Here is a 97334-nt window from a genome sequence, read left to right on the forward strand (position 1 = left end):
GTGAGCAGTCTGACGAGGGCCGGGCAGATTCCGAACTCGGTATCCAGAGAGTACTCAACAATCGTCATGGCGCCGATTGCGACCACGATCGACGCGCAGACCGTGGCGGTGAGCGACGTGAACCGTGACGGTCGTGGGAGCACGTGCACGCCAAGTGCAATGCTCGCAACAATGAATCCCAGCGCCGTGATGGGCTTCATGGGTGTCGCGTTGGGGATGACCGCTTTCAGCCACGGGAGACCGAGAGCCCAGCCAGCTATGACGGAGACGCTGATACACGCCGCGAGAATCGCCGCGACACCCGCCCATTTGCGTCTGCGGCCGCCATTCACCGCCGACTCAGCCTCGGCCCCCATATGTGTCCAATCTCTTGCCCGCCAGATTCGGAGAATCTCCTCGAGACCGCCAGGTCGGTCAGGGCTATTCTCGGTTGGGTTTCGGATATCGGTATCCCCCATTGGTGGTTATCCACGTTCTGCCATCTTGAAACACACGGGTCATGTCCTGGAGTCTCTGCAGATCGCCCTCCTGGTGGCGCACGGAATGTCGCAAACCGCTCCAACTCGAAACACAGCCGAAACATTCGACGCCTAGTCTTGTGAGCGAAGGGTTGTCACCCAAACGTTCATTCAGACACGCAGACAGTAATCGCGTCCGGATCGAGGAGGCAATACAGATGGCACCTACGTTCGACAAGGACTTCGTGCTGAAGTCAGTGGAGGAGCGGGACATCAAGTTCATCCGCTTCTGGTTCACCGACGTCCTCGGCGTGCTGAAGTCGTTCGCCGTGACCGACTCGGAGCTCGAGGGAGCTTTCGAGGAAGGCATGGGCTTCGACGGCTCGTCGATCGACGGCTTCACCCGCATCCAGGAGTCCGACATGGTTGCGTATCCGGATGCCAGCACGTTCCAGGTCATCCCGTGGCGTCCCGAGAAGCAGGGAGTTGCACGCCTCTTCGCTGACATCACCACGCCCAACGGTGAGCCGTTCGACGGTGACCCCCGGTATGCGCTGAAGCGCGTTCTGGCCAAGGCCGCCGACATGGGCTACACGATGTACGTCGGTCCCGAACTCGAGTTCTTCTACTTCGCCGATGACAAGGGCACCGAGACCCTCGACAATGGCGGCTATTTCGACCTGACTCCGCTCGACATCGCGAGTGACCTGCGTCGCGAGACCGTGCTCACGCTTGAGAAGATGGGCATCCCGGTCGAGTACTCGCATCACGAGGTCGCACCGTCGCAGCACGAGATAGACCTGCGCTACCAAGACGCGCTCACGATGGCGGATGCGGTCATGACGTATCGTCTCGTCGTGAAGGAGATCGCGTACGCCAACGGCGTCTATGCGACCTTCATGCCCAAGCCGATCGCAGGCATGAATGGCTCCGGCATGCACACGCATCAGTCGCTGTTCACCAAGGACGGGAACGCTTTCTACGACGCCAGCAAGCCGGGTCACCTGAGCGACATATGCCGTCACTACATCGCCGGCCTGCTCAAGTACGCCCCCGAGTTCTGCGCGGTCACAAACCCGCTCGTGAACTCCTACAAGCGTCTTGTTCCGGGCTACGAGGCTCCGACGTACGTGTCGTGGGCGCAGGCGAACCGTTCCGCGATGGTTCGGGTGCCACTCTACAAGCCCGGCAAGGAGGCCGCGACCCGCATCGAACTCCGCTCGCCGGACCCCTCGTGCAACCCGTATACGGCCTTTGCCGTCATGCTGGGCGCCGGTCTGAAGGGTATCGAGGAGAAGCTGGAACTCATGCCCGAGGCGACCAACGATATCTTCGAGATGTCAGCGCACGAGCTCGAGGAAGCAGGCATCAAGACGCTGCCGAAGAACCTCGGAGAGGCGATCGAGCTTTTCGAAGGCTCCGAGACCATGAAGGAGATCCTCGGCGAGCATATCCATACGTTCTATGCCCAGAACAAGAAGGCCGAGTGGGCGGACTACATCAAGAACGTCTCGCAGTGGGAACTCGACAGGTATCTGAGCACCATCTAGCTCGCTTGGGGTTCGACTAGACAGACGGCAACGACGCCGGACGGGAAACCGTCCGGCGCTTGCGCTTTCAGGCAGCCAAGGAGCGCTATCATCATGCACATGAAGCAAGTGCTCATAGCATCCGACGATGTCCACACACGCGCCTGGTTCGCGAGCGCGATCGACGGACTCGATGTTGCGGTGGTCGAGTCTCCGCTCGCCGAGGTTGCGGCGCTTCTGGACGCCCGCGAAATCGATGCCGCAGTGATCGACGGCTCCAGGGACCCCCAACCGCTTGTGCAGATCGTAGAGCGGGCCATGACGTCGGGCGCTAGCACTCGCCTGCTGGTTGCGATCGAATCCGAGGCTCTGTCCGCCTTGCGACTTCCGTCGCATGTGGCTACCGACTTCATCGTGCGTGGTGCCTCGTCAGAGGAGCTTGCTGCGCGCATGAGAGGCCTGCTCTGGCCGGGTGAGGAGGCCGTCGCTCAGGAACTCGTGCGGGTCGACCGGCTGACCCTGAACCTCGCCACCTACCAGGCGTACTTCGACGGCGAGCCGATCGACTTCGCGTACCTCGAGTACGCGCTCTTCGCGTTCCTCGTGACCCACCCGAATCGCGCATATAGCCGCGAGGTGTTACTTCGCCGCGTGTGGGACTCGGACTACTACGGAGGCTCACGAACGGTCGACGTGCATGTCCGCCGAATCCGCTCAAAGATCGGCCCCGAACTCAGCAAGCGTCTTGAGACGGTGCGCAACGTCGGCTACCTCTGGAACAGCTAGCCCAAGACCCTGCCCACAAATCGGTAGCTTGCGCCGCGCTCGCGCGTGCATTCGCCGTCGATGCCTGCCTCGGCCATGAAGGCGCACATGCCCTCGGGAGTGAAGAACGCCCCCGGCTCGCCGAGGAGCTTCTCGACGGCGACGATGATCCGCATGACCAGCCCGGACGGGTCGAGTTCGAGCACGACGACCCCACCGCCCGGGCGCACCACGCGCGAGAACTCCCGGGCAGCACCCTCCTGGTCGTGGAAGTGGTGGAAGGCGTCCGAGACGATGACTGCGTCGGCGAAGGCGTCATCGAGCGGCATGTCCTCGGCAGATCCGAGCACGGCGTGGACGAGCGGCTCGGTCGGCACGTAGCGGATCATCTCAGGCGTGGGGTCGAGCACGATGACCTCGGCATCGAGCGTGTGCGAGAGCTTGGCGGCGAGCGCGCCGGTGCCGCCGCCGATGTCGATCAGCCGTCCACCGCGTGGGACGAAGGGACGGAGCCACTCGGCGATGGTGTCGACGTCATCGGGCGACCACCGGTCGGCCAGCCGGTTGAAGGCCGGCGCCGCCCAGTTGAAGAAGCCCATCGGTGTCACTCCGCTCGGGTACAATCGTGAGGCCGTCGGAAGGCGGCCTTTCCGAGAGTATTCCGAAGGGGCGCGCATGAGTAAACGCACGGTTGCCGTGCTGGACGGCAACAGCCTGTTGCACCGCGCCTTCCACGCGCTCCCACCTACGATGACAGCGCCCGATGGCCGTCCCACGAACGCGGCGTTCGGGTTCGTGTCCATGCTCGTGAAGCTTGTTGGGGATATGGCGCCGGATGGCGTCATCGTGGCGTGGGACAAGGGGCGACCGGCGTTTCGAAGCGACGTTCTCGCGCAGTACAAAGCGCATCGTCCACCGACCGCTCCCGAGCTGCGCGACCAGTTTCCCATGGCAAAGGCGTTGATGGACGCTCTGGCCGTCACGCAGCTCGAGCTCGAGGGGTGGGAGGCCGACGACCTGCTCGGTACCATCGCGCGGCTCGCGACTGAGGCAGGCATCGGCGTGCTTCTTGTGACCGGCGACCGCGACGCACTGCAGCTCGTGGACGACAACGTCACGGTCGTGTCAACCCAGCGCGGCGTGTCCGACATCAAGCTCTACGACGCCGATGCTGTCTTCGAGCGGTTCGGCGTGCGGCCCGACCAGATCGTCGACTACCTGGGCCTCAAAGGAGACACCTCTGACAACATCCCGGGTGTGGCAGGAGTGGGCGAGAAGACCGCTGCGAAGCTACTCGCGGAGTGGGGTTCGCTCGACGCGGTGCTCGAGAATGCCGCCAGCATCAAGGGCAAGCTCGGTGAGAACCTCCGCGAACACGCCGAGGACGCGCGCGTCAGCCGCACCGTGGCGACGATTCGCCGCGACGTGCCGGTCGACATCGATCTGGACGACGTGGTGTGGGGCGGCTTCGACCCGGCTGAGGTCGCGGCCGCGTTCGGGGTGCTGCGTTTCACGACGCTTCTCGACCGCGTACTGGCGACGGTGAGCGTGGCATCCGGCGGGGACTCGCGGGTCTCCGCGCCGCCGGTCGCTTCCGGGCAGTCAGCGGAGTGGACGACGATCGATGGCGCTGCCGCGGTGGGCGCGCTGGCTGACTGGACGCGAACGGATGAGTGGATAGGCGTGGCGCTCGACGACGGGACAGGAGAGTCGCTCTTCGCGACGAGGCGCGACCTCGCGGTGGCGCGCGGCGACCGGGTTGCGCTCGTAGAGGGCGACCGCTCACAGGATGCGTGGGCACGCGTGCTCGCCGCCCCCAAGGTGGCCGCAGGCGACGTGAAGGCGCTGCTACATGAGCTGTGTCCGCCGGTGGGCGATGCGCGTTGCGACATGTCCTTCGACGCTGCCGACCCGGCTCGGTTGCTGGATTGCGGCATCGCAGCGTACCTGCTGGAGTCGAACCGTTCCTCCTACGGAATCGCGGCGCTTGCCGCCGACTATCTGGACGAACCGCTCCCGGCTGCGACCGACGAGCGCCCGGCGGTCGCCCTGGATGCCCGCGCCGCCGAGCAGCTCGCGCCGGTTCTCCTTGGCAGGCTCGAAGAGGACGGCTCGCTGGAGTGCTTTCGCGACATCGAGATGCCGCTCGTGCCCGTACTCGCGCGGATGGAGCGCGTGGGCGTCGGGCTCGACACGAGCGTGCTGGCCGAGCTCGCCAAGGAGACAGCGGGACGCATCACCGCGCTGGTGACCGAGGTCCACGAGCTGGCGGACGCCGACTTCAACATTGACTCGCCCAAGCAGCTCGCCGAGGTGCTGTTCGACAAGCTCGGTCTGCCGTCGGGCAAGCGCACCAAAACCGGCTTCTCGACCGACGCCTCCGTTCTCACGACGCTTGCGGCCGATTTCCCGATCGCCGGCAAGATAGTCGAGTACCGGGAGCTCGCCAAACTCAAGTCCACCTACATCGACGCGCTGCCCACTCTGATTGCCGAGGACGGGCGGCTGCACACGACGTTCAATCAGACGGTCGCGGCCACAGGTCGGCTGTCTTCGAGCAACCCGAACCTGCAGAACATCCCGGTGCGCACCGAGTTCGGGCGCCGCATCCGTGCGGCGTTCGTGCCCGCCCGCGCGGGCGACCTCATAGTGGGTGCCGACTACTCGCAGATCGAGCTTCGCATCCTCGCGCACCTGTCGGGGGACGCGGGGTTGATCGAGGCGTTCACGAGCGGAGCGGACTTTCACGCCGCCACGGCAGCGCGCGTCTTCGGCGTGCCGGTCGATGAGGTCCCGACTGGGCTGCGTGCGCGGGCCAAGGCGGTCAATTTCGGCATCGTGTACGGCCAAAGCGCACACGGGCTGGCCGGCTCGCTCAAGATCGGCCGCGCAGAGGCGCAAACCATGATCGACCGGTACTACGCTGCCTACCCCGGTGTGCGGGAGTTCTTGGATCGCACTGTTGCCGAGGCGCATCGCGACGGGTACGCCATCACGATGTTCGGGCGCAAGCGGCGCATCCCAGAACTCAAGAGCGGCAACTACAACCTGCGCTCGTTCGGCGAGCGCACTGCGATGAACCATCCGATGCAGGGGACTGCCGCCGACATCATGAAGCTTGCGATGATCGAGGTCGACCGTCGGCTTCGCGAGGAGGCGCTCGAATCGCGTATGGTGCTTCAAGTCCACGATGAGCTCGTGTTCGAAGCCCCGCCTGGCGAGCTCAAGGGGTTGTCGGAACTGGCTCGCGAGGCGATGAGCGGGGTCGTCGAGCTCGCGGTGCCCCTTGAGGTGAGTGTCTCGAGCGGTTCCAACTGGGCGATGGCGAAGTAGCAGCGCGGACGATGGGCGGGAGACGCGTGCCGGGAGGGAAGCGCAAGCACCAAGCGACAGACACCAGTGTGAGACAGCCCTCAGCGAGGGATTCGAGAACGCCGGGCATGCGACTTCTGCGGGCAGGCGTGCTGGGTGGCGCATTCGTGACCCCCGCGACCTTCCTTCTTCTGGGGGGCAACGCATTCGGCCCCCCCAAGGCGGCCGTCTTCGCATGGAGCTGCGCGATCGTCGCGCTGGCGTTCCTTCTGGACGGGGAACTTCGCGGGGACATCTGGACGATCGTGCGCTCCTCGTCGCTATCGTGGGCGATCGCCGCGTTCGTGGCCATCGCGGTCTTCTCGACGGCTTCCTCTGGCCGTGCTCTTGCCGCGACCACCGGCGGCTATCCCGACTACCGGGGGCTGCTCCTCATCCTCGGCTGTACTGTTCTAGGCGCAGGAGCCGCCGTCTTGCGGCGACGAGGTGATGTCGCGTGGCTTTGGAGGACGACGTCGCTGCTCGTAGCATGGGTCGTGGTGGTCGCGGTCGGTGAGAGGTTGGGTCTTCCACCTGCGAGTCTCAAGCTTCCCGGGGCGATTCGCACGATATCGACCGTGGGCAACGCGTCGAACCTGGGTGTTCTGCTCGCGACAATGATCCCGCTTGCGGTTGGCTCGGCGCTTGGGGAGCGTGCAAAGGTGTGGCGCGCTCTGGCCTTCTGCGCGTGGGCGGGTGGGTTGGTCGCACTCGTGTGGACGCAGTCGCGTGGCGCGTGGGCGGGCGCACTTGTGGCTGTCGTGGTCGGCGTCGGGCTAGTTCTGCCTGGCCTGCGGTCGAGGGAACGCTCCTTGGCGGGCGTGGTCCGCAAGCAGTGGATGTTGCTGGCCGCGACGGGTGTGGTCGCGCTGGCAGTAGCGGCCGCGGCGACTCCGGGTGTCATTGCTCGCGTTGGATCGTCGTTTGACGCGAGCTCGTCGACTGCTGTCTGGCGGCTGTCGACGTGGCGTTCGGCCGTGCGCATGACGGCGGACCGCCCGGTGCTTGGGTTCGGGCCCGATTCGTTCCGCCTTGCGTATCCGGCGTACAAAGAACCTGGTCAGGACGATGGGCGGCTCGGCTACGTGCCGACTGAGTCGGCTCACAACCTGATGCTCGATACCTCAGTCTCATACGGAGTGACCGGGTTTCTCGCGATGATTGCGGCTATCGGCGTCGCTTCGGTGGTGCTGGTGAGGTGCTCTTTGCGGTCGCCGAGTGCCGGGTCGCTCCCTGCCGAGGAGGTCGCGCAGGTTGCATCGGCGCTCGCCGGAGGTTTCGTAGCGCTCCAGTTCCACTATGCGACTCTGGATACGGCCCCGCTGTTCGCGGTTCTCCTCGGATTGGCTGTTGCTTCGCAGGCGGGAGGCGGGACTGCGGCGGCGCGGGCTCCGATTCGCGCGTTGGCGGTTGCCTCGCTCGCGCTAGCTCTGCTGTTTGCAGCGAGCGGCTCCGCAGTGGTCGCGGTGGTTGCGGCGGACTCCAGCGCCGGTCGCGCGAGGGCATTGGTCGCGGCGGAGGCTCCCTGGAGCGAAATACGCAAGGCCACCGAGTTCGCCCAACGGGTCGCTCCCTGGGAGAGCGCATTCTTCCGGGCTGAGGGCAGAGCTGCCGGTACTTTGGTGAGCAAAGGCCGGGTCCCGGAGGCAGCCGACGACGGTATGATCGCGTACGACGCAGCTCTCGAACTCGTGCCGGACAACCCGGTCCTCATGACCGAAAGGGCTCGCCTCATGCTGGCCGTGGCGATCGAAAGGCACGACGCGACTCTCGCAGCCGAGGCGGGCGAGCAGTTTGCACGCGCGGCGGAAATCGACCCCAACAGCGGCATCCCTTTGGCTGGAGTTGGACGTGCAGCCCTGGTGCGACGCGACTTTGGAGAGGCGCGCACCACGCTCGAGCACGCCGTGGAACTGTCGCCCCTGTATGCGCCGGCTTGGGCTGACCTCGGCCGGACGTACCGCGAGACGGGCCTGCTGTCCCAGGCCGAGGAAGCCGAGGGACAGGCCGCTCGCCTGAAGGCCTCGAGCGCTCTGGACTGAGCGAGATCACGCCTGCCCCGAAGATGCCGGGCCTTCTTGCTGGATTTGCTGGCATCCGGCATTGCACCAGCAACGCGTATCACGCAGAATCGCTGGTGAGCGCATTCGTCGACGCAGATGGTTGGCCGGGGCTGTTTGGGGCGTCCTGAAGGCACATCCACCGATGTATTCGTTCACGCTCCTGTAGGGGTATCCGTCCGCTATGGCGGACGCAAGCGGTCGCTTCACGGCGGCCAGAGAGGTGGGGATCCATGCCGACAACCTTGCGACTCAAGTCCACCGGGATGTGGATCGCGGTACTCGCGATTCTAATGTGCATTCCACTCGTGTGTCCTTCACAGGCCGCGGCGGTCGTGGGGGCTGCCGGGACGGTGAGGAATGCCGATACCTCCGCCGTGATCGCCGGCATGGAGGTCGGGCTCTACTACATCGACGCCTCCAATCACTACGAGGAGTGGGACTACACGACCACGAACGCGAGTGGCTACTACTCGTTCTCATCTCTTGAGAGCGGCAAGAAGTACGCGGTCTTCGTGAACGAGTGGGGATACGATGAATACGAGTCTGCGCCGTTCACATACTCGGGGACGCTCGTCACGCACAACTTCTCGCTCACGCCTTGGGAGGAGTCGATCTCAGGCAGCGTGACCGACGATGACACAAGCGCCCCCATAGAAGGCGCCGACCTGTTGTTGTACTTCGACAACGGTGTGGACTTCGAGGAATGGGACTGGGCGGACAGTGACGCCGCAGGCCACTACTCCTTCTATGAACTCGACGCGGGAGACTACTACGTTGAGGCATCGGCATGGGGCTACTGGGGTGCCGACTCACCGGTTCTGGCGTACAACGGAATCGACAAGATAGATCGGGACTTTTCGCTCGTCCCCCTCGACCCGTTGACAGCCGACAGCTATGAGGTCGACAACACGCCAGCGATGGCGAAGACGATTACCCTCGGTGCCAGGCCGCAGAGCCATTCCCTCTTCCCTGCGGGCGATGTCGACTACATGAAGATCGACGTCACTGAGGGCACCGCGTACACCTTCGAGGTCGGGGATTCCGACACCGGTTGGTGGTGGCCATGGAGCCTCGGCGTCAAGCTCTACGGCTCTGACGGCACCACTCTGATCAAGGAGCTCGGCACCTACAGTGTCTGGAAGGCTCCTGCTGACGGCACCGTCTACATCAAGGTCTTCACGTGGGAATCCGGAGACGTCGGCGCCTACACCATGCAGGTGTACGAGGCACAGTATTCCGGCGGAGGCATCATCACGGAGGCGGGAGTCGGCGATCCGGTCGAGGGTGCGACGGTCATCCTCGAGGAATACGACGCCGGCGATGACGAGTGGTGGGGCGTCGAGGCGGTGTCGACGTATGCCGACGGCACGTTCGAGTTCTACAACAGAGATGCCGTCGAAGGCTCGGGCTACCAGATCTACGTCGAGAAGCGCGGATGGATTCCAGCCACATCGAGTCCCTTCCCCTACAACGGCGTCGAGCCGTTCTACGAGGACCTCGAGATCACCAAGGACACTCCGTCCGCGAAGGGCGTCGTCAAGAACGCGACTACGGGCCTTCCTCTCGCCGGTGTCCAGATGACCCTTTACGAATACGACGACGAATACGAGGACTACTGGGGCATCGACTCGGTCAAGACCGACGCGGCGGGTTTCTATGACTTCTACCAGCTGGAACCCAGCACGAAGTACAAGATAGCCGCGAGCGCCAAGGGCTACATCGCGCAGGCTTACGGGTTCACGTATGCGGGCACGCCGATCACGAAGAACTTCTCCCTCTCGCGGCTGATCGCAGCCCGACTTTCCTCGGCCACCCGCTACTCCACCGCGGTCAAGATCGCCCGCGAAGGCTTCGATCCGATGGGCGACGGTTCGTGGTCGGGCATCAGTGACATCGTAATCGCATCCGGCGAGAATCGTGCGGCGGCCGACCCCTTGGCCGCCTCGGGTCTGTGTTGGGCCTACGACGCGCCTCTCTTCCTCGTCCAGGGCGGCTACATCCCGGACGAGGTCTGGGAAGCCATCGACGAGATCGTTGCCATGAACGACGGCTATCCGGTGACCGTGCACCTCGTCGGTGGTCCGGCGTCCGTGCCGAACTCCGTATTCGCCGAGCTCCTCGATTGGATGGGACCCGGTTCACTCGTCAAGCATCGTTTGGCCACCAAGGGAGACCGGTACGATCTCGCCGCGGCCATCGCGGTGGAGATGCGTGCTGTGGCTGGTGGGGAAGTCCCGGATGCCGTGCTGGTGGCAAATGGAGGGAATCCGGACAAGTTCTTCGATGCGCTCGCGCTTTCCCCGATTGCGTCGGGCAACGGGTATCCGATTCTGCTCGTGAAGTACGACAGCATTCCAAGCGCCACCCAGAACGTGATCAACGCGTTCAAGCCCGGGAAGATCATCGTGGGCGGCGGGGCCAAGACGGTGAACGAGACCGTGCGGAAGAAGCTCGGCGCCGAGCGCTGGAGCGGGGCGTCCCGCTACTCGACGGCGATCACCATTGCCGACAAGGCCATCGCGAAGGGTTGGTTGAGCGACGAGACAGTCGGTATCGCCGCAATGCTACCCGATGCCCTGACCGGCGGCAGCATGGTCGGTCGCGAGAGCGGTGTGCTCCTGCTCACAAGGGGCGACGCGCTCACCATAGAGACCGGAGCCTGGCTCACCAGGCACAAAGCCAACATCAAGACCTCATATGTCTTTGGCGGGCCGAAGAGCATTAGTGAGGCGGTGCGCAAGGCGATTGCCGCCAAATTGAAGTAACCCACGCGTTCTCCAGCTGGTTGAAACAAGCGGGGCTCCGGGCATCTGTCCGGAGCCCCTCCATATCGGGAATCAACAGAGACACACGGACTGTCACGTCCTGACAGAAGGGTAGCTATGGATTCGAACCAGCCGGTCGTACTCTGCGTCGACGACGACCCAAGCGTACTCGACCTCATCGAGGTGACGCTGAAGGCCGAGCAGTACCGCATAGTGCGTGCAGAGAACGGTCACGATGCGTTACGCGTCGTCGCCTCCGCCAAACCCGATCTGGTGCTCGTGGACTACCTGATGCCGGGAATGACGGGCGTCGAGCTATGTGCCCGCCTCCAGGAGGATCCGAGCATCGACCACATCCCGGTCATCTTCCTCACATCCGTTTCTGACGAGCACGAGCGGGCACGGGCCTTCGGGGTGGGCGCGGTGGACTACTTGCTCAAGCCGGTGGACAGGCAGAAACTCAAGGACACCGTGGCGTCTCACCTGAACACAGCACGGACGTTCGAGTCGGTATGCGGCAGCCGGGCCGAACCGTGGAGTGAGCGCATCCAGCCAGGAACGTTCGGCGAATTCAAGCAGTTCCTCGCGGAACGAATCGGGCTGGGTCCGGAGTCCTCGGCCACCTTGGGCGCGATGAATCCTGCGAACATGCAGGCTGTCGTCCAGCGACTCGGTGTGCAGCCGGCGGCTCTTGCCGAGGCGATCAGCGCTTTCCTCGAGATGGGACTCGTCACACAGGTCGTTTCGCGGGAAGTCCGCCTCGGCGTTCTTCCAACGCCGTTCAGCAAGTCGAACCTGGTTGTCCCCATTCGCAACCACCTGGTCGGCAACGCCTATGTGCTGAGCAACCCCTTCGACTGGAACCTGCTCGAAGCGCTCGACAGGGCGGAGTCCTCTTCGGACTATCGTCTCCTGATCGCCGAACCCGACGTGATCCTGTCGGTGTTCGAGGCGGCCTTCGAGAATGCCCGTCGTCGCATCGAGATCAACCCGCGCGAGCATGGGAGTGCGGTACTCGACGGTGTTGCGGCAGAGCGCAAGCCGGTCACTTTCGTTGCCGATGAGATTCTCGCGCAAGCCGTCCGGCTGCGGGCCGAGGACGTGATCGTCGAGCCCGGCGAGCCACGGACGGAGATTCGGATGAGGATCGACGGGGGGAGCAAGCCGCTGGTCAGCGTGTCGGCGGAGCGTGGGGCGATGATCGTGTCGCGTCTGAAGGCACTTGGTGGCATGGACATAAGCGAGAAGCGCAGGCCTCAGCACGGGGCGCTCGAGGTGGCGTACGGCGACGATGAATACGATCTGGCGTTGACCACCGGCCCCGCAACTGCTGGGGAGAGCCTGTCGGCTCGTCTGATCCCCGTGGGCAGACCGCCGAAGACGCTCGTGGAGCTTGGTATGACCGGTGAGCAGGCGGACACAGTCATGCGAAACCTCGCGCGTCCCCGTGGACTCGTACTCCTTGCCGGTCCCGGCGGTTCGGGCAAGACGACCACAGCGCACGCGGCGCTATCGGCTGTTGCTGGCCCGTCGAGATCTCTCATGACGATCGAGGACCCGATCGAATACCGCATAGCATTCGCGAACCAGCAGCAGATCGACGAACGCTCGGGGATAACATACGACGCCCTTATGGCCTCGGCGAATCGGCGAAACCCGGACCACCTGTTCGTAGGAGAGATAAGGGATTCCGGTATTGCCCGCCTGGTGACCGGCTACGCACGCACGCGACGCCTCGTCGTGAGCACCATGAGCGGCTCAGACTCCGTCGCGGCGCTGGCACGCCTCGAGGAAATGGGCATCAGCCGTGCCGAGATCGTAGAGGGCACGGTCTGCGTAGTCGCACAGCGGCTGCTCCGCCGTGTATGCCCCGCATGTCGGCGCATCGAGCCTCCGACCGAGCAGGAGCGAGCGCATCTCGCGGAGTTCGTGGACGACGTCCCGGGGTCCGTCGCTCATCCTGTCGGTTGCCCGGAGTGCGGGATGTCGGGATACCGAGGCCGTGTGGGCGTGTTCGAGATCCTGCCGATGACGGATGCGATCGCGGGGATGCTCAGGACCGACGCTCCTATCAGCGATGTCGGGGCGGTGATTCGTCAGCGCAGCGGGTGTTCGCTGTGTGAGTCGGCCGTTGAGAAGGTGCGCGAGTATATGCTGGCCCCCGTCGACGTCTACGAGCAGATACTGTCGGAAGCGGGCGATTCGGCGAGGCGCGTGGAGGTTGCCGGCAAAGCCCCAGGTGAGGCCGAGGCGCCTGAGTCAGCCACGCTACTCGTGGTGGACGATTCGGATGACACGCGCGACTTGATCGCGGCGACGCTCAGCCGGGAGGGGTATGAGGTCGTTGTGGCGCGCAACGGAGTGGAAGCACTGCACGTCCTCGGCGCCCGGCACTTCGATCTTGTGTTGTCCGACCTGAACATGCCCCTGATGGGCGGGTTCGACTTGTTCGAGCGCTATAGCCGAGGAGAGTCGGTGCCTGCGGCGGTTCTGTATTCGGCGAGCACGAAGGACTCGGACGAGGTGCGGAGTCTGGAGATGGGAGCAATCGACTACGTGCGTTTGCCGGCGAGTCCCGCGGTCGTGCGGCTACGGGTACGTCGTGCACTGGGAATCGTCCGTTTGCGCCTGCGTGGAGTTCCGGAAGGCACGTAGTCCGTTCTGGTCTTCCTGCATGTCGCACTGTATACTGTCACCTCGGCTCGCCCTGCCGCTTCTGGCTGCGGCGTGCCAACAGTAATGTAGGCCCCGACAACATGTATTGGCAGCTCTGTAGGCGACGACGCGGACCTGTTGGCGACGATTCTGACCTGTAGGCGACGAGTACATGGGTAGGGGTCCCGAGTTCGAAAGGGGCCAACCCGAATGAGTGACGAGTACGAGAACGGCTCGGTTGTAGAGAAGACCGAGTATACCGATGAGGAAATGCATGCTCTCATCGACGGCACGATGACCGACTTCGACGAAGGCGACTTGGTCAGCGGCACGATCGTGAAGGTCGAGCGCGACGAGGTACTTCTCGATATCGGATACAAGTCCGAAGGCGTCATCCCCGCCCGAGAGCTCTCCATCCGCAAGGACGCCAACCCCGGTGACATCGTTTCCGTTGGCGACGCGGTCGAGGCACTTGTTCTCCAGAAGGAGGACAAGGACGGTCGGCTGATCCTCTCAAAGAAGCGTGCGGAGTACGAGCGTGCCTGGACCACCATCGAAGAGAAGTTCAACGTCGACGAGAACGTGTCCGGCGAGGTGATCGAGGTCGTCAAGGGCGGACTCATCCTCGACATCGGCCTGCGCGGCTTCCTGCCCGCATCGCTTGTCGACCTTCGCAGAGTCAAGGATCTCGCTTCGTTCCTCGGCGATACGCTCGAGGCGCGTGTCATAGAAATGGACCGCAATCGCAACAACGTAGTGCTCTCCCGCCGCGTGGTGCTGGAAGAGGGTCGCAAGGAAGAGCGCGCCGCTATCCTGGGCAAGCTGGCCAAGGGCCAGATTCTCCCTGGTGCTGTCTCCAGCATCGTGGACTTCGGTGCATTCGTGGACCTCGGCGGCATCGACGGACTCGTGCACATCTCCGAGCTGTCATGGAGCCACGTCAATCACCCGTCCGAGGTCGTCAAGGTCGGCGACGAGGTCAACGTCCAGGTTCTCGAAGTGGACATGGACCGCGAGCGCATCTCGCTCGGACTCAAGCAGACCACCGAGGACCCGTGGAAGCAGCTCGTCAAGAAGTTCCCCGTCGGGTCGATCATCGAGGGAACCGTTACGAAGCTCGTGCCGTTCGGGGCGTTCGTGGAACTCGGCGATGGCGTTGAGGGTCTCGTGCACATCTCCGAGATGGCGCGCGGCCACGTCGAGACTCCTGAGCAGGTCACCGCGGTCGGCCAGAACGTTCACATCAAAGTTATGGACGTCGATCTCGACCGCCGCCGCATCTCGCTTTCGATGCGCGCCGCCGGTGAGGCGCTCGGTACCGTGATCGAGATGCCCGCTCGCGAGGACGCCGAAGAAGGCGCCGAGGAGGCCGTGGCCGAGGTTGAGGCCACCGAGGCTGTCGAAGGTGCTGAAGAGGCCGTTGAGGTCGAAGCTGCAGAAGTCGCCGAAGCTGAAGAGGCCGTTGAGGTCGAAGCTGAAGAAGTCGCCGAAGCTGAAGAGGCCGTTGAGGTCGAAGCTGAAGAAGTCGCCGAAGCTGCAGAAGTCGCCGAAGCTGAAGCAGTCGCCGAAGCTGAAGAGGCCGTTGAGGTCGAAGCTGAAGAAGTCGTCGAGGAGCCCGAGGTCGCGGAAGAAGCCGCCGAGGAAGCCGCCGAAGAAGTCGTCGAAGCCGAAGAGCCCGAGGTCGCCGAAGAGCCTGAAGACAAAGAGTAGCTCCGGGTCGTTTCGCGACCGGATGAGTTCGATTCGGGGCCGGGTGGCGCGTAGCGCGACTCGGCCCCTTTGTTCGAGTGGGGGGTTCGTATGTACATCGTCGCACTGACGGGCGGGATAGGGGCGGGGAAGACCGTCGCAGCGGACCTCTTCCGTGAGCGCGGAGCTGTGGTGCTTGACCTTGATGACGTGGCGCGCCGCCTTCTGTCTCCAGGCAACGATGTGTACAGCGAAGTCGTTGCCGCATTTGGCGAGGATCTCGTGGACGAGTCCGGCGAGTTCGACCGACCCGCTCTGGCCTCGCGCGCGTTTTCGTGCCACTCCAACGCAACGCTCCTCAACGCCATCGTCCACCCCGCGATTGCGCGGGATGTGCTCCCGGGTCTCACGGAGATGGGGTTGCTCCAGAACCCTCCTGCGATCGTCGTGCTGGTGGTGCCGATGCTTGTCGAGGCTCCAGTCTTCGGCGAGATCGCAGACGTCATCCTCGCGGTTACCGCAGACGAGGAGGAGCGCATCGCACGCGCCGCCCGGAGGGGAATGGATGAGGCCGACGTCCGCCGACGCGTGGAGTGTCAGGCCACAGATGCGCAGCGGCGCGCTATCGCGGACCACGTCATCGATAACAACGGCACGATTGACGAGTTCCTCCACTCCCTGGGTGAGTTCTGGGACGGGGTGGTGTTGCGTGCGCCGTAGCAGCGTCCTTGCGCCGTACCGATTGGTGATCGGCGGAGTGGTCCTGCTGCTTGCAGCCCTGACGTTCCTGTTCCTTCGTGGGCCAGGCTTCTTCCAGCGCTACTACTACCCGCTCGAGCATGCTGAGGCGATCGAGCGTTCTGCCATTCGGCACAAGGTCAGCCCGTACCTGATTGCTGCCATCATCGACTCAGAGTCCGGCTGGGATGTTTCGACGCGTTCGAGCGCTGGCGCCGTCGGCCTCATGCAGGTCATGCCTTCGACTGCCGAGGAGTTGCGCGCCAAGGAGGCAGTCGCCCCCGGACTGGCTGCAGGCGACTTGTCAGACCCGGATGTCAATATTGAACACGGTACTGCCTATTTTCGCTATCTGGTTGAGCGGTATCACGAAGTGGAGATAGCGCTCGCGGCCTACAACGCCGGGATTGCGAACGTGGATTCGTGGGTAGAGGGCGGGCAAGACATCAGAGACGAGATCGAGTTTCCGGAGACGAGGCACTTTGTTCTGCGGGTATCGCGAGCCAGGGACGTCTACGAGAGGCTATACCCGGGGTCTTTCCCGGAATGGAGGACAGGGACCGACGATGAGTGAGCGCGCAATGCATGTGGTGTCGCCGTTCGAGCCAGCCGGCGACCAGCCCCGGGCGATAGACGAGCTTGCCGAGGGCGTTGAGAGCGGGCTGCGCCACCAGACGCTGCTCGGTGTGACCGGTTCGGGCAAGACATTCACGATGGCGAAGCTCGTGGAACGCGTCCAGAAGCCGACTCTCGTGATGGCTCCGAACAAGACGCTTGCAGCGCAACTGGCCGCGGAGCTGCGCGAGACGCTCCCTGACAATGCGGTGGTGTACTTCGTCTCCTACTACGACTACTACCAGCCCGAAGCGTACATGGCGACCACCGACACGTTCATCGAGAAGGATGCCACAATCAATGCCGAGGTCGAGAAGCTGCGCCATGCTGCTACGGCGGCCTTGCTCTCCCGGCGTGATGTTGTCGTGGTCGCGAGCGTGTCATGCATATACGGTATCGGCTCGCCCGAAGACTACGCTGGCATGGCGGCCTTCCTGGCGGTCACAAAGGAGTACGACCGCGACCAACTTATCCGCGACCTCATCGACATTCAGTACGACCGTAACGACTTCGATCTCACGCGGGGGACCTTCCGTGTTCGTGGCGACGTCGTCGATGTCTTTCCGCCATACGCCGACAATCCGGTGCGTGTGGGCTTCTTCGGCGACGAGATTGAGTCAATTGCAGAGGTCGACGGTCTCACCGGGGAGGTTCGGACCGAGTTCGACGCACTTCCAATATGGCCGGCCACACACTACGTGACGGCTCCGGACAAGCTGCAGGCAGCGGTGCAGACCATCCGAGCAGAGCTGGAGGAGCGGCTCGGCGAGTTCAAGGCGGAGGGCAAGCTTCTCGAGGCTCAGCGCCTTGAGATGCGCGTGAGCTACGACCTCGAGATGCTCGAGAACATCGGCTTCTGCAGCGGCATCGAGAACTATTCGCGGCACCTGGACGGACGGGAATCGGGGGAACCACCGAACACACTCATCGACTACTTCCCCGAGGACTTTCTGTGCATAATCGATGAGTCCCACGTGACCGTGCCTCAGATCGGCGGGATGTACGAGGGGGACAGGTCTCGCAAACTCACGCTCGTCGAGCATGGTTTTCGGCTACCTAGCGCTTTGGACAATCGTCCTTTGCGGTTCGATGAGTTCGACCAGCGTATCCGGCAGTTCATCTACGTCTCAGCGACTCCGGGCAATTACGAGGCCCGGGTTTCCGAGCGCGTGGTCGAGCAGATAATCCGGCCGACCGGTCTCATCGACCCGGAGGTAGTTGTGCGTCCCGTTAAGGGGCAGATCGACGATCTCATCGGCGAGGTGAAGCAGCGTGTCGAGCGCGACGAGCGTGTGCTCGTGACCACGCTGACCAAGCGCATGGCCGAGGATCTCACCGAGTACCTCTTCGAGAACGGAGTCAGAGCGCGCTACCTTCACGCCGACATCGGCACGATGGAGCGCATCGAGATCCTGCGGGATCTGCGGCTTGGGGAGTTCGACTGTCTCGTTGGAATCAACCTGTTGCGTGAAGGGCTCGACCTGCCCGAAGTCTCGCTGGTTGCCATTCTGGACGCGGACAAGGAGGGCTTCCTGCGCAACGCGCGCTCACTCATCCAGACTATCGGGCGGGCAGCGCGCAATGTCTCAGGCCAGGTCATCATGTACGCGGACAACGTGACCGACTCCATGCGCACAGCAATCGAAGAGACGGATCGCCGGCGCACGATCCAGACCGCCCACAATGTCGAACACGGTATAGAACCGCAGACCATCCGCAAGGCGATCAGCGACATCGTCCAGTATGTTCGAGAAGGTGCCACGAATCTCACCACCGCAGCGGAGACTGCCAAGGAACTTGCGGCCCTCCCGCGCGACGAGGTGCTACGTCTGGTGGCCACGCTCGAAGAGGATATGGTCACCGCTTCCGAGGCGCTCGACTTCGAATCGGCGGCCAGACTTCGCGATCAGGTGGTCAAGCTCAAGACCGAGATCGAGAGTTCGAGTGCCGACCAGGTGCTCGACCGCCTGAAACAGGGTGCACGCCGCGGCTCGGAGTATGGCCGCCGCAAGCGTCGCAAGTAGACTCCGTGTACCGCCGCGTAATGCTGTCCGGCTAGGGACTCGCCAACTCGAGAATGTCGGTGTACGTCTGGGCGGAGACGCTGGCCGTCCCGCCGGTGACGATGACATCCAGCCGCTGGTCGGCGTAGGCGCTCAGGTGGTTGCCCACGGCCGCCGGAACGCCTGTCGGGCGCACGAGCACGGTTGCCGCTCGCAGTCTGGCTCCGAGGACGGACGCTGCCAGCGCATCCGGGTAGTCACGTCCCGTTGCGACGACGACCCGCCGGGGCCACAACCCTTGAGTGATGCCGTACTGCGCGACTGCAGCGGACACTTCATAGCGGTCGAGCCCGTCGATGCGTTCGGTGGCGCCCACCTTGGCTGCAACTGCCGGCTTCATGCTCGTCGTACCGCCAAGGACGATGACGCTTCCCGCGCCTACTTCGGCCAACGAGCTTGCAGTTGCTGCGGGAACGACATCATGGTAGGTCAGCAGAATGGGCGCGCCTTGCCAGGCAGCGAGGGGGCCAACCGAGAGAGCGTCGGCAAACGCGTAGCCATTCGCCACATAGACGGTCTCAGGTGGGCCCGCCTCGGCGCGCAGGCGGGACGCCACTTTGCGTGCCGTCTCGAAGCGATCTTCGCCGGAGATGCGCTCGATGCTCTTGATGCCGGCTCTGCCGAGGGCGGTCTCGACATCCTTGCTGACGCTGGCCTTGCCGCCAACGATGACGGCCTTGGTGGCCTTGAGATTGCCCTTAATGGTGGTTCGCGTTGCGGTTGGCAATTCCGAGAGCTTCGTGAGCAGGATGGGAGCGCCGAGTGCTTTCGCGAGGGGCGCGGCAACAAGGGCATCTGCGGCTTTCTCGCCCGATGCGATCACCACGGTCGAGCACCCTTGAGGAAACCCGTACTTCGCGATCTCCGCCGCAGTGCCGTACCGGTCTTCGGCGGCCAGTCTCCGTCCCCGGAGCGTGAAGTCGTTGCCGAGCGGTCCTGAGTCCCCCCAGAGGAACATGCCGAGCGCTTCGATAGAAGGCTCGTTGTTCCATTCGGTGAAGAGTATCTGGTCGTCTTCCTGACCGTCCGTGACCAGGTGAATCTCGTGATAGAGGAGACCGTCGAGGCCGGGATCGATGATGCCCTCATTGGTCCAGCTGGCTCCGTTGTCCGCCGAGACGTACTTGGTGATCCTTCCACCGCAGTCTTCGTAGGTCCGGTCTCCGCCGCCCGTGCCGTCGGTCCCACCGAGTTCGAAGTACGCGGTGAGCGTCCCGTCGGGTTCTAGGCGCCACGCGCCGCAGTCGAAGAAGTGGTCAGTCGTGCAGATGTCGGTGATCGTCCACCCGGAGCCGTTCCAGCGGGCGAACCGCCATCGGTACGACGACGGACCTGAGCCTCTACCCTGAAGCCACATCACACAGGGCACACTGGTCCCGTCTTCGCCGGCCAGCGAGAAGTTGGTGTAGTCGAGGGGATCTTTCATGATCACGCACGAGGTCGCCTCGGCTGACGTCATCGGGATCGGCAGCGCATCGCCTGCAGCGTTGCGCCAGACCTCGTTCGAATCACGTTTCATGTAGTAGACGTTGTGCCGTCCCCAGGTTCCTGCGTAGTACTCGTACCAGTTCACGTTCATCCACGCGACGTGGATCGTGTTGTCCGGTCCCTCGCGGAAGGCCGGGTACTCGCCGATAGGGTAGTCGCCGTGGAATATGTCGCTCTCTTTGGTCCAGCCCGTTGTCGTGGCGGTCTGGGACCGTACGATCCACGCGGCCGGGCTCTTCCTCCGATAGAACAGCGTGCCCGTTCCCTCCTCGGTGCGCACGAGCTGCGGATATGTGGTGGTGCTGCCGAGAGTCTCGCCGGCCCCCCACTTGTCGATGCGCAGGGGGTACTTCGAGATCGACTGCAGCAGCGGCTGGTGATGTGGGCCGAAGAAGACGTGGATGTACCCGCCTCGATCGACGAATATCGCCGGCGCGCCGTGGGAGTCTTGGGTGTTCGGGTTGTCGCCGACACGGTATGGGCCGGACCAATTCCCCGAGACGTGGTCGTAGGAGGACACGTATGGATCGAGTCCGATGCCCTGGTATGCCACGTAGGTCACGTCCCCAACGCGCACGGCCTGCGGCTGGTTCACGATCATGCCCATGACCGCGTTCTTTGGCGCGTCCTTCACGAAGAAGTCCTGGTGTACGGCAGTTGCGGAGGCGACGAGCGAGCCGGCGAGCAAACACGTCCCCAAGCACAGTGCCAGTACCCGACCCGATGTCCTGCGTGCCTGTGCTGCGAGTGACCATCTCACGGTATCGGCTGCTCCTCTATTCGAACCACGTTCCCGGACAGTATTCCGAGCCAGTATGCGTGTGTGTCGGAAGCCGCCGTGCCAACCCATTCGGAGACGGCGATAGTGCCCGGCGGGTCTCCTCGGTCCATTACCAAGGCGTTTGGATCGACCAGATAGCGGACTGACTCCTTCACGTCGTTATACACCACATTAGCTGACGGGTCGTTTGGCGCGGGCGGCGCGTTCTCGTCAATCGGATACATCTCGATCGGGTCAATCACGATCTCAACTCGTGCGCCGCTCACTATCACATCGGTGACGAGTGCCAGGATCGTCGTTTCCGGTACCGGTGTTCTGCCAGGGGAGTCCCCCGGTGACGTCGGAGCGGCTGGCTCGCCGTCCCGGTGGGCTGTCTTGTCCTGGGGCATGTCGCTCTCAGCCGAGGTGCTCCCGACATCGGTAGCCGTCGACTCTGCGGGGTTGGCAGCGCGCGAGGTCTCGCTTCGGCTCCGGTTGGCCAGCAGGGCGATGCCGAGGACGGCAACCAGTGCGAGGGCGAGCAAGGCAAACACGAACTTGCGTGCGCTGGATTCCACGAAACCTCCTTGGCAAGTGTCCTCGGCGAGGATTCTACACGCTCGGAGTGCAACAGCGGGGTCGGGGCAGTCCCGACCTTCAACTGTGCGGAAGCGAGCCGAGTGCGGACTACGCTGGCTCTACGACGCGGACGATGCCCGCGTCCCCGTCGACTTCGACGATGTCACCGGTCCGGATGAAGTGTGTCGCAGGACCGACGTTGACGACGGTGGGGATGCCGTATTCGCGGGCGATGATCGACCCGTGTGAGAGGAGCCCGCCCATGTCCACCACGATTCCGGCGGCAGTCAGGAACAACGGCGCCCAGCCCGGGTCGGCGTACGGGGCGACCAAGATCTCGCCGGGCAAGACGCGCTGGTCATCGGCTGCGTCCCGGATGACGCGCGCGGGTCCGCGAGCCGTGCCGCGTGCGACGCCCAGACCCGTGAACTCGCCGTCGCTGTCTACACGCAACAGGTCCTTCTCGCCCGCGTCCCATTCGCCGATGACGACGGGGGGCGGCGTGACCGACCGGTTGCGCGCGTCCTCGGCCCTGCGCCGTGCAATGATCGGTCGCGCGTCGATCTCGCCAGTGCGCACCTGCTCGACCTCGTCCCATCGCAGGAACCAGATGTCGTCGGCGCGTCCGACAACACCTCGTTCGGCCAGTCGCGCTCCGAGGGCGAGCAGCGTGATGCGAATCGCGTAGATGTATCGAACGCCCTCGCTCTTGACGTTCTCACGCGTTGCCGCGCCTTCCCGTGCCGACTTCGTGAGTCGGGCGAACGCCGCGCGTTTCATCGGATTGCGGATGCGCCGGGCGCAAGAGCTCTCGAGCGCCCGAGCCTCCTCGGCACGATGCTGCTGGTCGCGGCGCGGGTCGAGCATCTGCATGTCTTCCAGGTAGCCGAGGACAGTGGTCAAGACGTAGTCGGGGCGGTCACGCCAACGAGGGTTTGCGAACTCGAACTCGCCGCGGGAATGGTGACCATGCCGGTTCATGAACTCGTCCCACATGCCAAGGAAGATGGTTGCTGACTCCGAACCCTTGGTGCCCGAAGCCTCGAGCATCTCCCGTGCCGCACTCCAGGACTCCGCGTCCGCAAGGATGTCCTCGACCGTCGGGTGCACGCGGGAATAGGCGCCGAGGTCCCACATCGATCGTCCCGCCTCCGCAGAGGCAAGGCCGCCTTGGCCAGCCAGCAATCCGTTCGCTGTCGAACCCGTCGTGTCGTCAAGCCACCGCCTGCACGCGGAGGACAGGCTCGAGAACTGGACCATCGCCATGCCTGCGAATCCGAGCATACCGGAAATCGTCTCCAGGCCGCCGACGAGTCCGTCCGCGAGAGCGGTCGCGTTCGCCTCATCGATTCCGGACGAGACCTCGTCAATCGCCTTGTGGGCCGTCTGCCTCAGCCGGACTGTGAAGCGACGGGCCCTGCGGGGTCTGAACCGCCATGCCCACAGCATCAGGCGCGGCACGCCAACCACAAGACGCCATCTTGAGGTCAGAACCTCGTCCGTGTTCCCGGACAGGGCGTCAGGTGGCAGCTCTATGTAGGACTGCATTCCGCCGAGGAGTCTCTCGGCATCCATCGTCGACGCAAACGGGAGCGCCCGGAAGCTGCGGCTGATGAGCGATAGGTTGAAGTAGGCTCTCCCGGCGACGAGCCCGATGACTCGTCGTGCGTCGATTCGCACCCCGAGGTCTCCAAAGAGCCCGTCGAACAGCTCCTGTACGAATCGGTAGATCACCGACCACGTCATCGGCGTAATCACGTCCGGCAAGATCTCACCGGTGTTGAGGTTGGACCACACAGTCCTGCTGGCGCTATCGTCCCCCGGGGAAGCTTCAGTGGAGGAAACGTCGATCGTCGTGATCGGTCTGGCCTGGAGTACCCACAGCTGTCCGGTCTCGTACGCCCACTCGACATCAGCCGACGTGCCGATGACCTTCTCGGCGCGAAGTGACATCCGCGCCACGGCTAGGGCCGTGGCGTCGTGGATGGCGGGTCGTTCGGCACGTGAGGAGGTCACGAAGTGCTCCCGGGAGCGTTCATCCTCTGTGACTGCGACCTCGATGTCCTTTCGTGTCACCGAGCGGTCTAGGAGCTCGAGGTCCGGAAGGGAGAAGATGTGGCGGTCTGGTGTCACTTTGCCCGAGACGACACCCTCCCCGAGACCGACGCAGGATTCGACGATCACGCGTCGCGCGCCGCTGACCGGATCGGCGGTGAAAGCGACTCCGGCAGCTTCGGCCGGAACAAGCCGCTGCACTATGACGGCCATCGCGGCGTTCTCGTGCGCGATGCCTGCACGCACGCGGTACTGGAAGGCAGATATGGACCACAGGGACGCCCAGCAGTGTTTCACGCGCTCCAATGTCTCATTCGTGGAGGTTGCGAAGTACGTTCCGTGCTGTCCGGCGAAGGAGTGCGACGCGAGGTCCTCGGCGAGTGAAGATGAGCGTACGGCGACCGGGAGCTTTCGCATCGCGGCATGCAACTCGGATATGTCGGTGGCGAGGGCGGCATCGAGGGGTTCGGCGATGATGGCCCGTCGCACCTCGGCAAGCACGCTGTCAACCGCAGGTGCGGCCAGCATTCCCGTGCGAGAGGAGCCGAGCTCGCGAAGACGTGACTCGATGAAGGTGAGAAGCCCGGAACCGCGCACGTGAGTGAGGTAGACCGAGGCGGGGACGACGAATCCCTCGGGTACGGGCAGTCCCGACGAGGCAAGCCGGGCCAGCATGGCGGCCTTGGGCCCCATCTCTTCGGGCACGTACGCGGTTAGTGGAAGCAACATGCGGCCTCCATGGTTATTTCGGGGCTCCTGAGGTATTGGTGCCCGTTTCTTGGTATCGGCATGCCGGGCGTGTCGCCTGACATGCCGAAGGTGTATAGTCATCATATGAGCGAACGTGCATATGATGCGGACTCCACGGGCGACCTTTGCGAAGCGGTCGTGTCTGACGAGGCGGCGGTCTCTGCGGCGCGCAAGCACGTCCCCGGAGACGAGAGGGTTGCAGCCACCGCAGCGATGTTCGCAGCGCTGGCCGATCCCACCCGCCTGCGCATCCTGCTTGCGCTCGGATGCTGCGAGCTGTGCGTGTGCGATCTCACCGCGTTGACCGGCATATCCCAGTCGGGCGTGAGTCACCAGCTCAGGTTCCTTCGCGATCTTCGGCTCGTGGCGTTTCGTCGGGACGGGAAGCGGGCCCTCTACCGCCTGACCGACGACCATGTCGCCACTTTGCTTGCGCAGGGTGTTGCCCACGCCGAGGAGCGGGAGACGGAGGGTCCGCGGTGAGACGTGACGCGGGCACGACCTCGTCCGGGATGGACACGCGCGAGATACCCGTGCTGATCCCGTCGCCCGAGCACTGCAGCGCCTGTACGCTCAAGCTCGAGGAGGCCGTCGGAGCGCTGTCTGGCGTGGGTTCGGTTCAGATAGACTCCGCCGCCTCCGTGCTCAAGGTGACCATCGACACGTCGCAGCTCTCCTTGGCGGACCTGGTGTCGGAGGTGGAACGGCTCGGACACGAGGTGGCGAACGCGGTGGGACACGTCGCCTACCGCATCACCGGTCTCGATTGCCCCGACTGCGCCCGCACGGTGGATGTGTCCGTCGACCACCTGGACGGCGTCCTGTCGGCCTCCTTGAACTTCGCCAGCGGCACGCTTCTAGTGGAGTACGACCCGTCGGTGGATCCACGGCCTGACATCGTCGCACTCGTGCGGCGCATGGACTACGGCATCGAGTCGCTCGGGGACGCCGCGGGGCGGCCGGTGGCGGAATTCCGACTCGGCGGGTTGGATTGCCCGGACTGCGCGACCAAACTGCGCGACCGCATCGGCGGCGTGTCCGGTGTGAGCGAGGCCTCGCTGGACTTTGCGACGGCGCGGCTGCGCGTCGGCTACGACCCCGCCGTCACTTCTCCGGAAGCCCTTGTCCGAGCCATTTCCGGTGCGGGCTACGCGGTTGAGCTCGTCAGGGGCGCTGACACCGGGGCGGCTCGCGGGCCAACGTGGTGGGAGATTCGCCGAGGAGATGTTGCAGCGACCGCAAGTGGCGTGCTCATCGCCATCGGGTGGCTTCTGGGCCGGATGGGCGACCCCTGGCAGATGGCGTCGGTGGTTGCCTTCGCGCTTGCGATCGCGTCCGGAGGGGCGCTCGTCTTCCGCCGAGCGCTCATGTCGCTGGCGGCCCGTTCGCTCGACATGAGCGTGCTCATGAGCGTGGCTGTCATCGGTGCTGCGGCGCTGGGAGATTGGCTCGAGGGAGCCACGGTTGTGTTCCTGTTCGCGGTGGGAGGTCTGCTTGAGTCCCGGTCCCTCGGGCGGACTCGCAGATCCATCCGCGATCTGATGGACCTATCCCCGGAGACGGCACGTGTCGTGCGTGACGGTCTCGAGTTTGAGCTCTCACCGTCGGAAGTCGTCCCCGGGGACCGTGTGCGGGTACGCCCGGGCGAGCGGATTCCTCTCGACGGGACGGTCGTCGAGGGGTCGTCGGCGGTGGATGAATCACCCATCACGGGTGAGTCGGTGCCGGTTGTGAAGAGCACGGGGACCCCGGTGTGCGCGGGCACCCTGAACACGATGGGGCTGCTCGAGGTCGAGGTGACCGCGCGAGCTGGCGAGTCGACGCTTTCCCGCATCATCTACCTCGTGGAGGACGCACAGGCGCGCCAGGCCCCCTTCCAGCGACTCGTCGACCGCTTCACGCGCTACTACACCCCCGCGGTCGTAGGGTTCGCCGCGGCGATCGCGGTACTGCCGCCTGTCCTTGGCGGACTGCTTGGCCAATCGTGGGGCTCGCCCCAGGAATGGATCTACCGCGCACTCGTGCTCCTCGTGGTCGGATGTCCGTGTGCGCTTGTCATTTCGACTCCGGTGGCCGTGGTCAGCGCGATCACCCGCGCCACGCGAGATGGCGTGCTCGTCAAGGGCGGCGCATTCCTGGAAATGGCGCCTCGCATCGCCGCTGTGGCGTTCGACAAGACCGGGACGATTACCGAAGGCCGCCCGGATGTGGTCGAAGTAGTGCCCGTCGCAGATCTCGACGAGAGCGGCGTACTTGGCCTGGCCGCACGGCTTGAGGCACACTCCACCCACCCCTTGTCTGCGGCGGTGCTGCGCGCGGCAGGCCCGGTTGTTTCCGAGATACCCGACGACCTGCGAGAGATTCCCGGTCGCGGCTTGCTCGGTCGCATCGCCGGGCAGGTCTACGGTGTTGGAAGCTCTCTCCTCGCCGAGGAGTACGGCTTCATGACACCCGCGGTCGCGGTGGCGGTCGAGCGGCTCGAGAAGGCAGGGTCTACGGCGCTGATCGTGGGGCTTGCGGGCGAGAATCCCGCTCCGATCGGAGTCATCGGTGTGGCCGATCGCGTCCGCCCCGGTGCGGCAGCAGCCGTGGACCGGTTGAAGGCGCTTGGCGTGCGCCACCTTGTGATGCTGACGGGGGACAACGAACGGACTGCCGAAGCGGTGGCGGCGAGTGTCGGACTGAGTGAGTACCGTGCGCGCTTGCTGCCTCAGGACAAGATTCGGGTCATCGAGGAGCTGCGCGAGCGCTACGGACCGGTCGCGATGATTGGGGACGGCATCAACGACGCGCCTGCGCTCGCGCGGGCCGACATCGGGATCGCGATGGGCGCGGCCGGCAGCGACACGGCGCTCGAGACAGCCGATGTCGCGCTCATGTCAGACGATCTCGGGGCGGTGCCGTCATTCCTTGGCCTGGGAAGGCGCACGGTTGCGAACATACGGCAGAACGTCTGGGTTTCCGTAGGCGTGAAGGCGATAGTGCTGGTGGCGGCGGTTGCGGGCTATGCGCCGCTGTGGCTTGCGGTCTTCGCCGACACCGGAGTCGCATTGCTCGTCATCCTCAACGGGCTCAGGCTGCTACGTGCGGGCCGATTCGCTTGAAAGCTCGTCCGCTGAGTGCCAGCGCTGCGGCGGCAAGGGCCATGAGAGCCGAACTGACCCAGAACGGCGCGGTGTGCGATACCGTATCCCAAAGCAGTCCCGCGACACTGCTCGCCGGCAGCGCGGCGAGCCCCAGTGCGAAAGTGTAGCTCCCGATTGCTGTGGCGCAGGTCTCGGGGGGAACGAGATCGACCACGAAGGCCCGCGCCATACCCTCGGTCATGGCGTACGGCACGCCGTACAGCGCGAAGAGCACCCACGGCGCCCATGCCGAGGACATCGCAGCGAACCCGGCATAGACGACCGCGTACAGGGCGAAACCGCCGACGAGCACCGGTCGCCTGCCGATGCGGTCGGAGATGGTGCCGATGTGCATTGCCAGCGATGCACCGACAACGTTGAAGGTGAAGTACGAGAGCGGGATCAGTGCCGGTGCGAGCCCGAGATCCTGGGCGCGCAACACGAGCATGGCATCGGAGGAGTTGCCCAGGGCGAATACCGCTGAGATGGTGGTGAAGACTCCGAAGGGCAGCCCCAGATTGCGGAATCGGAGCCGGGGCCGCCCTCGCGTCTCGGGAGACGCTGGTCGGTCGCGAACAGCGAGTAGTAGGACGACGATGGCGAGAGAACCAGGGATGGCCGAAAGCCAGAAGATCGTCCGGTAGCCATCGGGGACGAAGGTGAGCACTGCCCACGCGATGATCGGGCCGATCGCTGCGCCGACGGTGTCCAGCGCCCGGTGCATACCGAACGCGCGACCTCTCAGTTCAGGGGGCGCTGAGTCGGCGATGAGCGCGTCGCGGGGAGCGGTGCGAATACCCTTGCCCAACCGGTCGGCGAAACGCAGCAGCAGAACCGCCGGCCACGAACCCGTGATCGCGAGCAAGGGCTTCATCACGTTGCTCAGGCTGTAGCCAAGGAGAATGAGGGGGCGACGGCGCTGGGTGCGGTCGGAGAACCAGCCGGAGGCGACCTTGGTGAGCGACGCCGTGGCCTCGGCGATCGACTCGATGATGCCTATAGCGGTGACCGGAGCACCCAAGACGTTGACCAGGAAGAGCGGGAGCACAGGGTACACGAGTTCCGAGGACGCGTCGGTGAGCAGGCTCACGATTCCAAGAGCGCGGACATTGCGCAGCTTGTGCGGCGTCCCGTCAACACTGTCGGTGGTGTCGTTCGGCGCGCCCATTGCCCCCTCCTTGGCGCTCTTCGATAGAATGCTACATGATAGCGTTCGGGTCGGGGTGAGGACGTTGCCGACCGGCTGAGCGCATTCCGGAGTGACGGGAGGGCCAACCTGCCCATCTGAGCATTCTTGGAATGCGCGGTAGGGAGTCGGGCTGCGGTGTCGAACACTATGAATGCCGGGTATGTCGTGCGCCGGCGACTCAAGGGCAAGTGGCGGGCGCTATTGACGGAAACGCCTGCAAGCAGGCCAAATGAGAATACGAAGCGGAGTCACGGCCTCGGGGAGCATTGGGGGATTCTATGAATCTGGTCCAGTTCAACATCTGGCTCGATACGGTTTTCACTATCATCTATGTGTGTGTGTGGCTGTTCCTCGCGTGGCACTTCTCGATGTCGATCATCAAAGGACGCTTCCGCAAGAGCTTCATCGAGGGACACTGGCCCGAGCACGACAGCCGTCCTCCGGGGCTACCCAAGTTCATCCACGCTCAGCACATGTTCATGATGATCTTGCTCGGCATCTCCGGCATGTACATCCGCTTCCCATACTTCAGCGGTGGCCGCATCGCGATGCGCTACATCCACTACTTCGCGATGATCGTCGTGACGATCAACCTCGTGTGGCGTGTCTGGTACGCGTTCTACTCCAAGGCCCGCGACTACAAGGAGTTCGCGATCGGCAAGAAGGACGTCGCGAGTCTTGGCGGGATTCTCAAGTACTATGGCTACCTCAGCAATGAGAAGCCGCACGTGGCGAAGTACAACGTTGCGCAAAAGGCGGTCTACGACATATTCCTCCTCATGATGGTGCTGATGGCGTTCACGGGATTCGCGCTCGTCACGAAGCAGTTCATCTTCGGCTACAGCCCGCGCGACCTCCTTGTCGGCTGGTGGCTCGGTGCGCTTGTAGGTAGCACGGACCTGGCCGGTTGGTATGCGCGCATGCTCCACTACGTTCTCAACTGGGTCTTCATTATCATGACTACGATGCATGTCTACCTGTCTGCGACCATCGACATCCCGTGCACGCTCGACTTCTTCGGGCTCAAGGAGCTGCCGGTGAATCCGGACGCGTATGGGCACGGCCCCGGCCACGACGATCACGGGGACTCCGATCACAACACGCCACCGACCTTCCCCGCGCCGGTGCAGCACTACTAGCTCGCGTTCGTCGAGAACGGTTCCGGCCCGCATCGGCATCCGCCGGTAGCGGGCCGGACCTTTGAGCGTGGGGGTTGCTATGGTGAACGACGACTTCATGCGGTCTATGGGCGAGACGAATGCGGACACACAGGCATTCGTCGATGGACTTGCGAGCAGGATCGCCAAGGAGAAGGAGCGCCTGGAGGCATCTCTCGCTTCGGGAGAGGTAGAGCCGGTCGGAGGTCGAGCCGACCTCGGTGCGAAACTCGATGACCTGCAGTTCGAGGTCTCGGAACTGCGGGGTATGCTCGAGTCCATGCGCGCGTCGCTTGACTCCCTGACGGACAGCGACCACGAGTAGCGCGAACACGCGGGGTCAGGTCGCCAGGGACTCCGCAGCGAGTTCGGCAGGGGACAAGACCGCATTCAGGCTTCCGGTGCGGTAGCCCTCGAGGTCTTGCGCCACAAATGAGAAGCCAGCCGCCTTTATCGCCGCCGTGACGCTGTCGCGGTTCTCCCACGCCGACTGCATCTCATCGGGCTCCACTTCGAGCCGTGCGACCTCACCGTGCGCGCGCACCCGGAACTGGCGCAGTCCGAGATCGCGGAGCGCGGATTCAGCCGCGGCAACCATGTGCAGCCGTTCCTCGGTGATCTCCTCACCGTAGGGGAAGCGGGACGCCAGGCACGCCATCGAAGGCTTGTCCCAGTTGGGCAGGCCAAGGAGCTGCGCAACCTCGCGTATCTCCTGCTTGGTGAACCCGACCTCACGCAGGGGGCTCACGATTCCGTACTCGCGAGCCGCACGGTTACCCGGCCGGTGGTCCGCCAGATCGTCGACATTCGAGCCGTCGGCCACGATTCCGAGCCCGAGGTGGTCGGCGAGTGTTCTTAGAAGGCCGAAGAGCTCGGACTTGCAGTGGTAGCAGCGGTCCGGCGAGTTGGCGCGAAACGCTGGGTCAACGAGCTCGTAGGTCTCCACCTCGTGCAATCGAAGCCCTAGGTCACGGGCCACGCGCCGCGCGCACTCGACTTCGCTGTCGGGGTACGTGTCTGAGATCGCAAGGACTGCGAGGCAGTTGCGGCCAAGTGCTACGTGGGCGCTGAATGCTAGAAGCGTCGAATCGACTCCGCCGCTGTACGCCACCATGACGCTGTCCATCTCCGCGAGAAGTTGCAGCAAAGCGTCGTACTTGGCGATCGGACTCACGAGTGTGGAGCCTCTCCCAGTTCCGGCAGATGGGGGGTTCAGTATAGTCCCTTCGGTTGCTGCCGTGACCTGACCGCGTGGGTCTTTCCGAACAGCGGCGGCATTTCCCCGAAGAGCGGGAGAGTTGCTGCCAAGCGCGAAGCAGGGCACGATAGACGGGAAGGTGAAGTAGTCCAGATATGCGACTGGCAACGCTTTGGGAGGCGGCATGACGGACAACGGTTTGGACAAGGGATTCGAGCACCTGGCTTCCGAGGAGAGCGTCTTCGCACCACGCGAAGACATTGCGCGCGATGCGATCGTCGGGAGCATGGAACGCTACCAGGAGCTCTACCAGCGCTCTCTCGATGATCCGGACGGTTTCTGGGGGGACATGGCGAGAGAGCATCTCACCTGGATCGAGCCGTTCAAGACCGTAGGGAGCGGCGACTTCGAGAAGCTGGACTACACGTGGTTCGACGGTGGGAAGCTGAACGTCTCGGCCAACTGCCTTGATCGGCATCTCGGGACATGGCGTCGCAACAAGGCGGCTCTCATCTGGGAAGGTGACGACGGGAGTACGCGGACGTTCACCTATCAGCACCTGCACCATGAGGTCTGCAAGTTCGCGAACGTTCTACGCAAGAAGGGTGTCGAGAAGGGCGATCGTGTGGCCATCTACCTCCCGATGGTCCCCGAGCTTCCGATCGCTATGCTGGCGTGCACGCGGATCGGCGCCATCCACTCGGTGATCTTCGGCGGGTTCAGTTCCTCGGCGCTCAAAGGGCGCATCCAGGACTGCGGCGCCAGATTGCTCATCACGGCAGACGAAGGCATTCGCGGCGGCCGCAAGGTGCCGCTCAAGGTCGCCGCCGACGAGGCGCTGTTCGAGTGCCCGAGCGTGGAGGCCTGCATCGTCGTCAAGCGCGGCGCCGGCGACGTGGACATGGAGCCCGGGCGCGACACCTGGTGGCACCAGGAGATCACCGCACCCGAGGTGCGCAAGCGCAACGAGCCCGAGCCGATGGACTCAGAAGACCCGCTGTTCATCCTGTACACGTCGGGTTCCACCGGCAAGCCCAAGGGCGTTCTGCACACGACCGCAGGCTACCTGCTCTACACGACGCTATCGTTCAAGACGGTCTTCGACTACAAGGACGAGGACGTGTTCTGGTGCACCGCCGACATCGGCTGGGTCACCGGGCACAGTTACATCGTCTACGGACCGCTTGCTGCAGGAGCAACGACGATCATGTTCGAGGGCATCCCGACCTATCCCGACCCGGGGCGCTTCTGGTACGTCATCGAGAAGTTCCAGGTCAACACGTTCTACACCGCGCCGACGGCCATTCGGGCGCTCATGCGCTACGGCGACGGGTGGCCGGAGCGCTACGACCTGTCGAGTCTGCGCGTCCTCGGCACTGTGGGCGAGCCGATAAACCCGGAAGTGTGGTCGTGGTATCACCGCGTCATCGGCAAGAGCGCGGTGCCGATCGTCGACACCTACTGGCAGACCGAGACCGGCGGGTTCCTGATCACGCCGTTCCCGGGAGCCACGCCGCTGAAGCCGGGCAGTGCGACCGTGCCGTTCTTCGGCGTGGAGCCGAAGGTGATTCGCGAGGACGGCAGCGAGGCCGACACCAACGAGGGAGGCTACCTCGTGGTCGATCGTCCTTGGCCAGGCATGATGCGCGGAACGTGGGGCGATCCGGACCACAAGCGAATGCGCGAGGTCTACTTCGAGCGTTTTCCCGGGCGCTACTTCACCGGCGACGGAGCGCGACAGGACGCCGACGGGTACTTCTGGCTCCTTGGCCGTGTCGACGACGTCATCAACGTGAGCGGCCACAGGCTCGGTACGGCGGAGGTCGAGAGCGCGCTCGTTTCGCACGAAGCCGTGAGCGAGGCCGCTGTGGTCGGATTCCCGCACCCGGTCAAAGGCGAGGGCATCCACGCGTTCGTCATCCTGCGCGAGGGCCAGCTGCCATCGGAGGACCTGGCGAGCATGCTGAAGGGTCACGTGCGCAAGGTCATCGGTCCCATTGCCAAGCCGGACCGGATCCAGTTCGCACGCGATGTGCCAAAGACGCGTTCGGGCAAGATCATGCGGAGGATCCTGCGCAAGATGGCTGCGGGCGAGACGGACATGGAGGCGTTCGGCGACATCTCGACGCTTGCCGACCCGAAGGTCGTGAAGGAGCTACTGATGGGAGCGGACTCCTACTGACTCTGCGGTCCCGGGCCTCGCTCGGGATCCCAATAGATGTTGCCGCAGCCGCCGCGCTCGTTCGCGAAGATCGCGGCCGCGAACAGGAGGTCGCTCAGACGGTTGACGAATGCCAGCACATCGCTGTCGACAGCGTCTTCCTCGGCCAGGTCGAGCAGCGAGCGCTCCGCCCGGCGCACGACTGTGCGGGCGACGTGCAGCCGCGCCGCCGACTCGCAGCCGAAGGGGAGAACGAAGCCCTCGACGCTGGTCGCGGACATGAAGCGATCGATGGCGGCTTCGAGGACCGTGACGTCGTCGGGCGTGACGACGGGTGTCGCGTCACCGACGGCCTGCGTCGGGGTCGCGGTGTTGCTCGAGCAGTTGAAGAGGCGGTGCTGGGCGAAGTCCAGGATCGCATCGAGTTCGCGGTCGTCCTCGGCGAGCATCTCGAGGCAGGCCCGTGCTAGACCGACTGCGGAGTTCGCCTCGTCGAGCGTGCCATACGCGGCGACTCGCGCGGAGTTCTTGGTGACGCGCGATCCGTCTGCAAGTGACGTCTCGCCCTCGTCGCCTCGGCGCGTATAGATCGGTCCGCTCATGAGGTTCTCCCGTCTCCCATATGCTCTTGCACCACTCTAGCGGAAGCATTCCCCTCACAGCGTCCGGTCACGCGCTGGTACACTTGGCACGTACAGCTGCCAAGGAGGCGCAATGTTCGGTATCGGCCCGATGGAACTCCTCATCCTCGTCACCATCATCGCACTCGTGTTCGGCCCGGGTGCCGTCGTGCTGTGGATCCTCACGCGTGCGAAAGACGCTGCCGCGCCGCCCGCGCCGCCTATGCACGACAACGCGCTCGACATCGCGCGCGAGCGGTACGCGCGAGGCGAGATCGATGCTGAGCAGCTCGCGGAGATCACGCGGACGCTGGGCTACGATGACGATGCCGAATCGCCGGACGAGGGTCCGGTCTCCAGCAGCTGAGCCGTCGGTCTCCCTAGCGCAGCTTCCGGAGCCGCATCGCAAGCTGGCCAAGGAGACCCGCTTCGCGCGGCACTTCGCCGGCGGCATCGGTGAGGCGGAAGACGTCGTGTGCCGTGCCTCCGCGAGTCGTCGCAGTGACCGACTGGATGTCGAGTCCGGACTCGGCGATGGCCCGGGCGATGTCGTAGAGCAGCCCGACCCGGTCGGCGGCGTGTACGACAAGCACTGCGGCGAACGGGTCGTCGGTGTCGATTGTGACCTTCGGCCGCGCCTGCGATGACGGGCGATAGTGCCGCTGCCGTTCCGCAAGCCTCACTCCAATGGCGAGTCGCCCGCGCAGAGCTGCGCTCAGGTTGCGCTCCAGGCGTGTCCAGCTCTGCGGGTCGACAGCGGCCAGCGTTGCGGAACGCACCGTGAAGGTGTCGAGGGCTATTCCTTGGCTGGTCGAGGTCGCTTCCACGCCAAGGATGTCGAGCCCGGAGAGAGCGATCACACCGGCGAGCGTTGCGAACAGGCCTGTGCGGTCAGGAGTGGCCACGGCAAGCCGGTACGCGCCGTCAAAGGGCCCGAGCGTCACCTCGGTGGCGCTGGTTCGGGGGGCTCCTGCCGCGCTTGCACGGGCGACGAGCTCGGCGTGGCGGACGACGTCGGCCGGAGTCCGATCGGAGAGGTAACGGACATGTGCGTCGAGCACGAAGGCCCTGCGTCTCCCGTCGGTGTCGCCACGGACGAGCGAGAGAGCGGCGGTGCGCACGTCTTCGGCACGCGCTGCCATTCCCGCCCTGTCGACGTCGTTTGACAGCGCAGCGTCAAGCCGGGTCACCAGCTTGCCAAGGAGGGCCGCGTGCCAATCCGACCATGCGCCCGGTCCAGTCGCGATCGAGTCGGCGACCGTCAGGACGTGCAGGGGGGCCACGAGACTGCGCTTCCCTATGCGATCGGCTGCCAGGAGGACGGCGTCCTCGTCGTCGAGATCCCGGTGAGTGGCTGTGTCTGCGAGGACCAGGTGGTTTTCAACGAGACTGGATACGTCGCCCGCGCGGTCTGCGAGTCCGAAGAGGAGTGCGGTTGCGCGGGCGGCGGTCGCTCCTCGCTCGGCATGGGACGGCCCGGGTTGCTCCTTGCCGATGTCATGGACGAGTGCGGCAACGATCGGGACGCGCATGTCGGGGATGGCTGTCACCGAGCGCGCGGTCACGGTGTCGACACCCTCGCGGCCAGCGGCAACGTCGCCGATGATTGCTGCCGACGCGAGACAGTGGGCACCGACGGTCAGAGTGTGCGCGAGTCCCGGACGGCGCAGCGTCATGAGCGCGCGCATACCGGGAATGAGATGATCGAGCCTTCCCGACCATGCCGCCTCCTCAAGGGCGGGAAGCGCGGTGCGACCGGTGGCAAGTGACTCGACGATCTGCGCGGGGGACAGTCGCGCAGTCTCTGCCGGTCTCTCGCGGAGAGTTCGGCGTCGGGCTCGGTCGACCAGATGAAACGTGTCGGCAAGTGCCTGCTGGACACACTCCAGGTTGACCCGGGCGCCTGAGACCACCTCCTCGTCGAGCGTCGGTCCGGCTCCGGCGAGCTGGAGTTCCCACCGCGCGGTGGCGACTGCATCAGCTGCGGCATTCAGCCGCTCGAGTTCCGCGGGCTCGAGCACGCCAAGCGAGACGAGCGCGGAGGGGTCGGATTGCGGCGCCCCGGTGAGCACTGCGGCCGTCCAGGTGAGTTCATCGAAGTCGCGCCGCCCGCCCGCGCCCTCTTTGAGGTTAGGCTCAAGCAGGTACGGCGAGCCTGGCCGGGGTCGGCTGTGGAGCTCGCGCAACACCCGCGTTCTGCGTTTCCGGGCATCGGCAGCGCAGGCGTGAAGGACGTCTGCACCCAGCAGGTCGTCCCCGGCGATGGTGCGACCCGATAGCGTGGCAGTCAGCGTCGGCATGTCGGTGCGAACCGCCAGAAGCTGCTGCTTGCGGGTCCGCACCTGGTGGCCGACCTTGAGTCCTGCGTCCCAGAGCGGGTAGAGGAGGGCTTCGACAAAGGGCTTGAGGGTTGCCGGACACGCGTTCGAGATCACCAGCAAGTCGAGATCGCTGCCGGGAAGGAGGGCGCCGGACCCGTATCCCCCAAGCGCGATGAGCGCCCAGGACGTTTGCGCGTCCAGGGACGTAGCAGCCTTCCCGGCGAGGTCGGCAAGCGCCTCGTCGGCCAGGCGAGCCAACCGCCGCGCCGAGGCTGTCCCCGGCACGGCGGTCGATATGAGTCTCTCTCTTTGCGAGAGGTGGTCTTGCATGTGCGAGTCGCCGGCTCCTAGAGCGCGTCCGGGCCGCGCTCGCCCGTGCGGATGCGGACCGCACTCTCGCAGTCGTAGGTGAACACCTTGCCATCGCCGATCTTGCCGGTGCGGCCGTGCTCGATGATGGCGTTCTCGACCTTTGCCGCGAGCTCGTCATCTACGACGACCTCGATCTTGACCTTGGGTCGGAAGTCCACTGTGTACTCGGCACCCCGGTAGATCTCGGTATGGCCCTTCTGGCGGCCGAACCCTTTGACCTCGTAGGCGGTTAGTCCGGCGACACCGAGGGCGTTGAGTGCGTCCTTCACGTCCTCGAGCTTATGTGGCTTGATGATCGCTTCGATCTTCTTCACGGTAGGGCTCCTTCACTGGGTCGTCGAAAGGTTGCGTAGCGCCAAGGCGACCGCTAGGCCGTCGTGTCTGTCAGGACGAAGTCTGGGTAGGCACGGTTGCCGTGTTCACCGATGTCCAGGCCCTCGAGCTCCTCTTCCTCGCTTACGCGGATGCCGATGATCGCCTTGATGCCAAGCCATGCGACCATCGACGCGGCGAACACCGCTACGCCGACGGCCGCGATCCCGGTGAGCTGGCTCAGAAGCAGCCCCGTGCCGCCGCCGAAGAACAGGCCGTCCCCGGTCGTCCCCGGCATGAAGACGTCCTGAGCGAACAGTCCTACCGCCAATGTTCCGAAGATGCCGCCCATGCCGTGCACGGCGATCGCGCCTACCGGGTCGTCGAGGTGGACCTTGTCAAGGAACAGCACGCCGAGAACGATCAGAATGCCCGCGAGCGCGCCGATGATGAGCGAGCTCGCGACACTGACGTAGGCGCAGCCGGCCGTGATTCCCACGAGTCCGGCGAGTGCGCCGTTGATGGTCATACCCACGTCCGGCTTGCCAAGAAGTCGCCATGCGATGGCGGTCGCCGCGAGTGCTCCGGCGGCAGCAGCCACGTTCGTCGTCACGATGATGCGCGAGATGGCGTCAGGATCGGCGGCCATCGTGGAGCCGGGGTTGAACCCGAACCACCCGAACCACAGCACAAGGCAGCCGGTCATGGCGGAGGTCATGTTGTGACCTGGGATCGGGCGCACGCTTCCGTCCTTGGCGTATTTGCCGATGCGCGGGCCAAGGACGAGGACACCGGCGAGCGCCGCCCACGCACCGACGGAGTGTACGACTGTCGAGCCTGCGAAATCGAAGAAGCCGAGTTCCGCGAGCCAGCCGCCGCCCCAGATCCAATGGCCGATGACCGGGTAGATGAAGGCGACGAGGATGAAGGAAAACACGATGAAGGACACGTACTTGATGCGCTCGGCGACCGCACCCGAGACGATAGTCGCGGCGGTTCCGGCGAATACGAGCTGGAAGAAGAACTTCGCCAGAAGCGGAACCCCGGTCCAGCTCATTGCCGAGTACACGCCGGAGTAGGCGTCCCCGACGGCCGGACTGTTGTCGGCGCCGCCCGCGAAGAACAGTCCCTTGAGGCCGATGAAGGCGTTGCCGTCGCCGTACATGAGCCCCCACCCGATGACCAGGAATGCGATGGTGGCCACGGCGAACACCACGAAGTTCTTCGAGATGATGTTCACCGTGTTCTTCGCGCGGGCGAAGCCCGACTCCACCAGGGCGAACCCGAGGTTCATGAAGAACACCAGCATGCCCGCAATGAGCACCCACATGGTGTCTACTGCGACTTTCATGTCCATGCGTACCCTCCTCTTGGAGCCAGAACCATCGGCCCCAGTGCGATGTCTCGTACTACCGTGAGAATCGCCGAGGAGTGTTTCGAGCGCGTTGCGACGGAGTGAATCCTGATGGTCGATTGCCGGACTCGGGGTGGCGACTACCGCTCGTAGGCGACGAGCGTCACACCGCTGCCTTCGGGCACCTTGGCGCCGGCGTGCGGGAACTGCCGCTCCACCAGGGTCTCGCCGCCACGGTCCTCGGCGATGCGCACGATCTCTTCGCGCACCGAAAGACCCGCACGCCTGAGCAGGGAGTTGGCGATACCGACCTCCATGCCTCGAACGTCGGGGACATCAATGGGAGCCGCCCCTTTGGACACGGTCAGGTCGACCGTCTCTCCGAGCTTCGTGTCCGTGCCGGGAGACGGCTCCTGGTCGATGACCAGACCTTCCTGGTAGCGGTCGTATTCTTTCGAGATGCTCGTCCGGAATCCGATGTCGTAGACGAACTGCTTTGCGTCCGTGTCCCACATGCCAAGGACGGGCGGTACCGGGGCACTTTCGGGGCCCTTCGAGACGAGCAGCGTGATCTTCGTGCCCCTGGGGACCCAGAAGTCGTCGGAGGGGTCCTGTCCACAGATCTCACCGACGTCCATCCGGTCGTCGAAGACGCGCCTGACCCGGCCGCTCCTCAGTCCTGCGTCCTGGAGCGCACGACGGGCGGCGTCCTCGTCTTCGCCGATGACGTACGGAAGCATCACGAGGTCCGGACCGGAGATGACGATATGGACGCGCGCGCCGGCCACGGTGAGGTCTTCGGCGCGAGGCTTCTGCTGGATGACGACGCCCTGAGAGCCTTTTGCGTTCTCGTCGAAATCGACGTCCCCGAGGCGGAAGCCTGCGTCGCGAAGCACGATTTCCGCCTGTTCGCGCGAATACCCGCTCACGTCGGGGACGGGCGTGTCACCCTTCGCGGTCACGGTGCATCCCACGAACATCATCAAGAGAATCAGAGCTACCGTTCCAAGGCAGCCGAACCGTCGGGACATTGCCGGAATCCCCTACCCCTATCGCGCACCGGCGTGCCGGTGGCCGCTGAGTGTCATGAACACTATACAACTCTGGAGCGGTGGACCGCGTTGCGATAGGATACGAACATACGTTCGCTTTCGCTGGCATCGTACAATAGAGATTCGTCCGGAAACGCTAGTCGGCAGTGAAGGAAGGTCCTCTCCCGTGCCAATCGACTCCATCTCGATCCGAGGAGCCCGCGAGCACAACCTCAAAGGATTCGACCTCGACATACCCCGCGACCAGCTCGTCGTCATCACCGGACTGTCCGGTTCAGGCAAGAGTTCGCTCGCGTTCGACACGATCTACGCCGAAGGGCAGCGCAGATACGTGGAGTCGCTGTCCGCGTATGCGCGCCAGTTCCTGGGCCAGATGGACAAACCCGATGTCGATCACATCGAAGGCCTGTCGCCGGCGGTCTCTATCGACCAGAAGACGACCTCGAAGAACCCACGGTCCACGGTGGGGACTGTGACCGAGATCTACGACTACTTGCGATTGCTGTTCGCGCGCATCGGCGTGCCGCACTGCCCGGTGTGCGGGCGGCCGATCGAGCGGCAGACGAGCGATCAGATCGTCGACCGCATCATGGAGCTTCCCGGAGGCACCAAGTTCCAGGTGCTCGCACCCGTGGTCCGCGGACGCAAGGGAGAACACGAGAAGCTGCTGGACGAGCTCAAGCGTGAGGGCTTCACGCGCGTGCGCGTTGACGGGCAGGTGCGGTCGCTCGATGAGGAGATCGTTCTGGACAAGAAGTACCGTCACGACATCGACGTCGTGATCGATCGACTCGCGATGAAGGAGGGGCTCGGTTCGAGGTTGGCCGAGAGCGTCGAGACGGCGCTGCGCCTTGCTGCGGGCACGCTGGCGATCGCGGTCGTCGACGGCGAGGAGACGTCCTACTCTCAGGCCCTCGCGTGCCCGGTTCACGGCGTGTCGATGGACGACCTTGCGCCGCGCGACTTCTCGTTCAACTCGCCGTACGGTGCGTGTCCCGAGTGCGCAGGGCTGGGCTCGCGGCTCGAGGTCGACCCCGAACTGGTGGTTCCGGATGGACATCGTTCCTTGGCAGATGGAGCGATCAAGCCGTTCTCCTCGGGAACGCAGAACTACTACCCGGCACTGGTGGCGGCCGTGGCCAGCCACATGGGATTCGACCTGGACGTGCCCTGGAACGACCTGCCCGAAGCGGTGCGCGATGCGCTTTTGAACGGGCTCGGTGACCAGCGTATCCGCGTCGACTACACCACCCGCGACGGTCGCGAGACGCACTGGTACTCCCGGTACGAGGGTGCGGCCAACGCGATCGCACGTCGCCACGAGGAGACCGAATCCGAGGGCAGTCGTGAGAAGCTCGAGGAGTATATGGCGGTCATCCCGTGCAAGACGTGCGGCGGCGCGCGCCTCAAGCCGGAAATCCTTGCGGTGACGGTGGGCGAGCGCAACATCAACGAGGTGACAACGCTGTCCGCCAAGGACTCACTCGCGTTCTTCGAGTCACTCGAGCTGTCCGAGCGCGACGGGCAGATCGCAGGCCGGGTGATCAAGGAGATCGTCGAGCGGTTGCGATTCCTGGTCGATGTGGGTCTCGACTACCTCACGCTCGACCGCGGGACGGCCACTCTGTCGGGAGGGGAGGCGCAGCGAATCCGGCTCGCCACACAGATCGGCTCCGGCCTCATGGGCGTGCTCTACATCCTCGATGAGCCGTCGATCGGCCTGCACCAGCGTGACAACGCCCGCCTCATCGCCACGATGGAGAGGCTGAGGGACCTCGGCAACACCGTGATCGTGGTCGAGCACGACGAGGAGACGATACGGGCCGCAGACCACGTCATCGACATGGGTCCCGGTGCCGGCGAGCACGGCGGTGAGATCGTCTGCACAGGCGTGGCCGAGGACATCATCGCGTGCGAGGACTCCCTCACCGGGGCCTACCTGGCCGGCCGCAAGCGCATAGCCGTGCCCGTGACGCGCCGCGCTCCCGGACGCGGCGCAATTCTGCTGACCGGTGCGTCGGAGCACAACCTCAAGACGATCGACGTGGAGATCCCACTCGGGACATTGACTCTCGTGACGGGCGTCTCCGGGTCCGGCAAGTCCTCGCTCGTGGCCGACACACTCGCGCCGGTGCTCACGAATGCCGTCTACCGTTCGCGAAGGCGTACCGGGAAGCACGAGCGCATCCAGGGTCTCGAGAGCGTCGACAAGGTCATCAACATCGATCAGTCACCCATCGGGAGAACGCCCCGGTCGAATCCTGCGACGTACACCGGCATGTGGGACGACGTACGGTCACTGTTTTCGTCGACACCCGAGGCGAAAGCGCGCGGCTACGCTCCGGGGCGGTTCTCCTTCAACGTGAAGGGCGGGCGCTGCGAGGCGTGCAAGGGCGACGGGCAGATCAAGATAGAGATGCACTTCTTGCCCGACGTCTACGTGCCATGCGAGGTGTGCACGGGCAAGCGCTACAACCGGGAGACGCTTCAGGTCACCTACAAGGGCAAGAACGTGAGCGCCATCCTGGATATGACGGTCGAGGAGGCACTCCACTTCTTCGAGAACATCCCGCCGATCAAACGCAAGCTCCAGACACTCTTCGACGTCGGCCTCGGCTACATCCGTATGGGACAACCGGCCACCACGCTCTCGGGCGGGGAGGCCCAGCGCGTCAAGCTCGCGAGCGAACTGCAGAAGCGTTCGACCGGACGCACGTTCTACATCCTCGACGAGCCCACAACGGGGCTGCACTTCGACGACGTGCGGCAGCTCCTCGACGTGCTCACGCGCCTTGTCGACCTGGGCAACACGGTGCTGGTCGTCGAGCACAACCTGGACGTGATCAAGAGTGCCGACTACGTGATCGATCTCGGCCCCGACGGCGGCGACGCAGGCGGAGAGGTCGTCGCGACGGGAACGCCGGAGGACATCGCCGTCAATCCGAGTTCATATACCGGTCGGTTCCTCGCGCCCGTGCTCCGCGGGGATGCTGCGACGGTTGCGCCGGCGCGAGACTGAACGCGCAGGAAATGCTGCGCGCCGCACGCCCCATCCTGCGATAATGGAGTCGCATCGACCTGCGCGAAGCACGGGAAGGATGGCGTCGCTCCTTGGCTGATCGGAACCGTCATCGGGTGATGTGGCTCGCCGTGGCAGCGGTCGGTCTCATCGCTCTTGTCGTGCTCGGCGCGTCCTTCTATGCGCGCGGCGGGGGACCGGTGCCATCATGGTTCCCCTTCCAGTCGCGGCTGGGGGACCCGCTCTCAGCCTCTGGGCCTGCGGAAACCGCACTGCGGACCGTGCGCCTCGCCGGCTTCGAGCGCGCGGTTGTGGGGAATGGCGACGGTACCGCAGTGATGCGGCTGGAACTCCCGCAGGTCTCCTCGGCAGCCGATGTCGAGATCGCATGGCAGACGGGCTTCGCGGCCCTGGCTGCGGCGTATCCCGGCGACGACCGCTACGCAGTCCAGGTCTTCGATGGCTCCCGGTCGCTTGTTGAGGTGCGCGGCAAAGGTCGCGCGATTCGCGCGGCAGTCGAAGCAGACGATGGCGACGCGCTTCGGGACGCAGTGGAGTTCGTCTTCCTGTCCGAGGAGGGCGTCGATGGATAGCCGTATCGTCCGCGTGCTTCTCGCATCGTTCCTGGCGGTCGTGTCATGCGCGCCGGCGGTTGCCTCTCCCTCGGCCGGCGGCTACGAGCATCAGTGGCAGGCGCAGGGCATGATGATCGGTGAGGTTGGAGCCACGAGCCTGCGTGTCGTGGACTCAAGAGTCGAGCTCAGCTACGAGAAGAGCGCCTTCCGGGGCGAGATCGTCTACTCCGACGTGCTCGGCATACGCGATACCGAGGGCACGGTCTCGCAGGAGTCCTCAATCGAGCTTCGTCTGACGGGCACGTCTCTGCAGGGTGGCACCGCCGCAGGCGGGACCTTCTCCGGGACGGCGACGCTGAAGCTGCGCGATGCAGCGAATCTCGATTCAGCTATCGCCGAGGAGATCGTCTCGGCCGCAGCACGTACGGAGACGTACGACGTCGGAGGACACTGGGGCGCGACTCTGTCGGGGACAATGGCCAGCGGCGAGGTCATATTCGAGCGTGCTGCGATTGCTTCCGGGAGCGGTTCGGCCGGACGCGACGCGGCGTGGTTCAACCGCGCGGCGATCGCGAACCCCGACATGCTCGGTGACCCGCAGCTCTTTGCCGCGCGTGTCAGCGGACTGACGTCCGCATCTCCGGGTGATGGCGATGGCGGTGAAGACGGCGACTCCGGGACTCCCTCAGACGGGGCATCGTCAGGGAACTCGGGCTCGGCAGCCGGCACGGGCGGGGAGTCGGTAGTGGTCTACATCCTCAAGGGCATCCGCGGCGGTGACCTGGCGAGGCCGGTGCCGATCCCCGACGAGCTTGCCCGCGCAGCGCGTGACCTTGCCGACGCGCGCCCTGTGGGGGCGACCCCTCTCCCCGACAACTCCGTGGCCATCGACCGGGATATCGCCGGGGCCTACCTCGATGCCAAGAATGCCGCCGCGGGCCTGCTCTCCGAGGACGGACCGTCCGGCCCGGTCGTCCAGTCCTTGGTCGACGCTGTCGCAGGTGCGCGCAAAGGCGTAGCAGGGATTGCGGCCGTCGATCCGGATGAGGATGCCGGTACGGTGTGGTCGCAGCGTGCAATTTCCGCTCTCGAGCCGCGAATGTCATCGCCCGGAGCGCAAGAGCTCGCTGACCAGCTGCGCGGGATAGCGCCGGGGGCCGACAGGGAGACCGTCGGCGCCTTACGCGTGTGGACACTCGCAGCGATCGCAAGTGGCGTGGACTCGTCGTACGGGTCGGTTCTGGAAGGGACGCACAGCGTGGCTACCGAGGTGGAGAGCGCTTCTCTCGCAGAAGGCGCTCCGTCGGATGCCGTGCTGGCAGCAGCCGATGATCCCGGCGCGCCGGAGACGGCGCTCGTGGTCAGCGGCTTTGTCAGGGAACCTTCGCTCGACACGAGTGCTACGGCAGATGGCGAGCTTCTGCCGAACCGCGTGCTCGCCACGAGCGGCAGCGGGAGCAAAGGAGGCGACGGGCTCGCGTATCTGTCGTCCGCAGGCCCGCGCCAGGTCGATCCGGACGTCTGGCTGGCACACCGACGAGGAGACGGCACGGCTTTGTGGCTGGCCGGCGAGGGCGCCGATGTCGCGTTGCGCGATGTGTCCGTGCGTGGCTGGGCGTTCCGCATCGAGCGGGCGGCGCTTGTGGACGCATCACGGTGCGGGCGCATGCTGGCCGTCTTCGCCGCGAGATAGCGATGGGCGACCCGAGCATCCGCGAGCAGTTGGATGGCGTTCCCGACCGCCCCGGCGTCTACCTGTGGAAATCCGCCGAAGAGGTCCTCTATGTCGGTAAGGCCAAGTCGCTCCGCAAGCGGATGCGACAGTACGTCCTTGGCCAGGACGAGAGGGAGAAGGTCCCGCTCATGATGGAACAGGTGACCTCGTTCGACTACTTCGTGACCGACACCGAGGTCGAGTCGCTAATCCTCGAGAAGAACCTCATCCGGCAGTTCGGGCCGCCCTTCAATGTCGACTACCGCGATGACAAGTCGTACCCGTTCATCGCGCTGACCACGGGCGACCCCTTCCCGGCGATCAAGTTCACGCGCGAGAAGCACCGTGCGGGTGTGCGCTACTTCGGCCCCTACACCGACGCGCGGGCCGCGCGCGAGACCGTCGAGGTCGTCCGTCGGATCTATCCGATCTGCAGTGCGCAGTGCGTGGAGTGGAAGCGTGTCAACGCGCGGGGAGGGGAGCCCAGCGACAAGGCGTGCTTTGACTACGGGGTCGGCAAGGGGCCGGGCCCGTGTGTCGGGGCATGCACATTCGAGGAGTACGCGGAGAGTGTCGCGCACGTTGTCGCGTTCCTGCAGGGCAAGCGCGCGGGCGTGGCCGAGGAGCTCGAGACCGCAATGCGCGAGGCGGCGGCCGACCTCGACTTCGAGCGTGCTGCGCGCAACCGCAACCGGCTCGATGCCGTGCGCGGTATCGAACACAGGCAGAAGGTCGTGTCCAGCCGGCCGCTCGACATGGACGTGATAGGCGTGTGGCGCGAAGAGACGATCGCAGGGGTGCACCTCTTCGTGGTGCGCGAAGGTCGCGTGCTCATCGGCAACGAGTTCGTGCTCGACAAGGGCCTCGACGTGCCGCTTCCCGAGCTCGTCGAGGGCTTCTTGCTGCGCTACTACGATGATGCGTCCCACGTGCCGCACGAGGTGATAGTCCCCGAGCTGCCGCCCCGACCCGCCGTCGCCGAGGAGTGGCTAGGCTCGGTGCGTGGCGGCAGGGTGCATCTTCGCGTGCCCCAGCGTGGCGAGAAGCGCGATCTCGCACAGCTCGCGGAGACCAACGCCCGCCACACGCTCATGCGCTTCAAGGTGCGAACCCGCTACGACGAGGAACGCATCAACGCGGCACTCCTCCAGCTCGAAAGCGCACTTGCGCTGCCTGTGCCGCCGCTTCGCATCGAGTGTTACGACATCTCGACACTGCACGGCCGCCACTCGGTGGGCTCGATGGTGGTGTTCGCGGGCGGTCGCCCGGAACCGTCGCAGTACCGGCGATTCCGCGTCCGGATGGACACGCCGGAAGCCAACGACGTCGCGATGATGCGCGAGGTGCTTCTGCGCAGGTTCGCACCCGAGCGCATGGGTGACGGCCGCTTCGGCTCCCGGCCGAACCTCGTGATCGTGGACGGCGGGAAACCGCAGCTCTCCTCGGCGGTTGCCGCGCTCGCCGAATCCGGCGTCGGCGACATCCCCGTGGTCGGGCTGGCCAAGCGCGAAGAGGAGCTGTTCGTTCCCGGATGGGACGAGCCGGTCGTGCTTCCGGCGGGTTCTGCGTCGCTCTTCCTCGTGAAGCGCGTGCGCGACGAGGCACACCGCTTCGCGATCACCTACCACCGCGAGCTCCGGGGCAAAGCCATGACCGCTTCGGTGCTCGACGACATCCCCGGCATCGGGCCAAAGCGCAAGAAGGCCTTGCTCGCCGCGTTCGGATCGGTGAAACGCCTGCGTGAGGCGTCAGTGACCGAGATTGCCTCCGTTCGCGGAATCCCCCGCGAACTCGCCGAGGAGATCGCAGCGGTTGTGAGACAATCCGGGAGAACGGCGGGGGACGCAGAAGCCGGTGTGGACGGCGACGGCTGACGGTCTGTCAGGGGGCAACATGGCGCGTGCCAACGTGGCGGCATGGGAAGAGCTCGACAACATCGACTACTTCCTCGAACACCTCGCCCGGGCGGTGGAGCGCGGCGATGTTGCGCGCGAGTCCTACGACCGGCTCGCGCCCCGGTACCTTCAGCGTCGCCAGGACCTGGTCGAGATCATCCAGGGGCCAACCACGCAAGTGGCGGAGGAGCCGCCGGCCGCGCAGCCCGCATACGTGCGGGGTCAGCCTGCGGTGGAACCTGCCACGCAGCCGCCGCCGCGTACAACCGCCGCGCCGCACCCGTGGGACGCAAGGCCCACGATGCCCGCGGCAAGTTCTCGCGAACCTCTCAAGTGGACCACGGTACTCACGTTCACGGGCGCATTCCTCGTCATCATCGCAGCGGCGATCTTCGCGGTCGCGACCTGGGACCTGTACTCTGTCGTCTTCAAGCTGGTGTTCCTTGGCCTCCTGACAGCGGGCTTCTACGTCGCGGGCTCGCTCGTGCGGGAGCGGCTCGACCTGACCGGTGGAGGCATCGCGCTCACGGTCGTGGCCTCGGCCATGCTGCTGTTCGACGGCTGGATCGCCATCGATGGCTACAACATGCAGGGTGCGTGGCCGTGGGTCGGGTGGCTGCTCGTTTGCACGCTCGCGTACTGGTACACAGAGACCCGCATCGCCGGCAGCTTCTTCGGCGTGCTCGGCGCGACCGCGCAGATCGCATGGTGGTGGCTGCTCGGGCAAGGGCTCGGGTGGCAGGCTTCACCGCGGTTGGCGGGACTCGCGGTAGTGGCCCTGCTGTGGGCCGTCGCCTCGAGACTCGCGTACGACCGCAAACCCGTTGCGTCGCTGGCCACCGTGCTGCAATGGGCGTCACCGGTGCTGTTCGTGGGCGTGACGGTCGGGCTAGTGCTGGACTTCGCTCTTGGGGATGTCGGCTGGGTGCAGATAATCAGCGCTGTCGTCGCGGCTGCCGCGTCCACCATCGGAATCGACATGCTCAGGCTGCCCCGGGGACTCGGTTCACCGTTGCAGCTGGTGGTGTTCGTGGCCGTGCTCGGCGCCGCGATGCCGGGCGCCGAGGTCGGCCATGCCGTCGTGATGTTCGTCGCTGCCGTCGCATGGCTCGTCCACGAGGCGTATCGCGGAGGCTGGGGCTACGGCGCATTGGCGCTGCTCGCCGAAGCGTTCGGCTGGCTCCTGCTGGCGAGCCGTTTTGAGTGGGCGGCCGACGTCACGGTAGCGGTCCTCGGTCTCGTGGCGGTCTCTTGGGTGCTTGCCGGCGTCGTCATCCGCCGCCGGGCCCCGGCCAAGGAGCCCGGTGCGCTCGCGGGTGCTGAATCGCTGGAAGTCATCGCGACTGCCGGCGGCTGGCTGCTTCTCGCTGCAAGCTCGCTAGCGATGCCGTTCTCGCGCGAGGTCCTTCCTCTGGCAGCCGTTGACGTCGCCGCCCGGGATGTCGCCCTCCCAGGATTGATCTGTGCGCTGTGGTTCTCCGCCGCATTCCTCCGCCGACGTGAACCGGAGGGCATTCTCGCCACCGGTGTCGGTGTCGCCGCGTCGTTCTACCTGCTAGCGGCCGTATGCGCCTGGGTCGTACCCGATTGGCACAGCGCGCTGTACGCATCCGCCCTACTCGGTCTTGCCGCCGCCTGGCTGGCCTTGCGCGTGGTGACCGAGCGCTTCCTCGGCATGCCAAAGACGGTGTTCGGCGTGGCCCTGCGGGTCGCCACACTTGTGATCGTGTTTGCGGGCGTGATGGCTTCGGAGGTCTTCTTCGATGCTCGTGCGTGGCAGGTGGCCTTGTTGCTGGGTCTCGCCGGATTGATCTGGCTCGCCGACGCACTGACCTCCGAGGAACGCCCGGGTCTCATCGTCTCGGCGGCGTTGTTCGTTGCGTGCGCTACGGTTGCCGGATGGTGGCACTGGGACGCAGAGGCCGCGGGCATCGCAGGTGCCTCGACGGGCGCGGTCCTTGCGGCCGGTGGGTTGGCCGCGCGTTCGCGACGTGGCTGGAGGGACGCGTGGCCCTGGGGCGCGGCGCTTGCGGCCTTGGCGGCTGCGGCCTTCGCTGTCGGCGATGTCGGCTCGCTCGCTGCTGCTCTGGCACTCGCCGCGCTGGCGTGGGCGTTCGCATCATTGGCAACACCGATTCCCGAGGGGGCCTTCGGCGCTGCGATCCTTGGCTCACTTGCGCTGCTCTCCACCCTCGCGCACATCGACGGAGCTCCGTGGATCACCGTCGTCGCGCTTTCCTCGGCGTCCGCGACACTGCTGGTGCCGTCGGCGTTGCTGCGCGATGGCAAGCCGAGGCGGACGGCACGCGCCCTCGCGGTCGCGGGGCTTGCGCTCGCCCTCGTGCACGTGCTCGTAGGCCTTGCGTCGAAAGCGGGGGGTGCGACCGGTTGGGCCGACATCGGCGAGCAGGGGCTCGCGGCCGCGCTGTGCGTGCTCGGCGGCTACGTGACCGTCGGCTCGATGCTGCACGATCTGGAGCCCGGCATCTACGCGGGACCGGTCGCGGTCATCGCCGCCTACTGGGTCGAGCTCGGGGCCTTCGACCTGGATACGCTCGAGCTGTACACCACCGTGCCTGCCGTCTACGTTGCCGTCGCCGGCTACTGGTGGGCATCCAGGGATATCGGCCGGTCCGTTCCGGTGCTCACGGACATGATCTCGCCGGCGATCGGACTGATTCCGCCGTTACTGGCTGCGCTCGGGCCGACGACGCCACAGGATGCCGCCCGTCACGCGCTGTGGGTTGTCGCGCTGTCGCTCGCGTGGATCGGTGCAGGCGTGGGGCTCAGGGTGCGGGCGTACTTCCTGGGCGGTGTCGGTGCGTTGCTCTTCATCGCGTTCTGGCGTACGTGGGTCTACCTTATGAGCTTCTGGTGGCTCCTCCTTGGCATCATCGGTATCGCGATGCTTGTGGTTGCGCTGACGTGGGAGCGCCAGCAGATGATCGTGCGGACGACGTCCCGACGTGTCCAAGACGCGCTGTCGGACTGGCGATAGACTGCCTGAAACGACGGTCTCCGCTGGTATACTCGATAGCGCGTGACCGCTCGTCGAGACCCGGGAGGCGTGCATGAAGCTCGTCGTGAGACTGTTGCTGTCCAGCGCCGCGATCTTCGGCGTCGCGTACTTCTCTGGTGGCTCGCTTCTGCGGGTGGACGGTTGGGTCGCGGCGGCGTGGGCGGCGGTCGCACTCGGTCTCGTGAATCTCACGGTCAAGCCGGTCGTGCACGTCCTCGCGTTTCCCGCGACGATTCTGACGCTGGGTGTGTTCGCGCTTGTCATCAACGCGTTCATGCTCTACATCGTGGCGTGGATCGTTCCGGGTGTTGATACCAGCGGCTTCCTTGCCACCATGGTCGCAGCGCTGGTGATCTCGGTAGCAACGTCTGCACTCACGAAGCTCGTGGAAAGCGACGACGATCGGCGGTCACGATGACGGACACGTCCCCACAAAGCCCTGCCGAGGAGACCCCTCACCCTTCCGGCCCCGAACTCGTCGTGATCACGGGGATGTCAGGGGCGGGGCGAAGCGAGGCCATTCACACATTCGAGGACATCGGCTTCTTCTGCATCGATAACCTGCCGCCGTCCTTCTTCGGCCAGCTCGTGAACCTGACCGCTCTGCCCGGAAGCCGCATTCGCCGCATAGCTGTCGTCTGCGACTTGCGTGCGAAGTCGTTCTTTGACGAACTTGCGGGTGAGCTGGGGCGCCTGGAGGAAGGCGGTGTGCCGTTCCACCTGCTGTTCCTCGAGGCTGACGATGACGTGCTCGTACGCCGGTTCAGCGAGACGCGCCGCCGCCACCCGCTCTGCGAGGACGAGGGCGGTTCTGTCGCGGACGCGATACGCGCCGAACGTGCCGCCCTCGCGGAAGTCAGGCTTCGCGCGGACCTCATCATCGACACGAGCGACCTTGCCCCTCGCGACCTGCGCCGTCAGATCAAAGACCGCCTCTTCCTGGAGAATCTCGCGCCGTCGCTGGCTGTCACGGTCTCCTCGTTCGGCTTCAAGTACGGCGTCCCGATCGACGCCGACATCGTCATGGACGTCCGCTTCCTGCCGAATCCCTACTACGACCCCGAGCTTCGTCGACTGACCGGGCTCGACGATCCCGTGCGCGAGTTCGTGCTCGGGCGTGACGAGACCGCGGAGTTCACAGCCAAGTGGTTCGATCTGCTCTCGACGCTTGCCCCCGGCTACGTGATGGAAGGCAAGACGCACCTCTCGGTGGCCCTGGGATGTACCGGCGGCATGCATCGCAGCGTCGCACTTGCCGAGGAGACCGCCGCGTTCCTTGGCGGACTCGGGTTCCGCGTGGCGACCAGCCACCGGGATATCGGCAGGGACCGGGAGCGGAGGTGACCGTTGCGAAGGTGACAAGTGCCGTCGCCATCGGCGGAGGCACGGGTCTGCCGCTCGTCCTACGGTGTCTGGTCGAGCAGGGCTGCGAGACGACCGCCGTCGTGACGATGGCCGATGACGGCGGCTCGACCGGGACTCTCCGGCGCGAGTTCGGAATGCTGCCGCCGGGCGATGTCCGGAACTGCCTTGTAGCGATGGCCGAAGACGACGGGCTCCTCGGCCAGCTCTTCCAGTATCGATTCGAGCGGGGAGAGGGGCTCGAGGGCCACGCGGTTGGGAACTTGATCCTGGCGGCGCTCACCGAGATGTCGGGTGGATTCCCGGCTGCAATCGAGGCGGCGCAGCGGCTCCTTGGCACGCGTGGCCGTGTCCTGCCGAGCACGCTGGAAGACGTGCTGCTCACTGCGGTCGACGCGCATGGCGAGCCGGTGCGCGGACAGGCGCGCATAGCGGTCGGGAGGGGACCGATCGCCAACGTGACGAGCGAACCGGCCGACCCCGCAGCGTATCCTCCCGTCCTTGAGGCGGTTGAGCGTGCCGACATCATCGTGATCGGACCGGGAAGCCTGTTCACGAGTATCGTGCCGAATTTCCTGGTCTCCGGCCTCGCGGATGCCGTGTGTGCGTCGCGGGCCACGACGATTTACGTGTGCAATGTGGCCAACCAGCGGGGAGAGACCGCGGGCATGGATGCCGCAGACCACGTGCGCGCGCTTCTCGAGCATGGGCTTGAGGGTGCGATCGACGTCGTGCTCGTGGATGAACCGTGCGAGCAAGATGACCCGGCGGGGTCCGCGCTGGTGTGCGATGATAGTGCGGCCTCGGGGGACGTCGAGCACGTGCGGGCCGATGTGGCGATCCGCACGCGGATCGAGGACATGGGGCCTACGGTTCGCGTGACCGACCTGGCCGACGCCGAGAACCCGCTGCATCACGAGCGATCCAAGCTCTGCCGGGCGCTCAGAGAGGTCATCCAGGATGTCGTTCACGGCTGAGGTCAAAGAGGAGCTCTCGCGCATCGAGCCGCGTAGACAATGCTGCCTGAAAGCTGAGCTTGCGGCGCTGGTGCGTATCGAAGGCACGCTGCACATCTCCGGGAAGGAACGCTACCGGCTCGAGATCGCCACCGAGACCGCGCCCGTCGCCCGCAAGGCGATCAAGCTGCTGCACCGGCTATACGAGCTCAAGACCGAACTCACCGTCCGCCGGTCGGTCCTGCACAAGACGAACAACTACCTCATCACGGTGGTCAGCCAGTCGCGGCTTCCTCAGGCGCTCAACGAACTCGGCATCCTGGACGATGGACTGACCCTCACCTACGGCATACTGCCGCGTGTCGTGCGGCGCGACTGTTGCGCGATCGCGTATCTGCGTGGTGCGTTCCTTGGCGGAGGATTCGTCGCGGACCCGCACGGCGACTTCCATTTCGAGCTCACCGCGGAGTCCGAGCAGATGGCCGAGGACCTGGCGTCCCTTATGGAACGCTTTGAAATACCGGCCAAACTCACCCGTCGAAGGGGGCTCTTCACCGTCTATCTCAAGGGTGCGGAGCACATCGTGACGTTCCTCGCACTCGTTGGCGCACATCGCGCTTTGCTCAGGACAGAGGACGTACGGGTCATCAAGTCGATGCGCAATGACGTCAACCGGCTCGTGAATGCGGAAACGGCAAACCTGCAGAAAACGGCGGATGCGGCCATAGCGCAGGTTGAGGCGATTGAGTTGCTTGACGACGTGCGAGGTATCGACAACTTGCCTCCGGCACTGCAAGAATTGGCGCGACTCCGCTTGGAGAATCCGGATGTCAGCCTCCGTGAACTCGGTGAGCTGGCTGACCCTCCACTCTCGAAGTCGGCGGTATATCATAGGGTTCGTCGCATCGAGCAGCTCGCCTCCGACGCTGAGCAACAGGTGCGTGGTACCGGGAAGAAACAGCGGTCCGGCAAGCGCTGAGGGGAAGATGATGCGGCCACAAGGCCGCGACGAGGAGGGAGTCACACGTGGCGATCAAGGTTGGTATCAATGGGTTCGGTCGTATCGGGCGTCTCGTATTCCGCGCAGCCGAGGCAGACCCGGCTCTTGAAGTCGTGGCAGTCAACGACCTGACGGATGCCCGCACGCTGGCGCATCTCCTCAAGTACGATTCCGTGCACGGTCGCTTCGGGAACAGCGTGAAGGCCGAGGGTGACGGGTTCACCGTCGACGGACGCTTCGTGAAAGTGCTAGCCGAGCGCGATCCCGCTGCCTTGCCGTGGGGCGATCTCGGCGTCGACTTTGTGGTCGAGTCCACCGGCATCTTCACCGACGCGACCAAGGCACAGGCGCACCGTGACGCCGGTGCGAAGAAGGTTCTTATCTCGGCTCCTGCGAGCAACGAGGACATCACTATCGTCCTGGGTGTCAACGATGGGGACTACGATCCCGCCACGCATCACATCGTGAGCAACGCGTCTTGCACGACGAACTGCCTGGCGCCGTTCGCAAAGGTCCTTCATGACAATTTCGGGCTCAAGCAGGGTTTCATGAACACCATCCACAGCTACACGAACGACCAAAGCATTCTGGACCTTCCGCACAAGGACCTGCGTCGTGCCCGTGCGGCCGCGATGTCCATCATCCCGACGTCGACGGGTGCCGCGAAGGCCATCGGGCTCGTCATGCCCGAGATGAAGGGCCGCCTCGACGGCATGTCGATGCGGGTGCCGACCCCGGACGGCTCCGTGGTCGACCTCGTCGCCGAGCTTGAGACGACGGTGACCAAGGATCAGATCAACGCCGCGATGAAGGCTGCAGCCGAGGGTCCCATGAAGGGCTATCTCGAGTACTGCGAGGACCCGATCGTATCCGTCGACGTTGTCGGCAACCCGGCCTCGTCCGTCTTCGACTCGATGCAGACGATGGTCATGGGCGGCTCCGGGACTTTCGTGAAGTGCGTTTCCTGGTACGACAACGAGTGGGGCTACTCGAATCGCGTGATCGACCTTGCCAAACTGATGATGGCCTGAAGCGCGCAAAGTGATGCCACAACGGGCGTGTGGGGCTGACCGGGCCCGGCACGCCCGTTGTTGACACCACCTCGTCGATCGGAGGGATGCGATGTTCGAGAAGAAGACCGTCCGCGATGCCGATGTCCGCGGAAAGCATGTGCTCGTTCGGGTCGACTTCAACGTGCCGCTGAAAGAGGGCACCGTTATCGACGACACCCGTGTCCGCGCCGCCTTGCCGACGCTGCGCTATCTCGTCGACCGTGGAGCGCGCCCCATCATCGTCAGCCACCTCGGGCGTCCGAAGGGCGAGCCCGATCCGCAGTACTCGCTGCGTCCCGTCCGCAGGGTCTTGGCCCGACTCCTCGGCAGGAACGTTCACTTCATCGACCAGACCGTCGGTCCCGATGTGACGGAGGCTGTCGGGCGGATGGTCGACGGCGAACTCATCATGCTCGAGAACCTCCGCTTCAACCCGGGCGAGAAGACCAACGACCCCGGGTTCTCGAAGCAACTGGCTGATCTCGCGGACGTCTACGTCGATGACGCGTTCGGAGCGTGCCATCGCGCTCACGCCTCGACCGTGGGCGTGACGGAGTTTCTGCCCGCCTACGCGGGCATGTTGCTCGCGCGTGAGGTCGAGATGCTCACCGAGATGCTCACGCATCCGGACCGCCCGTTCGTGGCGATCCTTGGCGGATCCAAGGTGTCGGACAAGTTCGGGGTCATCGACCGGCTTCTGGAATGCGTGGACACTCTCATCGTCGGCGGCGGAATGTGCTTCACTCTCCTCGTCGCCGAGGGTCTTGAGGTCGGCACGTCGATCGTCGAAGACGAGTGGATCGAACCAGCCAAGGAGATGCTTACCAAGGCGAGCGAGCGCGGCGTAGACCTGCTTCTGCCGGTTGATTTCGTCATTGCCGATCAGATCGTCGAGGATGCCGAGACGAAGGTTGTCGGTAGGGAGGAGATTCCCGCCGGTATGATGGGTCTAGACATCGGGCCAACCTCGGTCGAGCTCTTCAAGGGGGCGATCTCGTCGGCCAAGACCGTCTTCTGGAACGGGCCGATGGGGGTGTTCGAGATGACACCGTTCGAGCAGGGCACGAAAGAGGTGGCTACCGCAGTTGCCCGCAACAACAGAGCGGCTTCTGTCGTAGGAGGAGGCGACTCGGTGGCCGCACTCAAGAAGTTCGGGCTAGAGGAGCGGGTGACCTTCGTCTCGACGGGCGGAGGCGCCTCCATGAAGTTGCTCGAGGGTTCTGAGCTGCCGGGTCTGGAGGCTCTGCTCGACCGGTAGAGGTTCCGCGACAGTCGGACAGGAAGGGAAGGTGCGACTCATGGCACGCCGACCGATGATCGCCGGCAACTGGAAGATGTACAAGACCTCGGGCGAGGGCGCGATTCTGGTGCAACAGCTCGAAGAGCGCACGTCCGGCATGTGGGATCGCGTGGACATCGTGGTCTGCCCGCCATTCACCGCTCTCAAGAGCATCTCGACAGTGATCGAGCTCGACCGTCTATCGTTCGGTCTGGGGGCGCAGAACGTCCACTGGGAAAACGAAGGCGCGTTTACGGGCGAGGTGTCCCCCCGGATGCTTGTCGAGTTGCGATGCGACTACGTCATCGTGGGTCACTCCGAACGGCGCGAGATGTTCGGCGAGACCGACGAGACGGTGAACAGGAAGGTGAAGGCGGTATTCGCGGCTGACATGGTGCCGATCATGTGTGTTGGGGAGGCTCTCGGCACTCGTGAGGCGGGTGACACCGACACGCACATACGCAGCCAGGTTCGCGCAGGGCTCGGGGGGCTCACGCAGGCGCAAGCGGAGAAGGTCGTGATCGCGTACGAGCCGATCTGGGCGATAGGCACGGGTCGCACGCCTACCCCGGAGGCAGCCAACGATGTCGCCCGCTCGATACGGGCTACGGTAGGGGCGCTGTTCGCTCCTCCGGCGGCGATGGCCCTTCGTGTTCTGTACGGCGGGTCGGTCAAGGCCGAGAACGCGGTGATGTTCCTGGCCGAGCCCGACATCGATGGTGCGCTCGTTGGCGGGGCTGCGCTCGACGCGGAGTCTTTCGCGGGTATCGTCCGCGCCGCGCTCTGATCGCGATGTCGCAGAACCTCCCCGCGCTTCTTGTCATCATGGACGGCTTCGGTCTGGCGGAAGCCGGTCCAAGCAATGCCATCAGTCTTGCACACACGCCTCGGCTGGACGAGTTGTTCGCGCGATACCCGACCTCGCGCTTGTGCGCGTCCGGTCTTGCCGTGGGCCTGCCGGAGGGGCAGATGGGCAACTCCGAGGTCGGGCATCTCAACATCGGTGCCGGCCGCGTGGTCTACCAGGAGCTGACGCGCATATGCCGCGCCATAGATGACGGCTCTATTCAGGACAACGAAGTCCTTGCCGAGGCTATCGATGCCGCTGTGGCCGCTGGAGGTGCGGTGCACCTGATGGGGCTGCTGTCGGACGGGGGAGTACACAGCCATCGAGACCATCTATACGCCCTAGTCCGAATGGCGAAGAGCCGGGGCGCCTCGCGCATCTTCATTCACTGTTTCCTGGACGGACGGGACGTGCCACCGCGTTCGGGGCTCGGATTCGTCCGGGACCTGCAGGTGTTTCTAGACGAGGTTGGCGTCGGTGCGATTGCGACGGTGATGGGCCGGTATTGGGCGATGGACCGCGACAATTGCTGGGAACGGGTTGAGAGGGCCTGGCGAGCAATGGTGGCAGGCCAGGGCCAGCCGTGCGCAGACGCTTGCGGCGGGGTTTCCGCGTCCTACTCCTCGGACGTCACCGACGAATTCGTGGAGCCCCTGGTAGTCACGCGCGCGGGAGTACCCGTGGCGCTCGTGGAAGACGGGGACAGCGTCGTGCTCTTCAACTTCCGGCCGGACCGCGCGCGAGAGATCACCCGGGCCTTCGTTGATGAAGCGTTCGATCGGTTTCCCCGACCGACTCGACCGAGTGTTCACTTCGTGTGCCTCACGGAATACGACCCGACGCTTCCCGTGGCGGTGGCGTTTCCGAAGGACATACCTTGCTGCGTGCTCGCCGACGTGCTCGCAGACGCGGGCCTCAGGCAGCTGCACATAGCGGAGACCGAGAAATACGCCCACGTCACGTTCTTCCTCAACGGGGGTCTTGAGACACCCAAGACGGGCGAAGAGCGGGTCTTGGTGCCCAGTCCGAAGGTGCCAACGTACGATCTACAGCCGGAGATGTCCGCACCGGAAGTCACGGCTCGTCTTGTCGAGGCGATCGAGGCGGACCGCGCCGACGTCTATGTCGTCAACTTCGCCAATTGCGACATGGTCGGGCATACCGGTGTGTTGTCGGCAGCGGTCGCAGCGGTTGAGACAGTCGACGATGCGGTTGGGAAGGTGGTCGATGCCATCCGGCGTGCAGGCGGAATCGCCATAGTCACCGCCGATCACGGCAACGCCGAGCGGATGGTCGCCGAGGACGGTTCAACGCCGTTCACGGCGCACACCCCTGCGGACGTGCCGGTGTGTGTCATCGCGGACGGTGTGCGCACGCTCGCTGACGGCGGGATTCTAGCTGACATATCGCCCACGCTCCTGTGCCTTCTTGGCATCCCGCAGCCTGACGAGTGGACGGGGCGCTCGCTCTTGCTATACTAGTGCGTCAGCTCGGCGGCTTGGATGGTCGCCTCAAGGTCAAAGGAGACATGCGGGTGAGCGCTCTTGTCGCAGTCATCATGGTCATCCATGTGATAGCTTCTGTCGGTCTTATCGCCTTCGTGCTACTACACTCGGGGAAGGGCACGGGGGTGTCCTCCATGTTCAGTGGAGTGATGCCCACGACCGCCAGTGGTACGGGCATCATCGAGAAGAACCTTGACCGGATCACCCTTGTTCTCGTGGGTGTGTTCACGGTGACGCTCCTTCTGCTGATGGTGCTCTACCGTCCTGGAGTGTAGAACGCGTCCATCATACGATGCTATGCATGGAGCGGCCCCGGACATACACCGGGGCCGCTTTGCGTTCCATGAGAAGCTCCATGTCCTGACTCCGTTGATGTTGTCATTCTATGCAAAGAGGGGGACACTAAATGTGTAGTCTGGAGAGGCGCCGCTACATATCCACGCCGCAAGGGTGCTGGTAGGCGTGCGTTCGCCTCACATGGCAAGTAGACCCGATTCTGGAGGGAGGGTGCGCTTTGACAGGCAAATTCCGCAAGTTGGTTATGGGTGTGCTCAGCACTGCAATGGTCCTCACACTGGTGGGGGCGACTGGGTGCACGGGAGGTGACAAGGACACGAGCGGCGATGCGGGCGATGATGTCCAGAAGGGTGGGACATTCGCCTTCTACATCAGCGAACCGCCGTTCATCGATCCGGTCAACCTCCAGGATTCCGAGGGCGTTCAGGTCGGACAGGCGGTGTTCGACAGTCTCGTGACGTTCGATTACCTGACCTCAGAGATCGCGCCGGCCGCAGCGGAAAGCTGGGAGCCGAACGAGGACGCCTCGGTGTGGACGTTCCATCTGGCCAAGGATGCCAAGTTCCACAATGGTGACCCTGTCACTGCCCAGGACTTCAAGTACGCATGGGAGCGCATCTGCGATCCGAAGAACGAGTCCGAGATCTCATATCACCTGGCCCCGGTAATGGGCTTTGACGAGATGCAGGACGGTACGGGGACCGATTTTCCGGGCGTCAAGGCAATTGATGAGACGACTCTCGAGGTGACGCTGAACTACGCGTTTGCCGACTTCGAGTATGTTGTCGGTCACCCGGCCCTGGCCCCGGTCCCGAAGAGCGCCGTCGAGGGTGGAGTTGAGTACAACGGTGCCACGGTCGACTATTCGGAAATGCCTATCGGCAACGGCCCCTTCAAGATGACGGAGCCCTGGAACCACGATCAGTACATCAAGGTTGCCAAGTTCGATGACTACTACGGCGATGAGCCCAACATCGATGGCGTCGACTTCAAGATCTTCACCGATCAGGACACCGCGTTCCTTGAGTTCCAGGCGGGAACCGTGGACTTCACGCAGATTCCCAGCGGCCAGATCCAGTCGACCATCGACCAGTACGGTGAGAGCGTCGACGGCTACAGCATGGAGCCGGGCAAGCAGACGGTCTTGGGCACCGAACTGGGTGTCTACTATCTGCTCATGAACAACATCGACGACACTTTCAAGGACCCGAAGATTCGCCAGGCGTTCTCGCTGGCGATCAACCGTCAGGCGATCTGCGATACGGTCTTCGAAGGCACGCGCGTTCCTGCAACGGGAATCGTTCCCGACGGCATCGTGGGCTTCCAGGACAACGCATGGAAGTACTCCGTGTACGATCCCGAGGAGGCCAAGACCATCCTCGCTGATGCCGGCTATCCGGACGGCAAGGGTCTGCCCAAGCTCAAGCTCGAGTACAACACGGGCTCTGGGCACGAGGACATCCTGCAGCTCGTGCAGAACGACCTCAAGGCGATCGGCGTCGAGTCCGAGCTGGTGGGCACGGAGTGGGCGCAGTACCTCGACAAGCTCGATCAGCACACCTACCAGGCAGGTCGTCTGGGATGGCAGGCTGACTATCCGATCATGGACAACTTCCTGAACCCGCTCTTCCTGAGCAGCAGCTCCGACAACTACGCGTCGTACAAGAACGCCGATGTCGATGCAAAGCTCGACGAGGCGCGCAAGACGACCGATGCGGACGCACGCATCGCGCTGTACCAGGAAATAGAGACCATAGTCGGCGACGAGGCGGCTTGCGCTCCGTTGATGTTCTACCGCCACACCCGCGTGGCATCTGACCGCGTCATGGACGGCGTGTTCAGCCCGATGAGCCTCTTCAACTTCGAGAAGGTATGGCTCAAGCAGGACGCGGGCGGTTCGGAAAGCTAGGACTTCGTATGATGACGTTTGTACCGGGACGCCAATGTGGCGTCCCGGTACGACGTACGCCTAGGCCCTTGAGCCCCGTATGACAAGATAGGATCCCATGCTCAAGTACATCCTGCGACGGGTGCTGCAGATGATCCCCGTGTTCATCGGGGTGACAATGCTTCTGTTCATTCTCCGGGCACCGGGAATACTGCCGGGAGATCCTGTTCGGATGATCACCGGCGAACGCGCGATTTCCGACACGCTCAGGCAGCAAATAGTCGACGAGTACGGTTTGGACAAACCGATTTGGCGGCAGTACACGATCTACCTGAACGACCTCGCGCACGGTGACCTAGGGGAGTCCTTCCAGAAGGGCCGGGAAGTCACGGACATCTTCCGTGACAAGTTTCCCAACACTATTCGGCTAGCGCTCGCCGCGATAATCGTCGAGATCATCATCGGCATCGGCGCTGGAATCATATCGGCTGTGAAGCAGTATTCATTCGCAGATGTCTTGGTCACCCTGTCTACGTCTATTCTCGTGTCGATGCCGGTCTTCTGGCTTGGCATGTTGCTCCAGCTATCCTTCGGGATCGTGCTCAAGCGCTGGACGGGAGATGCCTTCTACCTCCCGATATCAGGAATGGGCAATCCGCCCGATTTCGTTCACCTGATCTTGCCTTCGATAACGCTCGCCTCGGTCTCTGCGGCGTATGTCGCTCGCATCATGCGTAGCCAGATGCTTGAAGCGATGAGTCAGGACTACATCAGGACTGCCGAGGCAAAAGGACTCACCCGCAGTGCGGTCGTCTGGCGCCATGCGATGAAGAACGCGCTCATTCCGGTTGTGACCTTCATCGGTATCGATCTGGGCGTCATGATGAGCGGCGCGATCTTGACAGAGACCATCTTCAACTGGCCTGGCGTGGGGCGTGAGATATTCCTCGCTATCGGTCAGCGCGACTGGCCGGTTGTGATCGGTGGGGTCGTCGTTATCGTCATCGCTGTCATGTTCATCAATCTGCTCGTGGACCTGAGCTACGCGTGGCTCGACCCCCGGATTCGCTACGGAGGGGCTGCCGAATGAGCGACGAACACAGGCCACACAACCTTCCCGAGGATCGCAACATCCTTCGCGATGTCGAGGGACATCCAGTGGTCCCGCAGGGATCGCAGCTGCCCGTCCCGCCAGTGGACGCCTATGACGACCTCTCTGAGGCTGTACAGGGCGGGCGCACTCTGTGGGGCGATGCCCTCTACCGCCTTCGCAAGAACAAGCTCGCAATCGCGGGTCTTGTGTGGGTGATCTTCATTCTGCTGGTGACTCTGACCGCCGATGTGTGGGTCAAGCCGATCTTCGGCGACCCGCTGACTGTGAATACGCAGATCGGCGCGAACCTGCAGCCACCGTCAGTGGAACACCCCTTCGGAACCGACAAGCTCGGCCGCGATGTGTTCTCTCGCGTCGCATATGGCTCCCGCATCTCACTCACGGTCGGCATCATCGCCGTCTCGATCTCGGTGGTGATCGGGCTGATCATGGGTGCTCTCTCGGGCTACTACGGGGGGTTCACCGACGCCCTCGTGATGCGTACGGCGGACGTCTTCTTCGCGTTCCCGTACGTGCTCTTCGCCATCGCTCTCATCGCGGTGTTGGGGCCGAGCTACCGGAACGTGTTCATTGCGATAGGTATCCTTGGCTGGCCAAGCATCGCGCGTGTGTTCCGCAGCTCGATTCTCTCGGTGAAGGAGAACGAGTACATCGACGCTGCGCGTGCCATGGGCGCAGGCGACCTGAGGATCATGTCCCGGCACATCATGCCCAACGCGATAGCGCCCATCATCGTCTACGGCACTATGAGTATCGGCGGTGCGATCATCACCGAGGCTGCGCTGTCCTTCCTCGGCATGGGTGTTCAGCCGCCGACGCCGTCGTGGGGACTCATGCTCTCCGAGGCGCGGCCGCTTATGTTCCGCGCTCCGTGGATGATGATTTGGCCAGGTTTCGCGATTCTGACGACCGTTCTTGCTTTCGTGCTGATGGGCGACGGCCTGCGCGACGCTCTCGACGTGAAGATGAAGGACTGACCGATGCCCTCATTGCTCGAAGTCACCAATCTGAAGACCCATTTCTTCACGCGCGACGGTGTTGTCAAAGCCGTTGACGGGGTGAGCTTCTCGCTCGAGGAGAGCAAGACACTCGCGGTTGTCGGCGAATCCGGCTCCGGGAAGTCGGTCAATGCGCTGACTCTCATGCGGCTCATCCCGCAGCCGCCAGGCAAGATCGTTGACGGCGAGATCCGGTTCAAGGGCGAGAGCGTTCTGGCGATGGACGACGCGTCGGTCCGAGCGCTGCGCGGGAACCGGATCGCGATGATATTCCAGGACCCCATGACGTCGCTCAACCCGGTGTACCGGGTGGGGCGCCAGATCGGCGAGTCGCTTCAGCTCCACAAAGGCATGAATCGGAAAGAGGCTTTCGAGCGCGCGATCGAGCTGCTTGACACTGTCGGCATCCCGCAGGCTCGGCAGCGAGCGCGGGACTACCCGCACCAGTTCTCCGGGGGGATGCGCCAACGGGCGATGATCGCCATGGCACTCGCATGCGACCCGGATATCCTGATAGCCGATGAGCCAACCACCGCGCTCGACGTGACCATTCAGGCTCAGATTCTCGATCTCATGATAGAGCTCCAGCAACGCACGGGGACCGCCATCATCGTGATCACGCACGATCTCGGTGTCGTCGCGGACATGGCCGATGACGTCATGGTCATGTACGCAGGTAAACAGGTTGAGTACGGCCCGGCGGACGAGGTCTTCTACAAGCCGCTTCACCCCTACACATGGGGTCTGCTTGACAGCCTTCCCCGGCACGATATCGATGAGAAGGGCGACTTGTGCCCCATCAAGGGCCAGCCACCGAGCCTCATCAACGTGCCGAGCGGGTGCGCCTTCCACCCGCGTTGCCCCTACGCCAAGGAGATTTGCCGCACGACCACCCCGGAACTTCGGGCTATCGATCGCTCGCATGCGGCTGCGTGTCACTTCGCAGGCGACGGAGGCTTCGTGCGGGGCGACGTAGCATGCGCGGGGGTGAGCTCCTGATGTCGGAGTTGCTCACGGTCACAAACCTGTGCAAGTACTTTCCGGTGGAGCAGGGCGTTCTCAGTTCGCGCATCGGCAAGAAGGTCTACGCCGTCGACGATGTGAGTTTCGGGGTCAATGCGGGGGAGACACTCGGTCTCGTTGGCGAGTCCGGGTGTGGCAAGTCTACTACCGGGCGTTGCGTCATACGTCTTCTGGAGCCCACGCAGGGGTCGATCACATTTGCTGGTGATGATGTCCTGAAGATGCGCGGCGCCGCGTTGCGCGCGTACCGTCGTGACGTGCAGATCATCTTCCAGGACCCCTACGCCTCGCTCAACCCGCGCATGACCATCGGCGAGCTCGTCTCCGAGCCGCTTGTCGTTCACAAGATCGGCACCAACGGTGAGCGTCGTGCGCGAGTCGAGGAGTTGCTCGACACAGTCGGGCTCAACCCGGAACACATCAACCGCTATCCACATGAGTTCTCCGGCGGGCAGCGCCAGCGCATCGGTATCGCTCGCTCGCTCGCGCTTCAACCCAAGCTGATCGTATGCGATGAGCCCGTTTCGGCGCTGGACGTTTCCATCCAGGCGCAAGTCATCAACTTGCTCGACGACCTCCAGGACCGTCTCGGCCTGACGTACCTCTTCATCGCTCATGACCTGTCGGTCGTGCGACATATCTCTGATCGCGTGGCAGTCATGTACCTTGGCAAGATTGTGGAGATCGGGGACTGGAAGGAACTCTACGATGCGCCTAGCCACCCCTACACGCAGTCGCTGCTTTCGGCAGTTCCGGTACCCGATCCGGACAAGCAGCGCAAGCGCGAACGAATAATCCTCCAGGGAGATGTTCCAAGTCCGATCGATCCGCCGAGCGGGTGCCGCTTCCACACCCGTTGTCCGATTGCGCAATTCCCGACATGCTCGGAACGGGAACCGGAGCTTCGCGAGCTCGTGCCTGGTCACAGAGCCGCGTGCCACTTCGCGGAGCCGTTCCCGATCAGGAGCTCGCACCATCACGCCGTCGCAGCCCACACCCCCAAACCCCCCGCTGAGCAGGGGTAGGCAACGCTAGGACGTATTGCTATACTTGCCAACGCTGTCCCCCCGGGGACACCACATGTCCGAGTGGCGGAATGGCAGACGCGCTAGGTTGAGGGCCTAGTGTCCTTAGGGACGTGCGAGTTCAACTCTCGCCTCGGACACCATGAGTGAACAGCGGCTCTTCCCGAAAGGGGAGGGCCGCTTTGCGCTTCTAGCTCCCTGCCGAGGACGGGTCGCTGTCGACGGTGCCCACACTGTCGGGTCCGAGGTAGCGGAAGGCTACGACGGCGATGTCGTCCGACGGATGCCCGCCGGCGTGTTCCTCGGCTGTCGCCAGCAGGCGTTCGACGACTACCTGAGGTGAGGCGTCACCTAGCGAGTCAAGCACGTCCCGGACACCGCTCTCGCCAAGGAACTCCGATCCGCGCCTTGAGTCGATCAACCCATCCGTGTACATGACGAACCGGTCTCCGATTTCGAGCCGTGACTCGTACTCCTCGAAGATGCTGTCGGGATCGACGCCGAGCGGAAGGTTCCTCACGGTGATGTCCTCGGCACATCCCGCGATCGTGCATACGACCGGGGCAGGATGCCCGGCGCACGCGACGCTCATGACTCCCGTGCCGAGATCGAGGACCCCGTAGATTGCCGTGATGAAGCGAGCTTCATCAATCTGCTGCGTGATCGCACGGTTCGCGGATGTGAGTACTTGTGCTGGGCGGTCCTCCCGGTATGCGAACGCCCGTATCGTGCTGCGTGCCATGGCGGTGAGCGTGGCCGCCTCAAGTCCCTTGCCCGCGACATCTCCTACCACGAATGCGACACGTCCCGGGTGAGCCTCGAACACGTCGTAGAAGTCACCGCCGATCCTTGTCAGCTCGGCGACACTGCGATACGCCATCGCTAGGTCGACACCGGGAATCTCGGGAGCTGCGGTAAGAAGGGCTGCCTGGAGCGTATCGGCAATGCGGTGCTGGGACTCGTACAGGCGTGCATTCTCGATGAACAGCGTGAGCATGACAGAGAGCTTCCGCGCGAAGTCGATCTCATCCTCGGTGAAGGCGTGTGGCTCCCCATGGAAGTTTACGTACAGAATGCCTATCCGCTCCTCGCGGAAGCGCATCGGGACGGCCATGGCCGAGGAAATGCCAAAGAGGTGCATCGTGGCCGAGTTTGCGCGGGGGTCTCCGGGCGCGTCGTCGAGAGCCAGCGGTTCGCTGTCGTCCTCGTCCCTGATCGGGATGGGCACGTCGGCATCCGTGAACGTGCTGCCGATGATGTCCTCGGGAAACTGCCATGCATGAACCGGTACCCACAGGTCGCCTTCGCGCAACATGATGGAGGCACTGTCGGCATCCAGGGCGGCGCCGGTCTCCTCGACCACGCGCCATAGGACCTCATCGATATCGAGAGAAGCGAGGATCGTCTGGTCGATGGCAGCGAGGGCGGCGTTGAGATCGCGGGAGGCGCGGAGGCGATACTCTGCACGCTTGCGACGGTCAATGTCCTCAACCGTTGCGATGAAGTACTTCGGGGCGCCCTCTTCGGTGGTGAGCAGCGTGCGGGTCGTATTGACCCAGATCACGGACTTGTCCTTGCGAATGTAGCGTTCTTCGAGGTCGTAGTCCGCGATCAGCTCGCCTACGAGAGCGTCGTCCAGCTTGCGCTGGCGCACGAGGTCTTCGGGATGCGTGATCGCGTCCGGCGACAGCTCCAGCAGCTCGTCAACGGGGTAGCCGGTGATGTTCGCGAACCGCGGGTTGACCGTCAGCCACGAGCCGTCAAGTCCGACGTGCGCGATTCCAAGACTTGCCTGCTCGAATGTCGACCGGTACCGGACTTCGCTGTCGCGAAGCGCATCAGCAGTCTGGGTCAGTTCGCGAAACAGAACGTCGTACGGCCGCGTCAGCCCGATGTAGACGACCGCGCGATACAGCGCGAAGTAGGCGATGATGCGTACGAAATGGCCGGCCAGGTTCCACGGTCCGAAGGGATGCGCGTACAGCGTGAACATCACCTCGGCGAGAGCGGAGGTCGCTATGCTGAGCGCGATGAATCGGGACACCCCTGGATCGAAGTGGCGGCGGGCGCGTGCGAACAGGGAAAGACCCACGAGAAACGCGGCAACGACGACCCACTCGCTCCAAATCTTGAACGGTGTCAGTCCTGAGTCCTCGATGAACGCCCGGGGAAAGATCCCTGCGATGATCGAGCCCACAAGCAGTACCGAGGCCGCTGCAAACACCCAGAACACCGTAGCTGGGCGCGCACGCCGGGTGACGAACAAGGGAGCCGCTAGAACCGCGACAGCCTGCAGGTAGCGTGCGGCCAGCCACAGCTGCGTGGGCAGGTCGGTGCTCACATCCGGGATAATACCGACCCCGCGGTAGGTGACTGCGTGCAGCAGGTCGATACCGGCCACGAAGAGGTAGGCGATCCCGAGAACGAGCAGGTAGCCGTTAGTGAAGTAGCGTCGGGCGTTCCATGTTACCGTGAACGCCAACGCTGCAACGACAACCGCGAAGAGCTCTACGAACAGGTGAAATGCCGGGTAACCAAGGGATTGTCGCACGATGAGAAGGACTCCTGCGACGGCGACCCAGCCGAGGGTGTAGGCAAACCAGCGGTTGTCGTACCGATGTTCGATCGTCATGGGTCCTCGTCCGCAGGCGAGAGCTGTTCGGGGTTTGTGATCCTGGGGTATCGTGACATGCGCCGCGGCACACGGGCAACCGCCCGGTGGTGGGCTGCGCTATCCTAGACGGGTGACCTAGGGGAAGGTGCGTGGGAGTACGTGATCGAGTTCGCCGAGATCACTGTTGGCCACGATGCGGGCGTCGGGTGTGTTCGCTGTCGCCCGACCCACCACATGATCGGTTCCTGCCGACCCAGGGAGGACATCGTTGCCGACATCGGATCGGCGGTCGACGGCTGGAGCTGGGGTTGCGGTCCGAACATCGTCCTGCTCGGCTGCGAGGCCTTCTCACATCCGGATCTGACCGAGGTCGTTGATTCTGCTGTTCGCGCCGGGGTAGTGCGCCTGTCCGTCAGGACAGATGGTGCGGCGCTTGCAGACCCGGACGCCGCTGAGCATTTCGTGCGCACGGGCGTGCGACGCATCGAGGTAACGCTTCTGGCCGGGTCCTCGGAGGTTCACGACAGGCTCACAGGGTCACCTGGAAGCTTCGACTTGGCCATCGCCGGAATGCGTGCATTTGCCGCGGCTTCGAGCTCGCAGGACGTCAAGACGACTCTGTCCGGCCTGGTCCCCGCATGCGAGCACAACATCACCGGCATCCCCGACACAGTCCTTGCCTTCGCCCAGGCGGGGGCAAGCGTCGTCACTGTTGATGCCTCGCGCGCGAAGCGGCGCGCTCACGTACCCTGGCTCCAGGCCGCGGCGCTCACGGGCGTGCTCAATGCCGTGTGGGTATCCATCGAGGGTATCGAGCCGGAGACGCTCGGCGAGGGGGCCGCGCACGCGGTGCCTGCCACGACTTGCAGGGGGGCTTGAGGTGTCCGCGGGTCCGCTGCGCGTGGCTCTGCTGGGGCTTAGTTCCTCCGGCTATCAGTCGCTTGCCCTTGGCTACCTGAGGGCGTCCGCCGAAGCTGACTCGCGGCTTGCGGGACGGGTCGGATTCCAGACACTCGATCTGACGGTCGACCTTGATCCATGGTGGGTCGCGTTTCGCGTTGTCGACATGAGACCGGATGTCCTTGGCATATCTGTGACCTGCTGGAATGCGCGGAAGGTATACGAGTTGTGCGACATCGTTCGGGGAGCGATGCCGGAGATCACTATCGTCCTCGGCGGCCCGGAGGTCGGACCGATCGCCGAACGTGTCCTGGAGCTGAACCCGGCCGTCGACATCATCGTCAGAGGTGAAGGCGAGGAGACCTTCTCTGACCTTCTGGACACATTGTCGCGTGGAGGGAAACCCTGGCGCGTCGAAGGCGTCACAGCGCGTCGGGAGGGCTCGATCTCGTCCGCCCCTGACCGCTCCATAATCGGGACGCTCGACGCGATTGCTTCCCCGTACCTGTCCGGGGTATGTCAGCCCCTGGAGGGCTCCGCCTACATTGAGACATACCGGGGCTGCCCGCATAAGTGCGGGTACTGCTTCGAGGGCAAGGGATACGGGCGAGTGCGGTGCTTCTCGGACGAACGCGTCGAGGCCGAGGTAGCGGCGATCGTCGCGAGCGGCGTTCGCACATTCTCTTTCATCGACCCCGTGTTCAACCTGACCCGCGAACGGCTCGGTTGGCTCGCGGGTCTCATGGAGCCGTATGCGCGGGAGGGTGTCAGACTGCACACCATCGAGGTCGATATCGAGCGCATCGGTGCCGAGGAGGCAGCTCTGCTGAAGATGGCGGGAGTCATGTCCGTGGAGACCGGGCCCCAGACGGTGGGGAGTGCCGCGCTCGCTATCTGCCGGCGGTCCTTCGATCGCGACCGGTTCGCCGCCGGAGTGGGGGCCCTGCGTGCAGAGGGAATCAGCGTCGAGTGTGATTTCATCGTCGGGCTGCCCGGCGACACGCTTCAGGACTTCCTGGACGGCCTTCGCTTCGCACTCACGCTCGATCCCGGGAAGATCCAGATATCGACGCTTCATGTGCTGCCGGGGACCGACCTGTGGGAACGCGCGGACGAGTTCGGTCTCGTATTCCGCGAGGAGCCGCCGCACGAGGTGGTGTGTACCGCGCAGATGAGCTTCACGGATCTTCGCCGGGCTGAGGTCCTCGGCAGTTCGGTTGTTGCGCAGTACAGCGCCCGCACGGGTCCGCCGGTCGCAGGGGCGGTGGCGTCGTGAGTGGTGTCTCGCGCCGCGCGCAGGCGATTCGGCCGTTCGTGGTCATGGACATCGTTGCGCGGGCGAAGGAACTTCAGGCTCAAGGTCGTGACATCGTTCGGCTCGAGATCGGCGATCCTGACCTTCCCACGCCGGATGTTGTCAAGCGGGCCGCCGAGGAAGCGATGGAGCGTGGGGACACGGGGTATACGCAGTCTCTCGGCATCCCCGATCTTCGCGACGCCGTATCCCGGCACTATGCGCGGACATACGGCGTCGAGGTTGACCCGGATCACATCATCGTCACCCAGGGCACGTCTCCGGCGATGCTGCTGCTCTTTGGCGCTCTGCTCGATCCCGGCGACGAAGTGATCGTCTCCGATCCGTGCTACACGGCCTACCCGAACTACATCGATTTCCTTGGCGGCGCTACCGTTCGTGTCCCTGTGCGTGCCGAGGAGGGCTATCGCTTCCGGCCTGAGGAGGTGCGCGCGGCGATCACGCCACGGACCAGGGCGGTGATGATCAACTCGCCGGCCAACCCGATGGGGACGACTCTCGGACCCGATGACCTTCGTGCTCTGGCGCAGATTGCCGAGGAGACCGGCGTCTACATCGCGAGCGATGAGATCTACCACGGGCTGTGCTTCGACAGTGAGGATCGCTCGATCCTGCAGTTCACCGACCGCGCGTTCGTGCTGAACGGCTTCTCCAAGACGTATGCCATGACCGGGTGGCGGCTGGGATACCTCATCGCGCCAGAGGAGTTCGTCCGTCCTGCCGAGAAGATTCAGCAGAACTTCTTCCTGTGCGCGAATCACTTCGTGCAAGTCGCCGGCGTTGTTGCGCTGGAGAAGACAGATGCGGAGGTCGCGCGGATGAAAGCGATCTATGACGAACGGCGGCGCTTCCTGGTCCCGGCTCTGAGGGACATTGGTCTGCTGGTGGCTTCTGAGCCTTCGGGCGCGTTCTATGTGTTTGCGGACGCCCGCGCGTGGGGTTCGGACTCTCTCGTTCTCGCCCGTCGTCTACTCGAGGAGGTCGGCGTCTCCGTTGCGCCCGGCATCGACTTCGGGGCAGGCGGCGAAGGCTTCCTGCGCTTCAGCTATGCTACCTCCCTTGATCGTCTGCGGGAGGGCGTCGAACGCCTGCGTGTGTGGGCGGACGAGAACGTGCATGCGTGAGGCGGTGCTCCCCGAGTTGCGGTTCCGGGCGTTGAGCCCGATGATGACCGGCAAGGATGTGCAGTCATCCCGCGGAATCATCCATTCGTCGCGGGAAGCTCCAGCTTCTTGGGAGCAACGACGATGAACACTGTAGTATGTGATGTACGACACTGTGCAGCGGCATGGAAGTTGCTTTCATTTGAGAGACACCAACCAGTCGCTGCATGGCGCAACCGAGGGGACACGAGACGTGATCGATAGTTGGGGCAAGGCCGACCTCCACATCCATACCGCTCACAGCGATGGCATCGCGCGGGTCCCCGAGGTAATGGACTACGTGCAGGAGCACACGGACCTGCAGGTAATCGCCATAACCGATCACAACACGATCGAAGGGGCCCTGTTTGCCAAGTCCCTGGAGGAGCTCTACGACTTCGAGGTCGTCGTGGGCGAGGAGATCTCTTCCCGTTCCGGCCACATCATCGGCCTATACCTGGAGCACCCGATTCGGGCGGGACTATCGGCCGCTGAGACCATCTCCCGAATCAACGAGCAGAACGGTGTGGCGATCATCCCGCACCCGTTCTCGAATCAGGGGGTCTTTGGTCCATTCGGCATGAACGCATTCGGTGCTGCGCTCAACGACCTGGCGTTTCACGCGCTCGAGGTCTACAACTCGATGCCGTTCCTGGTCTATGCGAACCGGGTCGCTTCAATGATGTTCGCGGGTGGACAGGGTATCGCCGCGACAGGGGGATCCGATGCCCACGTGCTGCATGGCATCGGCAAGGGCTACACCGTCTTCAAAGGGTCAACGGCCGAGGAGCTAAGGACCAGCATCGACAATCTCGAGACGCGTGCCGAAACCGGTCGCGGGGGCTTGTCTGTGGCCTTGCGCTACGCGTTCCGCGACCCGCAGATCCGTCGCCAGCAATCGCTGAACTGGGAGCGCTGCAAATCCCCCGCACGCTCGTAGTGCGGCGTGCGCACCGATCCACGATCCAGGACCGCTGTACTCTCCGTACGGTGCCCTAGCGTCGTTCCAGGTCCGATTTGGCTGCCAGTACAGCGCTCCTCAGCGCCTCCGCAACCACCGGGTCTTCCCCCCACGCGGACAGGCGAGTCACGTATACGTGTGAATCGACGCGTGCCTGGCGCATTGCAACAGTCAGGTCGAGAACAGTCGAGACCGACTCAAGCGGGTAGCACGCGGGGACGACAAGTATTCGTGTGCATCCGAGTGCTGCAAGATGGCGAACTGTCTCGGTCACGTCGGGAGGACGCCAGTCCGCCCAACACAATCGGATGTTGTTCTCCGCAAGGCCCTTCTCGATGAGTGTTATCCGCACCCTGTTCACGAATGCGTTCTCCTGCACGTCGAACCCGGCGTGCGTGCGTTCCCGGCCCTCGGACTGCCCGTGCATGAGAAGTGCGACACCGGTGGTCGAGGGATTCTGTGTGCTTGCCGCGATGCGCGCTGAGACCATGTTGACGATGCGATCTGACGCCCACAGCGGAGAGGTGTAGACGACTTCGAGGCCGGCGGCTTCGGGTCGCAGCGTATCAATCGATGCCTTGGCCCGGTCAATATCGAATGACTCCGCCACTGAGAGCGCGGCGACGATAATGCGGCGAAACCCACGGCGGTAGAGCCGCGCGACGTTTGCAGCGAGGGACTCCTTGCTGCCGCAAGTCACGAGATCGACGCGAGGGAACTGCTCTCGCCCAAGAAGCCCTTGAAGCTGGGCTGTGACAGACCGCGCCTGTGCGGCGGCGGGACTACGTCCTCCCACAGCACGGTAGCGCGCCTTCTGAGCAGCATACAGAAACGGCGTGATACCTATGCCTGCTTCCGGCAGCCCGGCGTCAGCGAGGTCGATCAGGTCGCGCGCGGTTGCGGACGGATCGTACGTTTCGGGCTCGATGCACGCCAAGACGACGACTGCTATTGGATTCCCGTCCGAGATGGGACCCTCATCCACCAGTTCCACCGAGGGTGTCCGGGAAGCCATGTGAGTCAAGACCGAAGAGGCAAGGCCAAACCCGCCTCCAACGACGCCAAGGGCAAGAAGCGCAGCGAAGAGGGTGACCTCGGTCCTTCCGTACGCGATGACGATGCGAGCGAGGCCAGCGCCAACGAGGCTGGTTGAAACGAGCGCAACGACCAAAGCGAGCGGTTCGCGCGAGCGCTTCAAGCTCAAGAGTCCCACGACGGCAGCTCCGGTCACCAACGCGCCGCCGAGGAGTTCTATCCAAGCAATCGTGGGCACACCCGGAACCTCTCTACGCATGTCATCCGATAATACCCCTAGTGAAGCCATCGGGATTGACAGCGATACCCCAGGGGGTATACTTGATACGTACGCAGTATATGAGGACAGATCGTGAGGAGTAACTCCATGGATGGTTCAGTGAGAGATGTTTCGAGCAAGGACTTCACTTCCGAGGTTCTAGATGCGAGCATGCCGGTGGTCGTGGATTTCTGGGCTCCATGGTGCGGGCCGTGTCGGGTCGTTGGTCCGGAGATTGAGAAACTCGCCGCGACGATGGGCGATTCGGTGAAGTTCGTGAAGGTCAACATCGATGACAACCGGGAGCTTGCCGTCACGTATGGAGTCATGAGCATCCCGACGATAGCCAAGTTCGAACGCGGGAGCCTGGTTGCACAGGTGGTTGGCACCCGAGGTGCGGACGGACTTCGTGCGGAACTCGCGCTTGCTGCGAGCTGATAAGATTGCCTACGTATGACCTGCAGTGTCAGGATTGTCGGGAGCGGTTCGAGTTGTTCGTCCCGCGCCTGATCCGGGACGAGGACAAGATCTGTCCGCGTTGTGGTTCGGATCGTGTGAAGACCGGCGTAGGCGGCGGGCTCCTTGGCCGGGGTACCAGGGCGACGAATCCCTCGTGCGGCACAGGGGGATTCACGTGAGGATGAGCTAGGCCCTTCGGACGAAGGGCAGACGAGGCGGCTCTGTGGAATACGCCTACAAACGTGTTGGGACCATGAACTTCACCAAGACGATCGAAGCCGTGGAGCGATCAGCTCGCGACCACGGCTTCGATGTGCTTCACTACCACGACATCACAGCGGCGCTCGCCGCCAAGGGGTTTCCGATTCGTCCGCTTGCGATCTTCGAGATCGCTCCTGCGGGCGTGGAGCTGGAAGTGCCGGTCTCCCTGCTCATGCCATGCCGGGTCAACGTTTACGAGCAGGATTCGGAAGTCGTCATCGCCGCGCTCCGGCCTACGCTCTTCAGTGCTGTCTACCCCGAGCACGGACTCGACGAGATAGCTCTCGAGTTCGAGAAGGCCGTGGTAGCGGTCGTGGACGGAGCGGTTGGCTGACCGTTCCGTCTACTGGACGCACGACGAGTACTTGAGGAACACGGCGATTGCATCGTCGATCAGCTCGTCCCGGGTCTTGTCAGTGTCATCGATCAGGCAGCGCTTCATCGAGTGCCCGATGATGTGCATCCCGACCTGATTGAGTGCCGACTTGGCCGCCATGATCTGGGTGAGGACGGCCTCACATTCCTTCTCGGACTCGATCATTGTCTGCAGGCCGCGAATCTGACCTTCGAGACGTTTGAGACGGTTGATGATGCGCCGGCGCTCGCTGTCGTCGGGGATGGTTGCGGAGATGTCAGCCATTGGTCGCTCCCGGTCTTTGGATTGCGGTATTATTGGGCGTTGCCTGTAGGATAATATACCCCCTGGGGGTATGCCACACAACCGTGCGGGAGAACCATGGGCTATCGCAGGGAGGAAGGTGCAGGGGCGGGAGCGTCGCCCAGGGTACGCCGGATCAGGCGGATCCTGTGGGCGATTCTCGTCCTGAACCTCGCGGTCGCCGTCGCGAAGATGGCCTGGGGGTATGTCACGGGCTCGGTGGCGATGCAGGCAGACGGCTTCCATTCACTGTTTGACGGCGCTTCGAACGTCGTGGGACTTGTTGGGATGTACGTCGCCGGCCGGCCCGCCGACCGCGAGCACCCCTACGGCCACGGCAAGTTCGAGACGTATGCATCAGCGGCCATCGGCGCGATGCTCGCATTGGCTGCATACCGCGTGGGCAGCAGTGCCATCCATGCGCTCGTTGACGGTGGCGCACCGCCCCGCGTCGACGCGGTGTCCTTCGGGATCATGATCGGCACGCTCGCTGTCAACATCGGTGTCACGACGTATGAGCGTCGCGTGGGACGCAAGCTCGGTAGCGAGATTCTCGTCGCGGACGCAAGCCATACGGGAAGCGATGTTCTCGTGAGTCTCGGCGTTATCGCTGGGCTGGTGGCCGTGCGTCTCGGCTTCCCGATCGCCGACCCGATCATCGCGCTCGGGGTATCCGTAGCGATCGCATACACCGCATGGGCGGTCTTTCGACAGGCCAATGAGACCCTGTCGGACAGCGCCCGCATCGACCCGGGAGAGATTTGCGGAGCGGCCTGCCTGGTCGAAGGTGTCCTTGGCTGCCACAGTGTCCGGACGCGCGGTTCGGAGTCGGAGGTCTACGTCGATCTGCATATCCAGGTCGACCCGTCGTCTACTGTCAAGGAAGGACATGCCGTGGCCGAGGAGGTCGAGCGCGCAGTCTGCGTGGCCTTCCCTTCGGTGGTCGACGTGATAGCGCACCTGGAGCCTCTCGACGAATACCAGGCGTCAAAGACCGCCGAGGAGATCGATGCCGGTCTCGTCTGATCAACCCTCGCACGCCTGGAAGGGCTACGCTCTTGCCGTGTTGGCTGCTGCGAGCTGGGCCACCGGCGGGCTCACGGCGAAGTGGCTCTTCAGTCCGCTTGACGCCACGACGTCGGCGTGGCCGCTTCCTCCACTCGGAATGCAGATCGATCCAGCCGTTCTGTCGGGAGCCCGTGCTCTGACGGCCTTTGCGTTGCTTGCCGCGTATCTCGTGTTTCACAGACCGGGCGAGATCCGGGTGTCCATCCGGGAGGTGCCGTTTCTTGCCGTCTTCGGGGTCTTCGGTCTCGCGGCGGTCCACTTCACCTACTTCAAGGCGATCTCCTACACGAACGTCGCCACGGCGATTCTGCTGGAGTACCTGGCGCCTGTGATCGTGTTGGTCTTCTCCGTGGCTTTCCTCGGTGAGCGTCTGACGTGGTCGCTCCCCGCCGGTGTGGCACTTTCGATAACGGGGTGTGCGTTGGTCGTGGGCGCAGCATCACCCGGTGGCATAGTCGTGTCGGTCCGGGGCGTCGCGTGGGGTCTGGCCGCCGCGGCGTTCTTCGCCCTTTACTCTCTCCTCGGAAAGCACGCCGCAGGGCGATTCTCGCCCTGGAGACTACTTGTCTTTGGGCTCGGGTTCGCGACGCTGTTCTGGGTCATCTACTTGCGCGGTGTCACCGCGATCTTCGGGGCCATGTCGTCTCCGGGCGGAGCAGCGTCAATCGTGTACGTGGCGGTCGTGAGCACGATCGTTCCGTTCTCGGCTTTCCTCAAGGCGTTGCACTATATCGATGCAACCCGGGCGACTGTGACCGCCACTCTGGAGCCCGTGATAGCGGGAATCGCCGCATGGTTGCTCCTCGGCGAGACCTTCGACGGCACGCAGCTTGCCGGAGGCGCGTTCGTCATGTGCGCGATTCTGCTTGTTCAGCGCACGGGACACGCTAGGGAGTCGCTGCCGCCAGCCACGTAGGAGACCCGGTCCCGTGGGGCCGCGGCAAGGTCCGCGCAGAGTGGTATATAGTTTGCTAGGGCGCGGTATTTCCTCGGCGCCCGCAGGTGCGGATCACCCCCCGGAGGAGCACCGTGGAGCTCGGTCAGCGACCAGAACTGCGACAGAAGGTCACCCTGTCGCCTCAGGTCTACCAGGGACTGAGTATTCTGGCGATGCCCATCGCCGATCTCGAGCTTCTCGTGGAGGCGGAGATGCTGGAGAATCCACTCCTCGAGGTCGACGAGCTCGAGTCGGAACCCGATGAGATGGAAGACGAGCGCGTGGAGTCGGCCGAGGAAGAACGAGCCTGGGACGATTGGCTCGAGATGTACGACGAGCTCGAGTCCATGGACACCTCGGCCCCCCGGGATCCCAATGCCGAAGCGCCCAATACCGAGGAGTACGTCGGCGGCGTTCTCTCATTCAGCGACTACCTGATAGACCAGGTGGCACTACTCGATACTCCCGACGATGTCAGCCGTGCGGCGCGCGCAGTGATCGGCTTGCTTGATGGCGATGGTTTCTTCGAGGGGGATTGCGCGGAGATAGCCGCGCTCGCCGGTGTTTCGGGCGAGTCAGCGGAGCAGGGTCTTGGCGTCGTTCAACAACTCGATCCCCCCGGCGTCGGGGCCAGGAATGTGATCGAGGCCCTGATGATTCAATCGGCGTACCTGGGTCTTGAGGAGCCTCTGCTCGAGCGGCTGATCCGTTCGCATCTCGATGACGTCGCGGCGAGCCACTTCCGCAAGATCTCTCGTGCACTGCGTGTCGACGAGCGGGAGATATGGCGGCTCGTCGACGTGCTGAAGACATTGAACCCTCGTCCGGCAGGTGCGTTCTCGCCCGGCCCGTCGCCCGGGTACATCGTTCCGGACGTGACTCTGCGTCGCTTCGACGACGAGTGGCTCATCGTTTCGAACAACGAGTCCATCCCGACCCTACGCGTCAGTCCGAAGTACCGCTCCATGTTGCGTTCCGGCTCAACAGCCGACGAAGACACCAGACGCTACCTTCGCGAGAAGATTCGGTCGGCCGAGAGCTTCATCAAGAACATCGACCGCCGCAAGGACACGGTGAGCAGGATCATCCGCATCATCCTGGAGGTTCAGGATGAGTTCTTCAAGGACGGTAGGGGCGATTTGAGGCCGTTGCGTCTCGAAGACGTGGCGGTCGAATTGGGGGTCCACCTCTCGACCGTCAGTCGTGGAGTGACGGCCAAGTACATGGCGACCCCGTATGGGCTATTCGAGCTCAAGCACTTCTTCAGCGGTGGGTATCGGACGCGGCAAGGCGTAGATGTCTCTTCGACAAGCATCAAGCAGCACCTCAAGGGCATTGTGACCGCCGAAGACCCCAACCACCCGTTCTCGGATCAGAGACTCGCTGAGACGCTTTCCGACGAAGGCGTTCAGGTGGCTCGCAGGACGGTCGCGAAGTACCGGGAGGAACTCGGAATCGAGCCCTCGTGGGCGCGGAAGAGGCGACCGTGAGCGAACCCACGACGACATTGAAGCCCGGTGCGGAGAATCCCAACGGAACCCGGAGGGCAACCCGCAACAGAGCGGTCCGTGCGGTTGGCCTTGTGGCCGCGATGCTTGTCGCCGTCACCGTGCTCCATCTCTTCACGGCTGTTAGCGGCGGCAACACCATGATTCATCTGCTCTACCGGCGGCTGTACTACATTCCGATTCTCTATGCGGCGTTCGTGTTCGGGAAGCGGGGTGGCCTTCTCGCGGCTCTTGGGGCCTCGACACCTTTCGCGCTGCACGCACAGGTGTCACTCGGTGGCTTGTTCGGGGCGCATGCGGATAACACGTATGAGGTGGTGATGTACTTCGCCATGGGAGTGCTGTTCGGTACTCTTCGCGACATGGAGGAACGCAAGACTCACGACCTCCGACAGGTGAGTCTGCGCCTTGAGGATGCGTACAAGAAGCTTGAGGAGCGCGCGATTCAGCTCATCAACATCCAGGACTACACGCAATCCATCCTGCGTTCGATCACCTCCGGTGTCTTGACGGTGGGTCCGGATGGATCTGTGACGACGGTGAACCCGGCTGCCGAGCGCATGCTGGGCATCTCCGAGTACGAGATGGTTCCCAAGCCGATCGGCGCCGTCCTGAAGGACGACGGGGGGTTGTCCGCCGATGTCGAGAAGGTGCTGTCAGGACGCCTTCCCCTGACGTTGCGGGAGGTCAAGGTTGTCACGCAGTCTGACAAGACCATTCATGTCCAGGCTTCCACCTCCCGTATGCGCGCCGTCGGAGGTCGCATCCTTGGCGCCGTTGTGACTGTCGAAGACATCTCGGAGGTCAAGAGCCTCACGGAGCAGCTGATCCGTGCCGACCGTCTGGCGGCAATGGGTGAGTTGACAGCGGGCGTGGCTCACGAGGTGCGCAACCCCCTCGGGATCATCCGGGCGTCCGTACAGCTTCTCGAAGAGAGCAAGTGCGACGAGGACCGAATCCGTGAGGCTGCCGGCGTGATCAAGCAGGAGATCGATCGGTTGGACAAGGTGATCAAGGCCTTGCTGGACTTCGGGAGGCCGAGCAAGCCGACGTTCGTCGAGACCGATGTCGAGAGCGTGCTGAGTGATGTGGTTCTCTTCACCAAGCGGTTTGCGAAACAGGCTGACGTGGCGATCGAAGAGCACTTCTCGGCCAGCCTCCCTCTTGTCCATGCCGATCCCGATCAGTTGAAGCAGGTGTTCCTGAATCTCGTGACCAATGCAGTCCAGGTAATGGAGGAATCCGGGGGGACTATCGCAATCGAGACTGGCCATGTGCCGGGCTACGTCTTCGTCACCGTGTCAGATACCGGGCCCGGCATTTCGGAAGCATCCCTCGGCAAGGTGTTCGATCCCTTCTTCTCCACGCGCGACGAAGGCACCGGTCTTGGACTGACGATGGTACACAGAATCATCGACGAGCATGATGGGCATATCGAAGTGGGGAGCGGGTCAGACGGAACCGTGTTTCGCGTGTCACTTCCCGTGGCGGCCCACAACGACATTGATGAGGAGTGACAAATGAAGCAGCGCGTGCTGATCGTCGATGACGAGAAGAACATGCGTTGGGTGCTCGCCCAAGCGCTGGAGGCGGTGGGTTTCGATGTGGGCCAGGCCGCGGACGGCAAGGAAGCGCTCGCAGCCGTAGCGGACCAGGAGCCAGACATAATGGTGCTCGACCACCGCATGCCCGCTCCCGACGGCATGGAGGTGCTGCGCCGTTTGCGCGCCGAGGGCAGGACGTTCCCCGTCATCATGCTGACGGCGCATGGCAACGTGGCCACGGCAGTAGACGCGATGAAGGCCGGCGCCAACGAGTACCTGACGAAGCCGTTCGATCTCGAGGAGCTAAAGCTCGCCATCGAGAAGGCTCTCAGGTTGAGTACCCTCGCCGCCGAGGTCGAAAGGCTGCGAGAGGAGCTGGATCGCGAGTACGATGTCGAGGGCATCGTCGCTGCAGACGAACGCATGACCGGTGTTCTCGAGACGGTCCAGCGCGTTGCGCCGACCAGTGCGACGGTGATGATCTATGGCGAGTCGGGTACCGGCAAGGAGTTGGTGGCCCGCGCGATACATGCTCTGTCCGAGCGCTCATCCAAGCCCTTCGTGTCGGTGAGCGCTGGCGCGCTTCCCGAGACACTCCTCGAAAGCGAGCTCTTTGGATTCGAGAAGGGGGCATTCACCGGCGCGATCACCGCCAAACCGGGTCGATTCGAACTCGCGAACAGTGGGACGCTGTTCCTCGACGAGGTCGGTGACATCCCTCCGTCGGTGCAGGTCAAGCTGCTTCGCGTGCTCCAGGAGCGGCAATTCGAGCGCCTCGGCGGTACGCGCACGATCGAGGTGGACGTGCGGGTAGTAGCTGCGACCAATCGCGACCTGCAGCAGCTCATCGCCGAGGACATGTTCCGCGAAGACCTCTTCTACCGGCTTAACGTCGTGCCGGTCACCCTTCCGCCCCTGCGCAAGCGTCCGGGAGACATTGCGCCGCTGGTCGCGCATTTCCTCGACAAGTACAACGCGGGTAGCCGAACCATCTCAAGTGAGGCGATGGAGGCAATGGCGGCGTACCAGTGGCCGGGTAATGTGCGCGAACTGGAGAACACGATCGAGCGGATACTGATTCTGGCTCATGGTGACGAGATCGGTATCGGAGACTTGCCAGCAGAAGTGAGACTGGGCTCCATCGCGTGCGACAGGTCGGCAGTCGGAATCGTGCTGCCAGAAGACGGATGCAGCCTGGAAGAGGTCGAGCTAGACCTCATCCGTCAGGCGCTTGACCGTAGCGGCGGGGCCGCTCCGAAGGCGGCGAAACTATTGGGGCTGACCACCAAGACTCTTGAGGCCCGGATGGCGCGCCTGGGGTTGTGATGCGCGCGACTGCCGTTCCCGTTTCTTGGCACACGCCTTGCAACTCCAGTGCTGACAGCTCGATGAACCGGGAAATCGTGGACCGCATACACCTCACACGAACGTACCTTCTTGCACCGATAGCAGTCGTCGCCACGGCGGCCGCCGCCGCGTTAGTGATCGCCATCGAGACGGGCGGCGGGATCGGTGGCTGTACGTCAACTGCTGCATTCCGGTGGTTCGTGCCGCTGCTTGCTGCTGCGGTGATCGGCGGAGTAGCGATCATGCTGCTCGAGGGCTCTCCTTCCGAGTCCGCTTCCACCGACACGCTGCAATCGGGCACGTGCGCGGTCTGCGGTTCGGCAATCATGGATGAGTGGAAGCTCTGTCCGCATTGCGGTGCGCTTCTTGAGTGCGATGTCAGGATGCCGCTGACGGGCGCCGGATACGGAGAGCGCGAGAACTGAGCCGATCGTGGATGTATTCCTGCTCATGCTCGGTCTGGGACTTGTGACGAGCGTCCACTGCGTTGCGATGTGTGGAACCCTTGTGGCGACCTATGCGCTCAAGGAAGGCTCCTCAGGGCGAGTCTCACAGGGCATGACACCTCACCTGGTGTACCAGTCCGCAAAGATCCTCAGCTACGTCCTCGTGGGCTTGATTCTTGGCACATTGGGTGAAGTCTTCGACCTGGCCGGGGTGCGCGGATGGGTGCAACTTGCCGCTGGCCTCTTCATGGTGTTGCTCGGCATCAACATGCTGGGCCGGTTCCCGCTGCTCAGGAAGCTCGCCCTGAGAACCCCGCGTGCCGTGACTGCGGCGCTCGTGCGCACGCGCAAGAAGGCCTTGGCCGAGGAGAGAGAAGACTCCCACAACCTCGTCACGCCCGCGACCTTCGGCCTACTGACAGGCCTGATGCCCTGCGGGCCCTTGCAGGCAGCGCAGTTGTCGGCCGCAGCAACCGGTAGCGCCTTGTCGGGAGCCACAGCGATGCTCGGCTTCGGCCTCGGCGCTGCACCCTTGATGCTGGCGTTCGGCCTGGGGTCCGGCTACCTGGGATCGGCATTCAAGAAGCGTATGACTGCGGTTGCGGCCATTGCGATCATCGTGCTCGGGCTGGTGATGTTCAATCGCGGATCCATGTTGGTCGGGTCACCCTTGACGCTCCGAGCCGCGAAGCAGGCCGTCATGGGTTCGGCGGCCCGGACCGAGGCGAGTCCTGAGTATCGCGCAGGCGCCGACGGCGTCATCGAGATCGATCTGGTCATCCAGAACACCCGGTTCGTGCCCGAAACAGTCTCGGTCCCGGTTGACCGTCCGTTCAGGCTCGTCGTGGAACGCCGGGAAGACGGTGCGTGCTCCGACCAGATCGCTGTTCCGCAGGTCGGCATCCTGGCAGACCTGGCGCCCAACGGCGTCACGGCTGTCGAGTTTCCGCCAATGGGATCCGGTGCGTACACTTTGACCTGCGGAATGGGGATGATGTCCGGCAGGATCTTGGCCGGTGATGCTGCTGCCGAGGTCACGGGAACGCCGATTGTGGGCATAGCACTAGGAGCGCTACTCGTCGGCATCTTCGGCTACGCCGCAAGTCGCAAGACACGGCCGCGAGATGGCGCGGCGCTAGGTTGATCGCCACGGAGTTGGCACTTGGTTCGCAACGCGTTACACCTGCATGTTCGACGTGCTGTCGGCAGCGATGCGGAGGAGAACGACTATGGCTGAACTGACCGAGGCAAGACTCATGACGACCGGGCTTCACTGCCGGTCATGCTCCATGCTTGTAGACATGACCGTTGGGGATCTCGACGGCGTCGATAGCGTCAGCACGGACTACGTGACAGGTGCGACCGACGTGATGTTCGATTCGGATGTGGTGACAACCGAAGATATCGTGGCTGCGATACGGTCGGCGGGCTATGACGTTGACGATGCCTAGAGAATCCGAAGCGGACATGACTGGGCATTCCTACACAACGGGCTCCCGCAGAAAGTACCTACTGGTGGGCGCGCTCGCCCTGTTGGCGTTTGTCGGCGCATATGGCGTGGCCTCGGCCACCAGCAGGACGCCCGACCCCTCGGTAGCTGTCGCCGGTGTGGGGCAGAGCACAGGGGCGGGTCAGGGGGCTGGGGCAGGTCAGGGGGCTGGGGCAGGTCAGGACGGCGGAGCGTGCGGCGGGGAGTGCTGCGGCACGGGGGGCGTCGAAACCGAGGGCTCGGCTGCAGTCTCGGATGGTGTGCAGCGAATACAAGTCGATGTGTCGGCCGGCTTCTTCGATCCGACCGTCATTCGCGCGCAGGCCAGGGTACCCCTGGAGATTTCATTCGGTGAGGGATCCGGCTGTTTGGCGGAGGTGCACTCTCCCCAGCTGGGTGTATTTCGAGGATCTCACTCGCGGTGGCGCCACCGTCAATCTGAAGGCGCTTGACCCCGGCACGTATGGCTTCTCGTGCGGCATGGAGATGGCGTCCGGTACGCTGGTGGTCGAATAGGGGGCGGCAATGTCCGAAGAGACTTCGGCGCGCGCTGATGCGCGTGACGAGACCGCTCCCCACGATGGTGAGGAGAGCGTCGATTTCGCCGTCACAGGCATGACGTGTGCCTCATGCGCGGCCGTGATCGAGAAGACCCTGGCCAAAACGGAGGGGGTCGATTCTGCTGCAGTCAACCTTGCTGCGGAGAGACTGCGGGTCACATTCGACCCGACCAGGATCGACATCGATGAGATCGTTTCGCAGGTAGAGAGTGCCGGCTACGGAGCCACTAGCATGTCCAAGGCCGTGGCTTCCCCTGCGACCGGGCACGTGGACCTGGTGGTCACAGGGATGACCTGCGCTTCGTGCAGCGCCGTCATCGAGAAATCGCTCGACAAGGTCGACGGTGTCTCGGCGGCGGTTGTGAACCTGGCTCGGGAAAGTGCATCCGTCGATTTCGATCCGGTGATCGTCGGGCCGGAAGAGATCATCTCTGCAGTCATCGCTGCCGGATACGGAGCGGAGCTCAAGACGGAGAGCGTTGTCGGTGCCGGTGTGGAGGCAGACGCACAGAGTGCCGCGCAGCGCGCGTTCTATCAGCATCAGCGTAACCTGCTCGTGTTCTCCGCCACCCTCTCCATTCCTCTGCTCTTTGTGGCCATGGTGCCGCCGTTCATGGAGGCGATTCCGACATGGATCGCCTCGATATTCGGGATCTCGGGCGAGTCCGGCGTCATGATGGTTCACAAGTACATCATGCTGGTGCTCGCCACCCCTGTGCAGTTCTACGCCGGCGCACAGTACTACCGTGGGTTCTGGCATGCACTGAAGCGACGCACCGGCAACATGGACACGCTGGTTGCGATCGGAACGACCGCCGCGTTCGCGTACAGCGTGGCGGCCACATTCTGGATAACCGAGCAGCCCGCGTTCTACGAAACGAGCGCATTGCTCATCACATTCGTTCTCCTTGGCAAGATGCTTGAGGCGCGGGCCAAAGGTCGCACGGGGGACGCGATCAAGAAGCTCATGGGACTTGCGGCCAAGACGGCGCGCGTTGTGCGCGGCGGGGAGGAACTCGACGTTGCCGTGGAGCAGGTCGTGGTGGGCGATATCGTCATCGTCCGGCCGGGCGAGAAGGTCCCTGTCGATGGTGTACTGACCGAGGGCGGGTCCTCGGTCGACGAATCGATGCTGACGGGCGAGTCCATACCCGTTGAGAAGAACCCCGGAGACACGGTCATCGGTGCGACGCTGAACAAGCTCGGCTCGTTCAGGATGCGGGCCACCAAGGTCGGCCGGGACACCGCCCTCGCGCAGATCATCCGACTCGTCGAGGAAGCGCAGGGCTCCAAGGCCCCGGTGCAACGGTTCGCGGATCGCATCAGTGCGGTGTTCGTCCCCGCAGTCGTCGGGACGGCGCTTGCGACGTTTCTGTTCTGGCTGATCGCAGGACCGGTCATCTTTGGCGCAGCACCCGATCCCGCAGCCTACGCGACGGTGTTGCACCCGATACTGAGGGCTGCGGCCGGCAGCGGGTGGTTCGTGGCTGCGCTTCTCGCGGGCACAGCGGCCGTGGTCATCGCGTGTCCATGCGCTCTCGGGCTCGCGACGCCGACGGCCATCATGGTCGGAACCGGGAAGGGCGCCGAGAACGGCGTGCTCATCAAGAGCGGCGAAGCCCTCGAGACGGCGTATCGAATCGATGCCATCGTCTTCGACAAGACCGGCACACTGACCCACGGGCAGCCCAAGGTGACCGATGTCGTAGCCCTCGATTCCGAGGACCCCACACGGATTCTGGAGCTGGCCGCCTCTCTCGAGCGCTCGAGCGAGCATCCCCTGGCCGAGGCCATAGTGGGGCATGCGAATGACACCGGAGTTGCAGTGCACCCCGTGATCTCCTTCTCCGCGATACCCGGGCATGGCGTGGCGGGCGAGGTAGATGGAACGCGGGTCGTACTCGGCAATCGCAAGCTCATGGAGCGCGAGGCCCTCGCGTGCGACTCGTGCGAGCGCGAGATCGCGGAGCTTGAGTCGCAGGGCAAGACCGTGATGATCGTTGGGATCTCGGGAGTCCGGCCGGTGGGACTCATCGCCGTTGCCGACACGCTGAAGGAGCACTCCAAGCCCGCAGTTGCGCGCCTGCGTGAGATGGGTGTGGAGGTCTACATGATCACGGGCGACAACCGGACGACGGCACAGGCTGTTGCCCTGCAGGCCGGAATCTCCTCGGATCACGTTCTCGCTGAAGTGCTTCCCGAGGACAAGGCGACGAGAGTCGCAGCTCTGCAGAGCCAAGGACTGCGAACCGCGATGGTCGGCGACGGCATCAACGATACACCGGCACTTGCCCAGGCCGATGTCGGCATCGCGATGGGCGCGGGCACGGATGTTGCCATGGAGACGGGCGGCATCGTGCTCATCAAGAACGATCTTCGCGATGTGGTGACCGCCATCGAGCTGTCTCGCGCGACGATGCGCAAGATCAAGTCGAACTTCGTCTGGGCGCTCGGCTACAACACACTGGGCATTCCTGTGGCGGCGATAGGCCTGCTCTCGCAGTTCCCGTGGCTTGCTGGGGCTGCGATGGCGTTTTCCAGCGTCAGCGTCGTGACGAACTCCTTGCTGCTACGCCGATTCCGTCCCTCCATGCGATAACAGGACAGCCGCCGCTCTGGGATATCATCAGGAAGACCTCATGAAGGGAACCGCATGGAGAATTCCGTTGGACTAGCTGCTGCTTTTGCAGCCGGTCTCGTCTCGTTTCTTTCGCCGTGCGTCCTTCCGCTGATTCCGGCATACATCTCATTCATCACCGGGATGTCCGCTTCGGAACTGGCCAAGGAGAGAGCGCCGCTCCGTGTGGTACTCGCACCGAGCCTGTTGTTCGTTGCCGGGTTCTCGCTGGTGTTTGTCGCATTGGGCGCTTCTGCATCCCTTTTGGGTGCGTTTCTGGTGGCGTACCGGCTGCTGCTGGTGAGAATCGCTGGCGGAGCGCTGTTGGTACTCGGATTCTTCATGCTCGGTGTCATAGAGGTGCCCTGGCTGTATGGCGAGGCGCGATTCGAGATGGGGAAGGCCCGCGCTTTCGGTCGTGGCGCGGCGCTGGTCATGGGCATGGCCTTCGCGTTCGGTTGGACGCCGTGCGTCGGGCCGATTCTGGGCTCGATTCTCGCCGTAGCCGGCTCGTCCGGAAGCGTTGGTACTGGCGTTCTTCTGCTCTCCGCGTACTCTCTGGGTCTCGGAGTCCCCTTTGTCTTGGTGGCGTTGCTGTTCGGTAAGCTGGGGGGCACACTGCGTTGGCTTGGCCGGCACTCCTTGGCCATCAACAGGGTGGCGGGAGCGGTGCTGATCGCGGTCGGCGTTCTTATGATCACCGGCCGACTCGGAGTACTGTCCGGATGGCTCTCAACCGTGCTGCCATCCGTCGGATTGTAGGAGCGCTTTGTCCCCCGGCTCCGGGGCGGTACGATTGGAGCAGTGACCTGAGGGGCGGCAGGAGCAACGGTGTGAGGATGGAGCGCAGCACACGCAGGGGGAGCCTGGCCGCCAATCTGATGGTTCTTGTTCTGATGGTCGTGGGCGTCTCGGTTACGATTATCAGCCTCGCAGCACTCTCCGGCGTTTTCGATCTCGCGCGCAGTCAGGTTGCGGCGCGGCAGAAGGCCTACCGCCAGGCTGCGGCGAGTGAGATCGAAGTGCACTTCGACGGCGCGTTTCGCGTGGTGGAGCGGGCGATTGGTGTCATCTCCGATCCCGCTGCTGGCGGAATCGACCAGGTGAAGCTGGCAGCGACCCATGAGACCGGCGTTGAGTACATCGACCGGCTCGTGGTGTTCGCGACCGATGGCGCGATCTTGAGCGCGCACCCGTCCTACGTGGCGCGCGAGCCGCTCCCCAAGCCGGAGATACTGAGCGCGGCCTTGAGCGAGACCCCGAGCTTGTACTGGGACAAGTCGCGGGCACGTCTGTGGGTCGCGCGCCGTGCCACGGCTGCAGACGGAACCGAAACGGTCGTAGCTGTACGCGCACGCATGGGCTACCTGGGCGGTCTGCTGGACGGTTTCGCTTCGGAGAGCTCTGATCGGTGGCTTGCGGTGCTCGACAGCGACCGCAGCGTGATCGCGTCGAGCGCCATCGGTCCCAACGTCGAGCCCTTGTCGATCGAGTACGAACCCGACAAGGAGAACCCGGCAACAGGGGCGGTGAAGGCCACGTCTTCGAGTGGTGCCGTGATGTGGGGGGAGTACGCGGAACTGGAGGGCTATCGCGGAATAGCCTGGAGGGTGGTCACGGCCGAACCGCGCAGCGCTGTCGCAGTAGACACCATGCGTGCGCTCATTCCCGCCGTGGGAGCACTCGTGTTCAGCGTGGCATTCTCGCTCATGTTCACCGGCCTGTTCTCCCGGCGCTTGGTGGCGCCCCTGAAGGATCTTGAGTTTCACGCGCAGCAGGCAGTGTCGGGCGCGTACGTCCGCTCCATCGAGACGGACAGGACCGACGAGATTGGCCGTCTAGCCGATGCGTTCAACGCAGTCGCACTGCGGCTCAATGCCCTCCACGACCTCTCCCAACTCCTTGCGAGCTCTTCAAGCCTGGATCAGGTGCTCGATGGCATTCTTTCGGCGATGAGCCATATCGTCGGATCGTCCAGCGTTGCCGTGTACCTCGTCAATGACGTGGGCGAGGCGCTTTCGCTCGCCCGAACCCGCGGCGTTCAGCATCCCGGTGACGTGACCGTACCGCTTTCGAGCTCATCTCGGCTTGCGGACGCATTGTATTCGAGCGGCCCCGTCCCCTTTGGCGATCCCGATCCCGACATAGCGGCGGCATTTGGCCTGGCAGCGGATTCGCCCGCGTCCGGGTTGGTTGCCCCGCTGGTCGTCGGCAACGAACCCCTCGGAGTCATCGCCGTTCTGAACACCGACCACCACGTGTTCTCACAGGCCGAGATGGAAATGGTTCGAACGTTCTCGGCGCAAGCCGCCATCGCTGTGCACAATTCACGCCTCTTCGAAGAGGAGATTCGTTCCCGTCATGAAGCCGAGGCCATGCGCGAGGTGGCGGAGAGGCTTGCGATGCCGGGTGAGCTTGAGACGGCGCTGGGGGACGTTGCGAAGCGTGTTGCGGTTCTGCTTGACGCCGTGGATTGGAGTGTTGCGGTGGTGGACCGCGATCTGCTCGGCATGGAGGCGGCGTCCGACGCTGCGAACGAGCGCAACATCCTGCGCATGTGGGGACGTGCGCTTGTGGGTCGCGACCAGCGTCATGTCTTGCGCCTGGGTCCGGGCGATGACCCGCTTGTGGACGAGTATCTCGTCAAGCAAGACGCCCACTTCCTCCTGATGGCTACGGTGATACGCGGCGGCACACCTGGCGCGGTTCTCGCCTTCGCGGTGCGCAGGCCAGGAGCCCTGGCCGACTCCCACGAGACTGGCGTAGTCGAAGCGCTTGCAACTCAGATTGCCCTTGCCCTCGACAACGCCTTCTACTTCGAGCAGGCCCGTACCCGGTCAGCGAATATCGAGACGATCTTCCGCATCTCGCAGGCCGTGAGCTCGTCCCTCCAGATCAAGGTCGTTCTGAATCGCGTGCTCGACGTCGTTCAGAAGATATTCACAGCCGACACGGTGAGTCTGATGATCTTCGACGAACAGAAGCGGGTCATAGACACTGCCATGGCCCGTGGTCTTGTATCCAATGACATCCTGCATTTCTCATGCGCTCCGGGACAGGAGTTCCCAGGGGCCGTATTCGAGAGCGGGGAGCCTGCCAAGATCGACGAACTTGTGACGACGGTTGGCCTGCTGGCTGCTGCGGCCGTTCGCCAGGGTCTTCACGCAGCTCTTGCAGTCCCTCTTCTTGCGCGCGGGCGCAGTCTCGGCGTTCTGACCGTTTTCTCCTCGGAACCCGGGGTCTTCACCGAGGAGGACAGGGGCTTGCTGCATACGTTCGCCTCTCAGGCAGCGCTGGCGATCGACACGGCAGACATGTACGGCCGAGAGCATATGGTGGCGTCGGTGCTTCAGTCGAGCATCTTGCCGGAGACGCTCCCGGAGTACCCCGAGATCAAGTCGAGCAGCGTGTATCAGGCGGCTGGGAACGAGGCGGAGATTGGCGGGGACTACTTCGACCTGTTCAAGACGCCTGCAGGCAATATCGTCATGGCCATTGCTGATGTGTGCGGCAAGGGCGTTGTTGCCGCGACGAAGACCTCGATGATCAAGTACACCGTCAGGGGGCTTGCAGCGACGGGGCTTTCGCCTGCGCGCATGGTCGCTCAGGTCAACCGCATGGTCGCAGAGGGTGGTACGCCAAGCGATATCGTCACACTGTGGCTGGGCGTGTTCGATGTCGCCGCAGGGACACTTGTGTATGCCAACGGGGGACATCCTCCGGCACTTTTTCGATTTGCCGACGGTTCAGGCGTCGAGCGGCTGGCGACAACCGGACCATTGCTCGGGGCTATCGCAGACGCCAGCTACGGGGAACAGGTCGTTCCTGTTGTGCCCGGCGACACCGTGCTGCTCTACACTGACGGTGTCACCGAGGCCCGTAGGGGGAATAGATTCTTCGGCGAGGGTCGGGTGCGCAGGTCGCTGCGATACGGTGGCACTCCCGATGATATTGCGAAGAGATTGCTGGCAGCGCTCTCTCGCTTCGCTCCCGGGCAGCTGCGTGATGATGCAGCGATTCTGGCCGTGACATTCGGGCCGTTACCGGGTGATATCGCCGCGGGCGATCCGTTGGCCGCAAACGAGTAGTACGCGTGAAGTGAGCAGGATGGCGCAGGACACCGAGCGACACGAGGATCTGAGGACCGCCGTTGTGCACGTGGACGGCGACATGGACCTGGCTGTCGTACCCAAGATGAAGGCCAGCCTGGCCGATCTCATCGAGGCGGGATACACGAACATCGTGTTCGAACTCTCCCATGCGACGTACGTCGATTCCTCGGCGTTGAGCTTGCTTGTCTGGCTGGATCGAGAGCTTGCAGGGACTCCAGGCAAGGTGGTTCTTGTGGGTGCGAACAGGGACATCGCACGCGTTCTCGCGATATCGGGTCTCGTAGCGATCACCCGTGTGAAGTGTCGCGAGGAGAGCGTCGACGATGTCTTGCAGGGAATAGAGACAGTCTCGGACTCCGTGGAACCACTGTGGACCGAGGAGTTGTCGATGGCCGGAAGAGCTGACGCGCTCGCCCCGGTGCGTGAGCGCGTCAGCGAGCTTGTCCAGACACTAGGGTTCGGCGATGCGGCGCTGTTCGACATCAAGGTGGCGCTGGGCGAGGCCTTGGCCAATGCGGTGCGCCACGGCTGTCCGGGAGACGGGAACGGGATAATCGGAATCTCGGTTCGGGCGTTCGAAGAGAAGGTTGAGATCGAGGTAGTGGACACCGGCACCGGGTTCGATGGCGAGCATGTGTGCAGCGATGACCTGTACGCGTCTGGCGGGCGCGGCATAGTGTTCATGCGCGCCTTGATGGATCGGGTCGCCTTCCGTCCGGCACCTTCGGGCGGAACTACTGTTACCCTGGTCAAGCACAGGGCGCCTGCAGAAGTCTCTTGACCGCCCTGCCGACAAGTCAGTCGCGAAGGGCGGTCCCCGCATAGTGCCCGATCGAAAGCGCGTCCTGATACTCGGCGCCTCTTCCGGAGGTGGCCTCGGCGCGGCCGCCCGGGCGCTGCAGAGCTACTATGGGGATCACTACTCCCGCGAGATCGAAGTCCGGCTGGTCGACTTCTTCGAGGAGTTCGCACCAAGCCTGAACATTCTCGCAAAGTTCGCCTACCAGCAACCGGGACAGTTCTTCCCGGCGTTCTCCGGCACGTTCGGCGACGCCTCCCGGGACATGCCGGGCAACCCAGTGGTTCAGGCGCTCGAGAGTGTGGGGATCGACCGCGCCCGCGCTTTCGTCCACGAGTACGCACCGCACGCCGTGATCTCGACATTCCCGATCGCCGGCGGAATAGTCGCGGACCTCAAGGGCGATCGCGAGTTCTTGGCAGCGACCGTGATCGCCGACTACAGCGCGCAGCAAGCATGGTTGCACCCGGCGACAGACATCTACTTCGCCGCCTGCAGAGAGGCTCGCGAGAACCTGGTGATCCGAGGAGCCGCTTGGGAGAAAGTGGTCGTGTCGGGCGTACCCATCCATGAGAGGTTCGCCGAGGCCGGAGATCGCACCAAAGCGCGAAACCACCACGAGCTGGCAGACCGCTTCACCGTCATGCTCGCACCTAGCTTCGGAACCCACGGTGACCTGGGGGACCTCGCACGGAAGCTGGCTGCAGCAGGCGTCCAGGTCGCGGCTGTTGCCGGCCATAACAAGCGGCTGGGGCGGAGAATCGAGGAAGTAGCCCGAGGAGTTGTATTGCTGAAGGGATACGGTTTTGTTGAGGGAATGAATACAATGATGATGGCGGTCGATGTGATCATCGGCCAAGCGGGTGGGCTTATGGTGTCCGAGGCGCTCGCGATGGGCTTGCCGATGATCATGTACGGTTCTGTGCCGGGACAAGAACTCCACAGCGTCGACTTCATTGTGAACAGCGGGGCAGGGTTCGTTTCACGAGACGATGATGATGTTGTCGAGAAGGTGAGGTTCCTGTCCACGCATCCGGAGCGTCTCGGGCAGATGGCATCGAACGCTGCGGCACTCGGCAAGCCGGCGGCGGCGCGAGTGGTGTGTGAGCGTGTCATGGCTGCTTTGAGATAGGCGACGTTTTGGCCAGGAGGTAGGTCGGTATGGATCTATTCGAGGCATTTGAGAAGCGTCACTCGGTTCGCTCGTTCTCTCCGGAACCGGTTCCGAAGGAGCTCATCGACAAGCTCATCTACGCAGCATCCCTTGCTCCTTCATCTCTGAATGAACAACCCTGGCGCTTCTACGTCGTTCGTGGCGAGTCACGGACCAAGCTCGGGCAGATCATGGCGCAGAGCACTTCATACCTCGAGGAGTACCTGAAGATCCTCGGCAAGGAGATGGACGACCACGTTGTGCAGTGGTACTCGGAGCTTGGCGGGGCGCCTGTGGTCATGGCGTGCACGATGCCGCGCGTGGAGGACGACTTCGCGCGGCTGAACAAGCACATCGCCGCCGGCGCCGCCCTCGAGCACATCCTGCTTGCTGCTACCGACCTTGGTCTTGGCGCCTGCATGGTGACATTCTCCTTCTGGGTCCGCGACGACATCGGCAGGGAACTGGGCATCCCCGACGAGAGGGCCATCGTGGCGCTGGTTGTCCTTGGCTATCCGAGTGACGAGCCGCCGCTGGTGCCTCCCAAGCGACACGATGTCGGGGTCTACCTCGACTGATGATGGCCGAAGGGGTCTTCTTCGACGTCGGAAACACGCTCCTGTATCCCTATCCGAGCGTGTCCGAAGTCTGCAGAGAGGTCCTTCGCAGCGCCGGACATGACCGGGAGCTTGACTCCATCGAGCAGGTCATGCCGCTGGTCGACGCCTACTATGAGGACCGCTACCGGGAGGACGACACCTTCTGGACCGATGAGGGCGAGACCTCCTCCGTATGGGTGGGGATGTACTCGCTGTTGTGCCGCAGACTCGGCATCGCCGAGGAGGCCGAGACGCTTGCTCGCCGCGTGTACGATGAGTTCGGTCGTCCCGATAGGTGGCGGGTCTACGATGACGTGTTTCCGGTTCTCCGCAGGCTGAGAGAGCGTGGCATCAAGACCGGCATCATCTCCAACTGGGATCGCAGGCTACCCGTGCTCCTCGAGGGACTAGGATTCGGAGACTTCGTAGACGTGGTGATCTCCTCGGCGGTCGTAGGGCTTCGCAAGCCCGACCCTCGCATCTTCGAGCTCGCATGCAGTACTCTCGGTGTTGCGCCGACGAAGTCGGTCCATGTCGGGGATCACCACTACTCCGACATCCTCGGCGCATCGAGCGTAGGCATGAGGGCCGTTCTGATCGATCGTCACGGGGGACATCCCGGTGAGGCATTGAGCAGCCTGGATGCACTTGAAAGCTACCTCGGATGGAGGGTCTAGGCATGAATACAGGACGAGTGTTGTCATGGACGGCCCTCGTTCTTGCGATCGCCATCTGCCTCGCCTCCGCCTATGCGGCGTACACACTCGCTGGCTACTCGTGGGACCAGGTGGTTTCCTATAGCACTCCGTTCGGTGACTACGAACGCCCTTGGGTAGGCGTGAAGCCTGAGACGTTCTCCGCCGAGGAGAGCTCGACCCCGCGGGTGGTTCTCGTCATCGTTGACGGACTGCAGCTTGAGGCATCGCGAAACATGAGTTCGCTCAATACGTTGCGGCAGTACGGCGCTGACATGGTCGCCATCGCCCCGCAACCGTCCCTGTCATTCCCGACATGGACGAACATACTGTCGGGCGCCCCGCCTCAGTTCAGCGGTGTCACAACGAACTGGTTCGAGGGCGCCGTCCCGGTTGAGACGCTGATCGATGTTGCACTCGCAGGCGGCAGGACCGTTGTCGTTTCGGCTCCCGATGACTTCGAGACGCTCTATGAGGCGTCTCGAGCGCAGGCTACCTACTTCAAGCCGTGGGGCGATGGCGACTACATGACCTCTGGCTTCATCGACCAGGCAATCGCCATGACCGAGCGGGTGAATCCTCAGTTCGTGGTGGTTCACCTTCCCGATGCGGATGAGGCGGCGCACGACTCAGGCGCGGACTCGAAGGCCTACGCTGACGTGGTCGCCAATATCGATCGGGACATCGCGAAGCTCGTTGAAGCGCTTCAGGACGAGCGCACCACCTACGTCATCTGTGCGGATCATGGCCACATCCCGTCCGGCGGTCACGGTGGATGGGAGAGGGACGTGACGCGCACGCCCGCGGTCTTTGTTGGTTCGCGGATGCTTACCGAGCGTGGAGAGATGTCCCAGTCCGACATCGCCCCAACGATAGCTGCGATTCTCGACCTTCCGATTCCGAGGCATTCCGCCGGTCGAGTGCGCGACGATCTGCTAGCGGACAGCGATGCGGAGGTTCTGCGCGGAGAGCAGCAGTTCCGCGTGCTTGCAGAGCGCTACGCAACGGTCATTGGCGGGAAGCCGCCGAGTGTTGGCGGCGTGAAGTCGTACGATGCACTGCAACTTGCGATGGACGATGCGTCCTCGGCGAGGCTTTCGCAAGATCGGCAGGGAAGGCTTCCCGTGTCGCTTGCGATCCTTGCTGCGGCGCTTCTCGTTGTGGCCGGCATAGGCATCTCCTCTTGGCGCGCTCTGATCGCGTCATTGGCCGGCGCGGTTGCGTACTTCGGAATCTACAACGGCCTGTACTTCCTCGTGCACGGCTACGAATGGTCGTTGTCTGCCTTCAACACGGAGACATTCGTCGAGGCGTTCTTCAACATCCGCATGGCCGAAGCGGCGCTGTCGATACTCATCGCGGCGGGCGTCTCCGCATACGTGTATCCCCTCATGCGGCGCAGGCCGAAGGGCCCGAAGGAGGGCTTCCTTGGCGGTTGGCTTGCACTGGGGCCTGCAACGGCTCTGTGCGTGCTCGCGACGTTGGCGGTGCAGGTCGCGTGGTTCCTTTGGGCCTGGGGCGCGGACGTGACGTGGCGTTTGCCTGACCTCAGGTGGGGGTTCAAGTACGATCTTGACCTCATCCAGGCGACTGCTGTTGGGGCTGTTGCACTACTTGCGCCGCTGGTCACATACCTTGTCGGGCGGTATCATCCGAAGGTGCGCTCGACCGAGAGTGCCGGGTCGGCATCACGGGCGGACAGTCCGGGCGGCCTGATTCGATAGTCCCGACCCCGAGAGGGGACACAGATGGCCTTCAAAGACCTGCGTGACTTCATCGCGCTGCTCGAGAGCAAGGGTCAACTCAAGCGCATTGCTGCGGCCGCAGATCCCTACCTTGAGATTGGTGAGGTCACCGACCGTGTGAGCAAGGCGGTCGGCCCGGCGCTGCTCTTCGAGAATCCCGTGAACCGGGCGGCTGGCGAGGCCTACGCCATGCCGGTCGTCATCAACCTGATGGGTAGCTACGACCGTATGGCGTGGGCGCTGGGGGTAGACGCAGAGACCGGGACGTGGCGTGACCTCGATGCGGTGGGCAGACGGGTCATGGAGCTGCTTCCGCTCGACATGCCGGCGTCGATGAAGGGCAAGATCGACGTGCTCATGGGTCTGAAGGACCTGGCGGGTGCTGGAGCCAATGAGGTCAAGAAGGCCCCTTGTCAGCAGGTCGTCTTGCGTGGGACAGACGTGGATCTCTCGAGACTGCCGGTACTCACTACCTGGCCCGACGACGGGGGTCCATTCGTAACGCTGCCGCTGGTCGTCACGAGCGACCTCAAGGGACGCATGAACGTCGGGATGTACCGGCTTCAGGTCTTCGACCGCAATACGACCGGGTTGCACATCCATGTGCATCACGACGGCGCGAAGAACCTCAGGGCCTGGAAAGAAGCCGGACACGAGCGCATTCCGGTGTCGGCCGCCCTCGGGGGAGACCCGGCCACGATCTTCTCTGCGACCGCGCCGGTGCCTCCGATGATCGACGAGTATCTCTTCTCCGGCATTCTCCGCGGCGAGAGCGTCGACGTCGTGAAATGCGTGACCAACGACCTGCTCGTACCCGCCGGTGCCGAGATCGTGCTTGAAGGCTGGTGCGATCCGGACGAAACGCGGTGGGAGGGACCATTCGGCGATCACACGGGGTACTACTCCTTGGCGGACGACTTCCCGGTCTTCCATGTCGAGGCGGTCACGATGCGCAAGGACGCGATATACCCGACGACAATCGTCGGTCAGCCGCCCATGGAGGACTGCTACATGGGCAAGGCCACCGAGCGGCTGTTCCTGCCGGTCGTGCGCGCGATGATGCCGGAGGTTGTCGACTACGACTTGCCTCTGGAGGGCGTGTTCCACAACTGCGCGATCTTCCAGATCAAGAAGGAGTTTCCGGGCCAAGCGTTCCGTGTCATGAATTTCGCCTGGTCGATGGGGCAGATGATGTTCACGAAATACGTGATCGTTGTGGATGCGGATGTTGACTGTCACAACTACTCCGAGGTCGCGTGGCGCTGTTTCAACAACGTCGACCCGAGCCGTGACGTCCTGATCAGCAAGGGCCCGCTCGACCGGCTGGACCACAGCAGCAACCTCGAGAGCTTCGGCTTCAAGATGGGTATCGACGCGACCAAGCCGCTTCCGGGCGAGGGCCACGAGCGCGATTGGCCCGACGCGATGGTCATGACCGACGAGGTCAAGGCCCGTATCGATGAGATGTGGGGCGAACTCGGCCTGTGAGCAAGGCCGGCGAGAAGCTCCGTATCCTTCTTGAGCTCGTGAAGTTCGAGCACTCGATCTTTGCGCTGCCCTACGCCTACATCGGGGCGCTGTACGGGGCAACGTGGGTTCCGAAGGGTGGTTGGCCGTCCTGGTGGTCCATTGCGTGGATCACATTGGTCATGGTCGGGGCGCGAGCCTTCGCCTTCGTGCTCAACCGGGCCATCGACAAGGAGATCGACGCCCGCAACCCCCGCACTGCGGGTCGCGCTATCCCTGCGGGTCTCATAAAGGCCTGGGAGCTGTGGCTCTTCAGTGCCGCGATGCTCGGGTTGTACCTCTTCGGAGTCTGGCAGCTTGCGCCGATCGCACACGTGCTGTGGCCGATACCGTTGGTGGCGTTCTTCGTGTATCCGTACACCAAACGGTTCACGTGGCTGTGCCACTACTGGCTCGGCCTGTGTCTGGGGCTCGCTCCCGTTGGCGGGTGGGCAGCGGTGACGAACAGCGTCTCGCATCCCGCACCGTGGGTAATGGGGGCGGCGGTGATGCTGTGGACGGCTGGGTTCGACATCATCTACGCGACGCAGGACGTGAACTGCGATCGCCGCGACGGTGTCCACAGCGTGCCGGCGGACCTGGGCATCGCTCCCGCGCTACTCATGACCCGCGTGGTTCATACACTCACCGTCGGCCTGCTTGTCCTTGGCGGGTATCTTGTAGGTGCGGGATGGCCGTGGTACGCGGCAGTGGCCGTGGCCGCGGTCCTGCTCGCATATGAGAACGCGATCGTCTCGCCGAAGGATCTTTCGCGCGTCAACGCAGCGTTCTTCTCGGTAAACGGAATCATCGCGGTCATCGTTTTCGCAGGGGCGCTCGCTGACCGGTTGATGGCATAGGAGGCAGTGAATGGGACTGTACACGGTAGTCATGACGGGAGCGTCCGGGAGTGTGTATGGCCTGCGCCTCGTGGAGCAGCTGCTCACCACCGGGCACGAAGTGACGCTCGTGATGACAGAGGCGGGTCGCGATGTGACCGCTTTCGAGGTTGGGTTCGAGCTACCTGCCGAGGAGCCCGCACGCGAACTGCTGCGATTTCTGGAACTCCCGCACGACGCACAGTTGCGTTGCGCGTGTTCGTCGGACCTATTCGACCCGATCGCGTCCGGATCCCACCCGGTCGACGCGACGATCGCCTGCCCCGCGAGCATGGGCTTCTGTGCGTCCGTGGCTGCAGGACTCGGTTCCGATCTGCCCGAACGTGCGGCTGACGTCGCCCTCAAGCAACGGCGTCCGCTGGTTCTTGTGCCGCGCGAGACTCCGCTGTCTTTGATCCATCTTCGGAACCTTACTTCGCTCGCAGAGGCAGGCGCGGTGATCGTTCCGGCGATGCCGGCGTTCTACCAGCGTCCCGCAACCATCGATGACCAGGTGAACTTCATCGTAGGCAGGGTGCTTGATGTCCTTGGCATAGAGCATGACCTGTTCCAAAGGTGGGGAGAGTGACCGTGGGGGACGAACGCGAAATGGCGCGCAGACCGACCGGGATCGCCCGCCGAATACCGGCATACAGCCGGTTCGTGGTAATCATCCCCGTCGTGGGACTGTTCATCGGCGCGGTGACACTGGTCGGCATGGCAGCGATCGATGTCGTGCAGCAGGTCACATCAGCCATCACGGGCGAGCTGTCCAAGCAAGACGCGGTTCTGGAGTTCATCGAGCTCGCAGATGTGTTCCTGGTCGCAACAGTGCTCTACATCATGGCGCTTGGCCTCTATGAGCTGTTCATCGACGACACGATTCCTGTGCCGGCCTGGCTCCAGGTACGCACGCTCGACGACCTCAAAGAGAAGCTCGTAGGTGTCGTGATCGTCGTGCTGGCGGTGTTCTTC

Annotated in this window: 77 protein-coding genes and 1 tRNA gene; 63 read left to right on the top strand and 15 right to left on the bottom strand. The window is 63.8% G+C overall.

From position 1 onward, the window contains the following. Nucleotides 1–356, bottom strand: a 356-nt coding sequence (locus tag Q8K99_08940) for a hypothetical protein (protein ID MDP2182678.1), incomplete at its 3' end; no start/stop codon positions are given. Nucleotides 357–676: 320 nt separating this feature from the next. Here Q8K99_08940 and Q8K99_08945 point away from each other — a divergent pair. Beyond that, on the top strand, nt 677–2008 hold the full coding sequence (locus tag Q8K99_08945) for a glutamine synthetase family protein (protein ID MDP2182679.1): 1332 nt from the start codon (nt 677–679) through the stop codon (nt 2006–2008). A 93-nt stretch (nt 2009–2101) separates the two neighbouring features. After that, nucleotides 2102–2773 carry a response regulator transcription factor gene (locus Q8K99_08950; GenBank protein MDP2182680.1) on the top strand — a complete coding sequence of 224 codons (672 nt, stop codon included), beginning with the start codon at nt 2102–2104 and terminating at the stop codon, nt 2771–2773. Here Q8K99_08950 and Q8K99_08955 read toward each other — a convergent pair. Beyond that, nucleotides 2770–3351 carry a class I SAM-dependent methyltransferase gene (locus Q8K99_08955; GenBank protein MDP2182681.1) on the bottom strand — a complete coding sequence of 194 codons (582 nt, stop codon included), beginning with the start codon at nt 3349–3351 and terminating at the stop codon, nt 2770–2772. The genes Q8K99_08950 and Q8K99_08955 overlap by 4 nt on opposite strands. A 76-nt stretch (nt 3352–3427) precedes the next feature. Here Q8K99_08955 and polA point away from each other — a divergent pair, with 76 nt between their 5' ends. From polA to uvrB, 8 genes are all read left to right on the top strand, one after another. Further along, entirely contained in the window at nt 3428–6085 is a 2658-nt protein-coding gene (gene polA, locus Q8K99_08960) for a DNA polymerase I (GenBank protein MDP2182682.1), read from the top strand. Between the two features lie 107 nt (nt 6086–6192). After that, nucleotides 6193–8145: an O-antigen ligase family protein gene (locus tag Q8K99_08965; GenBank protein MDP2182683.1), complete on the top strand. Its 1953-nt coding sequence runs from the start codon at nt 6193–6195 to the stop codon at nt 8143–8145. A 251-nt stretch (nt 8146–8396) separates the two neighbouring features. Continuing rightward, entirely contained in the window at nt 8397–10931 is a 2535-nt protein-coding gene (locus tag Q8K99_08970; GenBank protein ID MDP2182684.1) for a carboxypeptidase regulatory-like domain-containing protein, read from the top strand. A 117-nt stretch (nt 10932–11048) separates the two neighbouring features. Further along, nucleotides 11049–13586 (top strand): ATPase, T2SS/T4P/T4SS family, encoded by a 2538-nt coding sequence (locus Q8K99_08975; GenBank protein ID MDP2182685.1) that lies wholly within the window; start codon nt 11049–11051, stop codon nt 13584–13586. Nucleotides 13587–13796: 210 nt separating this feature from the next. Then, on the top strand, nt 13797–15296 hold the full coding sequence (gene rpsA, locus Q8K99_08980) for a 30S ribosomal protein S1 (protein MDP2182686.1): 1500 nt from the start codon (nt 13797–13799) through the stop codon (nt 15294–15296). Between the two features lie 90 nt (nt 15297–15386). Beyond that, complete coding sequence (gene coaE / locus Q8K99_08985) at nt 15387–15995, top strand: dephospho-CoA kinase (GenBank protein ID MDP2182687.1); 609 nt, start codon at nt 15387–15389, stop codon at nt 15993–15995. Next, nucleotides 15985–16587, top strand: a complete 603-nt coding sequence (locus Q8K99_08990) for a lytic transglycosylase domain-containing protein (GenBank protein MDP2182688.1) — start codon at nt 15985–15987, stop codon at nt 16585–16587. The genes coaE and Q8K99_08990 overlap by 11 nt, the downstream gene beginning before the upstream one ends. After that, nucleotides 16580–18652, top strand: coding sequence for an excinuclease ABC subunit UvrB (uvrB, locus tag Q8K99_08995; GenBank protein MDP2182689.1), 2073 nt, complete (start codon nt 16580–16582; stop codon nt 18650–18652). The genes Q8K99_08990 and uvrB overlap by 8 nt, the downstream gene beginning before the upstream one ends. A gap of 31 nt (nt 18653–18683) precedes the next feature. On the opposite strand, the gene Q8K99_09000 is transcribed toward uvrB, so the two are convergent. The 3 genes from Q8K99_09000 to Q8K99_09010 all read right to left on the bottom strand — a co-directional run bounded on the left by Q8K99_09000 (nt 18684) and on the right by Q8K99_09010 (nt 24302). Beyond that, a complete protein-coding gene (locus Q8K99_09000; GenBank protein ID MDP2182690.1) occupies nt 18684–20939 on the bottom strand; it encodes a cell wall-binding repeat-containing protein in 2256 nt (751 codons plus the stop codon). After that, entirely contained in the window at nt 20936–21517 is a 582-nt protein-coding gene (locus Q8K99_09005; GenBank protein ID MDP2182691.1) for a hypothetical protein, read from the bottom strand. Before Q8K99_09005 ends, Q8K99_09000 begins: the two co-directional genes overlap by 4 nt. 109 nt (nt 21518–21626) lie before the next feature. Next, a complete protein-coding gene (locus tag Q8K99_09010) occupies nt 21627–24302 on the bottom strand; it encodes a PEP/pyruvate-binding domain-containing protein (protein MDP2182692.1) in 2676 nt (891 codons plus the stop codon). Nucleotides 24303–24407: 105 nt separating this feature from the next. Between Q8K99_09010 and Q8K99_09015 the strand changes: the two genes are divergently transcribed. Together Q8K99_09015 and Q8K99_09020 are read left to right on the top strand one after the other, a co-directional pair. After that, complete coding sequence (locus tag Q8K99_09015; protein MDP2182693.1) at nt 24408–24806, top strand: metalloregulator ArsR/SmtB family transcription factor; 399 nt, start codon at nt 24408–24410, stop codon at nt 24804–24806. Next, on the top strand, nt 24803–27427 hold the full coding sequence (locus Q8K99_09020; protein MDP2182694.1) for a heavy metal translocating P-type ATPase: 2625 nt from the start codon (nt 24803–24805) through the stop codon (nt 27425–27427). The genes Q8K99_09015 and Q8K99_09020 overlap by 4 nt, the downstream gene beginning before the upstream one ends. Here Q8K99_09020 and Q8K99_09025 read toward each other — a convergent pair. Beyond that, a complete protein-coding gene (locus Q8K99_09025; GenBank protein ID MDP2182695.1) occupies nt 27396–28616 on the bottom strand; it encodes an MFS transporter in 1221 nt (406 codons plus the stop codon). The two genes, Q8K99_09020 and Q8K99_09025, sit on opposite strands and share 32 nt — an antisense overlap. Before the next feature lie 299 nt (nt 28617–28915). Between Q8K99_09025 and Q8K99_09030 the strand changes: the two genes are divergently transcribed. Continuing rightward, nucleotides 28916–29776, top strand: a complete 861-nt coding sequence (locus Q8K99_09030) for a cytochrome b/b6 domain-containing protein (protein ID MDP2182696.1) — start codon at nt 28916–28918, stop codon at nt 29774–29776. 79 nt (nt 29777–29855) lie between these two features. Continuing rightward, the gene (locus Q8K99_09035) at nt 29856–30119 is read left to right on the top strand and encodes a hypothetical protein (GenBank protein ID MDP2182697.1); all 264 of its coding nucleotides are present in this window, start codon (nt 29856–29858) and stop codon (nt 30117–30119) included. 15 nt (nt 30120–30134) lie between these two features. On the opposite strand, the gene larE is transcribed toward Q8K99_09035, so the two are convergent. Further along, nucleotides 30135–30968 carry an ATP-dependent sacrificial sulfur transferase LarE gene (gene larE, locus Q8K99_09040; protein ID MDP2182698.1) on the bottom strand — a complete coding sequence of 278 codons (834 nt, stop codon included), beginning with the start codon at nt 30966–30968 and terminating at the stop codon, nt 30135–30137. 208 nt (nt 30969–31176) lie between these two features. Between larE and acs the strand changes: the two genes are divergently transcribed. Then, on the top strand, nt 31177–33174 hold the full coding sequence (acs, locus tag Q8K99_09045; GenBank protein ID MDP2182699.1) for an acetate--CoA ligase: 1998 nt from the start codon (nt 31177–31179) through the stop codon (nt 33172–33174). Here acs and Q8K99_09050 read toward each other — a convergent pair. Next, a complete protein-coding gene (locus Q8K99_09050; GenBank protein MDP2182700.1) occupies nt 33168–33755 on the bottom strand; it encodes a cob(I)yrinic acid a,c-diamide adenosyltransferase in 588 nt (195 codons plus the stop codon). The genes acs and Q8K99_09050 overlap by 7 nt on opposite strands. A 112-nt stretch (nt 33756–33867) precedes the next feature. Between Q8K99_09050 and Q8K99_09055 the strand changes: the two genes are divergently transcribed. Beyond that, nucleotides 33868–34140, top strand: a complete 273-nt coding sequence (locus Q8K99_09055; protein MDP2182701.1) for a hypothetical protein — start codon at nt 33868–33870, stop codon at nt 34138–34140. A gap of 13 nt (nt 34141–34153) precedes the next feature. Here the strand turns inward: Q8K99_09055 and Q8K99_09060 are convergent, their stop codons facing one another. The 4 genes from Q8K99_09060 to Q8K99_09075 form a co-directional block, all read right to left on the bottom strand. Continuing rightward, complete coding sequence (locus tag Q8K99_09060; protein MDP2182702.1) at nt 34154–36424, bottom strand: ACT domain-containing protein; 2271 nt, start codon at nt 36422–36424, stop codon at nt 34154–34156. Between the two features lie 17 nt (nt 36425–36441). Further along, the gene (locus tag Q8K99_09065; GenBank protein ID MDP2182703.1) at nt 36442–36780 is read right to left on the bottom strand and encodes a P-II family nitrogen regulator; all 339 of its coding nucleotides are present in this window, start codon (nt 36778–36780) and stop codon (nt 36442–36444) included. 53 nt (nt 36781–36833) lie between these two features. Then, nucleotides 36834–38135: an ammonium transporter gene (gene amt, locus Q8K99_09070; GenBank protein MDP2182704.1), complete on the bottom strand. Its 1302-nt coding sequence runs from the start codon at nt 38133–38135 to the stop codon at nt 36834–36836. 137 nt (nt 38136–38272) lie between these two features. Further along, nucleotides 38273–39163: a PASTA domain-containing protein gene (locus Q8K99_09075; GenBank protein ID MDP2182705.1), complete on the bottom strand. Its 891-nt coding sequence runs from the start codon at nt 39161–39163 to the stop codon at nt 38273–38275. Nucleotides 39164–39350: 187 nt separating this feature from the next. On the opposite strand from Q8K99_09075, the gene uvrA reads away from it, so the two are divergent. From uvrA to Q8K99_09175, 20 genes are all read left to right on the top strand, one after another. Then, nucleotides 39351–42203 (top strand): excinuclease ABC subunit UvrA, encoded by a 2853-nt coding sequence (gene uvrA, locus Q8K99_09080; protein ID MDP2182706.1) that lies wholly within the window; start codon nt 39351–39353, stop codon nt 42201–42203. 92 nt (nt 42204–42295) lie between these two features. Next, the gene (locus Q8K99_09085; protein ID MDP2182707.1) at nt 42296–42796 is read left to right on the top strand and encodes a hypothetical protein; all 501 of its coding nucleotides are present in this window, start codon (nt 42296–42298) and stop codon (nt 42794–42796) included. Beyond that, a complete protein-coding gene (locus tag Q8K99_09090; GenBank protein ID MDP2182708.1) occupies nt 42789–44471 on the top strand; it encodes a hypothetical protein in 1683 nt (560 codons plus the stop codon). The genes Q8K99_09085 and Q8K99_09090 overlap by 8 nt, the downstream gene beginning before the upstream one ends. Nucleotides 44472–44473: 2 nt before the next feature. After that, nucleotides 44474–46366, top strand: a complete 1893-nt coding sequence (uvrC, locus tag Q8K99_09095) for an excinuclease ABC subunit UvrC (GenBank protein MDP2182709.1) — start codon at nt 44474–44476, stop codon at nt 46364–46366. A gap of 19 nt (nt 46367–46385) precedes the next feature. Beyond that, a complete protein-coding gene (locus Q8K99_09100; GenBank protein ID MDP2182710.1) occupies nt 46386–49385 on the top strand; it encodes a hypothetical protein in 3000 nt (999 codons plus the stop codon). Between the two features lie 73 nt (nt 49386–49458). Beyond that, nucleotides 49459–49824, top strand: a complete 366-nt coding sequence (locus Q8K99_09105) for a phage holin family protein (GenBank protein MDP2182711.1) — start codon at nt 49459–49461, stop codon at nt 49822–49824. Next, nucleotides 49821–50750 carry an RNase adapter RapZ gene (rapZ, locus tag Q8K99_09110; GenBank protein MDP2182712.1) on the top strand — a complete coding sequence of 310 codons (930 nt, stop codon included), beginning with the start codon at nt 49821–49823 and terminating at the stop codon, nt 50748–50750. The genes Q8K99_09105 and rapZ overlap by 4 nt, the downstream gene beginning before the upstream one ends. Next, a complete protein-coding gene (locus Q8K99_09115) occupies nt 50747–51745 on the top strand; it encodes a YvcK family protein (protein MDP2182713.1) in 999 nt (332 codons plus the stop codon). Before rapZ ends, Q8K99_09115 begins: the two co-directional genes overlap by 4 nt. Next, nucleotides 51729–52703, top strand: a complete 975-nt coding sequence (whiA, locus tag Q8K99_09120) for a DNA-binding protein WhiA (protein MDP2182714.1) — start codon at nt 51729–51731, stop codon at nt 52701–52703. The genes Q8K99_09115 and whiA overlap by 17 nt, the downstream gene beginning before the upstream one ends. Before the next feature lie 47 nt (nt 52704–52750). After that, a complete protein-coding gene (gap, locus tag Q8K99_09125) occupies nt 52751–53755 on the top strand; it encodes a type I glyceraldehyde-3-phosphate dehydrogenase (GenBank protein ID MDP2182715.1) in 1005 nt (334 codons plus the stop codon). Nucleotides 53756–53846: 91 nt separating this feature from the next. Further along, nucleotides 53847–55034 carry a phosphoglycerate kinase gene (locus Q8K99_09130; GenBank protein ID MDP2182716.1) on the top strand — a complete coding sequence of 396 codons (1188 nt, stop codon included), beginning with the start codon at nt 53847–53849 and terminating at the stop codon, nt 55032–55034. A 40-nt stretch (nt 55035–55074) separates the two neighbouring features. After that, nucleotides 55075–55842 carry a triose-phosphate isomerase gene (gene tpiA, locus Q8K99_09135; GenBank protein MDP2182717.1) on the top strand — a complete coding sequence of 256 codons (768 nt, stop codon included), beginning with the start codon at nt 55075–55077 and terminating at the stop codon, nt 55840–55842. Between the two features lie 5 nt (nt 55843–55847). Next, on the top strand, nt 55848–57383 hold the full coding sequence (gene gpmI / locus Q8K99_09140; GenBank protein ID MDP2182718.1) for a 2,3-bisphosphoglycerate-independent phosphoglycerate mutase: 1536 nt from the start codon (nt 55848–55850) through the stop codon (nt 57381–57383). A gap of 53 nt (nt 57384–57436) precedes the next feature. Continuing rightward, complete coding sequence (secG, locus tag Q8K99_09145) at nt 57437–57682, top strand: preprotein translocase subunit SecG (GenBank protein ID MDP2182719.1); 246 nt, start codon at nt 57437–57439, stop codon at nt 57680–57682. Nucleotides 57683–57921: 239 nt separating this feature from the next. Beyond that, on the top strand, nt 57922–59613 hold the full coding sequence (locus tag Q8K99_09150; protein ID MDP2182720.1) for a peptide ABC transporter substrate-binding protein: 1692 nt from the start codon (nt 57922–57924) through the stop codon (nt 59611–59613). 97 nt (nt 59614–59710) lie between these two features. Further along, nucleotides 59711–60682 carry an ABC transporter permease gene (locus Q8K99_09155; protein ID MDP2182721.1) on the top strand — a complete coding sequence of 324 codons (972 nt, stop codon included), beginning with the start codon at nt 59711–59713 and terminating at the stop codon, nt 60680–60682. Then, the gene (locus tag Q8K99_09160; protein ID MDP2182722.1) at nt 60679–61683 is read left to right on the top strand and encodes an ABC transporter permease; all 1005 of its coding nucleotides are present in this window, start codon (nt 60679–60681) and stop codon (nt 61681–61683) included. Before Q8K99_09155 ends, Q8K99_09160 begins: the two co-directional genes overlap by 4 nt. A 3-nt stretch (nt 61684–61686) precedes the next feature. Continuing rightward, complete coding sequence (locus tag Q8K99_09165; GenBank protein ID MDP2182723.1) at nt 61687–62703, top strand: ABC transporter ATP-binding protein; 1017 nt, start codon at nt 61687–61689, stop codon at nt 62701–62703. Further along, nucleotides 62703–63752, top strand: coding sequence for a dipeptide ABC transporter ATP-binding protein (locus tag Q8K99_09170; protein MDP2182724.1), 1050 nt, complete (start codon nt 62703–62705; stop codon nt 63750–63752). The genes Q8K99_09165 and Q8K99_09170 overlap by 1 nt, the downstream gene beginning before the upstream one ends. Nucleotides 63753–63809: 57 nt before the next feature. Beyond that, nucleotides 63810–63895, top strand: a tRNA-Leu gene (locus tag Q8K99_09175). A gap of 47 nt (nt 63896–63942) precedes the next feature. Here Q8K99_09175 and Q8K99_09180 read toward each other — a convergent pair. Continuing rightward, entirely contained in the window at nt 63943–66384 is a 2442-nt protein-coding gene (locus tag Q8K99_09180; protein ID MDP2182725.1) for an MASE3 domain-containing protein, read from the bottom strand. A 141-nt stretch (nt 66385–66525) separates the two neighbouring features. On the opposite strand from Q8K99_09180, the gene Q8K99_09185 reads away from it, so the two are divergent. From Q8K99_09185 to Q8K99_09200, 4 genes are all read left to right on the top strand, one after another. Continuing rightward, nucleotides 66526–67245 (top strand): radical SAM protein, encoded by a 720-nt coding sequence (locus tag Q8K99_09185; protein MDP2182726.1) that lies wholly within the window; start codon nt 66526–66528, stop codon nt 67243–67245. Nucleotide 67246: 1 nt separating this feature from the next. Beyond that, a complete protein-coding gene (locus Q8K99_09190; GenBank protein MDP2182727.1) occupies nt 67247–68542 on the top strand; it encodes a radical SAM protein in 1296 nt (431 codons plus the stop codon). Then, nucleotides 68539–69705: a pyridoxal phosphate-dependent aminotransferase gene (locus tag Q8K99_09195; protein MDP2182728.1), complete on the top strand. Its 1167-nt coding sequence runs from the start codon at nt 68539–68541 to the stop codon at nt 69703–69705. Before Q8K99_09190 ends, Q8K99_09195 begins: the two co-directional genes overlap by 4 nt. Nucleotides 69706–69937: 232 nt before the next feature. Continuing rightward, entirely contained in the window at nt 69938–70663 is a 726-nt protein-coding gene (locus Q8K99_09200; protein ID MDP2182729.1) for a CehA/McbA family metallohydrolase, read from the top strand. A gap of 55 nt (nt 70664–70718) precedes the next feature. On the opposite strand, the gene Q8K99_09205 is transcribed toward Q8K99_09200, so the two are convergent. Further along, nucleotides 70719–71957 (bottom strand): ferrochelatase, encoded by a 1239-nt coding sequence (locus tag Q8K99_09205; protein MDP2182730.1) that lies wholly within the window; start codon nt 71955–71957, stop codon nt 70719–70721. 129 nt (nt 71958–72086) lie between these two features. Here Q8K99_09205 and trxA point away from each other — a divergent pair, with 129 nt between their 5' ends. Further along, a complete protein-coding gene (gene trxA, locus Q8K99_09210; GenBank protein ID MDP2182731.1) occupies nt 72087–72416 on the top strand; it encodes a thioredoxin in 330 nt (109 codons plus the stop codon). Nucleotides 72417–72660: 244 nt separating this feature from the next. Continuing rightward, the gene (locus Q8K99_09215; protein ID MDP2182732.1) at nt 72661–73032 is read left to right on the top strand and encodes a DUF302 domain-containing protein; all 372 of its coding nucleotides are present in this window, start codon (nt 72661–72663) and stop codon (nt 73030–73032) included. A 9-nt stretch (nt 73033–73041) separates the two neighbouring features. On the opposite strand, the gene Q8K99_09220 is transcribed toward Q8K99_09215, so the two are convergent. After that, on the bottom strand, nt 73042–73338 hold the full coding sequence (locus tag Q8K99_09220) for a metal-sensitive transcriptional regulator (protein MDP2182733.1): 297 nt from the start codon (nt 73336–73338) through the stop codon (nt 73042–73044). A 96-nt stretch (nt 73339–73434) separates the two neighbouring features. Between Q8K99_09220 and Q8K99_09225 the strand changes: the two genes are divergently transcribed. The 21 genes from Q8K99_09225 to Q8K99_09325 all read left to right on the top strand — a co-directional run. After that, on the top strand, nt 73435–74382 hold the full coding sequence (locus tag Q8K99_09225) for a cation diffusion facilitator family transporter (protein ID MDP2182734.1): 948 nt from the start codon (nt 73435–73437) through the stop codon (nt 74380–74382). Then, the gene (locus Q8K99_09230) at nt 74366–75340 is read left to right on the top strand and encodes a DMT family transporter (GenBank protein ID MDP2182735.1); all 975 of its coding nucleotides are present in this window, start codon (nt 74366–74368) and stop codon (nt 75338–75340) included. Before Q8K99_09225 ends, Q8K99_09230 begins: the two co-directional genes overlap by 17 nt. Nucleotides 75341–75453: 113 nt before the next feature. Further along, nucleotides 75454–76851: an RNA polymerase factor sigma-54 gene (gene rpoN / locus Q8K99_09235; protein MDP2182736.1), complete on the top strand. Its 1398-nt coding sequence runs from the start codon at nt 75454–75456 to the stop codon at nt 76849–76851. Beyond that, nucleotides 76848–78386: an ATP-binding protein gene (locus tag Q8K99_09240; GenBank protein ID MDP2182737.1), complete on the top strand. Its 1539-nt coding sequence runs from the start codon at nt 76848–76850 to the stop codon at nt 78384–78386. Before rpoN ends, Q8K99_09240 begins: the two co-directional genes overlap by 4 nt. Before the next feature lie 3 nt (nt 78387–78389). Then, a complete protein-coding gene (locus Q8K99_09245) occupies nt 78390–79739 on the top strand; it encodes a sigma-54 dependent transcriptional regulator (GenBank protein MDP2182738.1) in 1350 nt (449 codons plus the stop codon). Nucleotides 79740–79816: 77 nt separating this feature from the next. Next, nucleotides 79817–80185, top strand: a complete 369-nt coding sequence (locus Q8K99_09250) for a hypothetical protein (protein MDP2182739.1) — start codon at nt 79817–79819, stop codon at nt 80183–80185. A 7-nt stretch (nt 80186–80192) separates the two neighbouring features. Beyond that, a complete protein-coding gene (locus tag Q8K99_09255; GenBank protein MDP2182740.1) occupies nt 80193–81350 on the top strand; it encodes a sulfite exporter TauE/SafE family protein in 1158 nt (385 codons plus the stop codon). An 85-nt stretch (nt 81351–81435) separates the two neighbouring features. Then, the gene (locus Q8K99_09260; protein MDP2182741.1) at nt 81436–81657 is read left to right on the top strand and encodes a heavy-metal-associated domain-containing protein; all 222 of its coding nucleotides are present in this window, start codon (nt 81436–81438) and stop codon (nt 81655–81657) included. A gap of 389 nt (nt 81658–82046) precedes the next feature. After that, entirely contained in the window at nt 82047–82211 is a 165-nt protein-coding gene (locus Q8K99_09265) for a hypothetical protein (protein MDP2182742.1), read from the top strand. A 9-nt stretch (nt 82212–82220) separates the two neighbouring features. Next, nucleotides 82221–84854, top strand: a complete 2634-nt coding sequence (locus Q8K99_09270) for a heavy metal translocating P-type ATPase (protein ID MDP2182743.1) — start codon at nt 82221–82223, stop codon at nt 84852–84854. Nucleotides 84855–84908: 54 nt separating this feature from the next. Beyond that, the gene (locus tag Q8K99_09275; protein MDP2182744.1) at nt 84909–85634 is read left to right on the top strand and encodes a cytochrome c biogenesis protein CcdA; all 726 of its coding nucleotides are present in this window, start codon (nt 84909–84911) and stop codon (nt 85632–85634) included. A gap of 77 nt (nt 85635–85711) precedes the next feature. Continuing rightward, complete coding sequence (locus tag Q8K99_09280; protein MDP2182745.1) at nt 85712–88960, top strand: SpoIIE family protein phosphatase; 3249 nt, start codon at nt 85712–85714, stop codon at nt 88958–88960. A 19-nt stretch (nt 88961–88979) separates the two neighbouring features. Further along, on the top strand, nt 88980–89765 hold the full coding sequence (locus Q8K99_09285; GenBank protein ID MDP2182746.1) for an anti-sigma factor antagonist: 786 nt from the start codon (nt 88980–88982) through the stop codon (nt 89763–89765). A 43-nt stretch (nt 89766–89808) separates the two neighbouring features. Then, entirely contained in the window at nt 89809–90915 is a 1107-nt protein-coding gene (locus Q8K99_09290; protein ID MDP2182747.1) for a glycosyltransferase, read from the top strand. Nucleotides 90916–90944: 29 nt separating this feature from the next. Next, nucleotides 90945–91514 (top strand): nitroreductase, encoded by a 570-nt coding sequence (locus Q8K99_09295; protein ID MDP2182748.1) that lies wholly within the window; start codon nt 90945–90947, stop codon nt 91512–91514. A 2-nt stretch (nt 91515–91516) separates the two neighbouring features. Beyond that, a complete protein-coding gene (locus Q8K99_09300) occupies nt 91517–92212 on the top strand; it encodes an HAD-IA family hydrolase (GenBank protein MDP2182749.1) in 696 nt (231 codons plus the stop codon). Nucleotides 92213–92214: 2 nt separating this feature from the next. After that, nucleotides 92215–93954, top strand: coding sequence for an alkaline phosphatase (locus Q8K99_09305; protein MDP2182750.1), 1740 nt, complete (start codon nt 92215–92217; stop codon nt 93952–93954). 24 nt (nt 93955–93978) lie between these two features. Then, nucleotides 93979–95463 (top strand): menaquinone biosynthesis decarboxylase, encoded by a 1485-nt coding sequence (locus Q8K99_09310; GenBank protein MDP2182751.1) that lies wholly within the window; start codon nt 93979–93981, stop codon nt 95461–95463. Next, nucleotides 95460–96341 carry a UbiA-like polyprenyltransferase gene (locus Q8K99_09315; GenBank protein ID MDP2182752.1) on the top strand — a complete coding sequence of 294 codons (882 nt, stop codon included), beginning with the start codon at nt 95460–95462 and terminating at the stop codon, nt 96339–96341. Before Q8K99_09310 ends, Q8K99_09315 begins: the two co-directional genes overlap by 4 nt. Nucleotides 96342–96351: 10 nt before the next feature. Then, nucleotides 96352–96948 carry a flavin prenyltransferase UbiX gene (locus Q8K99_09320; protein ID MDP2182753.1) on the top strand — a complete coding sequence of 199 codons (597 nt, stop codon included), beginning with the start codon at nt 96352–96354 and terminating at the stop codon, nt 96946–96948. Nucleotides 96949–96950: 2 nt separating this feature from the next. Next, nucleotides 96951–97334 (top strand): YqhA family protein (locus Q8K99_09325; protein ID MDP2182754.1); only part of this gene is annotated, 384 nt, incomplete at its 3' end.

Source organism: Actinomycetota bacterium (genome assembly GCA_030682655.1).
Lineage (GTDB): Bacteria > Actinomycetota > Coriobacteriia > Anaerosomatales > JAUXNU01 > JAUXNU01.

Coding starts and splice junctions, on each gene's coding strand:
- Q8K99_08945 (MDP2182679.1), top strand. CDS start 677: ATGGCACCTACGTTCGACAAGGACTTCGTGCTGAAGTCAGTGGAGGAG.
- Q8K99_08950 (MDP2182680.1), top strand. CDS start 2,102: ATGCACATGAAGCAAGTGCTCATAGCATCCGACGATGTCCACACACGC.
- Q8K99_08955 (MDP2182681.1), bottom strand. CDS start 3,351: ATGGGCTTCTTCAACTGGGCGGCGCCGGCCTTCAACCGGCTGGCCGAC.
- polA (MDP2182682.1), top strand. CDS start 3,428: ATGAGTAAACGCACGGTTGCCGTGCTGGACGGCAACAGCCTGTTGCAC.
- Q8K99_08965 (MDP2182683.1), top strand. CDS start 6,193: ATGCGACTTCTGCGGGCAGGCGTGCTGGGTGGCGCATTCGTGACCCCC.
- Q8K99_08970 (MDP2182684.1), top strand. CDS start 8,397: ATGCCGACAACCTTGCGACTCAAGTCCACCGGGATGTGGATCGCGGTA.
- Q8K99_08975 (MDP2182685.1), top strand. CDS start 11,049: ATGGATTCGAACCAGCCGGTCGTACTCTGCGTCGACGACGACCCAAGC.
- rpsA (MDP2182686.1), top strand. CDS start 13,797: ATGAGTGACGAGTACGAGAACGGCTCGGTTGTAGAGAAGACCGAGTAT.
- coaE (MDP2182687.1), top strand. CDS start 15,387: ATGTACATCGTCGCACTGACGGGCGGGATAGGGGCGGGGAAGACCGTC.
- uvrB (MDP2182689.1), top strand. CDS start 16,580: ATGAGTGAGCGCGCAATGCATGTGGTGTCGCCGTTCGAGCCAGCCGGC.
- Q8K99_09010 (MDP2182692.1), bottom strand. CDS start 24,302: ATGTTGCTTCCACTAACCGCGTACGTGCCCGAAGAGATGGGGCCCAAG.
- Q8K99_09015 (MDP2182693.1), top strand. CDS start 24,408: ATGAGCGAACGTGCATATGATGCGGACTCCACGGGCGACCTTTGCGAA.
- Q8K99_09025 (MDP2182695.1), bottom strand. CDS start 28,616: ATGGGCGCGCCGAACGACACCACCGACAGTGTTGACGGGACGCCGCAC.
- Q8K99_09030 (MDP2182696.1), top strand. CDS start 28,916: ATGAATCTGGTCCAGTTCAACATCTGGCTCGATACGGTTTTCACTATC.
- Q8K99_09035 (MDP2182697.1), top strand. CDS start 29,856: ATGGTGAACGACGACTTCATGCGGTCTATGGGCGAGACGAATGCGGAC.
- acs (MDP2182699.1), top strand. CDS start 31,177: ATGACGGACAACGGTTTGGACAAGGGATTCGAGCACCTGGCTTCCGAG.
- Q8K99_09050 (MDP2182700.1), bottom strand. CDS start 33,755: ATGAGCGGACCGATCTATACGCGCCGAGGCGACGAGGGCGAGACGTCA.
- Q8K99_09055 (MDP2182701.1), top strand. CDS start 33,868: ATGTTCGGTATCGGCCCGATGGAACTCCTCATCCTCGTCACCATCATC.
- Q8K99_09060 (MDP2182702.1), bottom strand. CDS start 36,424: ATGCAAGACCACCTCTCGCAAAGAGAGAGACTCATATCGACCGCCGTG.
- amt (MDP2182704.1), bottom strand. CDS start 38,135: ATGGACATGAAAGTCGCAGTAGACACCATGTGGGTGCTCATTGCGGGC.
- Q8K99_09075 (MDP2182705.1), bottom strand. CDS start 39,163: ATGTCCCGACGGTTCGGCTGCCTTGGAACGGTAGCTCTGATTCTCTTG.
- Q8K99_09090 (MDP2182708.1), top strand. CDS start 42,789: ATGGATAGCCGTATCGTCCGCGTGCTTCTCGCATCGTTCCTGGCGGTC.
- uvrC (MDP2182709.1), top strand. CDS start 44,474: ATGGGCGACCCGAGCATCCGCGAGCAGTTGGATGGCGTTCCCGACCGC.
- Q8K99_09100 (MDP2182710.1), top strand. CDS start 46,386: ATGGCGCGTGCCAACGTGGCGGCATGGGAAGAGCTCGACAACATCGAC.
- Q8K99_09105 (MDP2182711.1), top strand. CDS start 49,459: ATGAAGCTCGTCGTGAGACTGTTGCTGTCCAGCGCCGCGATCTTCGGC.
- rapZ (MDP2182712.1), top strand. CDS start 49,821: ATGACGGACACGTCCCCACAAAGCCCTGCCGAGGAGACCCCTCACCCT.
- whiA (MDP2182714.1), top strand. CDS start 51,729: ATGTCGTTCACGGCTGAGGTCAAAGAGGAGCTCTCGCGCATCGAGCCG.
- Q8K99_09130 (MDP2182716.1), top strand. CDS start 53,847: ATGTTCGAGAAGAAGACCGTCCGCGATGCCGATGTCCGCGGAAAGCAT.
- tpiA (MDP2182717.1), top strand. CDS start 55,075: ATGGCACGCCGACCGATGATCGCCGGCAACTGGAAGATGTACAAGACC.
- gpmI (MDP2182718.1), top strand. CDS start 55,848: ATGTCGCAGAACCTCCCCGCGCTTCTTGTCATCATGGACGGCTTCGGT.
- Q8K99_09155 (MDP2182721.1), top strand. CDS start 59,711: ATGCTCAAGTACATCCTGCGACGGGTGCTGCAGATGATCCCCGTGTTC.
- Q8K99_09160 (MDP2182722.1), top strand. CDS start 60,679: ATGAGCGACGAACACAGGCCACACAACCTTCCCGAGGATCGCAACATC.
- Q8K99_09165 (MDP2182723.1), top strand. CDS start 61,687: ATGCCCTCATTGCTCGAAGTCACCAATCTGAAGACCCATTTCTTCACG.
- Q8K99_09170 (MDP2182724.1), top strand. CDS start 62,703: ATGTCGGAGTTGCTCACGGTCACAAACCTGTGCAAGTACTTTCCGGTG.
- Q8K99_09180 (MDP2182725.1), bottom strand. CDS start 66,384: ATGACGATCGAACATCGGTACGACAACCGCTGGTTTGCCTACACCCTC.
- trxA (MDP2182731.1), top strand. CDS start 72,087: ATGGATGGTTCAGTGAGAGATGTTTCGAGCAAGGACTTCACTTCCGAG.
- Q8K99_09220 (MDP2182733.1), bottom strand. CDS start 73,338: ATGGCTGACATCTCCGCAACCATCCCCGACGACAGCGAGCGCCGGCGC.
- Q8K99_09225 (MDP2182734.1), top strand. CDS start 73,435: ATGGGCTATCGCAGGGAGGAAGGTGCAGGGGCGGGAGCGTCGCCCAGG.
- Q8K99_09230 (MDP2182735.1), top strand. CDS start 74,366: ATGCCGGTCTCGTCTGATCAACCCTCGCACGCCTGGAAGGGCTACGCT.
- Q8K99_09245 (MDP2182738.1), top strand. CDS start 78,390: ATGAAGCAGCGCGTGCTGATCGTCGATGACGAGAAGAACATGCGTTGG.
- Q8K99_09260 (MDP2182741.1), top strand. CDS start 81,436: ATGGCTGAACTGACCGAGGCAAGACTCATGACGACCGGGCTTCACTGC.
- Q8K99_09270 (MDP2182743.1), top strand. CDS start 82,221: ATGTCCGAAGAGACTTCGGCGCGCGCTGATGCGCGTGACGAGACCGCT.
- Q8K99_09275 (MDP2182744.1), top strand. CDS start 84,909: ATGGAGAATTCCGTTGGACTAGCTGCTGCTTTTGCAGCCGGTCTCGTC.
- Q8K99_09280 (MDP2182745.1), top strand. CDS start 85,712: ATGGAGCGCAGCACACGCAGGGGGAGCCTGGCCGCCAATCTGATGGTT.
- Q8K99_09285 (MDP2182746.1), top strand. CDS start 88,980: ATGGCGCAGGACACCGAGCGACACGAGGATCTGAGGACCGCCGTTGTG.
- Q8K99_09295 (MDP2182748.1), top strand. CDS start 90,945: ATGGATCTATTCGAGGCATTTGAGAAGCGTCACTCGGTTCGCTCGTTC.
- Q8K99_09300 (MDP2182749.1), top strand. CDS start 91,517: ATGGCCGAAGGGGTCTTCTTCGACGTCGGAAACACGCTCCTGTATCCC.
- Q8K99_09305 (MDP2182750.1), top strand. CDS start 92,215: ATGAATACAGGACGAGTGTTGTCATGGACGGCCCTCGTTCTTGCGATC.
- Q8K99_09310 (MDP2182751.1), top strand. CDS start 93,979: ATGGCCTTCAAAGACCTGCGTGACTTCATCGCGCTGCTCGAGAGCAAG.
- Q8K99_09320 (MDP2182753.1), top strand. CDS start 96,352: ATGGGACTGTACACGGTAGTCATGACGGGAGCGTCCGGGAGTGTGTAT.